The organism is Pseudoxanthomonas suwonensis (assembly GCF_000972865.1).
GTDB lineage: Bacteria > Pseudomonadota > Gammaproteobacteria > Xanthomonadales > Xanthomonadaceae > Pseudoxanthomonas > Pseudoxanthomonas suwonensis_B.
In genome coordinates this window covers 2,621,981-2,737,323 of the sequence record NZ_CP011144.1, presented here as the reverse complement: position 1 = coordinate 2,737,323, position 115,343 = coordinate 2,621,981, and the positions used below count along the sequence as shown (strand labels likewise).

General features: G+C 67.5%; 93 protein-coding genes and 1 riboswitch (1 of these 94 cut by a window edge). Of the genes, 36 read left to right on the top strand and 57 right to left on the bottom strand.

The window, feature by feature from the left end:
- Positions 1–96: 96 nt before the first annotated feature.
- The 12 genes from WQ53_RS11325 to xerD form a co-directional block, all read right to left on the bottom strand.
- Complete coding sequence (locus WQ53_RS11325) at positions 97–1,359, bottom strand: cation:proton antiporter (RefSeq protein WP_052632461.1); 1,263 nt, start codon at positions 1,357–1,359, stop codon at positions 97–99.
- Between the two features lie 106 nt (positions 1,360–1,465).
- Positions 1,466–2,167 carry a DUF6445 family protein gene (locus WQ53_RS11320; protein ID WP_052632459.1) on the bottom strand — a complete coding sequence of 234 codons (702 nt, stop codon included), beginning with the start codon at positions 2,165–2,167 and terminating at the stop codon, positions 1,466–1,468.
- Positions 2,168–2,183: 16 nt separating this feature from the next.
- A complete protein-coding gene (locus WQ53_RS11315; protein WP_052632457.1) occupies positions 2,184–3,776 on the bottom strand; it encodes a tryptophan halogenase family protein in 1,593 nt (530 codons plus the stop codon).
- A 126-nt stretch (positions 3,777–3,902) separates the two neighbouring features.
- Positions 3,903–4,925, bottom strand: a complete 1,023-nt coding sequence (locus WQ53_RS11310; RefSeq protein WP_052632456.1) for a cupin-like domain-containing protein — start codon at positions 4,923–4,925, stop codon at positions 3,903–3,905.
- Between the two features lie 4 nt (positions 4,926–4,929).
- Positions 4,930–5,685 carry a SapC family protein gene (locus WQ53_RS11305; protein ID WP_052632455.1) on the bottom strand — a complete coding sequence of 252 codons (756 nt, stop codon included), beginning with the start codon at positions 5,683–5,685 and terminating at the stop codon, positions 4,930–4,932.
- 186 nt (positions 5,686–5,871) lie between these two features.
- On the bottom strand, positions 5,872–9,072 hold the full coding sequence (locus WQ53_RS11300; protein WP_052632454.1) for a TonB-dependent receptor: 3,201 nt from the start codon (positions 9,070–9,072) through the stop codon (positions 5,872–5,874).
- A 513-nt stretch (positions 9,073–9,585) separates the two neighbouring features.
- Entirely contained in the window at positions 9,586–10,137 is a 552-nt protein-coding gene (locus WQ53_RS11295) for an NADPH-dependent FMN reductase (protein ID WP_052632453.1), read from the bottom strand.
- A gap of 300 nt (positions 10,138–10,437) precedes the next feature.
- The gene (locus tag WQ53_RS11290) at positions 10,438–11,292 is read right to left on the bottom strand and encodes a glycosyltransferase (protein ID WP_052632451.1); all 855 of its coding nucleotides are present in this window, start codon (positions 11,290–11,292) and stop codon (positions 10,438–10,440) included.
- Positions 11,289–12,134, bottom strand: coding sequence for a glycosyltransferase family 2 protein (locus tag WQ53_RS11285; RefSeq protein ID WP_052632449.1), 846 nt, complete (start codon positions 12,132–12,134; stop codon positions 11,289–11,291). The genes WQ53_RS11290 and WQ53_RS11285 overlap by 4 nt, the downstream gene beginning before the upstream one ends.
- Positions 12,135–13,133: 999 nt before the next feature.
- Complete coding sequence (gene purL, locus WQ53_RS11280; RefSeq protein WP_144409314.1) at positions 13,134–17,030, bottom strand: phosphoribosylformylglycinamidine synthase; 3,897 nt, start codon at positions 17,028–17,030, stop codon at positions 13,134–13,136.
- 372 nt (positions 17,031–17,402) lie between these two features.
- A complete protein-coding gene (locus WQ53_RS11275) occupies positions 17,403–18,218 on the bottom strand; it encodes a DsbC family protein (protein ID WP_052632445.1) in 816 nt (271 codons plus the stop codon).
- 128 nt (positions 18,219–18,346) lie between these two features.
- Complete coding sequence (gene xerD, locus WQ53_RS11270; RefSeq protein WP_052632443.1) at positions 18,347–19,327, bottom strand: site-specific tyrosine recombinase XerD; 981 nt, start codon at positions 19,325–19,327, stop codon at positions 18,347–18,349.
- Positions 19,328–19,369: 42 nt separating this feature from the next.
- On the opposite strand from xerD, the gene WQ53_RS11265 reads away from it, so the two are divergent.
- Positions 19,370–19,864 (top strand): RDD family protein, encoded by a 495-nt coding sequence (locus WQ53_RS11265; protein WP_052632441.1) that lies wholly within the window; start codon positions 19,370–19,372, stop codon positions 19,862–19,864.
- A gap of 401 nt (positions 19,865–20,265) precedes the next feature.
- Here WQ53_RS11265 and lptG read toward each other — a convergent pair whose 3' ends face one another.
- A complete protein-coding gene (gene lptG / locus WQ53_RS11260; protein WP_052632439.1) occupies positions 20,266–21,372 on the bottom strand; it encodes an LPS export ABC transporter permease LptG in 1,107 nt (368 codons plus the stop codon).
- Positions 21,369–22,454 carry an LPS export ABC transporter permease LptF gene (gene lptF / locus WQ53_RS11255; RefSeq protein WP_052632437.1) on the bottom strand — a complete coding sequence of 362 codons (1,086 nt, stop codon included), beginning with the start codon at positions 22,452–22,454 and terminating at the stop codon, positions 21,369–21,371. Before lptF ends, lptG begins: the two co-directional genes overlap by 4 nt.
- 130 nt (positions 22,455–22,584) lie before the next feature.
- Between lptF and WQ53_RS11250 the strand changes: the two genes are divergently transcribed.
- The 3 genes from WQ53_RS11250 to WQ53_RS11240 all read left to right on the top strand — a co-directional run bounded on the left by WQ53_RS11250 (position 22,585) and on the right by WQ53_RS11240 (position 27,538).
- Positions 22,585–24,054, top strand: coding sequence for a leucyl aminopeptidase (locus tag WQ53_RS11250; RefSeq protein ID WP_052632435.1), 1,470 nt, complete (start codon positions 22,585–22,587; stop codon positions 24,052–24,054).
- Between the two features lie 72 nt (positions 24,055–24,126).
- On the top strand, positions 24,127–24,549 hold the full coding sequence (locus WQ53_RS11245; RefSeq protein ID WP_052632433.1) for a DNA polymerase III subunit chi: 423 nt from the start codon (positions 24,127–24,129) through the stop codon (positions 24,547–24,549).
- A 157-nt stretch (positions 24,550–24,706) separates the two neighbouring features.
- Complete coding sequence (locus tag WQ53_RS11240; protein WP_052632431.1) at positions 24,707–27,538, top strand: valine--tRNA ligase; 2,832 nt, start codon at positions 24,707–24,709, stop codon at positions 27,536–27,538.
- 392 nt (positions 27,539–27,930) lie between these two features.
- On the opposite strand, the gene rimI is transcribed toward WQ53_RS11240, so the two are convergent.
- From rimI to pssA, 3 genes are read right to left on the bottom strand one after another with little or no spacing between them, the layout of a single operon-like run.
- Positions 27,931–28,386: a ribosomal protein S18-alanine N-acetyltransferase gene (gene rimI, locus WQ53_RS11235; RefSeq protein ID WP_052634053.1), complete on the bottom strand. Its 456-nt coding sequence runs from the start codon at positions 28,384–28,386 to the stop codon at positions 27,931–27,933.
- A 47-nt stretch (positions 28,387–28,433) separates the two neighbouring features.
- Complete coding sequence (locus WQ53_RS11230) at positions 28,434–28,904, bottom strand: hypothetical protein (RefSeq protein ID WP_052632429.1); 471 nt, start codon at positions 28,902–28,904, stop codon at positions 28,434–28,436.
- Positions 28,901–29,674: a CDP-diacylglycerol--serine O-phosphatidyltransferase gene (gene pssA / locus WQ53_RS11225; RefSeq protein ID WP_052632427.1), complete on the bottom strand. Its 774-nt coding sequence runs from the start codon at positions 29,672–29,674 to the stop codon at positions 28,901–28,903. The genes WQ53_RS11230 and pssA overlap by 4 nt, the downstream gene beginning before the upstream one ends.
- A gap of 116 nt (positions 29,675–29,790) precedes the next feature.
- Here pssA and WQ53_RS11220 point away from each other — a divergent pair, with 116 nt between their 5' ends.
- The 4 genes from WQ53_RS11220 (at position 29,791) to WQ53_RS11205 (ending at position 32,989) form a co-directional block, all read left to right on the top strand.
- Complete coding sequence (locus WQ53_RS11220) at positions 29,791–30,174, top strand: DUF4124 domain-containing protein (RefSeq protein WP_052632425.1); 384 nt, start codon at positions 29,791–29,793, stop codon at positions 30,172–30,174.
- Between the two features lie 3 nt (positions 30,175–30,177).
- Positions 30,178–30,453 (top strand): DUF4124 domain-containing protein, encoded by a 276-nt coding sequence (locus tag WQ53_RS11215; protein ID WP_052632423.1) that lies wholly within the window; start codon positions 30,178–30,180, stop codon positions 30,451–30,453.
- A 244-nt stretch (positions 30,454–30,697) separates the two neighbouring features.
- Positions 30,698–32,395 (top strand): proline--tRNA ligase, encoded by a 1,698-nt coding sequence (locus WQ53_RS11210; protein ID WP_052632421.1) that lies wholly within the window; start codon positions 30,698–30,700, stop codon positions 32,393–32,395.
- Between the two features lie 165 nt (positions 32,396–32,560).
- Positions 32,561–32,989 carry an H-NS family nucleoid-associated regulatory protein gene (locus WQ53_RS11205; RefSeq protein WP_052632419.1) on the top strand — a complete coding sequence of 143 codons (429 nt, stop codon included), beginning with the start codon at positions 32,561–32,563 and terminating at the stop codon, positions 32,987–32,989.
- Positions 32,990–33,256: 267 nt separating this feature from the next.
- On the opposite strand, the gene WQ53_RS11200 is transcribed toward WQ53_RS11205, so the two are convergent.
- Entirely contained in the window at positions 33,257–34,504 is a 1,248-nt protein-coding gene (locus tag WQ53_RS11200) for a threonine/serine ThrE exporter family protein (protein ID WP_052632417.1), read from the bottom strand.
- Positions 34,505–34,605: 101 nt separating this feature from the next.
- On the opposite strand from WQ53_RS11200, the gene WQ53_RS11195 reads away from it, so the two are divergent.
- Genes WQ53_RS11195 through WQ53_RS11180 form a run of 4 tightly spaced genes read left to right on the top strand, consistent with a single transcriptional unit; the run spans position 34,606 to position 38,106 of the window.
- A complete protein-coding gene (locus tag WQ53_RS11195; RefSeq protein WP_052632415.1) occupies positions 34,606–35,724 on the top strand; it encodes an ABC transporter permease in 1,119 nt (372 codons plus the stop codon).
- 1 nt (position 35,725) lies between these two features.
- Positions 35,726–36,526: an ABC transporter ATP-binding protein gene (locus WQ53_RS11190; protein ID WP_052632413.1), complete on the top strand. Its 801-nt coding sequence runs from the start codon at positions 35,726–35,728 to the stop codon at positions 36,524–36,526.
- Between the two features lie 3 nt (positions 36,527–36,529).
- Positions 36,530–37,456 (top strand): MlaD family protein, encoded by a 927-nt coding sequence (locus WQ53_RS11185; protein ID WP_052632411.1) that lies wholly within the window; start codon positions 36,530–36,532, stop codon positions 37,454–37,456.
- Positions 37,453–38,106 (top strand): ABC-type transport auxiliary lipoprotein family protein, encoded by a 654-nt coding sequence (locus tag WQ53_RS11180; RefSeq protein ID WP_052632409.1) that lies wholly within the window; start codon positions 37,453–37,455, stop codon positions 38,104–38,106. Before WQ53_RS11185 ends, WQ53_RS11180 begins: the two co-directional genes overlap by 4 nt.
- 231 nt (positions 38,107–38,337) lie before the next feature.
- Here the strand turns inward: WQ53_RS11180 and WQ53_RS11175 are convergent, their stop codons facing one another.
- Positions 38,338–38,934 carry an alpha-ketoglutarate-dependent dioxygenase AlkB family protein gene (locus tag WQ53_RS11175; protein ID WP_052632407.1) on the bottom strand — a complete coding sequence of 199 codons (597 nt, stop codon included), beginning with the start codon at positions 38,932–38,934 and terminating at the stop codon, positions 38,338–38,340.
- 285 nt (positions 38,935–39,219) lie between these two features.
- Between WQ53_RS11175 and WQ53_RS11170 the strand changes: the two genes are divergently transcribed.
- On the top strand, positions 39,220–40,860 hold the full coding sequence (locus WQ53_RS11170) for an electron transfer flavoprotein-ubiquinone oxidoreductase (protein WP_052632406.1): 1,641 nt from the start codon (positions 39,220–39,222) through the stop codon (positions 40,858–40,860).
- 158 nt (positions 40,861–41,018) lie between these two features.
- On the opposite strand, the gene WQ53_RS11165 is transcribed toward WQ53_RS11170, so the two are convergent.
- A complete protein-coding gene (locus tag WQ53_RS11165) occupies positions 41,019–41,648 on the bottom strand; it encodes a CoA transferase subunit B (protein ID WP_052632405.1) in 630 nt (209 codons plus the stop codon).
- Complete coding sequence (locus tag WQ53_RS11160) at positions 41,648–42,358, bottom strand: CoA transferase subunit A (RefSeq protein ID WP_052632404.1); 711 nt, start codon at positions 42,356–42,358, stop codon at positions 41,648–41,650. The genes WQ53_RS11165 and WQ53_RS11160 overlap by 1 nt, the downstream gene beginning before the upstream one ends.
- A gap of 162 nt (positions 42,359–42,520) precedes the next feature.
- Between WQ53_RS11160 and WQ53_RS11155 the strand changes: the two genes are divergently transcribed.
- From WQ53_RS11155 to WQ53_RS11140, 4 genes are all read left to right on the top strand, one after another.
- The gene (locus WQ53_RS11155) at positions 42,521–43,867 is read left to right on the top strand and encodes a phosphomannomutase/phosphoglucomutase (RefSeq protein WP_052632402.1); all 1,347 of its coding nucleotides are present in this window, start codon (positions 42,521–42,523) and stop codon (positions 43,865–43,867) included.
- 16 nt (positions 43,868–43,883) lie between these two features.
- A complete protein-coding gene (locus WQ53_RS11150) occupies positions 43,884–45,287 on the top strand; it encodes a mannose-1-phosphate guanylyltransferase/mannose-6-phosphate isomerase (RefSeq protein ID WP_052632400.1) in 1,404 nt (467 codons plus the stop codon).
- A gap of 124 nt (positions 45,288–45,411) precedes the next feature.
- Positions 45,412–46,158: an electron transfer flavoprotein subunit beta/FixA family protein gene (locus WQ53_RS11145; protein ID WP_052632398.1), complete on the top strand. Its 747-nt coding sequence runs from the start codon at positions 45,412–45,414 to the stop codon at positions 46,156–46,158.
- Entirely contained in the window at positions 46,158–47,099 is a 942-nt protein-coding gene (locus tag WQ53_RS11140; protein WP_052632396.1) for an electron transfer flavoprotein subunit alpha/FixB family protein, read from the top strand. The genes WQ53_RS11145 and WQ53_RS11140 overlap by 1 nt, the downstream gene beginning before the upstream one ends.
- A gap of 148 nt (positions 47,100–47,247) precedes the next feature.
- Here WQ53_RS11140 and fcl read toward each other — a convergent pair whose 3' ends face one another.
- Both fcl and gmd read right to left on the bottom strand, forming a co-directional pair.
- Complete coding sequence (gene fcl / locus WQ53_RS11135) at positions 47,248–48,195, bottom strand: GDP-L-fucose synthase (protein ID WP_052632394.1); 948 nt, start codon at positions 48,193–48,195, stop codon at positions 47,248–47,250.
- A gap of 3 nt (positions 48,196–48,198) precedes the next feature.
- Positions 48,199–49,308 carry a GDP-mannose 4,6-dehydratase gene (gmd, locus tag WQ53_RS11130; protein WP_052632391.1) on the bottom strand — a complete coding sequence of 370 codons (1,110 nt, stop codon included), beginning with the start codon at positions 49,306–49,308 and terminating at the stop codon, positions 48,199–48,201.
- A gap of 250 nt (positions 49,309–49,558) precedes the next feature.
- On the opposite strand from gmd, the gene WQ53_RS11125 reads away from it, so the two are divergent.
- Together WQ53_RS11125 and WQ53_RS11120 are read left to right on the top strand one after the other, a co-directional pair.
- Positions 49,559–50,581: a class I SAM-dependent methyltransferase gene (locus WQ53_RS11125; RefSeq protein WP_052632389.1), complete on the top strand. Its 1,023-nt coding sequence runs from the start codon at positions 49,559–49,561 to the stop codon at positions 50,579–50,581.
- A 49-nt stretch (positions 50,582–50,630) separates the two neighbouring features.
- On the top strand, positions 50,631–51,380 hold the full coding sequence (locus WQ53_RS11120) for a methyltransferase domain-containing protein (protein WP_052632387.1): 750 nt from the start codon (positions 50,631–50,633) through the stop codon (positions 51,378–51,380).
- Positions 51,381–51,416: 36 nt separating this feature from the next.
- Here WQ53_RS11120 and WQ53_RS11115 read toward each other — a convergent pair whose 3' ends face one another.
- The 15 genes from WQ53_RS11115 to WQ53_RS11050 all read right to left on the bottom strand — a co-directional run bounded on the left by WQ53_RS11115 (position 51,417) and on the right by WQ53_RS11050 (position 69,348).
- On the bottom strand, positions 51,417–53,255 hold the full coding sequence (locus WQ53_RS11115) for a hypothetical protein (RefSeq protein ID WP_052632386.1): 1,839 nt from the start codon (positions 53,253–53,255) through the stop codon (positions 51,417–51,419).
- Positions 53,256–53,279: 24 nt separating this feature from the next.
- Positions 53,280–54,554: a glycosyltransferase family 2 protein gene (locus WQ53_RS11110; RefSeq protein WP_052632384.1), complete on the bottom strand. Its 1,275-nt coding sequence runs from the start codon at positions 54,552–54,554 to the stop codon at positions 53,280–53,282.
- A gap of 23 nt (positions 54,555–54,577) precedes the next feature.
- A complete protein-coding gene (locus tag WQ53_RS11105; protein ID WP_052632382.1) occupies positions 54,578–55,564 on the bottom strand; it encodes a lysylphosphatidylglycerol synthase transmembrane domain-containing protein in 987 nt (328 codons plus the stop codon).
- A 2-nt stretch (positions 55,565–55,566) separates the two neighbouring features.
- Entirely contained in the window at positions 55,567–56,859 is a 1,293-nt protein-coding gene (locus WQ53_RS11100; protein ID WP_052632379.1) for a glycosyltransferase, read from the bottom strand.
- Positions 56,860–56,873: 14 nt separating this feature from the next.
- Entirely contained in the window at positions 56,874–57,986 is a 1,113-nt protein-coding gene (gene wecB, locus WQ53_RS11095) for a non-hydrolyzing UDP-N-acetylglucosamine 2-epimerase (protein ID WP_052632377.1), read from the bottom strand.
- A complete protein-coding gene (locus WQ53_RS11090; RefSeq protein WP_082112995.1) occupies positions 57,983–59,083 on the bottom strand; it encodes a glycosyltransferase family 4 protein in 1,101 nt (366 codons plus the stop codon). The genes wecB and WQ53_RS11090 overlap by 4 nt, the downstream gene beginning before the upstream one ends.
- Positions 59,052–62,297, bottom strand: a complete 3,246-nt coding sequence (locus WQ53_RS11085; protein ID WP_158497842.1) for a polysaccharide pyruvyl transferase family protein — start codon at positions 62,295–62,297, stop codon at positions 59,052–59,054. The genes WQ53_RS11090 and WQ53_RS11085 overlap by 32 nt, the downstream gene beginning before the upstream one ends.
- A 5-nt stretch (positions 62,298–62,302) precedes the next feature.
- Positions 62,303–63,628 (bottom strand): ABC transporter ATP-binding protein, encoded by a 1,326-nt coding sequence (locus WQ53_RS11080; RefSeq protein WP_052632371.1) that lies wholly within the window; start codon positions 63,626–63,628, stop codon positions 62,303–62,305.
- Positions 63,618–64,445: an ABC transporter permease gene (locus tag WQ53_RS11075; RefSeq protein ID WP_082112993.1), complete on the bottom strand. Its 828-nt coding sequence runs from the start codon at positions 64,443–64,445 to the stop codon at positions 63,618–63,620. Before WQ53_RS11075 ends, WQ53_RS11080 begins: the two co-directional genes overlap by 11 nt.
- Before the next feature lie 30 nt (positions 64,446–64,475).
- A complete protein-coding gene (locus WQ53_RS11070) occupies positions 64,476–65,669 on the bottom strand; it encodes a cystathionine gamma-synthase (RefSeq protein ID WP_052632367.1) in 1,194 nt (397 codons plus the stop codon).
- 212 nt (positions 65,670–65,881) lie between these two features.
- A complete protein-coding gene (locus tag WQ53_RS11065; protein WP_052632365.1) occupies positions 65,882–67,258 on the bottom strand; it encodes a pyridoxal-phosphate dependent enzyme in 1,377 nt (458 codons plus the stop codon).
- 194 nt (positions 67,259–67,452) lie between these two features.
- On the bottom strand, positions 67,453–67,668 hold the full coding sequence (locus WQ53_RS11060) for a YdcH family protein (protein WP_052632363.1): 216 nt from the start codon (positions 67,666–67,668) through the stop codon (positions 67,453–67,455).
- Between the two features lie 17 nt (positions 67,669–67,685).
- Entirely contained in the window at positions 67,686–67,880 is a 195-nt protein-coding gene (locus WQ53_RS16855) for a hypothetical protein (protein ID WP_144409313.1), read from the bottom strand.
- 191 nt (positions 67,881–68,071) lie between these two features.
- Complete coding sequence (locus tag WQ53_RS11055; protein ID WP_052632361.1) at positions 68,072–68,953, bottom strand: hypothetical protein; 882 nt, start codon at positions 68,951–68,953, stop codon at positions 68,072–68,074.
- On the bottom strand, positions 68,950–69,348 hold the full coding sequence (locus tag WQ53_RS11050; protein WP_052632359.1) for a DUF4398 domain-containing protein: 399 nt from the start codon (positions 69,346–69,348) through the stop codon (positions 68,950–68,952). Before WQ53_RS11050 ends, WQ53_RS11055 begins: the two co-directional genes overlap by 4 nt.
- A gap of 106 nt (positions 69,349–69,454) precedes the next feature.
- On the opposite strand from WQ53_RS11050, the gene WQ53_RS11045 reads away from it, so the two are divergent.
- Positions 69,455–70,591: a PilT/PilU family type 4a pilus ATPase gene (locus WQ53_RS11045; RefSeq protein ID WP_052632357.1), complete on the top strand. Its 1,137-nt coding sequence runs from the start codon at positions 69,455–69,457 to the stop codon at positions 70,589–70,591.
- A gap of 211 nt (positions 70,592–70,802) precedes the next feature.
- On the opposite strand, the gene maiA is transcribed toward WQ53_RS11045, so the two are convergent.
- Both maiA and WQ53_RS11035 read right to left on the bottom strand, forming a co-directional pair.
- On the bottom strand, positions 70,803–71,474 hold the full coding sequence (gene maiA / locus WQ53_RS11040) for a maleylacetoacetate isomerase (protein ID WP_428992246.1): 672 nt from the start codon (positions 71,472–71,474) through the stop codon (positions 70,803–70,805).
- Between the two features lie 105 nt (positions 71,475–71,579).
- A complete protein-coding gene (locus WQ53_RS11035; RefSeq protein ID WP_052632356.1) occupies positions 71,580–72,578 on the bottom strand; it encodes a fumarylacetoacetate hydrolase family protein in 999 nt (332 codons plus the stop codon).
- 496 nt (positions 72,579–73,074) lie between these two features.
- Here WQ53_RS11035 and WQ53_RS11030 point away from each other — a divergent pair, with 496 nt between their 5' ends.
- The 3 genes from WQ53_RS11030 to WQ53_RS11020 all read left to right on the top strand — a co-directional run bounded on the left by WQ53_RS11030 (position 73,075) and on the right by WQ53_RS11020 (position 75,450).
- Positions 73,075–74,436, top strand: coding sequence for a DEAD/DEAH box helicase (locus WQ53_RS11030; protein WP_052632354.1), 1,362 nt, complete (start codon positions 73,075–73,077; stop codon positions 74,434–74,436).
- A 35-nt stretch (positions 74,437–74,471) separates the two neighbouring features.
- A complete protein-coding gene (gene queD, locus WQ53_RS11025) occupies positions 74,472–74,825 on the top strand; it encodes a 6-carboxytetrahydropterin synthase QueD (protein WP_052632352.1) in 354 nt (117 codons plus the stop codon).
- A 235-nt stretch (positions 74,826–75,060) separates the two neighbouring features.
- Positions 75,061–75,450: a phasin family protein gene (locus WQ53_RS11020; protein ID WP_052632350.1), complete on the top strand. Its 390-nt coding sequence runs from the start codon at positions 75,061–75,063 to the stop codon at positions 75,448–75,450.
- Positions 75,451–76,214: 764 nt separating this feature from the next.
- Here WQ53_RS11020 and bioD read toward each other — a convergent pair.
- Together bioD and WQ53_RS11010 are read right to left on the bottom strand one after the other, a co-directional pair.
- Positions 76,215–76,937 carry a dethiobiotin synthase gene (gene bioD, locus WQ53_RS11015; RefSeq protein WP_082112992.1) on the bottom strand — a complete coding sequence of 241 codons (723 nt, stop codon included), beginning with the start codon at positions 76,935–76,937 and terminating at the stop codon, positions 76,215–76,217.
- Positions 76,873–77,610 (bottom strand): TMEM175 family protein, encoded by a 738-nt coding sequence (locus WQ53_RS11010; protein WP_052632347.1) that lies wholly within the window; start codon positions 77,608–77,610, stop codon positions 76,873–76,875. Before WQ53_RS11010 ends, bioD begins: the two co-directional genes overlap by 65 nt.
- 112 nt (positions 77,611–77,722) lie before the next feature.
- Between WQ53_RS11010 and WQ53_RS11005 the strand changes: the two genes are divergently transcribed.
- The 4 genes from WQ53_RS11005 (at position 77,723) to WQ53_RS10990 (ending at position 81,603) form a co-directional block, all read left to right on the top strand.
- The gene (locus WQ53_RS11005) at positions 77,723–78,208 is read left to right on the top strand and encodes a GAF domain-containing protein (RefSeq protein ID WP_052632345.1); all 486 of its coding nucleotides are present in this window, start codon (positions 77,723–77,725) and stop codon (positions 78,206–78,208) included.
- Positions 78,205–78,591: a TfoX/Sxy family protein gene (locus WQ53_RS11000; RefSeq protein ID WP_052632343.1), complete on the top strand. Its 387-nt coding sequence runs from the start codon at positions 78,205–78,207 to the stop codon at positions 78,589–78,591. The genes WQ53_RS11005 and WQ53_RS11000 overlap by 4 nt, the downstream gene beginning before the upstream one ends.
- 379 nt (positions 78,592–78,970) lie before the next feature.
- A riboswitch (cobalamin riboswitch) is annotated at positions 78,971–79,203 on the top strand.
- 124 nt (positions 79,204–79,327) lie between these two features.
- Positions 79,328–81,169 (top strand): TonB-dependent vitamin B12 receptor, encoded by a 1,842-nt coding sequence (gene btuB, locus WQ53_RS10995; RefSeq protein WP_052632341.1) that lies wholly within the window; start codon positions 79,328–79,330, stop codon positions 81,167–81,169.
- A gap of 149 nt (positions 81,170–81,318) precedes the next feature.
- A complete protein-coding gene (locus WQ53_RS10990) occupies positions 81,319–81,603 on the top strand; it encodes a DUF2218 domain-containing protein (protein ID WP_052632339.1) in 285 nt (94 codons plus the stop codon).
- Between the two features lie 427 nt (positions 81,604–82,030).
- Here WQ53_RS10990 and dinB read toward each other — a convergent pair whose 3' ends face one another.
- Positions 82,031–83,122 (bottom strand): DNA polymerase IV, encoded by a 1,092-nt coding sequence (gene dinB, locus WQ53_RS10985; protein WP_052632337.1) that lies wholly within the window; start codon positions 83,120–83,122, stop codon positions 82,031–82,033.
- Positions 83,123–83,390: 268 nt separating this feature from the next.
- Here dinB and fabA point away from each other — a divergent pair, with 268 nt between their 5' ends.
- Positions 83,391–83,906, top strand: a complete 516-nt coding sequence (gene fabA, locus WQ53_RS10980; RefSeq protein ID WP_052632335.1) for a 3-hydroxyacyl-[acyl-carrier-protein] dehydratase FabA — start codon at positions 83,391–83,393, stop codon at positions 83,904–83,906.
- Position 83,907: 1 nt separating this feature from the next.
- On the top strand, positions 83,908–85,119 hold the full coding sequence (fabB, locus tag WQ53_RS10975) for a beta-ketoacyl-ACP synthase I (protein WP_052632333.1): 1,212 nt from the start codon (positions 83,908–83,910) through the stop codon (positions 85,117–85,119).
- Positions 85,120–85,229: 110 nt separating this feature from the next.
- Here fabB and WQ53_RS10970 read toward each other — a convergent pair whose 3' ends face one another.
- Both WQ53_RS10970 and WQ53_RS10965 read right to left on the bottom strand, forming a co-directional pair.
- Positions 85,230–87,278 (bottom strand): M3 family metallopeptidase, encoded by a 2,049-nt coding sequence (locus WQ53_RS10970; RefSeq protein ID WP_052632331.1) that lies wholly within the window; start codon positions 87,276–87,278, stop codon positions 85,230–85,232.
- 709 nt (positions 87,279–87,987) lie between these two features.
- Positions 87,988–89,091: a PLP-dependent cysteine synthase family protein gene (locus WQ53_RS10965; RefSeq protein WP_052632329.1), complete on the bottom strand. Its 1,104-nt coding sequence runs from the start codon at positions 89,089–89,091 to the stop codon at positions 87,988–87,990.
- Positions 89,092–89,235: 144 nt separating this feature from the next.
- On the opposite strand from WQ53_RS10965, the gene WQ53_RS10960 reads away from it, so the two are divergent.
- The 3 genes from WQ53_RS10960 to WQ53_RS10950 all read left to right on the top strand — a co-directional run bounded on the left by WQ53_RS10960 (position 89,236) and on the right by WQ53_RS10950 (position 94,335).
- On the top strand, positions 89,236–90,975 hold the full coding sequence (locus WQ53_RS10960; protein ID WP_082112990.1) for an alpha/beta hydrolase: 1,740 nt from the start codon (positions 89,236–89,238) through the stop codon (positions 90,973–90,975).
- A gap of 109 nt (positions 90,976–91,084) precedes the next feature.
- Positions 91,085–93,601, top strand: coding sequence for a mechanosensitive ion channel domain-containing protein (locus WQ53_RS10955; RefSeq protein WP_082112989.1), 2,517 nt, complete (start codon positions 91,085–91,087; stop codon positions 93,599–93,601).
- 65 nt (positions 93,602–93,666) lie between these two features.
- A complete protein-coding gene (locus WQ53_RS10950) occupies positions 93,667–94,335 on the top strand; it encodes a DUF3011 domain-containing protein (protein WP_052632326.1) in 669 nt (222 codons plus the stop codon).
- A gap of 78 nt (positions 94,336–94,413) precedes the next feature.
- Here WQ53_RS10950 and WQ53_RS10945 read toward each other — a convergent pair whose 3' ends face one another.
- Positions 94,414–95,430, bottom strand: coding sequence for a L,D-transpeptidase (locus WQ53_RS10945; protein ID WP_052632324.1), 1,017 nt, complete (start codon positions 95,428–95,430; stop codon positions 94,414–94,416).
- A gap of 1,536 nt (positions 95,431–96,966) precedes the next feature.
- On the opposite strand from WQ53_RS10945, the gene WQ53_RS17435 reads away from it, so the two are divergent.
- Positions 96,967–97,503 carry a hypothetical protein gene (locus WQ53_RS17435; protein WP_428992290.1) on the top strand — a complete coding sequence of 179 codons (537 nt, stop codon included), beginning with the start codon at positions 96,967–96,969 and terminating at the stop codon, positions 97,501–97,503.
- On the opposite strand, the gene WQ53_RS10940 is transcribed toward WQ53_RS17435, so the two are convergent.
- On the bottom strand, positions 97,427–97,666 hold the full coding sequence (locus tag WQ53_RS10940) for a hypothetical protein (RefSeq protein ID WP_052632322.1): 240 nt from the start codon (positions 97,664–97,666) through the stop codon (positions 97,427–97,429). The genes WQ53_RS17435 and WQ53_RS10940 overlap by 77 nt on opposite strands.
- 139 nt (positions 97,667–97,805) lie before the next feature.
- Here WQ53_RS10940 and WQ53_RS16845 point away from each other — a divergent pair, with 139 nt between their 5' ends.
- Positions 97,806–98,474 (top strand): hypothetical protein, encoded by a 669-nt coding sequence (locus tag WQ53_RS16845; RefSeq protein WP_144409312.1) that lies wholly within the window; start codon positions 97,806–97,808, stop codon positions 98,472–98,474.
- Positions 98,475–98,639: 165 nt separating this feature from the next.
- Here WQ53_RS16845 and WQ53_RS10935 read toward each other — a convergent pair whose 3' ends face one another.
- The 4 genes from WQ53_RS10935 to WQ53_RS16415 form a co-directional block, all read right to left on the bottom strand.
- Positions 98,640–99,074, bottom strand: coding sequence for a hypothetical protein (locus WQ53_RS10935; protein WP_052632320.1), 435 nt, complete (start codon positions 99,072–99,074; stop codon positions 98,640–98,642).
- A 351-nt stretch (positions 99,075–99,425) separates the two neighbouring features.
- Positions 99,426–99,707: a hypothetical protein gene (locus WQ53_RS17210; protein WP_201774011.1), complete on the bottom strand. Its 282-nt coding sequence runs from the start codon at positions 99,705–99,707 to the stop codon at positions 99,426–99,428.
- Between the two features lie 149 nt (positions 99,708–99,856).
- On the bottom strand, positions 99,857–100,681 hold the full coding sequence (locus WQ53_RS16420; protein WP_201774010.1) for a hypothetical protein: 825 nt from the start codon (positions 100,679–100,681) through the stop codon (positions 99,857–99,859).
- Positions 100,681–101,331 (bottom strand): poly-gamma-glutamate hydrolase family protein, encoded by a 651-nt coding sequence (locus tag WQ53_RS16415; protein WP_158497841.1) that lies wholly within the window; start codon positions 101,329–101,331, stop codon positions 100,681–100,683. Before WQ53_RS16415 ends, WQ53_RS16420 begins: the two co-directional genes overlap by 1 nt.
- A gap of 68 nt (positions 101,332–101,399) precedes the next feature.
- On the opposite strand from WQ53_RS16415, the gene WQ53_RS16840 reads away from it, so the two are divergent.
- Positions 101,400–102,137 (top strand): hypothetical protein, encoded by a 738-nt coding sequence (locus tag WQ53_RS16840; RefSeq protein ID WP_144409311.1) that lies wholly within the window; start codon positions 101,400–101,402, stop codon positions 102,135–102,137.
- Between the two features lie 10 nt (positions 102,138–102,147).
- Here WQ53_RS16840 and WQ53_RS16410 read toward each other — a convergent pair whose 3' ends face one another.
- The 6 genes from WQ53_RS16410 to glmS form a co-directional block, all read right to left on the bottom strand.
- A complete protein-coding gene (locus tag WQ53_RS16410; protein WP_082112987.1) occupies positions 102,148–107,310 on the bottom strand; it encodes an AAA family ATPase in 5,163 nt (1,720 codons plus the stop codon).
- Positions 107,307–108,833, bottom strand: a complete 1,527-nt coding sequence (locus WQ53_RS16835) for a hypothetical protein (protein ID WP_144409310.1) — start codon at positions 108,831–108,833, stop codon at positions 107,307–107,309. Before WQ53_RS16835 ends, WQ53_RS16410 begins: the two co-directional genes overlap by 4 nt.
- Positions 108,830–110,923 carry a hypothetical protein gene (locus WQ53_RS16830; protein WP_144409309.1) on the bottom strand — a complete coding sequence of 698 codons (2,094 nt, stop codon included), beginning with the start codon at positions 110,921–110,923 and terminating at the stop codon, positions 108,830–108,832. The genes WQ53_RS16835 and WQ53_RS16830 overlap by 4 nt, the downstream gene beginning before the upstream one ends.
- Before the next feature lie 137 nt (positions 110,924–111,060).
- Complete coding sequence (locus WQ53_RS17430) at positions 111,061–111,738, bottom strand: hypothetical protein (RefSeq protein WP_082112986.1); 678 nt, start codon at positions 111,736–111,738, stop codon at positions 111,061–111,063.
- Positions 111,647–112,894: a DNA cytosine methyltransferase gene (locus WQ53_RS16400; RefSeq protein ID WP_236685955.1), complete on the bottom strand. Its 1,248-nt coding sequence runs from the start codon at positions 112,892–112,894 to the stop codon at positions 111,647–111,649. Before WQ53_RS16400 ends, WQ53_RS17430 begins: the two co-directional genes overlap by 92 nt.
- A 365-nt stretch (positions 112,895–113,259) precedes the next feature.
- Complete coding sequence (gene glmS, locus WQ53_RS10925; protein WP_052632315.1) at positions 113,260–115,092, bottom strand: glutamine--fructose-6-phosphate transaminase (isomerizing); 1,833 nt, start codon at positions 115,090–115,092, stop codon at positions 113,260–113,262.
- A gap of 246 nt (positions 115,093–115,338) precedes the next feature.
- Between glmS and WQ53_RS10920 the strand changes: the two genes are divergently transcribed.
- Positions 115,339–115,343, top strand: the beginning of a protein-coding gene (locus tag WQ53_RS10920) for an efflux RND transporter periplasmic adaptor subunit (protein ID WP_052632313.1). The gene runs 1,267 nt beyond the window's last position; only the first 5 of its 1,272 coding nucleotides appear in the window; it begins with the start codon at positions 115,339–115,341; its stop codon lies beyond the right edge, outside the window.

Sequence of the window (115,343 nt, the reverse complement as noted above, 5' to 3'; positions counted from 1 at the left end):
GCTTCCCATAGAAAGCGAAATAACAGGCAAGCCCAGCACGGCCAACAGCAAAGTCACTGGGTCCCCGCCTTCGCGGGGACGACGGCATTTTTCCCTTCACGGACTCCGACGCAACTCCGCCGCGCCGCCTGCCCGCGCATCCCGGCCCCCGCGGTAAAACAAGCTCAACAGCGGCGAAGCCATCACCGTCGTCACCAGCGTCATCGCGAACAGCATCGTGAACAGCTCCGGCCCGATCAGCCCGGCGTCGAAGCCGATCTTGATCACGATCAGCTCCATCAGCCCGCGCGCATTCATCAGCGAGCCCACCGCCAGGCTGTCGCGCCAGCCGTAGCCGCTCAGCCGCGCCCCGGTGGCGCAGCCGACCACCTTGCCCAGGATCGCGGCCAGCAGGATCAGCCCGAATGCACCGATGCCGGCCCCCGCGAACGCCTCCGGCGTCGTGTTCTGGCCGGCGAGGGCGAACAGCACCGGCATCAGCAACGTGACCGCCAGCGGTTCGATGCGCCGCGCCAGGAAATGCAGCAGGCGGTCGTCGCGCGGCAGGCACACGCCGAACAGGAAGGTGCCGAACACCGCATGCAGGCCGATCCATTCGGCGAACGCCGCACAACCCAGCACGCCGACCAGCACCCACAGGAACGAGGACGCCGCCGGGTCGCCCGCGGCCGTGGCCGGACGCAGCAGCCGCGCATAGATCGGCTTGAGCACGAGGAACACCACCGCGACCAGCGCCAGCCCGCCGCCGATGGCCAGCGCCACGCCCGCCGGCGAACCGCCGCCGGCCAGCGCCAGCACCACCGCCAGGAAGATCCAGACGCAGCCGTCGTCGATCACCGCCGCGCTCAGCGCCAGCCGGCCCGGCGTGCTGTAAGTGAGGTTGCGGTCCTTGAGGATGCGCGCGAGCACCGGGAAGGCGGTGACCGACATCGCCGCGGCGATGAACAGCGCGAACGGCCAGAACGCCACGCCCCCGGGCGCGAAGGACGGGTACAGGAACGGCGCGATCGCCAGGCCGAGCGCGAGCGGCAGGACAATCCCGAATAGGCCGATCGACGTGGCCGCCCGCACCTGCGCGCGGCTGCCCTCCGGGGCGCGCAGTTCGGCGCCGACGATGAACATGAACAGGGCCACGCCGAGCGTCGCCAGGCCGGAGAGCGCCGGCAGCGAGGACTTGGCGAACAGGCCCGCATGCAGTTCCGGCAGCCACGCGCCGAACACGATCGGGCCGAGCAGCAGGCCGGCCATCATCTCGCCGATCACCGGCGGCTGGCCGAACCGCCGCAGCACCGCGCCGCACAGCCGCGCCGCGACCAGGATCACCACCAGTTGTACCAGCAGCAGCAAGGTGGCGTTCAAGCGCGCTCTCCTTCCGAACGGCAGGTCGCGGGGAAGCCCCCGGCGATGTCCCACCCGGCCGGCCCATGGCATGGTAGCGCTGCGACGCCGCTGCGATCCACGCCGTTCACAGGAACACGTCGATGAAGCTGTTGATCGACAGCCGCCCCGCCAGCGGGTCCGGCGGCGGCACGTTGGCGTTGTCGACCGTGCCCGAGTGCAGCGAGTTGCGCCGGTACACCACCATCCGGTTGAACACGCCGTCGACCTTGCCGATCCGCTCGAACAGCGCCGTGTCCTCGCCGATGTAGCCCGCCTCCGGCGCATCGGCGCTGCGGCTTTCCTGCTCGAGCCGGGTGAAGTAGGCCAACTCGCGTCCCTCGTCCACGTACTCGAAGCCGGTGCTGCGGTGCCGATAGAACGCGGTGCCGCCCCAGTGGCCGTGGAACAGGTAGTGCACCGTGGCCAGCCCGCGGCCGGTGGCCGAGTCGATGTGCGGGATCCGCTGCAGGAACGCCAGCTTCTCCGGCGCCTGGGTCACCAGCGAGTAGTGGCACATCGGGAAGGCCAGCCGCACCTGCGGCGGCAGGCCGAAGACCTCGTCCAGCAGCGGCCGGACCAGCCGCTCCAGGAACGCCTCGTAGGACAGCGGCGCGCGTGCGCGGATGCCCGGGAACATCGCTCCCTGCGGGCTGAACTGCGAGCGCGCGGCCTTGCGCACCAGCCGCTCCGGATCCGCCACCAGCTGGTCGATCACCAGCAGCGGCGCGCCTTCCTCGCCGAGGGCCAGACGCTGGACGCGGATGCCGGGGTGCGGCTCGATGACCATGGCGCGCGCGGTCCGCTCAGGCCCCGGTCTGCGCCGGGGCCCGGCGCAGGTTCCACACCGACGGATCGGCCGGGCAGTAGCGCTTGAGGAAGTCCTCGTGCGAGGGCATCGCCGCGACCATGCGGTTGATCGGCTGGCGCACCGCCTCGAACAGCCGCGCCATGTCCGTGTCGCCCAGCCCGCGGGTCAGCGGATGGTGCTCGCGCGGGACTACGCCCTGGCCCAGCATCACGTGGGTCCACGAATCCAGCCGGAACAGCTCGTCCTCGCCCTGCCAGGCATAGGCGGTGTCGCGGAACAGCTGGATGCGCTGGGCAAGATCGTCGGGCAGCTTCATCTCGCGGCACTCGCGCCACAGCGGTTCGTCGCGCTGGTTGAGGTGGTAGTGCAGGATGATGAAGTTGCGCACGTGCTCGAGCTCGTCGCGGCTGACGTCGTTGTAGCGGTCGACGTTGGCATCGTCGATGCCGGCGAACGGGAACATCTGCACCAGCCGGGTCACCGCGCTCAGGGTCAGGTGGATGCTGGTCGACTCCAGCGGCTCGATGAAGCTGCTGGCCAGGCCCAGCGAGACCACGTTCTTGTTCCAGACCTTGAGCCGGCGCCCGGTCCGGAACGGCACGATCCACGGCTCGCGCACCACCGGCGCATTGTTGTTGGCGGCCGCCAGCTTGGCCGCGGCCTCGTCGTCGGACATGTGCGCGCTGGAGAACACCCAGCCGCAGCCGACGCGGTGCTGCAGGGCGATGTGCCAGCGCCAGCCGGCCTCGTGGGCGATGGCGCGGGTGTAGGGCACCGGCGGCTCGACCGACTCGATCTGCATCGCCACCGCGCGGTTGCAGGGCAGCCAGTTGTTCCAGTCCTCGTAGCCGGTCTTCAGGGTCTGCTCGATCAGCAGGCCACGGAAGCCCGTGCAGTCGATGAACAGGTCGCCCTCGACGACCTGGCCGTCCTCCATCACCAGCGCCCGGATGTAGCCGTTCTCGGGATCCTGCCGCACCTCGCGGATCTTGCCCTCGACCCGGGTCAGGCCGCGGCCCTCGCACTTGCGGCGCAGGAAGGCGGCGTACAGCGCCGCGTCGAAGTGGTAGGCGTAGCTGACGTCGGCGCGCTCCAGCGAGGTCGGCGACTGGACCCAGCGCATCGACCACTCCTGGGTACTCGCACCGGCCGGGTCGAAGATGGCGAAGCGCTGCACCCGCGAGGCCACGGTTTCCAGGCAGTAGTCGCCCAGCTCCGACTTCATGCCCCGGCGCAGGCTCTCCAGCCAGAACTGGTGGAAGTCGCACGACCAGGTGTTCATCCCGGTGGTGCCGAACGGATGGAAGTAGTGGTCGCCCGGGCGCTTCCAGTTCTCGAACGAGATCGAGAGCTTGAAGCTGCCGGCCACCGAGCTGAGGAATTCGCGCTCGTCGATCTGCAGCAGCCGGTGGAAGGTGCGGATGGTCGGGATCGTCGACTCGCCCACGCCGACGGTGCCGATCTGCTCCGACTCCACCAGGGTGATGTCGAGCAGGTCGCGGAACTGGTGGGTCAGCGCGCACGCGGCGATCCAGCCGGCGGTGCCGCCGCCGGCGATCACGACCCTGCGAATCCGGTTGTTCTCCAAAACGGTCTCCCCTCTCGTCGAATCCGCCACGGAGATCCATGGCGGGCCTTCCCGGCGCCCGGCACCATGCCCCGGGACGCCCCCTATCCTTGCCGCCGGAACCGGCCGCGCCCGGCGCGCCGGTCCTCAGCGGTTGAGCTTGCCGATCAGCAGCGCCCGCATCCGCCGCGCCATCGTTTCGTCGAACGGCCCCAGGATGTTGCGCGCCGGTTCGGGCAGGTGCGCGCCGGCCCGGTCCGCGGGACCGAACACGTAGTACTCGAACACCTCGCGCCAGGCCTGCTTCTCCCGTTCGGGCCGGTCGCGGATCGTCCACAGCGCGTGGTACAGCGCGTGCATCGGCGTGGGGACCCACGCCGGCATGCTGGTCCACCAGTAGTTCACCAGCACGGTGAACGGGTCCTGCCCCTGCACGTGGTGCCACCACATGCTCGGGATGAAGATCGCGTCGCCCGGTTCCAGCACCACCGTCTGCGCCGTTTCCAGCGCCTGGCGGAAGCGCGGGTAGCGCTCGAAGTCCGGCGCCGAGAAATCGACCACGCTCACCGCCTGGCCGCCGGGCGTGGGCTCCAGCGGCCCCGGGTACAGGTTGCCGATCTGCTCCGGCGGGAACACGGTGAAGCGACGCCGCCCCACCGCGCAGCAGGCGATGTTGTTGGGCGCGTCGTAGTGGCACGAGGCGGTGACCCGGTTGCCGATCCAGATCGCCGGCGGCGCGTCCACGCCCTGGGCGGCAAAATCCAGGTCGTTGCCGGCGCGCAGCCCGGGCAGGCAGGTGTCCACCAGCAGCGAGGCCACGTAGAAGGTCGGCGGCCGCGGGTCGTCCAGGTAAGAGGCCAGCCCGTCGAGCACCTGGTCCAGGCCGCCGCGCCGCACCTCGCAGTTCAGCGCGGTGAAACCGGCGTTGTAGAACGGGCGCCCGGCGGTGGCCGGCTCGCCCCAGGAGTAGGTCACCGGGCGGCCGTCGTAGTGCGCGCGCAGGTGGTCCATCGCCGCCTGCGGCGACTCCAGGCCGGCGCGCACCAGGCTCCAGTCGCGCGCCAGGCCCTTGAGCACGGTGGGCAGGCCGTCCTCCAGCAGTTTCGCGAGCGGCAGCGCATCCGGGCTGCAGCCCTCGAGCACGCGCACGCTGGCCAGCCGGTCGAACATCGCCTCAGGCCGCCCGCCCCTGCCCGGCCGCGTCCTGTTCGCGCAGGCGGCGCTGCTTTTCGGCGATCAGCCGGCGCATGTTGTACAGCGAGGCCAGCACCAGGTAGGCGCCCTCCAGCCAGCCGGACCGGTGCAGCTCGTGCAGCGATGCCGGATCAAGCGCGGCCAGGCGCTCGCGGTCGATGCCGTACAGCCCGGTCAGGTTCACGCCGTGGCTGTCGTCGAAGCGCACGTCCAGGCTCATCGGCTGGATCAGTTCCAGCGCCTGGAACGCGGCGAACATGGCCTGGCCGGCCTGCACGCCGTCGTTGATGCCGCGCAGCACGTCGATGATGTGTTCCAGGTAGGGACTGTTGCCACCGTGGCCCAGGAACACCGGCTCGCCCTGCCCGGTGATCACGCGCGGATGGTCGAGGTCGACGTGGATGACCGGCTCGGTGCGCAGCTGGCCGTCGACCTCCTGTTCCTGGAAACCGATCAGGAACGGCCCGCGGGCGATCGCGCCCGGCAGGTAGGAGGCGTTCCATCCGCCGCCCTGCAGGAACAGATTCTCGTGGTGGTCGAAGCCGAGCAGGGCCACGGCCTGGAATTCGCCGTCGGTGCCCTGGCGGAAAAAGATCGGGTACTCGCGCTGGAGTTCGGCGAATTCGGTCGGGAAGGCCTGGACCATGCCGAGGCTGTCGCCGAATTCGGTGCCGAAACGGGTGGAGACGCGCAGGTCCTTGTGCGCGACGTTGTTCAGCAGTTGGTATCGGGCCATTTCGGCTCCATCGGTGGTTCGAAATCCGGTGCGCGGATGCGCCGGCCCTGCTGGCGACGATTCCAGAAACCCGCCGCTCCCGCAAGCCCGCCCGCGCGCCGCCAGGCCCAGAAAAAAGGGACCGCTGCCTGAGCAGCGGTCCCGGCCAATCATCACCAAGCCTGGAAGTACATCTCCGGGGGTTCTTCAGAAGGTGTAGCGGACACCCACCATGTAGCGCGGCGACTGGTCGAGCAGGCGGACCAGCTGGTTCTCGGTGCGGGCGTGCCAGCGCACGTCCTCGCCGGTGAGGTTGATCGCCTCGAACGATACCGCGAAGTTGTCGGTGAACCGGTACGACACGCTCAGGTCGTACTGGTAGTACGCCTCGACGAAGTACGGGTTGCGGTTGTTGCCGTTCTGGTTCGCTTGCAGGAGATACTCGTCGCGCCAGTTCCAGGCCAGGCGAGCCGACCAGCCATAGTTCTCGTACATCAGCACCGCGTTGGCGGTGTCGCTCAGGCCGGTCAATGCAAACACGTTGGCGCCCGGATCGGCCGCCCGGTCGATGCCCACATCGCCCTTGACGATGGTGTAGTTGGCCAGGATGCCGAAGCCGCTTTCGCCGAAGAAGTACTGGCCGCCGATTTCCCAGCCGTGCAGCCTGGCGGATCGCTGGTTGATCGGACGGTTCACGTCGAACTCGTACAGCGGGTCGCCGGCGGCGCCGAAGATGTCGAAGCGTTCCTCCATGTCGAGGACCTGGGCATTGCTGCCGTTGTAGGCCGCCAGGCCGCCGGTGGCACCGGCGTTTCGCAGCATCGCCAGCGCGGTGAACAGCGTGGTGTAGTTGCCCGTGCAGCCTTCCAGCGGGTCATTGCCCGCCGCGGTAACCTGGCTGGTGCAGGCCGCACTGTTGAGGAAGTCCAGCGCCGCCCGAGCATCCGGGCCGGAGGTGGGGTCGGTGATGCCGTACAGGTTCTCGCGGATCACGGTGTTGCCGATGAAGTTCTTGACCCGCTTGTTCCAGTAGGTCACGCCGACGAAGCTGGACGGGGCGAAGTACCACTCCAGGCCCAGGTCGAGGTTCTGCGACTCCAGCGGCAGCAGCGACGGATTCTGGGCACCGCCCGTCCCGCGGAACTGCTCGCCGAACAGGATCGAGCCACTGGGTGCGCCGGGGTTCGGGCCGGCATACAGGTTGCCGTACGGCGGCCGGGCGATGGTCTTGCTGGCCGAGAAGCGGCCCTTCAGGTCACTGGTGAAATCGATGCTGAAGTCCAGGTTGGGCAGCAGATAGTTGTAGCTGGCCGTCTCTGCGAACGGCATCGCCTCGTCCGAACGCACGATGACGAAGTCGTTGTTGGACATCCAGCGGATGGCGCTCGGGACCTGGATGACCGAGGTCGACTCGATGTCGGTCTCCTCGTAGCGCAGGCCGATGACGGTGTAGGTCTGCATGCTGCCGAGCGTGGCGTCCTGCTCCCACTGCACGTATACCGCGTTGGTCTTCTCCTCGATCATGTTGTTCTGGTCGTACACCGTGCGCACCCGGGAACTGACCCGGTCGCACTCCGGCCACGAGGCCGGCGCGCTGCCGTTGTTGCAGGCTTCCTCGGCCCACTTGGCCAGCGCGCTGGCCTGACCGCGCCATGCCGCGCGCGGCGCGTCCGTCGTGTTGTAGTCCTTGAACAGGTCGACGATGCTGAACCGGCTCAGCAGATCGGTCATGCCCGGAACCTGGCCGGCATCGCCCGCACCCCAGTTGCCCAGGGTCATCAGGTGGGCGTGGCCGTCCACGTTCAGTCGCCGCATCGAAGTCTTCGACGAATCGACGCCGAACAGGAAACGGCCGTTGTCGAAGTCCAGCGTGCCGTCGATCCTGCCCTGCTTGACCTCGCTGTCCTGGCGCGTGGACCAGATGCGCAGGATCTGCGAACCCAGCTGCTCAGGGGCGAAAGCCGGGTTGGCCACGCCGTTGGTATTGGCCAGGGCGTCGGCGGTGGTCGGGAACAGCGTGTTCTTCATGATCGGCAGGCCACTGTTGAACCAGTATTCCTGCGTCCAGTTGTTGACCGTGCGGTTCGGGGCCAGGCCGGCGAAGCTGAAGGCGGTGGAACTGCCGCCGGTGATCGGGTCGTTCGGCCGGCTGTCGACCTTGGTGTTGTGCGCGTCGAAGGTCAGCGCGAAGCGGTCGTTGACGTCCCAGCGCGCGTTCAGGCCCAGCGAACCCAGCTTGTACTTCTGCTCGTCGCGCTGCTGCTCGAAGCCGAAGTCCTTGCCGCCGCCGGCGATGTCGCGGATGTAGACCGGCGTGGCGACCTGGGTGTTGCCGTCGAAGGTCACGTGGCTGAGGCTGTTCTGCAGCCACATGGTCTGCTCGCCGCGGTCCTGGGCGATCTCGTTGGTCGAGTAGGTGTAGTCCAGGGTGAAGGTGAAGGCGTCGGACGGGGCGAACTGCAGCACCGCCTGGCCGTTGACGCGCTCGCGCGTGAAGTCCGAGAACGCGTAGCGCAGGTCGTTGGGCATGGAGTAGAGCTGGCCGATAGCCGGCGCGTTCTCGACCACGGCACCCGGGCGCAGGCGCGAATCGGTGCCGGACCAGCGGGCGACGTTCCAGGTGTTCTCCGTGGCCTGCACCGAACCACCGTGGCGCTTCTGGTAGCTGGCGTTGACGCCGACGCCCCAGGTCTTGTCCGGGTTGGCGTAGCTGAAGATGCCTGAGACCTCGGGCGTGGTGTCGTTGCCCAGCGTCTGCGAATGGTCGGAAACGGCCTTGGCGCCGGCACTGGCCACGATCTCGCCGCCGGCGTGGTTGAACGGACGGGCGGTGAGGATGTCGATGGTGGCGCCGATGCCGCCGCTGGGCGCGCTGGCGCGACCGGTCTTGAACACGGTGACGCCGCTGATCGCCTCGGAAGCCAGCTGCGCGAAGTTGAAGCCGCGGGTACCCGAGCCGACGCCGCCGATTTCAAGGCCACCACTGCCGAAGCCGTCGGCACCCGGGATCTGGCGGCCGTTGAGCGTGACCAGGTTGAAGGTGGAACTGAAGCCGCGCGCGGTGACCTGCGCGCCTTCGCCGTCGCGGCGTTCGATCGAGATACCGGTGATGCGCTGCAACGCCTCGGCCAGGTTGGTGTCGGGGAACTTGCCGATGTCCTCGGCACTGATCGCGTCGACGATGCCCGCCGTATCGCGCTTGATATTCATCGCCTGGTCGAGGCTGCTGCGCATGCCGGTGACCACGACCGTGTCCAGCGTGGTCGGATCGTCCTGCTGCGGATCCTGTGCGAACGCGGGATTGATGATGATGACGCCACCGACGATGGTGAACATCGCCTTCGACTTGAAGCTGAAACGCTTGCCCTTGCCTGACAGCGCGGGACACCGCGACCTGCGACTACTCATCTGCCTACCCTCCCCTCATGCTTCGATTTGTGGATGTATCCCCTGGCCGGGGCTTTTGCAGGCCGCAGTCGACGACCTGTACAACCGGACAGAACTGCGTCCGTCCCTGCTATGCCGGTTACTACGATGGTCGCCGGCAGAAAAATCGAATCGGAAGCCCTGTAGCAACGACGTGAAACGGGCTTTCGCCTGTTCGCATCGCAGCGGCTGCCATCCGGGCAGGCCGCACACATTGATAGCGCTAACATTCTGGAGTGGGCGAAGAGATAGCACGCGGGGGAAGCGCTGTCACAGTGCACTGCAACAGAGATTCCGTTGCCTGCGTAACAATTACGGCAGGACGGAATCCTTAAGCGGATTCACATTCGGAAACGGAATGCCACACGGGGGCGTTTGTACCCATGGACGCCACGGGACGCGGGTCCGGCAGCGCGATTTGCCCTGCCGGTGGGGTCAAGCGCGGCCGAGCGGGGAGCTTTTCCCGAGTCCGGCCGCGATCGCGATGCCACCGGTTTACCTGGCGATGAAATCCCGATAGCCGGCCAGGAACTGCGCCAGTTGCTGGCGTACCCGCTCGTCGCCCAGGTTGCCCTGCGCATCGAAGGCCTGTCCGGCGCGCGAAACCAGCAGCCGGCCGCCGGACCAGAAGCGCATCCCGAGCGTGCGCAGCACCGCCAGCCAGGCGTCCTGCGCCAGGATCGTGCCGAAGCCGCCCGGCGAGGCACCGACGAGCGCGACCGGCCGGCCGCCGAACACCTGCGGGATCTCCGCCGCCGGCCGCGACAGCCAGTCGATCGCGTTCTTGAACACCCCGGGGATGCCGTTGTTGTATTCCGGCGTGGCCAGCAGCAGGCCGTCGCTGGCCAGCACACGGGCCTTCAACGCGAGCACCGCAGGCGGGATGCCCTCGCCCTGCTCCAAGTCGCCGTCGTACAGCGGGATGCCGTGCAGGGTGGCCAGTTCCAGTTCCACGCCCGGCACGGCGAGCCCCCGCGCGGCACGCAGCAGCGCCGTATTGAACGAACCGGCGCGCAGGCTGCCGGAGATGCCGAGTATCCGCGCCATCGCTCGCTCCCTGTCGTGTTGCGCCGCCCGCCGTCGATGCGGGGAACGCGTGGGTCCAGCATACCCGCGGTCACCGACCGCCGGCCCATGCCTGCGGGCAGGCACTTCCAACACCTGCCACTGGCAGGCCAGATGCGCGTTCCGTCCAGGTACGCTGCGGGTCCATGCCGGGCGGGCGGCAGCGGAACAGGTACTCGACCCGCACCCCAGCGTGCCGGTGCGACGCCGCCTGCATCATCCTGAACTGCACGGTCGTGGCCACCAGGGTCCGGACGGTCGCCAGTCGCCTCCGTTGCCGGATCAGCGCGCCAGCAGCATGCGCGGCAGGCGGGCGAGGAAATGCGTCCAGATCGCGGCGAACACCACCGCACGCGTGGCCGGTCCGCGCCTGGATGCCTCGAAGCGGCGGAAATAGCGCCACAGGCCGCGGTGCTTGTGCCACTCCACGAACACCGGCCGCGAGCGGCTGGAGACGCCGCGCACGTGCAGCACCGCCACGTCGTTGGCCGCCGCCACCACGGCGCCGGCCTGGCGCGCGCGGCGGCACAGGTCTAGGTCCTCGGCATGCAGGCGGTAGCCCTCGTCGAAGCCGCCGATGCGCACGAACAGCGCGCGCGGCATCAGCATCAGCGCGCCGGACACCGCATCCACCGGTTGCACCGCGCGCTCCGTGTCCATCGGCACGTCCAGGTGCGCAGCCGCCGACGGCGCGCGCAGCATCGCCGCGAAGTCCGGGTCGCGCCGGCGCGCGGCGCCGTCGCGCACGCCGTCTTCGCCGTGCAGGTCGGCGCCGAGCAGCGGTTCGCCGCCCAGCGCCTGCGCGTGACCGCGCAGGCGCGCCAGCGAATCGGGACGGACATGCAGGTCCGGGTTGACGAAGGCCAGCCACGGCGCATCGCAGTCGGCCGCGCCCTGGTTGCAGGCCACGGCGAACCCCGGGTTGTCCGGATTGGCGATGAAGCGCATGCGCGGATCGTCCAGCGCATGGCGCTGCAGGATCTCCAGCGTGCCGTCGTCCGAGCCGTTGTCGACCACCCGGATCTGGACCACGTCGCGCGCCGCGCGCAGGCGCACCAGGCACTCGTCCAGGGTGGACGCGCTGCGGTAGCTGACCACCACCGCGGCGATGCCGTCGCCGCCGCCTACCGCGCTCATGCCGCCGTCTCCGGCGCGAACAGGTCGTGCTGCGGGGTGTCGCGCAGCTGCGCGTGTAGCGCCTGCAGGCGCTCGCGCGTTTCGCGCAGCGGATCCTGCATCAGGAAGCCGGCCAGGCGCGGATGCCAGGCCGGCCAGCGCGCGGCCAGCGCATCGAGGTCGCCTTCGGCCGGTCCGCCTTCGCCGCCGCGGGCGACGAACGCGGTCTCGCACAGCGCGTTGCGCCAGCCCAGCCCGGCCAGGCGCAACGACAGGTCGGTCAGCGCGGCGTACCAGGAGGCGAAGCTGGCGGTATCCAGCCCGCCCGCACGCTGGCGGGCGCTGCCGCGCAGTGCTACCGCATGGCCTACCGCGGCCGGCAGTTCGGGATGCCGCGGCGCCATCGCCGCGCAGGCCTGCGCGGTCAGCGCCGGTTCGGCCGGCGGCGGCGATATCTCGCCCAGGCGCGGCCAACCGGCGGTCTCGCCGGCGTTGCACCAGGGCGTGGCGGTGGCGATCGCCGCATCGCGCGCCAGGCATGCGGCCAGCTGCGTGAGCCAGCCCGGCAGCGGCTGCGCGTCGGCGGCCAGCACCACCACGTCGGCATCGCCACAGGCGCGCAGCATCTCCTGCAGGTGCGCCGACTCGCCGATCGGATGCGCGCGCCGGGTGTATTCGGCCCGCAGCCGCGTGCGCTGCAGCCAGCGCTCGACGATGGCGATCCCGCGCGGCCCGGCCTGCGCGTCGTCGGCCAGCCACACCGGAGTGCCGGCGGGCGTGGCCGCTTCCAGTGCGGCCAGGCAGGCGTCGAGCGCATCCTCGTCGGCACCGAGCGGCAGCAGCACGATGGGCAGGTCGCTCACGGTTCGGCGCGGACTCCTGGAGGGAATGGCGCGGACTTTAGCAGGGAGGCGGATGTTGTTGTGGCGCTGGATTGGGATGGGTTGCGGTTGCTCGAAGCAGAAACGGCGGTTTCTCAGGGGGCGTGGTTGCTGGGCGCGATGAGCATCGGTTTCTCAAGGGAGGCATGTTGCTGGAAGCAAGAGCGTCGGCTTCGGGAGGGAGCGTGCCGTCAGAGCAAAAGCCAGAAGCGTCGGCTTCGGAGGGGCGGTGCCGTGAAAGCGAAAGCTGGAAGCGTCGGCTTCGGACGGGGCCGTCGTGCCCAGGGGGTCTGGCGCATCGCTCCGCTCCGGCGTCCTGCCTCCGCGTCGCGAACGCAGCACATCCCTGTGCTGCTTGCGCCAGACCCCCTGGGCACGGCGGCCTCGGGAGCTTTGGGGGTCTGGCTTCGATCGGAGGAGCAACAGCAACGGCTAAAGCACCCCTCCCCGGCCCTCCCCTTCGCCTGCGGCGAAAGGAAGAGGGCAAACCTGCAGCGGGGCTGCCTTCTGTAGGAGCGGGCATGACCGCGACACGGGCGTCGGAATCACGAGGGCGTCGCCTGGGCCGACGGCGTCGAGTCGCGGTCATGCCCGCTCCTACAAAAGCCGGGCCCTGATCGCCTCACTGCGAACGGAGCCACGACGCCAAAGCTCCCGAAGACGTGGCGGGCCGGGAGTATTGCGGCAGCGGCCAGGGATGGCCGCGTCGGCGAGTCGGCACACGGATGTGCCGTCGAGACGACCGCAATACTCCCGGCCTGCCGCGGCTCAGCCCGAAGCCGACCACACCCGGCGCTTTTGACCTTGCGGTTGCGGTTGCGGTTGCGGTTGCGGTTGCGGTTGCGGTTGCGGTTGCGGTTGCGGTTGCGGTTGCGGTTGCGGTTTCCAGGCGATCACGCAGGCCGTAAAGACGAAAGGCGCGCCCCGGCAGGAGCGCGCCTTTCGTGATCGCCGGGATGGCCCGGGATGGAGGGTCGGCCGTCAGCCGACCCAGACCCGCGCGTTGCGGAACATCCGCATCCACGGCGAATCCTCGCCCAATCCGGCCGGATGCCAACTCAGGTTGACGCTGCGCACCACCCGCTCCGGATGCGGCATCAGGATCGTGGCCCGCCCGTCCTCGCTGGACAGCCCGGTGATGCCCTCCGGCGAACCGTTCGGATTGAGCGGATAGGTCGTGGCCACGTTGCCGTCGCCGTCCACGTAACGCAACGCCACCCGCGCCGCGGCCTGGTCGACCGCGCTGTCGAACTCGGCCCGGCCCTCGCCGTGCGCCACCGCCACCGGGATGCGCGAACCGGCCATCCCGCGCAGCAGGATCGACGGCGACTCCACCACCTCCAGCAGGCTGGTGCGCGCCTCGAACTGCTCGCTGCGGTTGCGCAGGAACTTCGGCCAGTGCTGCGCCTCGGGGATGATGTCCCTGAGCTGGCTCAACATCTGGCAGCCGTTGCACACGCCCAGCGAGAAGGTATCGGGGCGGGCGAAGAACGCGGCGAAGGCCTCGCGCAACGCGGCGCGCTCCAGGATCGAAGTGGCCCAGCCGCGGCCGGCGCCGAGGACGTCGCCGTAGCTGAAGCCGCCGCAAGCGGCCAGGCCGGCAAACCCGTCCAGCGAGACGCGGCCGGCGATCAGGTCGCTCATATGCACGTCGACCGGCGTAAAACCGGCGCGGTCGAACGCGCGCGCCATCTCGATCTGGCCGTTGACGCCCTGCTCGCGCAGGATCGCCACGCGCGGGCGCGCACCCTTGGCCACGAACGGCGCGGCCACGTCCTCGGCCGGATCGAACGCCAGCTTCGGCTTCAGCCCCGGCGCGGCGAAGTCCCGGGCCACGGTGCGCTCCTCGTCGGCGCTGTCGGGGTTGTCGCGCAGCCGCTGCATCGCGTGGGTGACCGACCACCACGCGTCGAACAACTCCTCCCAGCGCCACTCGGCCAGCAGCTGGCCCTCGCGGCGCACGCGCACCTTCGGCAAGCGGGTCGGGCGGGCGATGCGCTGGGCGCATTCGGTCAATGCGTGGCGCTCGACCAGGTCGGCGAACGCGGCGCGGTCCTCGTCGGCCACCTGCACCACTGCGCCCAGTTCCTCGTTGAACAGGGCGCGGAACGGATCCTCGCCCCAGGCGTCCAGGGTGATGTCCAGGCCACGGCGGGAGGCGAAGGCCATCTCGCACAGCGCGGCGAAGGCGCCGCCGTCGCTGCGGTCGTGGTAGGCCAGCAGCAGGCCCGCCTCGCGCGCGTCGCGGACCAGTTCGAAGAAGCTGCGCAGGCGCCCGGCATCGTCCAGGTCGGGCGCGTCGCCGCCGAAGGCCGGTAGCGCTTCGTCGCCGGCGTGGACCTGGGCCAGCACCGAACCGCCCAGCCGCTGCTTGCCGCCGCCCAGGCCGATCAGCCACAGCTCGCTGTCTTCGCCCTCGGCCAGCAGCGGGGTCAGCTGCGCGCGCACGTCGGCCACCGGTGCGAACGCGGACACGATCAGCGACACCGGCGAGACCGACTTGTGCGCCTGGCCGTCGTCCTGCCACTGCGCCTGCATCGACAGCGAATCCTTGCCTACCGGGATGCTCAGCTCCAGCTCCGGGCACAGCTCCATGCCCACCGCGCGGACCGCGTCGTACAGCAGCGCGTCCTCGCCCGGGTGGCCGGCGGCGGCCATCCAGTTGGCCGACAGCTTGACCTGCTCCAGCGCCTCCACCGGCGCGGCGCACAGGTTGGTGATCGCCTCGCCCACCGCCATGCGCGCGGCGGCGGCCGAGTCCAGCAGCGCCAGCGGGGTGCGCTCGCCGATCGCCATCGCCTCGCCGGCCACGCCGTCGTAATCGGCCAGGGTGATCGCGCAGTCGGCCAGCGGCAGTTGCCAGGGGCCGACCATCTGCTCGCGCGCGGTCAGGCCGCCGACGCTGCGGTCACCGATGGTGACCAGGAAGCTCTTGGACGCCACCGTCGGGTGCGCGAGCACGCGCAGGCCGGCTTGGTGCAGATCCAGGCCCGAGGGGTCCAGCGCCGGCCACGGCGCAGCCGGCGGATGCCGGGTGTCGCGGTGCATCTTCGGCGCCTTGCCGAACAGCACGTCCATCGGCAGATCGATCGGCGCGTCGGCCGGGATGTTGCCCGGAGTGGCGCCATAGGCCACCACCAGGCGCTCCTCGGCGGTGGCCACGCCGACCGCGGCGAACGGGCAGCGTTCGCGCGCGCAGATCGCGGCGAACTCGTCGAGCCGGTCGGCCGGCACGCCGAGCACGTAGCGCTCCTGCGACTCGTTGCACCACAGTTCCAGCGGCGACAGCGACGGGTCGTCGGTCGGCACCTTGCCCAGGTCGATCACCCCGCCCACGCCCGAGTCGTGCAGCAGTTCGGGGATGGCGTTGGACAGGCCGCCGGCACCGACGTCGTGGAAGAAGTGGATCGGGTTGGCCTCGCCCATCGCCACGCAGCGGTCGATGACCTCCTGGCAGCGGCGCTCCATCTCCGGGTTGTCGCGCTGCACGCTGGCGAAGTCCAGGTCCTCGGCGCTCTCGCCGGAGGCCACCGAACTGGCCGCGCCGCCGCCCAGGCCGATCAGCATCGCCGGGCCGCCGAGCACGATCACCGCGTCGCCCGGCCGCAGCGGGATCTTCTCGACCTGGATGCGGTCGATCGCGCCCAGGCCACCGGCCAGCATGATCGGCTTGTCGTAGGCGCGCGCCAGCCGGCTTCCATCGGGAGCGCCGCCTTCGCTCAGCTCGAAGCTGCGGAAGTAGCCCAGCAGGTTGGGCCGGCCGAACTCGTTGTTGAACGCGGCGCCGCCGAGCGGGCCGTCGAGCATGATCTCCAGCGCCGGGGCCATGCGCGGATTGAGCGCGCGCGGCGCCTCCCACGGCTGCGGCAACGTCGGGATGCGCAGGTGCGAGACAGTGAAGCCGGTCAGGCCGGCCTTGGGCTTGCCGCCGCGGCCGGTGGCGCCCTCGTCGCGGATCTCGCCGCCGGCGCCGGTGGAGGCGCCCGGGAACGGCGAGATCGCGGTCGGGTGGTTGTGGGTCTCGACCTTGATCTGGAACGCCGACGGCACCGGCGCCTCGCTGCGGTATTCGCCGCTGGCCGGGTCGGGCCGGTAGCGCGCAGCGACGTGGCCGGCGATCACCGCGGCGTTGTCGCTGTAGGCGCTCAAGGTATGTTGCGGCGTCTTCTGGTGGGTGTTCTTGATCATCCGGAACAGGGAGCGCTCCTGTTCCTGCCCGTCGATGGTCCAACTGGCGTTGAAGATCTTGTGCCTGCAGTGCTCGGAGTTCGCCTGCGCGAACATCATCAGTTCCACGTCCGACGGATCGCGGCCCAGCTCCGAATAGCGGGCGCGCAGGTACTCGATCTCGTCGTCGGCCAGGGCCAGGCCGAGGCGGCGGTTGGCGCCTTCCAGGTCGTCCAGCGCGATGCGCTGCAGCGTCCCGCGCGGTTGCGCGGCGAACAGCGCCTGCGCGTCCTCGTGCGAGGCCAGCAGCGACTGTGTCATCGGGTCATGCAGCAGCTTGCCCACGGCCGCCTGGGTGGCGGCGTCCTGCGGCCAGCCGGCCAGGTCCAGGCGCATTCCGCGCTCGACCCGCGCGACCGGCAGGCCGGCGCCCTTCAGCAGTTCGGTGGCCTTGCTCGACCAGGGCGAGCGCGTGCCCAGCCGCGGCACCACGTAGCGCGACAGCGCGCCGCCGGCCCGCGGCGCCTGCGCGTCGCCGGCCTGGAGGATACGGTGGAGTGCGGCCGGATCCGGTGCGCTGTCGCCCGGCTGGACGAAGTAGACGTGCCAGGCGCCTTCGATGCGCAGGCCGGGGACCAGGGACTGCAGGCGGGATTCGAGCCGCTGCCGGCGGAACGGCGAAAGGGCGGGCGCGCCCTCAAGGACGATCATGTCCGGGGAAGTCGCAGGGGAAAGGCCGGCCATTGTACCGGAGCGGACCAGCGGGAGCCCGGGACGCCGCGCCGACCCCTCGGGGGAAGGCCTCCCACGGCAGTTGCAGGAGACAAGGCTTACCCGCCGCGAGGCCGTCAACCCACGCTACGCCCCAGCGCCCGATTCCCACGTCGCCCAAATGGGGTCAGGTTCCTTTTCTCGGGGAAGTGACCTGACCCCGTTGGGGCTGGGCATCGAGGTTGGGAAATTGAACCTGACCCCATTGGTGCAGGCGACGCCCTTGCGATCCCGACGCCCGGTCGCCAGCAAGCCGGGTTCCTGCAACACGGGGCAGATGCGTCGCAGGCCGACCGTGGATGGGAGCGCCGTTCAGCGCGACCCGCCGGTGACTCCCGCGCCGTTGCCGCCTTCCAGCGCCTGCAGCAGCTGCTGCGGCGGCAGGTAGCCACCCAGCTGATCGCCGTCGGCGGAAAATATCGCCGGGGTACCGTTCACGCCCACGCGCTGGCCGATGTCGAACTGCATCGCCACCGGGCTGGTGCAGCGTTTGGCAGGCACCGGCTGGCCGGCCTTGGCGTCGGACAGCGCGCGCCGGCGGTCGCTGGCGCACCACACCGACTCCATGTCGCGGAAATCCTGGCTGGCCGGGCCCATGCGCGGGAACGCCACGTATTCCACCGCGATCCCGAGCCGGTTGTAGTCGGCGATCTGCTGGTGCATGCGCCGGCAGTAACCGCACTCGACGTCGGTGAACACGGTGATGGTGTGCTTGGTGTTGGGCGGGGCGAAGATGATCCGGTCCTGCTCCGGGATGGTCGCGATCAGATCCCGGCGGTAGGCCATCAGGCCCGCGCTGCTGGCCGGCTTGCGCGCCTGCAGGTCGAACGGCTGCGCCTGCATCAGGTAGCGGCCGTCGTCGGACACGTACAGCACCTGCCCGCCCAGCAGCACCTCGCGGAACCCGGGGAACGGCGCGGCGCCGACGTACTCCGCCGCCAGGTCCGGGGCGATCCCGCGCAGCGCCTGGCGCACGTTCGCCTCGGGCGTGCCCTGTGCGGCCGCCGGCGCCGGCTTGGCTGCGGTGGGCTTCGCGGCAGGCGCCTGGGTGGCGGGGGGCGCGTTGGTCTGGGCGCAGGCGCTGAGGCTGATCGCGCCCAACAGCGCGGTGGCGAGGATTCGGAGCATGGCGTTGGGGGATCCAGGAAGTATCAAGCTGGATTCTGGCATACGCCGGCGGCGCGGCCGTGTGCCGCAAGGTGGGACGGGTCGCCGACGTTCATCCGCAACCGCCGCCTCCAGGCCACCACGCACCGTCATCCCCGCGGGTGGTGGCGGGCGTGCAGGCGCTGCAGGTGCTCGCGTGCGACCAGGGTGTAGATCTGGGTGGTGGACAGGCTGGCGTGGCCCAGCAGCAGCTGCAGCGCGCGCAGGTCGGCGCCGCGGTTGAGCAGGTGGGTGGCGAAGCTGTGGCGCACGCCGTGCGGAGTCACCTTGCGCGGGTCGATCCCGGCCGCGGCCGCATGCCGCTTCAACGCCTGCCAGTAGGCCTGGCGGGTCGGCGCCCGCCTTTGCGGAGTCAGGAACAGCGGCACATTGCCCTGGGCGTCGGCCGGGACGGGCTTGCCGCCGGCCAGTTGGGGGCGGGCCTGGGCCAGGTAGCGCTCGAGCCAATGCTGGGATTCCTCGCCCAGCGGCACCAGCCGCTCCTTGCTGCCTTTGCCCAGCACCCGGACCACGCCCTGGCGCAGGTTGACCGCGTTGGCAGGCAGGTCGACCAGTTCGCTCACGCGCAGGCCGGCGGCGTACATCAGCTCCAGCATCGCCCGGTCACGCAGGCCCTCGGCCGTGTCCACGTCCGGCACGGCCAGCAGCGCGTCGACCTGCGACTCGGTCAGCGCCTTGGGTAGCGGCCGCGGCAGCCGCGGCGGGTCCAGCAGCGCGGCCGGGTCGTCCTTGCGCACGCCCGCGCGTACCAGGTGGGCGTAGAACGCGCGCAGGCTGGCGCGCAAGCGGGCGTTGCTGCGCGGCTGGTAGCCCTGCGCGTGGCGCCAGGCCATGTAGCGGAACAGGGTCTCGCGGTCGGCGCCCTCCAGGCCGCCGCCGGCGCCGTCGCGCCAGCGCGCCAGTTGCTCGAGGTCGCGCCGGTAGGCGTCCTGGGTCTGCCGGGCCAGGCCGTGCTCGGCCCAGGCCGCATCGATGAAGCGGCCGATCGCGCGTGCGTCGGCCTCGCGCAGCGCCGGCAGGCGGTGCGCGAGCCGGCGGCGATCGGCGGCGGTGCGGGGCGCGGACTCCATGCCGCACAGGATAGCCGCCGGCTCCCGCTATCCTGTGCGGCGATGGACGAACCGACCTCCGACTCCGCCCCCGCCCTGCCGCCGCCCCCCGCTGAACGCCCCCGCGCCTGGGTGGGCCGGCGGCTGCTGTCGCTGTTCTACGACCTGTGGCCGGTGGCGGCGCTATGGATGCTGACCGCGGTGCCGTTCGTGGCGCTGGATGCGCTCCTCGCCGGCGACGCCCGGCACAACATCGCCCCCAACAGCCTGCCGAGCTGGCTGCTGTTCCTGGCCTGCATCGGCGTGACCGGTCTCTATGCGACGCTGAGCTGGCGCCGCGGCGGGCAGACCCTGGGCATGCGCCCGTGGCGGCTGAAACTGGTTGCGGCCGCCGGCGGCGTGCCGGGCCGGAAGGCGGTGTGGCTGCGGTACGCGGTGGGCACGCTGTCGCTGCTGGCCGGCGGCCTGGGTTTCTGGTGGGCCTGGTTCGACCGCGACCGCCTGGCCTGGCATGACCGTGCCAGCGGCACGCGGCTGGTGCGGGTGCCGAAGCGGTAGCTGCCTGCCTGGACGAGGGTCTCGGTGCAGGGAGGATCGTCCTTGCCGACGGCATGCCACGCGGGCACAGGCGATGCCCTCATGGTTCCGACGCCCCTGTCGCCGGCTGAACCCGGCTCCTACAGAAAAACCGGGCGACGTGGCGGTTGTAGGAGCTGGCTTCAGCCGGCGACATGCCACGCGGGCACAGGCGACTCCCTCATGGTTCCGACGCCCGGGTCACCGGCTGAACCCGGCTCCTACAGAAAAACCGGGCGCCTTGGCGGTTGTGGGAGCTGGCTTCAGCCGGCGACATGCCACGCTGGCACAGGCGACTACCTCATGATTCCGACGCCCCTGTCGCCGGCTGAACCCGGCTCCTACACGATCGGGCTAGGCCCGGCCGGCAACGCCGGCCGGGCCTAGCCCGATTTGCGCCGGAACAGCCACCACGAGGTGGCCAGCATCAGGATCGGCGGCAGTGCGTAGGCGATGCGGTAGTCGAAGCGGAACGCGCCGGCCAGGCGGCCAAACTGCATCTGCAGCAGCATGAAGCCCAGCGAGAACACGATGCCCAGGAACAGGCGCTTGCCCATGCCGCCGCTGCGCAGGCTGCCGAAGGCGAACGGTACCGCCGCCAGGCACAGCGCCAGTACATTGATCGGGTAGAACCAGCGGCTCCAGTAGATGTCCTCGTACTCGCGCGCGTCGAGGTTGTTGCGGGCGCGGTAGTCGATGCTGGCGCGCAGGTCGGACGCCGACAGGTTGCGGGCACGGGTGACGCCGGCGGCCAGCGCGTTCGGGTCCAGCTCCGACTCCCAGCGCTCCTCCGCCAGCAGTTGCTCGGTCGCCAGGCCGGGGCTGAAGCCGAAGCTGACCCGGCGCACGTCGCGCAGCCGCCAGCCGCCGGCGTCGTATTCGGCCACTGCGGCACGGGTCAGCGAATGCAGGCCGCCTTCGGGATCGAGCCGGTACAGGCGCACGTCGCGCAGCTCCAGCGTGCGCCGGCCATCCACCGTGCGTTCCTGGCCGTCGATGGCGTTGAGGAAGATGTCGCCCTCGCGCGCCCACAGTCCCTGGTAGCGCGCCATGGCCACGTTGTTGGTCTTGGCCGCGAGCTTGAGCTGGTCGGACTGGCGCTGGCCCCAGGGCGCCAGGGTCTCGCCGTTGACCACCATCAGCGCGGTGAGCAGGGCCAGCGACGCGGCGGCCGACAGGCTCAGCCGGCGCCGCGACAGGCCCAGCGCGCGCAGCGCGGTCAGTTCGGAGGTCGCGGCCAACTGGCCCAGGCCCATCAGCGAGCCGATCACCGCCGCATAGGGAAAGATGGTGTAGGCCCGGCGCGGCACGGTGTAGGCCACCACCGCCAGCGCGGTCGGGAAGTCGAAGCTGCCCTTGCCCAGGTCGCCGAGCTGGCCGGACAGCGCCATCACCACGTCGAAGCCGAGCAGCACCGCCCAGGTCAGCAGCACCGTGGCCAGGACCACCCGGCCGATATAGAGGTCGTGCAGGCGCGGGCGCAGGTTCATGCCGCCGCCCTCCGCGGCCGCGGCAGGCGCCCGTCGCGCAGGTACAGCCATGTCGCCAGCGCCAGCAGCGGCAGGGTCAGCCACCACAGGCCCAGCAGGCCCGGCAGCTCGCCCTCGGCGAGCATGCGGGTGCCGATGAACATCAGGTTCACGCTGACCAGGTAGGCCAGGAAGCCCAGCATCAGCCGTCCGTAGCGCTGCTGCCGCGGCGAACTGCGCGCCAGCGGCAGGGTCAGCAGGGCGAAGCCCAGCGCCAGCAGCGGCGGGGCCAGGCGCGCGTGCAGCTCGGCCATGGCCTGCGGGCGCCGGTCGCCGAGCAGCTCGCGGGTCGGGGCCAGCGCCGGGTCGTCGCTGTCGCGGGTTTCGGCACGGTCCGGCAGGGCCACCTCGTTGGTGGCGTAGCGCATCAGGCGGAAATCCAGGGCGCCGCCGAGCGGGCCCTCGAGCCGGTGGCCGTCGCGCAGGTGCAGGAAGCGCTCGCGCTCGCCGTCGAGCTGCAGCGCGCCGTCGCGCGCGGTCATCACGTCGATCCGGCCCTCGCGCTCGCGCTGCAGGAACACGCCCTTCAGCCCGGTGCCGTCCTCGTTCATGCCATCGATGTAGACGATCCCGCCCCCCCCGGGCAGCAGGGTGAAGCGGCCCGCCTCCAGCCCGGCGACGATCAGGCTGCGGTTGGCCTGCTCGATCAGGCGCGCGCCGGTGCGCTGGGCCCATGGTCCCAGCCACAGCGAGCACACGCCCACCGCCACCACCACCGGCAGCGCCGCCATCAGCAGCGGCCGCAGCAGCCGGCGCGGGCCGACCCCGACCGCGTTGATCACCGCCATCTCCGAGTCCCGGTACAGCCGGACCACCGACAGCATCAGCCCCAGCATCAGCGCCAGCGGCAGCACCAGCGGCAGGTAGACCAGCAGTTGCAGGCCCAGTTGGGACAACAGCAGCTTGGCCGGCAGGCCGCCATCGGCGATCTCGCCCAGCACGTCGACCAGCACCCCGCCCAGGCTCACCGTCAGCAGCACGATGAGCGTGGCCAGGAAGCTCTGGACGAAATCGCCCAGCAGGTATCGGTCGAGCTTCGGCATCGGGCGGGGCAGTCCTATAAAATCCCGGGTTCGCTTGCGGGCGCCCCGGCCGGGTTCTGGAAGAGCCATGGCCGGCCGGCGATCCGCGATTCGACCCGCATTGTAGTTACCTGCCCCCGGAATCTGATCAATGGCCCTGCAATTCACCCTGAACCGCGAGGCCGCCGCCGCGGCCGCCTTCGATTGCGTCGTGGTCGGCGCCTACGCCGACAAGACGCTCACGCCCGCGGGCCAGGCGATCGACGAGGCCAGTGGGGGCCGCCTGCGCGCCCTGCTCGAGCGGGGCGACCTCAGCGGCCGCACCGGCCGCAGCCTGCTCCTGCACGACCTGCCGGGCATAGCCGCGCCGCGGGTGCTGGTCATCGGCCTGGGAGAGACCGCCAAGTTCGGCGTGCCGCAGTACCTCAAGGCGGTGGCCGACGCGGTCCGCGCGCTGAAGACCGGCCCGGTGGGCAAGGCGCTGCTGACCCTCAGCGAGGTTGCCGTGGTCGGCCGCGACGCGGCCTGGGCGATCCGCCAGGCCGCCGTCGCCGCCGACCACGCCGCCTACCGCTACACCGCCACCCTCGGCAAGAAGAAGGACGAGCCGGGCCTGCGCGAGCTGGCGATCGCCGGCGACGACGCCACCGCCCTGGTCCAGGGCGAGGCCATTGCGGCCGGCGTGGCCTTCACCCGCGAGCTGGGCAACCTGCCGCCGAACATCTGCAACCCGGCCTACCTGGCCGAGCAGGCGGAGAAGTTCGCGGCAGAGCACGACGGCGCCGAAGCCGAGATCCTGGACGAGGCGCAGATGGAGGCACTGGGCATGGGCTCGCTGCTGGCCGTGGCCCGCGGCTCGGCCAACCGGCCGAAGCTGATCGTGCTGAAGTGGTCCGGCGGCGGCGAGGCCAAGCCCTACGTGCTGGTCGGCAAGGGCATCACCTTCGACACCGGCGGCGTCAACCTCAAGACCCAGGGCGGCATCGAGGAGATGAAGTACGACATGCTCGGTGCCGGCAGCGTGCTGGGCACCTTCGTCGCCGCGGTGAAGATGAAGCTGCCGCTGAACCTGGTGGTGATCGCCCCGGCGGTGGAGAACGCGATCGACGGCAACAGCTACCGGCCGTCGGACGTGATCACCTCGATGTCCGGCAAGACCATCGAGGTCGGCAACACCGACGCCGAGGGCCGCCTGATCCTGTGCGACGCGCTGACCTACGCGCAGCGCTTCGAGCCGCAGGCGCTGGTCGACGTGGCTACGCTTACGGGCGCGTGCATGGTCGCGCTGGGCAAGTTTGCCTCCGGCCTGATGAGCCGGCACGACGACCTCGCGAACGAGCTGCTGGCCGCCGGCGAGCACGTGTTCGACCGCGCCTGGCGCCTGCCGCTGTGGGACGAGTACCAGACCCTGCTGGAGTCGACCTTCGCCGACGTCTACAACATCGGCGGCCGCTGGGGTGGCGCGATCACCGCCGGCTGCTTCCTGGCCCGCTTCGCCGAAGGCCAGCGCTGGGCGCACCTGGACATCGCCGGCTCGGCCAGCGACGAGGGCAAGCGCGGGATGGCCACCGGCCGCCCGGTCGGCCTGCTGAGCCAGTGGCTGCTGGACCGGGTCAGGTAAGGAGCAAAAATGGGGTCAGGTTCATTTTTTTAATCGAAAAAAATGAACCTGACCCCATTTTTGACGCCGCTTATGCCACGCGCCGACTTCTATCTCATCGCCAAGCCGCGCTTCGCGGACCAGCCGCTGCTGCTGGTCTGCGAGCTGGCGCGGCGCGCCTGCGACGGCAACCAGTTCACCGTGGTGCTGGCGCGTGACCAGGCCCAGGCCGAGGAACTGGACGACCTGCTGTGGTCGTTCGATCCGGACGCCTACATCCCGCACCAGATCGCCGGCGACGAGGAGGACGAGCTGGCCCCGGTGCTGATCGTTCCGCCCGGCACCGAGGCGCCGCCGCGGCCGCTGGCGATCAACCTGCGCGATGCGGCCTGGACCGCCCCCTGCGAGCGCGTGCTCGAGGTGGTGCCGGCCGATCCGGCCGCGCGCGGACCGCTGCGCGAGCGCTGGAAGCAGTACCAGGCGCTGGGCTACGACCTCAACAAGCACGACATGTAACTCCGAATCTCGTCGTTCCCGCGCAGGCGGGAACCCAGTGACTTCCGCCCTTCTCGATGCCGCGGTAAAGACACTGGATCCCCGCCTGCGCGGGGACGACGCGGAACAGGCCCCAAGACACTGGGTCCCGGCTTGCGCCGGGACGACGAAGAAGACGATGACCGACACCGCCCTGCCCTCCGGCTACGAACCCAAGACCTTCGAATCGCGCCTGTACGCCGAGTGGGAGGCCAGCGGCTGCTTCAAGCCCAGCGGCCAGGGCACGCCCTATTCGATCCTGCTGCCGCCGCCGAACGTCACCGGCACCCTGCACATGGGCCACGCCTTCCAGCACACGCTGATGGACGCGCTGGTCCGCTACCACCGCATGCGCGGCTACGACGTGCTCTGGCAGATGGGCACCGACCACGCCGGCATCGCCACCGAGATGGTGGTCAGCCGCAACCTGGCGCTGGAAGGCAACGGCCAGACCCGCGATTCGCTGGGCCGCGAAGGCTTCGTCGCCAAGGTCTGGGAATGGAAGGCGCAGTCCGGCGACACCATCGAGCGGCAGATGCGCCGGCTGGGCGCCTCCGGTGACTGGTCGCGCAGCACCTTCACCATGGACCCGCAGCCGTCGGCGGCGGTGGTCGAGGCGTTCGTGCGCTGGCACGAACAGGGCCTGATCTACCGCGGCCAGCGCCTGGTCAACTGGGACCCGGTGCTGAAGACCGCGATCTCCGACCTGGAAGTGGAGAACGTCGAGGAGGACGGCTTCCTCTGGTCGATCCGCTATCCGCTGGCCGATGGCGTGTCCTACGAACACGTCGAGGTCGATGCCGACGGCAACGAAGTCGTGCGCGAGACCCGCGACTACCTGGTCGTGGCCACCACCCGCCCGGAGACCATGCTCGGCGACGTGGCGGCGATGGTGCACCCGGAAGACCCGCGCTACGCCGCGCTCGTCGGCAACGAGGTCGAGCTGCCGCTCACCGGCCGCCGCATCCCGGTGATCGCCGACGACTACGTCGACCGCGACTTCGGCACCGGCGTGGTCAAGGTCACCCCGGCGCACGACTTCAACGACTACCAGGTCGGCGTGCGCCATTCGCTGCCGATGATCAATCTGTTCACCCCGGTGGCCGCGCTCAACGACAGCGCGCCGGAGAAGTACCGCGGCCTGGATCGCTACGAAGCGCGCAAGGTCGTGCTCGCCGACCTGGAGGAGCTGGGCCTGCTGGCCGAGACCCGGCCGCACAAGCTGCAGGTGCCGCGCGGCGACCGCACCGGCCAGGTGATCGAGCCGTACCTGACCGACCAGTGGTTCGTGAGGATGGACGCGCTGGCGAAGCGCGGCCTGGAGCTGGTCGAGAACGGAGACGTGAAGTTCGTCCCGCCGAACTGGATCAACACCTACCGCCACTGGATGGAGAACATCCAGGACTGGTGCATCAGCCGCCAGCTGTGGTGGGGCCATCGCATCCCGGCCTGGTTCGACGCGGCGGGCACCTGCTACGTCGGCCGCAGCGAGGACGAGGTGCGCGCGAAGCACGGCCTGGGTGATGCCGCCCTGACCCAGGACAGCGACGTGCTGGAGACCTGGTTCTCCTCGCAGCTGTGGCCGTTCTCGACCCTGGGCTGGCCGGACCAGGCGGCGATGGCGCAGCGCGGCTTCGACCGCTACCTGCCGTCGTCGGTGCTGGTCACCGGCTTCGACATCATCTTCTTCTGGGTGGCGCGGATGATCATGGCCACCGACAACTTCACCGGCCAGGTGCCGTTCCGCGACGTCTACATCACCGGCCTGATCCGCGACGCGCAGGGCCAGAAGATGTCCAAGTCCAAGGGCAACGTGCTGGATCCGCTGGACATCATCGACGGCATCACCCTGGAGGACCTGGTCGCCAAGCGCACCAGCGGGCTGATGCAGCCCAAGCTGGCCGAGAAGATCGAGCGCGCCACCCGCAAGGAATTCCCCGACGGCATCATCGCCCACGGCGCCGACGCACTACGCTTCACCATTGCCGCGCTGGCCGGCCACGGCCGCGACATCAAGTTCGACCTCGGCCGCGCCGAGGGCTACAAGAACTTCTGCAACAAGCTGTGGAACGCCAGCCGCTTCGTGCTGATGAACACCGAGGGCGCAACCTTCGCCGGCGCGCCGCAGCCGAAGACCGACGCGGAGAAGTGGATCCTCGCGCGCCTGACGGCGGTCGCCGCCGAGGCACAGGAACAGTTCGCCGCCTACCGCTTCGACCTGCTGGCCCAGGTGCTGTACGAATTCGCCTGGAACGAGTTCTGCGACTGGTTCGTCGAGTTGGCCAAGCCGGCGCTCAACGGCGATGACGCCGAAGCCGCGGCCAGCACCCGCCACACCCTGCTGCACGTGCTCGAGTCGCTGCTGCGCCTGCTGCACCCGCTGGTGCCGTTCGTGACCGAAGAGTTGTGGCGGCAGGTCGCTCCACGCCTGGGCATCGAAGGAAACTCGATCTCGCTGCGGCCGTATCCCCTGCCCGAGGAGTTCGCCGGCCAGGACTACAGTGCCGCCGAGGCCGACATCGAATGGTTCAAGGCGATGGTCTCGGGCCTGCGCCGCGTGCGCAGCGAGCTGGGCGTGTCGCCGTCGAAACAGGTGCGCCTGCTGCTGCAGGCCGGCAGCGATGCCGACCGGGCGCGCGTGGAGCGCTTCGCCGCGCAGCTGCGCTTCCTGCTCAGGCTCGAGTCGGTCGAATGGCTGGCCGGCGATGCGGCCACGCCGCCCGCGGCGGCGGCCATCGTCGGCGAACTGAAGCTGCTGGTGCCGCTGGAAGGCCTGGTCGACCTCGACGCCGAACGCGCCCGCCTGGACAAGGAGATCGCGCGCGTGTCCGCCGAGAAGGACAAGAGCGAAGCCAAGCTGGCCAGGTTCACCGACAAGGTGCCGGCGGCCGTGGTCGACCAGGAACGCCAGCGCCTGGCCGACTGGAGCGCCCAGCTCGAGGGCCTGCGCGGGCAACGCGCCAAGCTCTGAGCTCGGCGCCTGCGACCGCCACGGCTTTCTGTAGGAGCCCGGCTTGCTGGCGGCACGGGCGTCGAAATCACGAGGGCGTCGCCTGGGCCGGCGACGTCGGGTCGCCGGCTGAACCCGGCTCCTACAACAGCCACCGCGCGGCCGCTCTTCTGTAGGAGCTGACTTCAGTCGGCGACACGGGCGTCGGAACCACGAGGGCGTCGCCTGGGCCAGCGGCGTCGGGTCGCCGGCTGAACCCGGCTCCTACAACAGCCACGGCGCGGCCGCTCTTCTGTAGGAGCCGACTTCAGTCGGCGACACGGGCGTCGGGACCATGAAGGTGTCGCCTGTGCCGACGGCGTCGCGTCGCGGGCAAGCCCGGCTCCTACTACCACGCTGCCGCGAACCAACCGTCAGAGCGGCGGCATCCGCTCCACGTCGTCGCCGACCAGCTCCATCGCCATCACCAGCGCGTCCTCGCGCCCCTGCGCCGCCGGGTAATAGCGCGGCCGGCGCCCGATCTCGTTGAAACCCTCGCTGTGGTATAGGGCGATGGCCGGCGGGTTGGAAGGTCGCACCTCGAGGAATATCCGGTGGGCACCACGGTCGCGGGCGGTGCGCAGCAACGCGCGCAGCAGGTGCCGGCCGAGCCCGCGCGACTGCCGCTCGGGCGCGGTGCACAGGTTGAGCAGGTGGGCTTCGTCGGCGGCGATGCTCATCACCCCGTAGCCGGCCGGGCGGTCGTCCTCCAGCGCCAGCAGCGAGGGATAGCCGGCCACCAGGCAGTCGCGGAAGATGCCGCGGGTCCAGGGGAACGGATAGGCGCGGCGCTCGATCGCCATCACCGCGTCCAGGTCGCCCTCGCGCATCGTCCGCACGCGCCACGACGGCGCCAGGTCGCGATACGCGGCCACGCTCACGGCCGTCTCCGCAGCGCGCGCAGCTGCGGCCAGAACGCGCGCTTGGCCGCGCCGTCGCCGCGCAGCCGCTCGACCGGCCACTGCGCCATCAGCGCCTGCGCGGCGGGATCGGCCGGATCCAGCCCGGAGGCGCGCAGCATCGCCAGCTGCAGGCGGTCCGGCAGCCGCGCCGGTCGCCGCATCGCCGCGCGCGCGGTCGGCGCCGGCGCCGTCTCGCCGGCGGCGGTGTCCGCCGGGGCAGCCGGCGCGCGACGGGGCGGCGCCGGGTCGAGAGCCGGTTGCGCCGGCAGCCGCTGCGGCGACGGGGCCGGCGGCGTCGCCACCACCTGATCCGCGGCATCGATCCGCCCCGGGCCGGCAGTAGCCGCAGGTTCGTCCTCGCCCGCGCCCAGCCGCAGCACGGAATGCCCCAGCGCCTGCAGCCAGCGCCGCTGCTGCGGACTCCAGGGCGTGACGCCGGGATTCACGCCGGCTCCGACGGCCGCAGGCGCTGCCACAGCGCCATCAAGGGACCGGACAACGCATACAGGACGCCCACCGCCAACAGCACCCGCGGCAGGTCGATCACCAGCACCGCGATGGCCACCGGCACGATCAGCAGCACCGCGAAAGGCACCCGGTCGGCGCGCGCGCCGCCCTCGCCGCTGCCCTTGAAGCTCCAGTAGCGGATCCGGCTGACCATCAGCAGGGCCGCGCACAGGGTCACCGCGAGGGCGACGTAGCGCAGCTCCTCGCCGCTCCAGCCCAGCTCGCCGTCGGCGAAGGCCCAGACGAAGGACATCATCAGCCCCGCCGCGGCCGGGCTGGCCAGGCCGACGAACCAGCGCTTGTCGACCACCCCGACCTGGGTGTTGAAGCGGGCCAGGCGCAGCGCCGCGCACGCCGCGTACAGGAACGCCACCGCCCAGCCGACCCGGCCCAGGGTGCCGCCGTCGAACTTCAGCGCCGACAGCGACCAGTGGTACATCACCAGCGCCGGCGCCAGGCCGAAGCTGACCAGGTCGGCCAGCGAGTCGTACTGGACACCGAAGGCGCTGCTGGTGCCGGTCAGGCGCGCCACCCGGCCGTCGATCCCGTCCATGATCCCGGCCACGAACACGGCGATGGCCGCGGCGGTGAACTGGCTGTTGGCCGCGGCGATGATCGCGTAGAAGCCCGCGAACAGGCCGCAGGTGGTGAACAGGTTGGGCAGCAGGTAGATCCCGCGCGAGCGCGGCGGTGGCGGTTCGAGGTCCATGCCGCCAGTGTACGGGCCGGCCGGGCGCCTGCGAACCGTGACCGCGCGACTTGCCAGCCCCGCGGCCGGGTGCTGCAATCGGCGCACCGCCCACCCGACCCGCTGGAGACCCGCCGATGCGCTTCCTGTCCCGGTCCTGCCTGCTGCTCCTGGCCGCCGGCGTCTGCGCCAGTGCCATGGCCAACAATGTCTACCAGTGGAAGGACGCCAGCGGCGTCACCCACTCCTCGGACAAGCCGCCGCCGGGCCAGAAATACGACACCCGCCGGATCGACAGCCGGGGGCAATACGTGGACGCGGCGACGCCGGCGGCAGCGGCCGTGGACCCGCAATGCGCCACCGCCCGCCAGAACCTGCAGCTGCTGGGCAGCGGCGCGCCGGTGATGCGCGACACCGATGGCGACGGCACGCCCGACACCGCCCTGACCGACGAGGACCGGGCCGCTCAGAAGAGCCTCGCCGAGGCCGCGGCCAAGGCCTACTGTCCGCCCGCCGGCTGAGTGATGCGTGCGGTCTGGGCGGTCCTGGCCGGCCTGATCCTGGGCGGCGGCCTGGCCTGGTGGCTGGGCCGCGAGCAGGCGCCGCAGCGGTCGCCCGAAGCCCGGCAGCGGGCGGCAGAGGCCGCCGCGGCCGAAGCCGAGGACGCCCTGCGCCCGCTCTACCGCTGGCGCGACGACGCCGGCCACCTGCAGATCACCGATACCCCGCCCAAGGGCCGTCCCTACGAGCGCGTCGCCCGTGAGCCGGCGCCGGGCATCCGGGTCGAGCGCACGCCCTAGGCCGGCCGGGCCGGCCGGCAGCCGGTTCCTGCGGTTCCCGGCATCCTCGACCGAACATCCCGACCCTGCTCCGTCGTCCCGGCGCACGCCGGGGCCCAGTGACTTGCCACGCGGCCGGTAGCCCGGAAGGGGCAAAGTCACCGGGTCCCGGCGTGCGCCGGGACGACGGCGATGGCACGCCCCGGGCGCCGTACCGCCCGTACTGGCAGAATGTCCGGCTTCCCGCCCCGACCTCTCCCACGCGATGCGCCTGTCCCGCTTCCACCTGCACACCACCAAGGAAACCCCGGCCGACGCCGAACTGGTCAGCCACCGGCTGATGCTGCGCGCCGGCATGATCCGCAAGCTCGCCGCCGGCCTGTACACCTGGTCGCCGCTGGGCCTGCGCGTGCTGCGCAAGGTCGAGGCGGTCGTGCGCGAGGAGATGGACCGCGCCGGCGCGATCGAGCTGCAGCTGCCGACCATCCAGCCGAAGGAGCTGTGGGAGGAAACCGGCCGCTGGGAGAAGTTCGGCGGCCAGCTGCTGAAGATCAAGGACCGAAAGGAGCAGGAGTTCTGCTACAGCCCGACCGCGGAGGAGGCGATCACCGACTTCGCCCGCCAGGAGCTGTCCAGCTACAAGCAGCTGCCGGTCAACTTCTACCAGGTCCACAGCAAGTTCCGCGACGAGATCCGCCCGCGCTTCGGGGTGATGCGCGCGCGCGAGTTCCTGATGAAGGACGCCTACTCGTTCCACGTGACCGACGCCGACCTGGCGCGCGAGTACGAGAACATGAAGGCGGCCTACACCCGCGTCTTCACCCGCCTGGGGCTGCAGTTCCGCGCGGTGCAGGCCGACTCCGGCGCGATCGGCGGCGACGCCTCGCAGGAGTTCCATGTGCTGGCCGAATCGGGCGAGGACGCGCTGGCGTTCTCCACCGGCTCGGACTATGCGGCCAACGTGGAAACCGCGCAGGCCGCCGCGCCGGGCCCGCGCCCGGCCGCCGCCGAAACGCTGCGCAAGGTCGACACGCCGATCCAGAAGACCTGCGAGGACGTGGCCGCGCTGATGGGCATTCCGCTTCCGCGCACGGTCAAGTCGGTCGCGGTGGTGGGCGACGACGGCTTCGTCCTGGTGCTGGTGCGCGGCGACCATGCGGTCAACGAGATCAAGCTGGCCAAGCTCGAAGGCCTGGCCGACTACCGGCTGGCGACCGAAGCCGAGATCCTCGAGCACCTGGGCAGCGAGCCGGGCTTCCTCGGCCCGGTCGCTCCCAAGGAGCCGGTCCGCGTCGTCGCCGACCGCGAGGTCGCGGCGATGGCCGACTTCGTGGTCGGCGCCAACGAGACCGGCTTCCACCTGGCCGGCGTGAACTGGGGCCTCGACCTGCCCGAGCCGGACGTGGTCGCCGACATCCGCAACGTAGTCGCCGGCGACCGCGCCGACGACGGTGGCGAACTGCGCCTCGCGCGAGGTATCGAGGTCGGCCACGTGTTCCAGCTCGGCCGCAAGTATTCCGAGGCGATGGGCTTCACCGTGCTCGACGAGACCGGCAAGGCCGCCGTGCCGGCGATGGGCTGCTACGGCATCGGCGTGTCGCGGATCGTGGCCGCGGCGATCGAGCAGAACCACGACGAGGCCGGCATCGTCTGGCCGGCGCCGATGGCCCCGTGGACCGTGGCCGTGTGCGTGATCAACCCGAAGAAGGACGCGGCGGTGGACGCGGCGGCCGAGGCGCTGCTGGCCGAACTGCAGGCCGCCGGGCTGGACGCGGTGCTCGACGACCGTGGCCTGCGCCCGGGCGCGATGTTCGCCGACATCGAACTGATCGGCATCCCGCACCGGGTGGTGGTATCCGAGCGCGGCCTGGCCGCGGGCACGTTCGAGTACCGCGCGCGCAACGCGAGCGAGGCCGAAGCGCTGGATCGCGCGCGATTGCTGGAGCGGCTGCGGCAGGGCTGAGTGCGGCCGCGAAAGGGATAATCCGCGCCTTTCCGGGCGGATTATCCGGCGATATTGCAGGATTTCACGCCGTGTTTATTTGCCGCGATTATGTCGCTGCATTATCCTGCCTGCACGATGCCCAGGGACGGACGTCGAACCCCATCCCCGAGCCGGAGTGATTTGATGTCGATCGATCTCAACACGCTGTCGCCGCGCGAACTCGCTTCGCTGATCACCACCGCCAGGAAGCGCCAGGCGCAGCTGACCAAACGCACGCCGGTCGCGCAGGTGCGCGGCAAGCTGACCAAGCTGGCCAAGGCCGAGGGCTACACCATCGAGGAGCTGTTCGGCGGCGCGGCCGCCGGCGGCGCGAAGCGGGCCGCCTCGCCCGCCCGGGCCGGCCGCAAGCTGGGCAAGGTCGCGCCGAAGTACCGCAATCCGGAAAACCCGAGGGAAACCTGGACCGGCCGCGGCAAGCAACCGCGCTGGCTGGCCGGCTACACCGCCAAGGGCCGTGATCTGGGCGAGTTCCTGATCCCGGGCACCGCCAAGCTGACACCCAAGCCCAGGACCCAGGGCAAGAAGCGGGTGGTGAAGAAGGCGAAGAAGTAGTCGGCCGGTTTTCCGGCTGCCCACGGAAGAAGCGCCGGCGCATGCTGGCGTTTTTCGTTTTTCCGGGTTTCGCCGGTCGGACGCCGGCACAGGCGACATCCTCGTAGTCCCGACGCCCGTGTCGCCGACTGAAGTCGGCTCCTACAGGGGAACCGGCCGCGCCGCGGCTGTTGCTGTTGCAGGAGCCGGGTTCAGCCGGCGACACGACGCCACCCGCAGCCACAACGCCGCACGGTCCCGACGCCCCGCGTCGCCGGCTGAAGCCGGCTACAGGTTCTTGCGCGCCGGCATCAGCAGGTTGCCGAACAGCAGTCCGGCCACCAGCGCCATGACGATGGTGGTCACCGTCAGCAGCGCGCTCTGCCCTGCATCCACGTCCTGCTGCTGGACCAGTGTGAGCAGGCCGCGCAGGCTGGCGCTGCCGGGCACCAGCATGATGATGCCGGGCAGGCGGATGATCGCGCCCGGCCGCTGCACCCAGCGCCCAAACGCGTTGCCGGCCGCGGTCAGCGCCAGCGCCGAGAGGAAGATGCCGGCGGGGCTGCCCCAGGCCTGGCCGGCGTAGCGCGCGATCAGATAGCCGGCGATGGCCGCGCCCATCACCCACGGGTAGTCGCGGCGGCTGGCCTTGAACAGCACCGCGAAGGCGAACGCGGCCAGCACCATCGCCGACCACTCCACCCACTCCGGCTGCGGCCGCCAGGCGCGCACCTGCGGCTGCAGGCCGAGCTGGCCGAGGATCTCGATCGCGATGATCGCGCCGACGGTCAGCTTCATCACCGTGGTCAGCGCGCCGGCGAAACGCACCGTGCCGGACACCCAGTGCTGGCTGGCCAGCTCGTTCATGGCATTGGTGATCGCCATGCCGGGCAGCAGCACCACCAGCGAGGCGATCACCACCGTGTTGAGGTTGAGCGGCCCGACCGTGACCGCGACCAGGCTGACCACGGTGCCGGCGGTCAGCGCGGCCAGCGCTTCGGAGGCCTCCTTCATCGCCGGGCGCGGGCTGGTGTACTGGTCGAGCAGGCCGATCAGCAGGCCGGCGGCCGCCGCGGTGGCGATGTCCAGCCACGGCAGGCGCCACAGGCCGGCCACCGCCGCCGCGGCCAGGCCGAAGGCCAGCACCTGCATCACCCGCGTGCGCATGACCGGCGCGCGGTCCAGGGTGCGCAGCGCGGTGTGGCCCTGGGCGATGCTCATCTGACCGTTGGCCACCGCCTCGGCGATGCGGTCGGCCTCGCCCAGCTTGTGCAGGTCGTTCTCGCCCGGGGCCAGGCGGATCACCCGGGTGGTGTCGCTGCTGCCCAGCGGTTTGCCCGGGTCGCTGAAGCTCAGGATCAGGCCGGTCGGGTTGGACCAGGCCTCGCATTCCAGGTCCAGGCGCTGCGACAGCGCCGTGACCGCCGCTTCGAGCCTTTGTGCGGTCGTCCCGTAGCGGTGCAGGCGCGCGGCCATCTCCGAGACGAAGGCGATGCGTTGCGCGTAGCTGGCGACGGGACGGGTAGCGGCATCCATCGCCCTAGTATCGCCCGAGACCCCGGGGCGATGGCGGCGTCCGCGCAGGCGCGACGGCACCTGCACGTCCCTTCCGGGTATGCTCGCGCCCGGAAGCCCCCATGACCGACGACACCGGATCCCCTCCCCGCTGGCAACAGACCCAAGCCGGACCCGGCAGCATCGCGCTGACCGGACAGTGGACGCTTGCGCACGCGCTGGCCATGTCCGAGCAGCTGCGGGGCGTTCCCGCGGACACCATCGCGGTGGATGCGTCGGCGATCGGCCGGCTCGATTCGGCGGGGGTGATGCAGCTGATGCGCTTCGCCCAGCGGCGCGGCCTGGATGGCGAGCAGCTGCGCTTCAACGACGAGCACGCCGCGCTGGTCCAGGTGATCGAGGACGTGGCCGACGACCGGCCCAGGAAGCCGCGCGACTACGGCTTCGCCGCCGCGCTGGAGCGCCTGGGACGCGCGACCCACACGGTGGTGCGCGACACCGTCCAGCTGGTGGGATTCACCGGCGAGAACCTGAGCAAGCTGGCGCGCACGGCGCGCGAGCCGCGCCGGTTCCGCCTCACCGCCACGGTCTACCACATGGAACAGGTCGGCCTGGACGCGGTGCCGCTGGTGGCGCTGCTGTCCTACCTGATCGGTGCGGTGATCGCCTTCCTCGGCTCCACGATCCTGCGCGACTTCGGCGCGGAGATCTTCGTGGTCGAACTGGTCAGCATCGCCACCCTGCGCGAACTGGCGGTGCTCATGACCGCGATCGTGGTGGCCGGACGCACCGCCAGCTCGTTCACCGCGCAGATCGGCGCGATGAAGGCGCGCGAGGAGATCGACGCGATCCGCACCCTGGGCCTGGACCCGGTCGAGCTGCTGGTGATCCCGCGGCTGCTGGCGTTGCTGGTGACGCTGCCGCTGCTGACCTTCCTGGCGATGATGGCCGGCCTGGCCGGCGGCATCACCGTCGGCGCCTTCGACCTGGACATCCCGCCGCAGATGTACCTGGCGCGGATGCACGAGACGGTGGAGGTGCGGCATTTCCTGGTCGGCATGTCCAAGGCGCCGGTGTTCGCCATGGTCATCGGCCTGATCGGCTGCCTGGAAGGCCTGCGGGTGCAGGGCACCGCGCAGTCGGTCGGCGAGCGCACCACCTCCAGCGTGGTGCAGACCATCTCGCTGGTGATCATCATCGACGCGCTGGCCGCGTTGTGGTTCATGCACATGGGCTGGTGAGATGGCGCGCACGGAACCGGACATCGCGATCTCGGTGCGGGGGCTGGTCACCCGGTTCGGCAGCCAGACCGTGCACGACGGCCTGGACCTGGACGTGCGGCGCGGCGAGATCATCGGCGTGGTCGGCGGTTCGGGCACCGGCAAGTCGGTGCTGATGCGCTGCATCCTCGGCCTGCAGCGGCCTGCGGATGGGCGCATCGAGGTGCTGGGCGTGGACGCGCGCTCGGACGACCCGGCCAACCGCCTGCACATCGAGCGCAACACCGGCGTGCTGTTCCAGGACGGCGCCCTGTTTTCCTCGCTGACCGTGGGCGAGAACGTGCAGGTGCCGCTGAAGGAGCACTACCCCGAGTTGCCGGAGAGCTGGCGCTACGAGTTGGCGCTGTTGAAGGTGAAGCTGGCCGGACTGCAGGCCGATGCCCTCAACAAGCTGCCATCGCAGCTGTCCGGAGGCATGCGCAAGCGCGCCGGCCTGGCCCGGGCGCTGGCGCTGGACCCGCCGCTGCTGTTCCTGGACGAGCCCACCGCCGGCCTGGACCCGATCGGCGCGGCCGCCTTCGACCGGCTGCTGGCGACCCTGCAGCAGGCGTTGGGGCTGACCGTGTTCCTCATCACCCACGACCTCGACACCCTGTACGCTATCTGCGACCGCGTGGCCGTGCTGGCCGACCGCAAGGTGGTGATTGTCGCGCCGCTGGAGGAGGTCGAGCGCTTCGACCACCCGTGGGTGCAGGAGTACTTCCACGGCCCGCGCGCGCGCGCCGCGCGCCGCGCCAAGGCCACCGCGACGGAGGCGGACTGAACCATGGAAACCCGCGCCAACTACGTGCTGATCGGCGCCTTCACCCTGGTGGTGTCGATCGCGCTGCTGCTGTTCGGCCTGTGGGCCGCCAAGTACTCGTCCGAGCGCAGCTGGCAGCGCTACATGATCGTGTTCGACGAGGCGGTGACCGGCCTGTCGGTGGGCAGCCCGGTGCAGTTCAACGGCATTGCGGTCGGCTCGATCGACCGGCTCTCGCTGGACCCGCGCGACCCGCGCCGGGTGGTGGCGATCATCCGCGCCGACGCCAGCGCGCCGGTCAAGACCGACACCCGCGCCAAGCTGGCGATCACCAGCCTGACCGGCCCGGCGATCATCCAGCTCACCGGCGGCACCCCCGGCGCGCCGCTGCTCACTACCGTGGACCAGCGCGAGACGCCGGTGATCCTGACCAGCCCCTCGGCGCTGCAGAACATCACCGACACCGCCAACCGGATCGTCGAGCGCCTGGACCAGGTACTCAGCGACCAGAACGTGGCGCACATCGCCCGGACCCTGGAGAACATCGAGAAGGTCAGCGGCTCGCTGGCCGCGCAGGACAAGGGCATGGAGGCGCTGCTGGTCAGCGCGCGCGACGCCGCGCGCAGCCTCGATACCACCCTGCAGACCACCAACGGCACCATGCAGCGGCTGGATCAGAACCTGGTGCGCGAGCTGCCGAAGATCATCGCCAAGCTCGATTCGACCCTGGCCCGGCTGGATTCGGCCGCCGGCAACGCCGACGCGATCCTTGGCGAGAACCGCGCCGCGATCAACAGCTTCGCCAACGAAGGCCTGGCCCAGCTCGGCCCGACCCTGACCGAACTGCGCGGGCTGATCCGCGACCTGCGCCAGATCAGCGACCGGCTGGAGAACAACCCCTCGCGGTTCCTGCTCGGCCGCGACGCGCCGAAGGAGTACGACCCGGAATGAAGCGCTTCCCCTTCCCTGCCCTCCTGCGTGCGGCGGCGCTGCTGCCGCTGCTGGCCGTTCTCGGTGGCTGCTCCGTCCTCGGCAGCGGCCAGCGCGACCCGGTGACGATCTACTCGCCGCAGTTGGCGGCCACGCCCGATCCGGCCTGGCCGCAGGCGGACTGGCAGCTGGCCATCGCCCGCCCCAGCGCCGCGCGCCTGGTCGACAGCTCCCGCATCGCGGTGCGTCCGGCACCGGGCGAGTTGCAGATCTATCGCGGCGCCGCCTGGGCGCAACCGCCCACCGACATGATCGAGGCCGGCGTGCTGCGCCTCCTGGAGGACTCGGGGAAGATCGCCGGCGTCGGCCGCCTTGCCACCGGCATGCGCGCCGACTACCGGCTGGCGCTGGACATACGCCGCTTCGAATCCGACTACCGCGGCGGACCGCTGCCGGCGGCGACCATCGAGATCAGCGCCAAGCTGCTGCACAACCGCGACCAGCGCATCGTCGCCAGCCGCACCTTCACCCAGGTGCAGCCGGCCGCGGCCACCGACGTGGGCAGCGTCGCGGCCGCCTTCGGCCTGGCCCTGTCGGCGATCAGCACCGACATCACCGGCTGGACCCTGGAGCAGGGCCGCGGCGACGCGCTGGCGCACCCGCCGCGCTGATTCCCGCGCCGCTTCCGTTGTAGGAGCCGGGGTTGCCGGCGACACGGCGGCGGCGGCACAGGCGACGCCCTCGCAGGTGCGACGCCCGGGTCGCCGACTGAAGTCAGCTCCTACAGAAGAGCGGCCGCGTCGCTGCTGTGGTAGGAGCCGGGTTCAGCCGGCGACCCGACGCCGCCGGCACACGCAACGCCCCCATGGTCCCGACGCCCGGGTCGCCAGCAAGCTGGGCTCCTACAAAGGCAGGGGCAGGATCCGCCGGAGGGTCAGGTTGACCCGCTCCCCCACCGGCCGCGCGGTGCGCGGCAGCGCGTGCTTCCAGTGGCGCTGGGTGTCCCCGCCCATCAGCAGCAGGCTGCCCGGCTCCAGGTCCAGCGCGATCCGCCGCGCCGGCTCGCGCCGGTGCCTGAGCACGAACCGCCGCGTCGCGCCCAGGCTGAGCGAGGCGATCAGCGGCTGCGGCCCCAGTTCCGGCTCGTCGTCGCTGTGCCAACCCATCGCGTCGGCGCCGCTGCGGTAGCGGTTGGCGAGCACGCTGTTGAACGGATGGTCCAGTTCCTCTTGCAGGCGGTCCCGTACCACGGCCAGAGCTGGCACCCAGGGCCGCGGCTCGAACCGGCTGCCCGAATAGCGATAGGCCGTCCCGGGGTCGCCCAGCCAGCAGCTCAGCCGCGGCGATGCCACTTCGCGGCCGAACATGCGTATGCGATGCACCTCCCAGGGCACCTCGCGCAACAGTGCCTCCAGCAGCGACGCGGCCGGCCCCGGGGCCAGCCAACCGCGGGCCAGGCGCACCTGCGCATCCGGCAGGTCGAAGCGGGTCCATTCCATGCCGTGCACGCTAGCAGCCGCCGCCTCACGACCACGCATGCGCCGGACTGCGTCCACCTCCCTGTAGGAGCCGGGTTCAGCCGGCGACACGGGCGTCGGAACCATGAGCGAGTCGCCTGTGCCGAGGGCGTCGTGTCGCCGGCTGAACCCGGCTCCTACAAACGAAAGCATCCCGGCGGCAATGGCGACCATCCTGGCCGCACGGCGAAAACGGGGCCGATTTGCCCCGCCCGCGCCGAACCCCGAAAATGCGGGGCCAGCCATAGCAGCCAGCCGGAGCCGGGAATGACGGAACACGAAGCCAGCACGATCGCTACCGATGCCGTCGAGCGCGACGTGATGGAGTACGACGTGGTCACCGTCGGCGCCGGCCCGTCCGGCCTGGCCTTCGCCATCCGCCTCAAGCAGCTGAACCCGGAGATCTCGGTCTGCGTGATCGAGAAGTCCAGCACGGTCGGCGCGCACATCCTGTCCGGCGCGGTGATCGAGCCCGGTCCGCTGGACGCGCTGCTGCCCGGCTGGCGCGACAACCCGCCGCCGGTGTGCGTGCCGGCCGGCGAGGACGAGTTCTGGTTCCTGACGAAGGACGGCGGCCGCAAGTTCCCGGTCGTGCCGCCGGGCATGCGCAACCACGGCAACTTCATCGTCAGCCTCGGCGCGATGTGCGCCTGGCTGGCGCCGCAGGCCGAGGCGCTGGGGGTGGAGATCTACGCCGGCTTCGCCGCCGCCGAGACCCTGCATGCGGAAGACGGCACGGTGCTGGGCGTGCGCATCGGCGACATGGGCGTGGCCAAGGACGGGTCGCACAAGCCCGGCTACACCGCCGGCATCGACATCAAAGCCAAGGTCACCGTGCTGGCCGAGGGCGCGCGCGGCCACCTGACCAAGCGCCTGGTCAAGCGCTTTGGCCTGGACGCGGACAGCGACCCGCAGAGCTACTCGATCGGCATCAAGGAACTGTGGCAGGTGCCGGAAGGCCGGGTGACGCCCGGCAAGATCGTGCACACCCTGGGCTGGCCGGCCGATAGCCACACTTACGGCGGCAGCTTCCTCTACCACCTGCAGAACAACCAGGTCGCGCTGGGCTACGTCAGCGGGCTGGACTACCGCGACCCCGAATACAAGCCGTGGGAGGCCTTCCAGCAGTGGAAGAACCACCCGACGGTCAAGCCGCTGCTCGAGGGCGGCAGCATCCTCTCGGCCGGCGCGCGCGCCATCGTCACCGGCGGCTGGCAGTCGCTGCCGAAGGTGGAGATGCCCGGCGCGCTGCTGGTCGGCGACACCGCTGGCCTGCTCAACGTGCCCAAGATCAAGGGCACCCACCAGGCGATCCGCAGCGGCATGCTCGCCGCCGAGCACCTGGCCGCCAGCGGACTGCAACCAGCCGGCTTCGACGCCAAGCTGCGCGCCTCCGAGGCGATGACCGAGCTCAAGCAGGTCCGCAACATCAAGCCCGGCTTCAAGAAGGGCCTGTGGTTCGGCCTGGCCAACGCCGCCTGGGAGACCGCGCTGGGCGGCGCCTCGCCATGGACCCTGAAGGGCAAGCCGGACTGGTCCTCGCTGGACAAGGTGGGCGAACACGAACAACCGAAGCACGACTACCTCGACCGCACCCTGGCCCCGCGCGACCGCCTGCAGGGTGTGTACTTCGCCGCCACCGAGCACGACGAGGACCAGCCGGTGCACCTGAAGGTCGCCGACACCTCGATCTGCGTGGAGCGCTGCACCGCCGAGTACGCCAACCCCTGCACCCGCTTCTGCCCGGCCGGCGTCTACGAGATGGTCGAGGACGCGGCCGGACGCCGCCTGCAGATCAATGCCGCCAACTGCGTGCACTGCAAGACCTGCGACATCAAGGACCCGTACGAGATCATCACCTGGGTGACGCCGGAGGGTGGTGCGGGGCCGAATTACCAGAACCTGTGAGGTTCGCGCCGCCGCGCGTGACCGAAGGCGAGCCGCCGGGCGTTTCCTTGCAGGAACCCAGCTTGCTGGCGACACGGGCGTCGGAACCGACGCCGTCACCTGCGCCGACGGCGTCGCGCGCGGGCAAGCGGCTCCTACAACGACAGGCGCACCGGGCCTCAGGCCGCGAACGGCACGCCGGTCTTTTCCTTCAACTCCTCGCCGCTCACGCCAGGCGCCGCCTCGACCAGCTTCAGGCCATCGCCGGTCACGTCGAACACCGCCAGGTCGGTGATGATCCGGTCGACCACGCCCACACCGGTCAGCGGCAGGGTGCACTCGGGCAGGATCTTGTGCTCGCCGCTCTTAGCGGTGTGCTCCATCAGCACGACCACGCGCTTCACGCCGGCGACCAGGTCCATCGCCCCGCCCATGCCCTTGACCATCTTGCCAGGCACCATCCAGTTGGCCAGGTCGCCCTGGTCGGTGACCTGCATCGCACCCAGGATCGCCAAGTCGATGTGGCCGCCGCGGATCATCGCGAAGGAGTCATGGCTGCCGAAGTAGCTGGCACCGGCTCGGGCGGTGACGGTCTGCTTGCCGGCGTTGATCAAGTCGGCGTCGACCTCGTCCTCAGTCGGGAACGGGCCGATGCCGAGCAGCCCGTTCTCCGACTGCAGCCACACGTCCACGCCCTCGGGGATGTGGTTGGCGACCAGCGTCGGCAGGCCGATGCCCAGGTTCACGTAGGCGCCGTCGGTCAGTTCGCGGGCGGCGCGCTGCGCCATCTCGTCGCGGGTCCAGGCCATCACTTGTTCTCCTGACGAACGGTGCGCTGCTCGATGCGCTTCTCGGGGGTCGGGTTATGCACGATGCGGTCGACGTAGATGCCGGGCAGGTGCACCTGGTCCGGATCGATCGCGCCGACCTCCACCACTTCCTCGACCTCGACCACGCAGGCCTTGCCGGCCATGGCCACGGCCGGGTTGAAGTTGCGCGCGGTCTTGCGGAACACCAGGTTGCCGGCCTTGTCGGCCTTCCACGCCTTGACCAGCGACACGTCGGCCACCAGCGCGGTCTCCAGCACGTAGTGCTTGCCGCCGAACTCGCGGGTCTCCTTGCCCTCGGCCACCACCGTGCCGTAGCCGGTGGCGGTGAAGAAGGCCGGGATGCCGGCGCCGCCGGCGCGCAGGCGCTCGGCCAGGGTGCCCTGCGGGTTGAACTCCAGCTCCAGTTCCCCGGACAGGAACTGGCGCTCGAATTCCTTGTTCTCGCCGACGTAGGAGGAAATCATCTTGCGGATCTGCCGGGTCTCCAGCAATTGGCCCAGGCCGAAGCCGTCGACGCCCGCATTGTTGGAGATGGCGGTCAGGCCCTTGACGCCCGAATCGCGCAACGCGGCGATCAGCGCCTCGGGGATGCCGCACAGGCCAAAACCGCCGACTGCCAGGGTCTGGCCGTCGGCCACCAGGTCGGCCAGCGCGGATTTCGCGTCCGGATAGAGTTTGGAAGCGGCCATGCTTGCCCTCGTTTGGAAGCCCAGAACCGGGATTCTAACGGGGCATGCTGCGACGCGACACGTACTTTAGGGCAAGGGCGCGCGGAGGGCATCCTGGAGGTCCTGTTCGCGCGCCCCAGCCCAGCCGGTAAAATCGATGGCTCGTCCACACTGAACAGACTGATGACGCTTCCCGCTTTCAAGGCCTACGACATCCGCGGCCGGGTGCCTGACGAACTGGACGAAAAACTGGCCCGCCGGATCGGCGTGGCGCTGGCCGGGCAACTGGAAGCGGGGCCGGTCGTGCTCGGCCATGACGTAAGGCTGAGCAGCCCTGGCTTGCAGGACGCGCTGTCCGGCGGCCTGCGCAGCGAAGGGCGGGACATCATCGACCTCGGCCTGTGCGGCACCGAAGAAGTCTACTTCCAGACCGCCCATCTGGGTGCGGCCGGCGGGGTGATGGTTACCGCCAGCCACAACCCGATGGACTACAACGGCATGAAGCTGGTTCGCGAGCAGGCCCGGCCGATCAGCGGCGACTCAGGGCTGTTCGCGATCCGGGATTTCGCCACGAGCCATGACGGCGAAATCGGGGAGCCGCGCGGCCGCCTGAGCCGGCACCATGACAAGTCGGCCTATGTCGGGCATCTGCTCCGCTATGTCGACCACGACCGGCTGCGGCCGCTCAAGATCGTCACCAACGCCGGCAACGGCGGCGCCGGATTGGTCATCGACCAACTCGCGCCCCATCTGCCGTTCGAGTTCATCCGCATCCAGCACGAGCCAGACGGCAGCTTCCCGAACGGCATCCCGAATCCGCTTCTACCGGAGAACCGCGCCGCCACCGCCGAAGCGGTCCTGCAGCACGGCGCCGACTTCGGCATCGCCTGGGACGGCGACTTTGATCGCTGCTTCTTCTTCGATGCCGACGGCCGCTTTATCGAAGGCTACTATCTGGTCGGCCTGCTTGCCAAAGCGCTGCTCGCGCACAGCCCGGGCGAGAAGATCATCCACGATCCCCGCCTGGTGTGGAACACCATCGAGATGGTCGATGAAGCCGGCGGCATCCCGGTCATGAGCAAGACCGGCCACGCCTTCATCAAGGAACGCATGCGTGCCGAGAATGCGGTCTACGGCGGCGAGATGAGCGCGCACCACTATTTCCGCGACTTTGCCTACTGCGATTCGGGCATGATCCCGTGGCTGCTGATCGCCGACCTGGTATCGCGCACCGGCACGTCGCTGGCGGCCATGGTCGAGGATCGCATGCATGCTTTCCCCTGCAGCGGCGAGATCAACTTCAGGGTGAAGGATGCGAAGACATCGATCGACCGCATTCTCGACCATTTCTCGGCACTTTCGCCGAAGCTCGACTACACCGATGGCCTGAGTGCGGATTTCGGCGACTGGCGCTTCAACATACGCAACTCCAATACCGAACCGCTGCTGCGCCTGAATGTCGAGTCACGGGGAGATTCACGCCTGATGCAGACACGGGCCGACGAAATTTCCCAGCTGATCCAAGCCTGACACTAGGACTGAGTACATGAACGATCTCCTACCCGTGATCCTGTCCGGTGGTTCAGGCACACGCCTATGGCCGCTCTCGCGCGAAGCCTACCCGAAGCAATTCCTGCCACTGACCGGCGAACTGACCATGTTGCAGGCGACCTGGCATCGGGTCGCGCCGATCGCCGGCCGCGCCCCACTCGTGGTCGCCAACGAGGAGCATCGGTTCGTCGTCGCCGAGCAATTGCAGCAGGCTGGCGCCAAGCCGCAGGCGATCCTGCTCGAGCCGGTCGGCCGCAATACTGCACCAGCCATCGCGGTCGCCGCGCTGGAGGCCACCCGGGGCGGCGACGACGCCATCCTGCTGGTCCTGCCCTCGGACCACGCGATCACCGACGAACTGGCCTTCCAGCGGGCAGTCGCGGAGGCGCTGCCGGCCGCGGCCGCAGGCAAGCTGGTCACGTTCGGCATCGTCCCCACCGGTCCGGAAACCGGATATGGCTACATCAAGGCGGCATCGGGCAGCGGAGTCCGTGCCGTCGAGCGCTTCATCGAGAAGCCCGACTTGGACACGGCCAAGGCCTATGTGACTTCCGGCGAATACTTCTGGAACAGCGGCATGTTCCTGTTCAGGGCATCGCGCTACCTGGCCGAACTGCGGAAGTTCAATCCCGTGATCCTAGATGCCTCGACGCACGCGTGGGAGCAGGCCAAGCGCGACATGGACTTTGTGCGGCTGGAGGAAGCAGCGTTCACCGCCGTACCGTCCGATTCGATCGACTACGCAGTCATGGAAAAGACCGAGGACGCCGCGCTGGTCCCGCTATCTGCCGGCTGGAGCGACGTGGGTTCCTGGGCCGCGCTGCGGGACGTTTCGCCGCAGGACACCGAAGGCAACGCCCACCACGGCGACGTGATCGCTGTGGATTGCCGCAACACCTACGCCTATGGCGAGCGCCTGATCGCGCTGGTGGGACTCGATGACGTCATCGTGGTCGAGACCGCCGACGCGGTGCTGGTGGGCAAGGGCGAACGCATGCAGGAGGTCAAGGAAGTCGTGGCGCGGATCAAGCGCGACAAGCGCTCCGAAGCCACTTGGCACCGCAAGGTCTACCGCCCGTGGGGCGCCTACGATTCCATCGACAGCGGCCAGCGGTTCCAGGTCAAGCGCATCACCGTCAAGCCTGGCGCCACCCTGAGCCTGCAGATGCACCACCATCGGGCCGAACACTGGATCGTGGTCTCCGGTACCGCCGAGGTGACCCGCGGTGACGAGGTGATCCTGCTGACCGAGAACCAGAGCACCTATATCCCGCTCGGTGTCACCCACCGCCTGAAGAACCCGGGCAAGCTGCCGCTGGAACTGATCGAGGTGCAATCGGGCAGCTATCTGGGCGAGGACGACATCGTCCGCTTCGAAGACACTTACGGACGTACCTGAACTCCGGCATGGCACCGCGGCCGGGCAACCCGGCCGCGTTGGACTCCGGTAGAATCGCAGCCCATCCCGTGGCTGCCGCTGTGGCGGGGCCTTTCCCAGCTTTACTGGAAGGAATTTCCTCGCGATGAAGATCCTGGTCGCCTACAAGCGGGTGGTGGACTTCAATGTCCGCATCCAGGTCAAGCCGGACGGCTCCGGCGTGGTCACCGAGGGCGTCAAGCTCTCGCCCAACCCGTTCGACGAGATCGCCCTGGAAGAGGCCCTGCGCCTGCGCGACAAGGGCATCGCCACCGAGGTGGTGGTCGCCACCATTGCGCCTGCTGACGCCCAGGCGCACCTGCGCAACGGCCTGGCCATGGGCGCCAACCGTGCCCTGCACGTGGTCACCGACGCGCCGGTGCAGCCGCTGGCCGCCGCCCGGGTCCTGCTCAAGCTGGTGGAGAAGGAGCAGCCGGACCTGGTGATCCTGGGCAAGCAGGCCATCGACGACGACGCCAACCAGACCGGGCAGATGCTGGCCACCCTGTGGGGCCGGCCGCAGGCGACCTTCGCCAGCAAGCTGGAGGTGGCCGACGGCAAGGCCACCGTGACCCGCGAGGTCGATGCCGGCCTGGAGACCCTGGAGGTCGACCTGCCGGCGGTGGTCACCACCGACCTGCGCCTGAACGAGCCGCGCTTCATCAAGCTGCCGGACATCATGAAGGCCAAGAGCAAGCCGCTGGAGACGCTGGCGCTGGCCGAGCTGGGCGTGGAGGCCGGTCCGGAGCTGAAGACCACCGCCTATGCGCCGCCGGCCAGGCGCAGCAAGGGCGTGATGGTCAAGGACGCGGCCGAACTGGTCGCTGCACTGAAGCAGAAGGGGCTGCTGTGATGAGCAAGGTGCTGATCGTTGCCGAACACCTGGATGGCCGGCTCAACGCCTCCACCGCACGCGCGGTCAGCGCGGCGCAGGCGCTGAACCCGGACGCCATCGACGTCGCCGTGCTGGCCGCCGACCCGGACGCAGTGGCCGAACAGGCCGCGCAGATTGCCGGTGTGAGCCGCGTGCTCACCCTCGCCCACCCGGCCAACGCCCAGGCCATCGCCCAGATGCTCGGCCCGCAGGTCGCGCAGCTGGCCGCCGGCTACAGCCACGTGTTCGGTCCCTCCACCACCTTCGGCAAGGACCTGATGCCGGTGGTGGCCGCCCTGCTGGGCGTCAACCAGGTCTCCGACCTGATGGCAGTCGAGGGCAGCCACACCTTCAAGCGGCCGATCTATGCCGGCAACGCGATCGTCACCGTCGAGGCCCCGGCCGGGCAGACCGTGGTCGCCACGGTCCGCACTGCCTCGTGGCCGGAGGCAGCCAAGGGTGGCAACGCCTCAATCGAAGCGGCCACAGTCGACGCCGCCCTGCCCACGCACACCCGCCACAAAGGCCTGGCCGCCGGCACCTCCGACCGGCCGGACCTGCAGAGCGCCCGCCGCGTGGTCTCCGGTGGCCGGGGAGTCGGGTCGCAGGAGAACTTCCGCATCGTCTACAGCCTGGCCGACAGGCTCGGCGCGGCGGTGGGCGCCTCGCGCGCGGCGGTGGACGCGGGCTACTGCCCCAACGAGATGCAGGTCGGCCAGACTGGCAAGATCATCGCCCCGGAACTGTACCTGGCCATCGGCATCTCCGGCGCCATCCAGCACCTGACCGGGATCAAGGACGCCGGCACCATCGTGGCCATCAACAAGGATCCGGAGGCGCCGATCTTCGAGATTGCCGACATCGGACTGGTCGGCGACCTGTTCGCATTGCTGCCGGAGCTGGAAGCAGCACTACGCTGACGAGTGCAAGCCCGCTCCCGAATCCCGGGGGATTGCCGGATCGGCCATATTCGCCACCGTGGGCGCGGAACTGGCAGGCAAATTCCTGCCAGGCGCAAAAAGCAGCCCCTGGTAGTGGGTCGTGACAGCCCGAACCCGGGGGCCGAGTCTAGCCAGACTTGCGCACCTCGCTCGCGTTCGCGAGGAACCATTCGTACGTCGAACTCAGACCATCGCGCAGTGAAACACGCGCCTTCCAGCCCAATCCATTTAGCCTGCTCACATCCAGCAACTTCCTTGGCGTGCCGTCAGGCTTGGTCAGGTCGTAAACGATCTCGCCCTCGAAGCGCACTACGTCGCGAACCAGTTCCGCCAGTTGGGCGATGGTCAGATCCTCCCCGACCCCGACATTCACCAGCGGCTCGTCGCTGTAGCTCTCCATGAGGTAGATCGTCGCATCCGCCATGTCATCCACGTGGAGGAATTCCCGACGCGGGGTTCCGGTGCCCCACACGACGACTTGAGGCTCACCAGCCAGCTTGGCCTCGTGGAACTTGCGTATCATCGCGGGCAGCACGTGCGAATTCTGCAAATCGAAGTTATCGCCCGGCCCATAGAGATTGGTCGGCATGATGGAGATCGCGTCGAAGCCGTATTGCCTGCGATAAGCCTGGCACTGCTTGATACCGGCGATCTTCGCTACCGCATACCACTCGTTGGTCGGCTCCAGCGGCCCGGTCAACAGCGAATCCTCCGAGATCGGCTGCTGGGCCATCTTCGGGTATATGCAGGACGAGCCGAGAAAGGCGAGCTTTTTCGCCCCGTGGCGCCAGGCCGAATGGATGACGTTTGTCTGGATCGCCAGGTTGTCGCGGATGAACTGCGCGGGATACGTGTTGTTCGCATGGATCCCCCCGACCTTGGCGGCCGCAAGGAATACATACTCCGGTTGCTCGGCGGCAAAAAAGGCATCAACTGCGGATTGCTCCGTCAGATCCAGCTCGGCATGGGTCTTTACCAGCAGATTGCGAAAGCCGAGATCACCGAGCCTGCGGACGATCGCACCTCCGACCAAGCCCCGGTGGCCTGCAACATAGATCTTCGAATCCTGGTTCATGGTTCACTCAAAATAGCTGTATGCGCGATAGCCTGCCTGCGTGACGAGCGAGTCACGTTGCGCGAGCTTGAGATCCTCCTCCACCATTTCGCGAACCAGTTCGGCGAACGTCGTCCTCGGGCTCCAGCCTAGCTTCTCGCGGGCATTGGTCGGGTCCCCCAGCAGTGTCTCCACTTCCGCAGGCCTGAAGTACCGCGGATCCACCGCCACGATCCGCTGGCCAACCTCGACAGCCGAATCGCCCTGCACGGAAGCGACAATGCCGACCTCGTCGACGCCCTGCCCCTTCCATTCGATCGAGAAGCCAAGCTCGACAGCCGCCTTCTCGACAAACTCTTTCACAGAATGCTGCTTGCCGGTGGCGATAACGAAATCCTCGGCCACGTCCTGCTGGAGCATCAGCCACTGCATTTCGACATAGTCCCGTGCGTGCCCCCAGTCGCGCAGCGCATTCACGTTGCCAAGGAAAAGGCACTTCTGCAGGCCCAGATGGATCCGCGCCAGCGCGCGCGTGATCTTGCGGGTAACGAATGTTTCGCCACGCAATGGCGATTCGTGATTGAACAGGATGCCGTTGCACGCGTACATGCCATACGACTCCCGGTAGTTCACCGCGATCCAGTACGCATAAAGCTTGGCCACTGCATAGGGCGAACGCGGGTAGAAAGGCGTGCTTTCCCGCTGCGGAATCTCCTGCACCTTTCCGTAGAGTTCGGAGGTCGAGGCTTGGTAGAAACGCGTCTTCTTCTCGAGCCCGAGGATGCGTATGGCCTCAAGCAAGCGGAGTGTGCCCAAAGCATCGCTGTTGGCCGTGTATTCCGGGCTCTCGAATGAAACCGCGACATGGCTCTGCGCACCGAGATTGTAAATCTCGTCCGGCTGCACTTGCTGGACGATCCGAATCAGATTAGTGGAATCGGTTAGATCACCATAGTGCAGGATGAACCTAAGGTCCTCCTCATGCGGGTCTTGGTACAAATGGTCGACGCGATCAGTATTGAACAACGAGGCGCGCCGCTTGATGCCGTGAACCTCGTAACCCCGCTCAAGCAGGAATTCGGCCAGATAAGCGCCATCCTGGCCAGTGACACCGGTGATCAACGCACGCTTCATTAGCTGCTTCGTCTCTACTAATTAAGGAATTGGAGGGGTCCGTCACCACATCCTGCCCGGAGCTCGGACAGGGGGAAGGCCGTGATGCACCCACGGATCGCCTGCAGAACAGAATGGACCGCACGCGGGGGGTAGCATAGCACCCCGAGACCGATTATAAAGTGCAGTTAAATGGCGCCCGGCCCGACCGCCGACCCCGCCCCAACCGCCCGGCGCGGCGGCATCCGCAGATAGGGGAGACAGGACCCGCATGACTCATGAGGAGCTTGCATCCGCGCTCTCCCGACAATACGGCATAGGCCCGGAATTCTGTTCGAAGTACTTGGCCGACAACGGCATTGGGGTGGCCGCTACCGACAGCCTGGAGGCATTCCTTGAGGGCCTGGGCGAGACCCAGAGGCTGTACCTGGACTACGCCCTGTCGACCAATCGCAGGGGTGAACGGGTACGCAGCCAGTTCGACGTGGGCCCCGGCGCGCCACACAGTCGGATCCTCGATATCGGTTGCGGCCAGGGAGGAACGGTGCGCGCTTTCGCGGCGTCCGGACAGGAAGCGATGGGCATCGAAATCGATCCTGGGCTGGCCGAGTACGCCCGAGTCAATGTAGGCAGCAGGAAGGGTCGCATCGAATGTCTCGACATACTCCGGTGCGAATTGGAGGAACTTGGAACGTTCGATCTGATCCTGTGCAGCGATGTCATCGAGCATGTAGCTGATCCGGATGCGATGATCGCCATCGCTGCTCAGCTACTGAGGCCAGGCGGCACGTTCGTGCTGCAGGTTCCCAACAAGAACAGCATCCACCAGGTGATCGCAGATGGGCATTTCCGCATCGCTGGAATGACCCTGTTGAGCCGCCAGGAAGGCAGGGAGCTCAAACGCCAGTTGCAGGGTTGGGACGACCCTTATCACCACATGGGCGAGCATTTGTCGCTGGAGCACTACCTGCGCCACCTCCGCCTGAATGGCTTGGATCCGGCGGTGGATTCTGGGGCCGGTGAATTCGCGACCTCGCTGTCGTCGTTCGGCCAGGCATGCGAGAAGATCGAGTTCCTACTCACCAGCGGGAAGCTTTCATGGTTCACCCGGCGCGAACTCATGCGCGCCTTCTCCGACTATGGTCAGCGTTTCCTGGCTGCGCATTGCGAGGCGAGCGCGCTGGGCGACACCTCTGGTTTCAACCGCGACTACCTGGAGCCGACTTGGACGATCAGGGCGTCCAAGCCTGCCGAGCAGAGTTGGATGCGGAGAATCTCGGCCGTGCTACCCTAGATGTCGCGATGACAAATCCCTTCACCCGGAACCTAGGAAATACTCGATCTTGGCCGACATTATCCAGCACGACAAGGAGATCACGGAGAATCTCGCCTCGTGGAATTCCAAGCCACTATTGAGGCTGGTGTACCGCGCCATGCACGTGGAGATCGCCAGCGAGCTCTCAGGAGTGCCCGGTGACATCATCGAAGTCGGCTCCGGAATCGGGAACATCAAGGAGGTCATTCCGCAGTGCGTGCGGACCGACCTCTTTCCCAATCCCTGGCTCGACCGCACCGAGAACGTATATGCGCTTACGTGCGAAGACGCGAGCGTGGCGAACCTGATACTTTTCGATGTATTCCACCACTTGCGCTACCCTGGCACGGCCCTTCGCGAAATCCATCGCGTGCTGCGTCCGGGCGGACGGGCGATCCTCTACGAACCTGCGATGGGGCTACTCGGCAGAATAGTATTCGGGGCGTTCCATCATGAGCCCATCGCTTTGTCGGCACCGATCACTTGGACGGCACCGGAAGGCTGGACCGCCGATGACGCCGACTACTACGCTGCCCAAGGGAATGCTTCGCGGATTTTCCCGCCTTCATCGCTGGGAACGTGCATCGAGGGACTTCGGCTGGACGTCGTCAGGCGATCTGCTCAACTCTCGTACGTGGCGTCCGGCGGATACTCAGGGAGGCAGCTCTATCCGGACTCGGCCTACCCGGCCATGCGGAAACTGGACGGGATCTTGGACTTGCTTCCATCCATATTCGCCACACGCATGCTAGTGGCGCTACGCAAGCCCGAGGATTGAGATGGCCCGCCGGTCGCGGGCAACCCCCTTTCAGGCTCAGCCGCTCGATGGCACGAAGCGGATCGTGGTACGGGCAGCATCGCCCCATCCCGGACCCTTGTCCGGCCTGAGGCCCTCGACTCGCACGCGCACTTCTTCTTCCTTGCCAGTTTGCAGCGGTATCTCGTGGGACCACCAGCCAGACCATGCTTCGGCCGAGATGTCATGCCTGCGGACGGTGATCCCATTCACTTCCACAACCTGGATCATGCGGTCCGGCAGATCTCCGGGCGCATAGGAATCTTCCACCTCGATGGCGAGCCGAATGCTGCCTTCGCCTGACTGCCGCAGCTTGCACCGAAGCTCCGCGGACTCGCCTGGATCCGGATCCGGGTTCTCCACGGCGAACGCGTAACCGGTGGCGCCCGAAGAAAGCACGCGTCCGCCCACGAGTTGGCAATCCGCGACAGCGCCGCCGACCTGCACGTGGTAGTGCCGCAAGGCCCCGCTCTCCCACTCCTGGTCCGCCTGCTGGATCCATGCCTCGAGGCGTCCCAGGTTCGAGACGGCCACCCACAGGACCGCGGTGGCGGCCAAGGCCACCAGCGGCAAGCCCCTGAAACGGTCACGCCCGAATCCGGCCACGCGGTATACGGCCAGGCTGATGGCCAGCGCCTCGAACACGAACACCACCAGGAAGAATCTCGCCTGCACCGCGACGACGAAGTGGATGCCGACCTTGAGGGCTATCGCCAAAGCGATCGCGATAATCGCGGGATCGCGGGATCGCAGACCGACGTACACGGCGACCAAGAACAGAACGTGGAGCAGGAGGGTGGAATACAGTACCGGCGCCGAAGTCAGCGCCCCGATCCGGGCGGCGGCCTCCCGTTCGGCGGGACCGCGGCTCTTGCCGAATGTATCGTCCGCGCCGAACGCCCAGAACTGCAGCGTACCATCGCGGGTGGTGGCCGTCTCAAGCACTGCGCCGGCCCGCCTGACCAGATGGAATCCGGGGCGCGCGCGGATCTCCTCCAGCGCGAAGCGCCCGGCTTGTTCGCGCAAGGCTTCCTTGTCGCCGGCCAGTTCCGGTGCACGCCGCTCGATGTACGCGTCGTAGGGCAGCCAGCCAAAACTGGCGCCCGGAATGTAGGATCCCAGCAGCGCGGCACCACCGTGACGGGAATTCAGGGAAAAATCCCCGGAAGCGATGTAGCGCTGACCCGCGATCCCGATCATGAGAACCACCGAGACCGAGGCGAGCACCAGCAGCGGCCGAGCCTTCGGATATCCCGTGAAAGGCCACGCCGCAAGGATGGCGAGCGGCAGCAGCGCCACCAGCATTTCTTGACGGATATACAGCGACAGGCACCACAGCACCGCAGCAGCCACCGGCCTGCCGCGACCTCTGCCGTAGGCGTTCTTGGTTGCAAGGCAGGCCAGTGCTAACGCGGGCAGGAGCACCCAGTTGTCCTGCGCTACCACACCGGCGAACACGGTCGTCGCCGGCAGCAACATGATCAGCCCCGCCGCGAGCAACCGTGTCCACAAGGGCAGCACGCCGCGCAACACGACCAGTGGAACGACGGGTAGCAGCGAGACGACTACCGCTGTGGCGGTGCTCGCCACGAGCAGGTCGTCGGCGCTGCTGAACGCCATTGGTATGGCGAGTATCGTCGAGGTTCCGGCGCTGAACAGGGTCCAGTACCACCCCTGCACGAACGGGCCGTGCGCGGCGATATCGGCAGCGAACGAAGTGACTCCGAGGAAGTCGGAAACCACCAGTGGCGGGTGCCGCATCGGCAACCAGGTGTGCAACAGCAGCGACGCGAGCAGTACGAACAGCACGCAGGCCAGTTCGATTCTCGGTCGCTCTGCAACGGTCTTGATGTCCATGCGCGCGCTTCCTGGCGATCGGCGTCAGATGAACTTGAGCTTGCGGCTGGCGAAGACCAGCATCACGAGCAGCAGAGCACCATGCCTCCAGCGGGAAATGTTTGTTTCCCCATAGGTCCTTTCCCGATAGCGGATAGGGACCTCGATGACCTTGAGGCCCATCCGGGTGGCGCCGAAGATCAGGTCGAAATCGCCGAACGGGTCGAATTCCCCGAAGTATGAACGGTTGGCGGCCAGCCGGATGTAGTTGTCCCGAGTCAAGACTTTCGTGCCGCACAACGTGTCCTTGAAGCGCTGACCGAGCACGAACGAGAACGCCGCTGCGAAGAAGCGGTTGCCGAGCATGTTGAGGAAGCGCATGGCCTCCTTTTCCATCGGGTACACAAGCCTGGAGCCGTTGATGAATTCGGCCTTGCCGCTGGCGATGGCGTCGTAGAACTTGGGCAGGTCCTCCGGCGGGACGGTGAGGTCGGCGTCGAGGATCATGAGGATGTCCTTGCTGGCCAAGCTGAATCCCTTGCGTACAGCATCGCCTTTGCCCTTGCCATCCTGCTTGGCCACGACGATGTTGCGGTCGGAATGTGCCGCCTGCGCCGCCAGCAGCCTTTCCCATGTGTCGTCCGACGATCCGCCCTCGACAAAGATGAGTTCGTCGTCAGGTCCAAGCGGCTTCACTCGATCTATGATGTTGTCGATGTTGCCGGCTTCGTTTCTGGCGGCGACGACGATCGAGACCGAGGGCCTCCAGTCCGGGGCCTGAGACACTGGCCGGGCAACATAGACGTTCACCAACGAGAAGAACCGCAGCAGCGGAAGCGGGGCCAAGTACCGGTTTGCCAGCGCTGAAAGCAGCGGGATGTAGAACGGGATGAGGATGCGGGAATCCTTGCGGACCAGCTCAAAGTCGGTCAGCTCGAGGAAATTCTCGATATCCGCATCGGCAAGCCAATTGGATTCGAGGGTCTTGCGGCGCATGCCCAAGGTGGTAGCGGCCTGGATGAGTGGCCGCCACAGGGCGTTGTACGTCACGATCAGCAGTCGGCTTCTGGCCGGAACGTGCGGGCGGATGCGCGCCAGGTACTCCTGCACATCCTGTTCGTAGTGCAGATTGCCATTGAATACCAGGTAGTCGGCGCCTTCGAGTTCCCCACTGCCCAGGCCGGCCGTGGAGACCTTGCCAATCCCTTCCATGGCCTCGGCCAGATCGGCGGATATCGGATCCACCTCCAACGCCTTGTCGGCCGGGCGTGCGTACATGCGCACATACCGCGCCAGCATTCGATACAGGTACTTCCTCACGGTGATGCTCCTTGAAACAGGTTCTAACGGGGATCGATCGACTCGTGCTTGCGGCGCAGATACCACAGGAATGCACCCGGGATGGTGACGACCGCGTTCGCGAAGCCGAACAACAATGAAGTGCCCAGGGCCGCCTCTTTCGAAACCCCCAGGACGGCCAGCCCTGCGACCATCGCGCCTTCGCGCACGCCCCAGCCGTTGACCGAGATCGGCAGCAGGGAAACGAAGACCGCCATGGCCACGATGGCAAGCAAAGACAGGTATGGGACGTCGTATCCCAGAGATCGCCCGATCCAGACGACACCCAGGATCATGAGGCAATAGATCAGGCAACTCGTCAGGAAGGCTCCGGCGGTCTCCCGCGAGGCGATGGTGCGCTTCACGCCGAACGCTACGTCGATCAACTTCCTGCGTTTTCCGGTGCCGCCGTATCTCGCCAGCCAAGGGATCCGATCGAGGACCAATATCAAGGACAAGCCCGAGGCGGTGGCGATAACCAGGCTGATGCCGACTGCGCGCAGCAGCGGCGGCAGGTCTGCCCAGATGAAGGGCAGCCCAATGGCCATGACGAACACCACGCTAGTCACGCCAGCGAGCCGGTCCAGCAGCAACGACTGCAGAGCGTGCGAAAGGCGGGCACGACCGTGCATGAAATAGCCCAGGCGCGCGGCGTCCACGCCGACTCCCGCCGGCAGAAACTGGCCGACGAACAGGGCCGCGTATGTGGCCTTGACGTAGAACATCATCGGCATGCGAATCGACGAAGCGCGCGCGCACAGCGACCAGCGCCAGGCTGCGAGGACCACCGTCGGCACGATGCACAAGAAACCGATCAGGAGCTCGCCCGGCGACGCCTTGGACATGGCCCGCAACGCAGATGGCCAGTCGACCCAGGCGACCAGCGCCACGATCAATCCCAGCGATACGGCGACCTTGAGCAGTCCGGCCCACGGTATTCGCAGCGTACGTGTACGCTTCTTGCGATCTTGCGATTCTTCGTTCTGGATCATGGTCAAGGCATCGCTGTCCGAGGGGAATGCGCGCGCAGATCTTCGCATAGGGAGACCAGCTTCCTGCCGCGGCTCGCCCAACTCTCGGAAGCGACAGCTCCGATCGTCAGGTCGAGACCCTGCTCAAGCTGGCCATGCACCTTGCGCTCCCGCAGTAGGCGCAGGCTGTCCGCGACCGAGCGTGCGTCGTTCGCGCATTGCCAGCCACGGCCGATGCGCTCCACCCATGCACCGGCTGGGTCGGAAGCAGACTGGCGCAGGTACAGGATCGGACGCCCGCTCCCCAGGTATTCGAAAACCTTGCCCGGCGTCTGCACCGGATTATCGTTGCCGATGCACACCAGGACATCCCGCGCGCACTGGGCGGCCATCGTCTGTTGGTGACTGAGTGCGCCGAGCAGACGGAACGACTGCGGATGGTGCTTGAGGAAACTGCTCAGCAGCCGGGTCATCCCGGTAGTAGCCACCTCAAGCACGACGCCGGGCGTGGCCGCGACCGCCTCGAACAGCGCGCGGCCGGTGCGGAACGCGTAGAAGCGACCCGTATAGAGGATGCGCAGCGGGGCGGACGGATCGGCACTTCCCGCCTGAAGCGGAACGCAGTCTGCCGGATCGAAGCCCTGTGGCAGGACTTCGACCCCGGCTCGAGTTCCATGGCGACGGAACAGCAGATCACGCGTTGACTCGTTGGTCACCACCACCCGATCGGCCAGGCGGAACATGTCCGCCTCCAGACGGTGGGCGCGCCGCCGCCATCGCGCGGGCACGTAGTCGGACAGGACCGGATCACCGAGGTCGGCTACCCATTTCACGCCCGCGGGTCGCTCACTAAGCCAGAGGACCAAGCCGGCGCATGGCTCGTGCGAGGTAATCACCAGATCCGGCCGCGCCCCGGCCAGCATGTCCCTGAGCACGCGCGCGGCCGGTCCGATCCAGCCGGCACCGCCATCGGGAAAGCGGAACAACGCAATCGCCCGGTTGCCGGCTGCATGCAGCCGGCCGCGCCAGTTCAACGAGGCACCGCCTTCCGCGGGACCGTCCACGGTAACGTTGGCGCGCGCGCGCAGGTTCCTCACGGTGCGCAGCAGCCATGGATAGAAACCCACAGGAGCGACCGCATGGATGAACTCGCCGTGGTCACCCCGCCCCCGGAAAGGAGACGCGCCCGGAAGCGCGGCGGAAAGCACCGTCACATCGTGGCCGCCGCCCACCAACTCACGCACGAGATATCGCCAGCGGAGCGCCTGCGGCGATTCGCTGGGGGGATAGTCGTGGGCGATCAGCAGGATGCGCATGATCGTTCAAGCCGTCAGGCGGCCTGCAGATCCGCGCCCAGGATACGCACGATGCGCTCCGAGGCATGGCCGTCGCCGTAGGGCGATGCACCACGGGCCATCTGCGCATACGCGGCCGGATCGGTCAGCAAGCGGCCCGCCTGGCGCACGATGGCTTCCGAATCGGGCCCAACCAGCGCCGCCACGCCCTCGGCCACCGCCTCAGGCCGCTCGGTCTCGCGACGCAAGACCAGTACTGGCTTGCCCAGCGCCGGCGCTTCTTCCTGCACGCCGCCCGAATCACTGAGGATCAGATACGAGGCCTTCATTGCGGCGACGAACGGTAGATAGTCCAGGGGCTGGGTCAGGGTCACGCCGGGATTGCCTCCCAGTATTTCCTCCACGGTCGCGGTGACGTTCGGGTTGGGATGTACCGGGAAAAGCACGTGAATGTCCTCATGCCGTTCCACCAGCTCGCGGACCGCATGGCATATCCTGCGCAACGGCTCGCCGAAGTTTTCCCGGCGGTGCGAGGTCACCAGCACCAGCCGCTTGTCTGCCGGCAGCGGCACGCCGACATCGAGGTCGCGCGATGCGACGGCCTTGAGCGCGTCGATCACCGTATTTCCGGTGACGTGGACCGACTCGGCGGGAAAGCCCTCGCGCAACAGGTTGTCGCTTGCGCTCCGGGTCGGCGCGAAGTGCCATTTGGACAAGCGTCCCGCGACGACGCGGTTCATCTCCTCCGGGAACGGATTGCGGATGTCGCCGGTGCGCAAGCCCGCTTCCACATGACCCACGGGAATGTTGCGGTAGAACGCCGACAGCGCCACACCCATCACGGTGGTCGTGTCGCCCTGAACCAGCACCGCGTCATAGCTGTTCTCGCGCAGCACTTCGTCCATACCCAGCAGGATCCTGGAGGTCAACTCCGGGAGCGACTGGTTCGGACGCATCAGGTTGAGATCGATGTCCGCGTCAATGCCGAACGCAGCCATGACCTGGTCGAGCATCTGGCGATGCTGCGCGGTCGCCAGCACCGTCACGGAAGCCCATGACTGCCGGCGCAGCGCCAGGATCACCGGCGCCATCTTGATTGCCTCAGGCCTGGTGCCCACAGCTACCAGGATCTTTTTCGTCTCACTCACAGGGCGATTTCCTCGAACTTTGAAGATCCAGCGACTTCCAACCCCAGTTCCACAAGCAGCCGCACCCAGTCCGACACAAACGCATCGTCGCTGAAGCGCCTTGCGTGCGCGTACATCCTTTCCGAAGCGGCCTCATAGTCGGTATCGATGGCGATGACCTTCTCGGCCGCCGCGACGATGTCTCCCAGTGGATACAGGTGCCCGGCATCCGCGGATATGAGCTCGGAGTGTTCCGGCAGATGCGACAGCACTACCGGGATACCTGCGGCGATCGACTCGGCAACCGCGAGGCCGAACGTTTCGCCCCTCGAGGGCGAAAGCATGATTCCACCCGCCCTGCACCAGCTGGCCAGGAACAACGCCGTTCGGGTGAAGGCCAGCGGCGGCATCTGGACGACTCTGCCACGCAGTCCCGCCGCATCGATGCGCCGCTCCATCCCGTAGCCGGGGACTTCCGGACCCACGACCACGCCGAAGTAGTGGTTCGGGGCGCGGCGTTCCAGCTCCGCCAGGACATCCAGGAACTCCTGCGGATTCTTCAGCTCGTCCAACCGGCCGAAGTAGAGCAGTGGCCGCTGTGCCCAGGCCGGCAAGCGCGGAAAGTCGCCCGCATACGCCGGTGAGACGCAGTTGCGCAGCAACGTGATCTTCGCCGCCAGTTCCGGGCGCTCGGCTTGCAGGGTGTCGGCGAAGGTCGACGACGGCACCAGAACGTGCTGGACCCCTTCCGGCAGCCGGGACAGATACTCCCGGTTCTCGCGGTACGGAGTATGGCATTCGACCACCCACTTCGCCCTGGCGCCGAACTGCTTCGGCAGCATGTCCGGCGCATCTATCACGAATATGGCGTCATACGCCGATTCAACCAGAGTCGGAACAACACGCATCCGCGAATCCAGTCCCAACTCGCGGATCGTACGCTGGAACGAGGCCATACCGCCGCCGTCCGCCGCGTAGTAGACGTCAATGTCGACATCCAGGCCCTTGGCCATGAACGCGTAAGCGCGATTCAGCAACACCCGCTCGACGCCACCGTAGGTGGCCCACGGATATGCGAAACAGACCCTAAACGGCATACATCTTCCCCAGGCCGCCATCGTCGACGAATCCCATGATCGTGTCGAACCTGGCGTTCCACGTCGTATCTTCCAGGACGCGCTCGGCCGCCTCGAGATCGAGCGGCTCCTGCAGCTTCCGCTGGCAGGCCTCGGCGAACGCCTCCTCGCCTTCGACGACCGCCACGCCCGGCAGCAAGGCCAGGTGCGGAATCCCCGTACATACCGTCGGCAGGCCGAGATACAGGTACTCGTAGACCTTGATCGGGTCGATCGCCACCGCCAGCGGCCCCGGCTTGAAAGGGGCCAATCCCGCGCTCCACTTTTCCGCGTAGCGCCACAGTTCGGATGGTGGAACCTTGCCGATCAGGACCAGGTTGGGCATGGACGCGGCAGCGTCCCGCACCCACTGCGGCTCGCCATAGCCGATGATCTCGAACCTGCAGTTCGGCATCCGCCGTGCCGCCTCCAGCACCACGCCCCAGTCGAACCAGGCGTCGGTCAGGTGCCCGAAGTAGCCGATTGCCTGCTGCGTCCTTTCCCCACGATCACGCGCGGCGACGAATTTGTGGTCCGTGCCGAGGACGGCCGCGGTGTACCCGTTGCCGACCACATGAAGATCCGTGCGCAGGTGCCCGAACTTCTCCACCAGCGGCGGCGAGACAGCGACGACCACGTCCGCGGCCAGCACCGCCTCCTCTTCGTGTCCGCGGGAGTACCAAGGCGCCTGGCCGACGGCATTGAAGGCTTCCCATTCGTCCAGTATGTCGTACACCACCGACAGTCCCTTCTGCCGCGCGACCCGATGCAGCCCCACCAACTCGGGTGCCGGCAGGGTCAGGAAGTAGACCGATTCGCGGTCATGCCTGGGCGCCAGTTCGGCCAAGTGGTCGATCAACGCATACATGTCTATCTGCCAGATGCCGGGAAAGACCATTCGGTTGGACTTCGACAGCTGTTCCCCGCGCGACCACTGCCAGGCGGCGAAGACCACCAGGTAGCCTTTGCCGGCGAGATACTTGGCCAGGTTGATCGGACGCTGGTTGGCGAGCTCGTCGAATTCGAACGCGCTGGGAACGATGGCGATCCGCTCCGCCAAGGCCGCCTTGGACAGCCAGTCGGCGACCTCCGGGGATTGCGCGTCCTGCACCGTCGCGACGGCCCGCCTGGCGTGCCGGTTGCCCACACGAGTGCGAAGCCTGTCCATCCGTCTCCGGAGCGGCTCCGGCATCGACCAGAACGCCGACCTGAGCGCGCTGTACACGAGCTCCTTCTTCTCGGGCATCGGCAACACGAGAAGGGCGCGAAGAAAGCGGATCGGGTGGGTAATGCGCCAAGACAAGCTCGCCGTCATTCTCTCGCACTCTCGCGTGCGCTCCCAAAGTGCCCGCTCGACGGAATCGATATGCGCTCTCGACTCCTCGTTCCTGACCCTCAGCGCCTGCACCTCGCCAGAGAGGGCATCGAACATCTGCCGGACGGAATCCGCCTGCGCCTGCATGTCCGCCACAGTCATCTGCAGCCGCCCTGACTCTGCCATCGCTTCGTCGCGCGATGCCGCGACGGCGCTGAGCTGATCGCGTTCCGAGGCCAGGTCGCGTTCGAGTTCACGGAGATGGAATTGCTCTTTTTCAAGCGCTATCCGCAACCGCTCGCTCTCGTTGTCGAGGCGCGAGAATTCGGTACGGAGCTCCTTGTTCTCCTCGTACAATCGGACGCGCTCCGCATGGAGATGCGAGCTTTCCTGGCGCAACTGCCCGCGTTCCTCCTGGAGGGAGGTGCGCTCCTGGCGCAGCTGTTCGCACTCCTGCCGGAGGCGAGCGCTCTCGGCGTGGAGGAGCAGAGACTCCTGGCGCGTGGACTCCAGCGTCTGGCCAAGCTTCTCGCTGGACTTCCGCAGCAATCCGCACTCGGCTTCGACGGCGTCCTTTCCGCTGCGTACGGCCTGCAGTTCGGTACGCCGGAGCTCGGCCTCCTCCTCCAAGCGGGCGACCTCCCTGACACGCTCCGCCGCAACATCCTCCAAAACGGCCAACTTTCCGTCGCGTTCGCCGATCTGCCTATGCAGCCACGCGGAGGACCAAGTGCCCAGCCAGTCGAAGCCGGAGTCGCTCCAGACGCGGGTGGCATCGCCGCCGGCCACATGCCCGATCGCCGCCAGCAGCGTGGACCGATGCTCCAGCGCGTCGCGTCCGATGGCATCCACGCGTGCGGCGTCCGCCACGAAACAGTCCGGCGCCAGCAATGCGGCGAGGCCGCGGCGCCAACGCTCCCCAGGGGCAGAAGTGCTGACGCGCAACGCCTCGTGAACCCCCAGGAGCTCGGATGTGTGGCTCATCTTGGGGTCATATTCGACGCACAGCGCCGGCACACCCAGCTTGAAGGCAAGGATCTGTGCGTGCAGCCGCATGCACAACAGGCGGGTGCACCCCCCCAGTGCGGACACGGCCTGGGCGGGGTCCGACAGTTCCACGAAGGCGTGCTCGTATCCCTCCAGCCTGGAAGCCAGCGAGCGCATGAGCGGGGCGTCGGAAGCGGAAGCGTTCTCTTCCCCCACCTGGAACGGTATCCAGACCAGGGTGTATGCGGCGGGGTCGACTGCCTCCCGTATCGATTCCAGGAAATGCTCTTCCCAACCTGCGTCGATTTCCCAAGGGCGGACCACAAGTCCGAGGCGCTGCTTCCCCGGGTTCCCATCCGCCGGTACGCTGCGGCTCACGGGTAGCGCCCACACGGGATCGGGCGCCACCGATATCGGACCACTGACGCCGATTTCCCGGAGCAACTCCAGCGAAGCCTCGTCGCGGACGCTTGCCCGCAACGCATTCGCATACACGTCGCGCACCACCGAACGCGCCTGGTCGCCGTAGAGCGGGCCGACGCCCTGAGCCCACATCAATGCCGGCACGCCCATCTGCCGGGCCATCAGTGCAGGCCGCGCATAGGACGCCACGTCACCCATGCCGTAGGAGTACAGCGTCGGCAGCGTGAACGCGTAGTGCGTCTGGAACAAGCCACCGCCGCCCAGCACGAACAGGTCCGACTGCGACATCAACCGCGCGACTGCCGGAAAATCGTTCGCATCCACGGCTTCCAGGCCGTGCGCCGTCCTCGTGTACTCGGGATTGACGCTGAGCACGGCCACCTGCGCGCCTGCCTCTTCGCACCAGGAGTGCAGCATGCGCAGGAGCAGCTCGTCGCCGACGTTGCCCGCGCCGTACCAGCCGTGCACCAGAACGCGTGGTTTTCTGCTCAAGCTGTTCATCCCTGAGACACAACTAGGGCCGGTTCGCGAAATGCAGGTGCTGGCGCCAGCCAGCCGGTGCCGGTATGCGGCTGGACCATCACGTCGAAGTGCCCTGCATAACTGACGCGATGCGTCCGCCTGTATTCACCGTTCACGATCTGGCCGACCCCTATCGCGAGAACGTACCGGTTCCCGGAAAACGGCGTGCGCAGCTTCCATTCCATCTCGTAGCACCCGGGCTCGAGCGGCGATTGCGCAATACCCATGCCCTGGGTAGTGGCGCTCCACAGAGCGATCCCATCTACGCTCGATATCTGCACGCCGAAACATGGCTCGGCAACCCTCTCGTTCACCCGGACACGGACCTTGGCGCGCACTTCCCCGCCGTACTCGACCATCGAGCACGGATTGCCGTGCGCGTCCAGGAGAGCGACGGATTCGGCGAAAATTGACACGTCGCGCGCGATGGCCACATCCAAGTCGGGTGCGGCGACATCAGCCTCGGGGGCTACTGCGGCGGCAGGAATCTCATCGTAGGGGGGATCGATATGCACAACCACGATCTCGCCGCCCTCGTCCTTCACCAGATCGTCGGCATACGCCTGCACGACGTCGCGGCACGCGCCGTCCAGAATGAGCCCGCCACGTTTGAGGAAGATGGCTCGGTCGCAGTATTCGAGAAGCACGTTGGTCGAATGCGTGACCAGCAGGATCGATACGCCATTGCGCTGCATCTGCCTGATCCGATCGAGGCACTTCTGCTGGAACGCAACGTCGCCCACGGCCAGCGCTTCGTCCACTATGAGCAGGTCGGGGTCGACATGGATGGCAGTCGCAAATGCCAGCCGCACAACCATGCCGCTCGAATAGGTCTTGATCGGCTGATCGAGAAAATCACCGATGTCGGCGAACCTGACGATATCGTCGAACCGCCTGTCGATTTCGCGCTGACTGAGGCCCAACAGCGCCGCGTTGAGGCGGACATTCTCCCGTCCGGTGAAGTCGGGATTGAACCCCGACCCCAGCTCTAGCAACGCCGCGATCCGCCCTTTTGTCGCAATCGCACCGGACGATGCAGTCAGTGTCCCGCAGATGATCTGCAGCAACGTAGACTTGCCGGAGCCGTTCCTGCCGATGATGCCAACCGTTTCCCCGCGCCCGACCGAGAATGAAATGTCGGACAATGCGTGGAATTCCTCGTAGTAGCGGCTCCTGCGCATGCCGAGCATGCCCTGCAGCCTGGGGACGATGAACTGCTTCAGTCGGCTCCGCGGCGTGTCGAACATCATGTACGACTTGCTCACGTGGTCGACATGCACCACGCTGTCTTCAGAGCACATCCGCGAATCCCTTCCTCGTCGCCTGGAACCAAGCGTATCCGAGATACGCGAATGCGGCCGAAAGGGCCAGCATCACTGACCATTCGCCGAAATCGATCCAGCGCCCCCATATCAGCACATCGCGCGCCTGTTCGATAACGATCGTGAGCGGGTTGGCGCGCAGCAGCGGCCTGTAGGCTTCCGGCAAGGATTCGATCGAATAGAAAATCGGCGACATGAATAGAAGCACGGTGGTACCGACACCCACGACTTGACCGACATCCCGCAGATAGACACCCAGGGAAGCGAGCAGCCAGCTGATGCCAAGGGTGAAGAGCACCAATGGAAGCACGACCAGCGGGAACAGCACGGCCGTCACTGGTGGCAAGCCGAAATACACGAGATGGAATCCGAACCAGACCAGCATGGTGACGGCAAGATGGAACAGCGCCGAAAGCATGCTCACTACAGGCAGTATCTCAAGCGGAAACACCACCTTCTTGACGTAGTTGACGTTGTTGAGGACAAGCCCGGGCGAACGGTTCACGCACTCTGAAAAGACCGAGAACACCATCAATCCGGTGAAAAGGACCAGCGCGAATTCAATTCGCGTGCCCTGCCCGCTGGGCCAGCGCGCCTGGAACACTACCGAAAAGACGAAGGTGTACACCGCGAGCATCAGCAGTGGATAAAGGAACGACCACAGCAGCCCCATGAAGGATCCGCGATAACGCCCCACCACTTCACGCTTGGTCAGGACGATGGCCAGATCCAGGTTGCCCGCCAGCACTCTGTACAGGTGCGCCATTCCAGTGGCGGTGCGAACATCGCGATTCATGCCCACTCCCAATCAGCTGCTTGACGCATCTCAACGCACTCCGTCGAGTGCATGAGCCAGGTCCGCCTGAAGATCGGCAGCATCCTCCACCCCGACGCTCAACCGCACCAGCGCATCACTGATCCCCAGCCGCCGCCGCCGCTCCACCGGCACCGACGCATGCGTCATCACCGCCGGATGGTTGACCAGGCTCTCCACCCCACCCAGCGACTCGGCCAGGGTGAACAGCTCGGTCCGTTCGCAGAAGCGCTTGGCCGCCTCGAACCCACCCTTGAGCATGATCGAGACGATGCCGCCGAAGCCCTGCATCTGCCGTGCCGCCAGCGCGTATTGCGGGTGCGAGGCCAGGCCCGGGTAGATCACCTTCTCCACCGCCGGATGCGTCTCCAGCCAATGCGCCAGCGCCAGCGCGTTCTCGTTGTGCGCACGCATCCGCAGCGGCAGCGTCTTCAGCCCGCGCAGCGCCAGGAAGCTGTCGAACGGTCCCTGCACCGCGCCGATCGAGTTCTGCAGGAACGCCATCTTCTCGGCCAGTTCGGCGTCGCCGCCGGCCACGACCATGCCACCGACCATGTCCGAATGGCCGTTGAGGTACTTGGTCGCCGAGTGCATCACCAGGTGCGCGCCCAGTTCCAGCGGGCGCTGCACGATCGGTGAGGCGAATGTGTTGTCGACCACCACCAGCAGGCCGCGCCGATGCGCGATCTCCGCCACCACGGCGATGTCGACGATCTTGAGCATTGGGTTGGTGGGGGTTTCGATCCAGACCATCCGCGTCTTCGGCGTGATCGCCGCCTCGAACGCCGCCAGATCGGTCAGGTCGACGAAGCTGAAATCCAGCCCCGCGCTGCGCCGGCGCACGCGTTCGAACAGCCGGTAGCTGCCGCCGTACAGGTCGTCCATCGCCACCACGTGGTCGCCGCTATCCAGCAGCTCCAGCACGGTGGAGGTCGCCGCCATGCCGGAGGCGAATGCGAAGCCGCGGCTGCCGCCCTCCAGCGCCGCCACGCAACGCTCGTAGGCGAAGCGGGTCGGGTTGTGGGTGCGGGAGTACTCGAAGCCCTGGTGCTCGCCCGGACTGCTCTGGGCGTAGGTCGAGGTTGCATAGATCGGCGGCATCACCGCGCCCGTACTGGGGTCGGGCGCCTGGCCGCCATGGATCGCCAGGGTCGCAAGCGCCAACGGGCGCCCGGCCGGGCCGGCTTGGGGGGACTGATCCGACATGTCGGGACTCTTCAGGGGACCGCGGATTCTAGCAGCCCTGACTTAACGGCCCGACAGCGGCAGGCCGCTCCGGAAGGGTGTGCGGGCCCGGATTCCTGACAGCCGGCATGCCCTGCCAGGCAGCCCCTGACCAGGATTACCCTCGCCAGGCCGGGACCTCCGTCCGCAACCGTACGCAAGGGTGGCCGCCCGTCCCGCCCCCGGCAGCCAGGCTACTGCACCCGCCGCCGCAGATAATTCAGCAGGTCGATCCGGGTAATCAGCCCCAGGAACCGGTCGCCGTCGGTCACGATCGCCACCTGCCCCCGGTCGAATACCGGAAGCAGGGCCTCGATCGGCGACTTCACGTCCAGCTTTTCCAGCTTGCTGACCATGGCCACCGAGACCGGGTCGCGGAAGCGGGCCTCGTCGCCATAGACGTGCAGCAGCACGTCGCTCTCGTCGATGATGCCGGCCAGGTGCTCGCCCTCAATCACCGGCAGCTGCGAGACGTCGTACAGCTTCATCCGCTGGTAGGCGGTGGTCAGCAGGTCGTTCGGGCCGACCACGACGGTGTCGCGCTGGCTGTACGGGCGCAGGATCAGGTCGCGCAGATCGCCCTGCTGCGGCCGCTCCAGGAAGCCGTTGTCCAGCATCCAGTAGTCGTTGTACATCTTCGACAGGTACTTGTTGCCGGTGTCCGGCACCAGCACCACCACCTTCTTCGGCTCGGTCTGCTCGCGGCAGTACTTCAGCGCCGCGGCCAGCAGGGTGCCGGTGGAGGAGCCGCCGAGGATGCCCTCCCTGGCCAGCAGTTCGCGCGCCGTATGGAAGCTCTCGGCGTCGCTGATCGCGTAGGCCTTCCCGACCCGGCTGAAATCGGAGATCGACGGCAGGAAGTCCTCGCCGATGCCCTCGACCAGCCAGCTGCCGGACTTCTCGTCGAGCACGCCCTCGTTGATGTAGCGGGCCAGGATCGAACCGACCGGGTCGGCCAGCACCAGCTCCACCTCCGGCGCCTTCTCGGCGAAGCAGCGCGACAACCCGGTCATCGTGCCCGAGCTGCCGCAGCCGAACACGATCGCGTCGAAACCGCCCACCTCGGCCATCTGCGCGATGATCTCCGGCCCGGTGCCGGCCTCGTGCGCGGCCGGGTTGTCCGGGTTGCCGAACTGGTTGATGAAGTAGGCGCCTGGGGTCTCGGCGGCGATGCGCGCGGCCAGGTCCTGGTAGTACTCCGGGTGGCCCTTGGCCACGTCCGAACGGGTCAGCACCACCTCGGCACCCATCGCCTTGAGGTTGAAGATCTTCTCCCGGCTCATCTTGTCCGGGACCACCAGGACCAGCTTGTAGCCCTTCTGCTGGGCGACCAGGGCCAGGCCGATGCCGGTGTTGCCGGCGGTGCCCTCGACCAGGGTGGCGCCGGGCTTCAGCTCGCCTCGGCGTTCGGCCGCCTCGATCATCGACAGGCCGATGCGGTCCTTGATCGAGCCGCCGGGGTTGGCGTTCTCCAGCTTCAGGTACAGCTCGCAGACGCCGGCGTCCAGGCGCCGGGCCTTGACCATGGGCGTGCGCCCGATCAGTTCGAGCACGGAGGCGTGCGGGGCCATCGTCGATCCGGTTGCGTGGCCGCAGCGCGCGGCGGAACCGGGATTATCGGCTGGAACGCGTCGCCCGGAAACCGCATGGCCGGACGGCGGCGGGTCCGGTGACCCGCCAGCACCGTGGCAGGGGAATTGCGTGGGCGGTGGCGGCCGACGAGGAAAGCCGCCACCGCCCACGACTATGAAACGGGACGACCGGGTCAGTGCGCCCGGTCGTAGATGCGCAGCAGTTTTTCCTTGGCGTGCAGCTTCTCGCGCTTCATCTGCCCGAGCGTGAAGTCGTCGATCGGCAGGATGCCGAGCTCGGCGTCCATCACCTTCTTGTCCAGCGTTCGGTGCCGCTGGTAGAGCTGCCTGAACTCGGGATCGCGTTTCATCAGCGCTTCGATTTCGGCCTGCGGTTGCCCTTCGAACATGTCTGCACCTCCTGGGGTCATCGCGCATCCGTGCCGGAGATGCCGGCCTGCCTGGCCGGCCCATAAAAGCGAACGCCCCGGGCCTGCGAGGTCCGGGGCGTCGCGTTGTCGGAGCGGTCGTGGCGCGCGGCGGCATTGGCGCCACCGGAAATCTCCGATCCGGCCTGGTGCGGCCCGACGGCGATCTCCGGTGAAGCGGACAGCGGCTGCATCGGCAGGGTGCTCCGGTCAGCCAGATGGCGGAAGCACCATCTGGGTATCCGACCCTACTCCTCGCCCCGCGGAGCGGCAACCCTCACCGCAAGCCATTGATTGAAGTGGAAAACAGGGCGGAAACGGCACCGTAACAACGCCGCCGGAAAGCCCCGGGAAACCGTGTAACGGCTTGATGTAACTCCGGTTTCTACTGCGCGACGATGACTTCCGCGGCCTTCTTCGCGGTGGCCGCCGCCTTCTTGCCGGTCGCCTGAACCTGGCCGGCCGGCACCCCGCCGGCCACCAGTGCCGCCTTCAGCGCGTCGGCCCGGGCCTGGGCGAGCTTGGCGTCGCCATCGTAGGCCTCGACCCGGATCCGGCCACGCTTGCCGATCTGCAGGTAGGCGGCCAGCGCGCTGGCCGCGGCCTTGCCGTCGGCGCTCAGGGCACCGCGCGAATAGGCGCCGGCCGGCACGGCGAACACCTCGCCGCGCGACTCGAAGGTCGAGGGCGGCAGCCTGGCGCTGGACACCAGCTCGGCCTCCTGGCGGGCCAGCTGCGCCTCCTTGCGGCGGGCCGCGCTCAGCTGCGCGGTCTGCCGACCGGTCGCCGAGCTCAAGGCCTGCTCGACGTCACTGCGTGCCGCCGCCTCGGCCTCGGCGGCCAGGCGCAGGCGCTCGGCCTCCTCGGCCTGGATCTGGGCCTGGATCCGCAGGCGTTCGGCCTCCTGGCGGGCGCGCTCGGCGTCGCGGCGGCTGGCCTGCAGCAGCAGGTCGCTGCGCTGCAGGTCCAGGGTAGCCAATTCGCGCCGGGCCGCCTCGGCCCCGGCTGCGGTCTCGGCGATCTCGACCCGGCGCTGGGCCAGGTACAGCACGCCGGGGCGGTCGCCGCGGCGGGCATCGGCCAGTGCGGCGATGGCCTGGCGCGCCTCCATCTGCTCGAAGGCGGCCAGCCGGCCCAGGACCGGATCAGCCTGCAGGACATTCATGCGCGCCTGCAGGCGGACGGCGTCCGGGTCGTCCGCGGCGCGGGCCGCGGCCGGCGCCAGCAGCAGGCAGGCCAGGAGGGCGAAACCGTGGACGGCCCTCATGGCGTCGCCTCCGCCGGCAGGCCCAGCGATTCCCGCAAGCGGGCGATCTCGTCGCGGCGCTGCAGCAGCCCGGCTTCGGCCTGCGCCCGGTCGCTGCGCACCCGCGCCAGGTCGGCATCGGCGGCGGCCTGCCGGGCCAGCTGGTCGGCCTCGCGGCGCTCGCCGCGGCTGCGCGACAGCGCCCCGGCCTGCGCCCGCACCAGCGCCTGCCGGGCCGTGTCGAGCAGCTCGGGGGCGTAGTGGTCGGCATCGGCGTCCTGGGCCTGCTGCACCGCCTGCTGGGCGCGGTGCAGGTCCGGCGAGGCGACCTGGGCCTGGGCTGTGACCGCAAGCCCGGATGCGACGACGAGCGCATACAGGCGCCGGCGGAAGTGTGCGAAGCTAGGCTCGTTCATCGGGGAACGTCGTGTCCTGTGGGCGCGGCCATTGTCTGTAGCCTGCGGCGTGTGCGCAACGTCGCGCCGCGGGCACCTAATTTCGAGTAGTGGGGATTGTCGCGCAATGGATATCGGCTATTTCCTGAAGCTGATGACCGAGAAGAACGCCTCGGACATGTTCCTGACCACCGGTGCTCCGGTATACATCAAGATCGAAGGCAAGCTGTATCCGCTGGGCAACACCGGCCTGCCGCCGGGCATGGTCAAGAAGATCGCCTACTCGCTGATGGACGAGGGCCAGGTGCCGCAGTTCGAGCGCGAGCTGGAGCTGAACATGGCCATTGCCCTGGCCGACGCCGGGCGCTTCCGGGTCAACGTGTTCAAGCAGCGCGGCGAGGTCGGCATGGTGATCCGCGCGATCCGCAGCGTGATCCCGAGCATCGAGGACCTCAACCTGCCGGACGTCCTCAAGGACATCATCATGACCCCGCGCGGGCTGGTGCTGCTGGTGGGCTCCACCGGCTCGGGCAAGTCGACCGCGCTGGCGTCGATGATCGACCACCGCAACAACAGCACCACCGGCCACATCCTCACCATCGAGGACCCGATCGAGTACCTGCACCGGCACAAGAAGTCGATCGTCAACCAGCGCGAGGTCGGCCTGGACACCCACGCCTTCCACAACGCGCTGAAGAACGCGATGCGCGAGGCGCCGGACGTGATCCTGATCGGCGAGATCCTGGACGCGACCACGATGGAGGCGGCGATCGCCTTCGCCGAGACCGGCCACCTGTGCCTGGCCACGCTGCACTCCAACAACGCCGACCAGACCATCGAGCGCATCCTCAACTTCTTCCCCGAGAGCGCGCACAAGAACGTGCTGATGAACCTGGCGCTGAACCTGCGCGCGGTGGTGTCGCTGCGCCTGGTCAAGGGTATAGATGAGCGCCGGCTGCCGGCCACCGAGGTGCTGATCAACACGCCGATGATCCGCGACCTGCTGCGCCGCGGCCAGGTGCACGAGGTCAAGCAGGCGATGGAGGCCTCGCTGGAGGAAGGCATGCAGACCTTCGACCAGTGCCTGTTCCGGATGGTCAAGCAGGGCCGGATCGAGCAGGAGGAGGCGCTGCGCGCGGCCGACTCGCGCGACGGCCTGGCGCTGAAGTTCCGCCTGTCCGAGGGCGCCGACGCCGAGCATGACCCCTATGCCGACGTGACCACCCCGCCGGCGACGCCGACGATCACCCACGGCTTCGTGTAGGAGCCGGGCTTGCCCGCGACGCCATCGGCACGGGCGACGTCCTCATGATCCCGACGCCTGTGTCGCCGACTGAAGTCAGCTCCTACAGAAGATCTGCGCCGCGGCTGTTGTAGGAGCCGGGTTCAGCCGGCGACCCGACGCCTCCGGCCAGGCGACGTCCTCGTGCTCCCGACGCACGTGTCGCCAGCAAGCCAAGCTCCTACAACAAGAACTACGAGCCCTTCGGCGCGTCCGGCTGCGCCTCCGGCGCGGCGTCCTGGAACGCCGGCAGCGCCAGGCAGGCCTGCTCGATCCGCTCCAGCGTCGGCCATTGCCCGGCCTCTAGGCCGAACCGGCGCGCGTTGTACAGCTGCGGCACCAGGCAGCAGTCGGCCAGCCCGGGAACGTCGCCGTGGCAGAACGCGCCGGTGGCCGGATCCTCGGCGACCAGCGCCTCGAACGCGGCCAGGCCTTCGACGATCCAGTGCCGCACCCACTCGTCGCGCTCGGCCTGCGGCACGTTCCAGTGCCGCTCGAAGAACTGCAGCACGCGCAGGTTGTTGAGCGGATGGATGTCGCAGGCGACCAGCTGCGCCAGCCCGCGCACGCGGCCGCGCTCGCGCGCGGTGCCGGGCAGCAGCGGCGCCGCGTCCGGCCAGACCTCTTCCAGGTATTCCAGGATCGCCAGCGACTGCCGCACCGCGCGGCGACCGTGCAGCAGCACCGGCACCAGTTGCTGCGGGTTGACCGCGACGTAGTCGGCCGCGTGCTGCTGGCCGCCGTCCCGGAGCAGGTGCACCGGTAGCGTCTCGAACGCCAGGCCCTTCAGGCCCAGGCCGATCCGCACCCGGTAGGCGGCGCTGGACCGCCAGTAGGAGTAAAGGTGCAGGCTATCGTCGATCATCCTGTCCACCGCGCGTCTCCCCAAGCGACCGGACCGCAGGCACCATAGCGCGGCGCGCCCATCCTGCCACGGCCGCCGGTCGCGGTCGCGGCACCGCCCGCCGGATCAGGCCTGGCCGGGCGGCGGCTGGCGCTCGATCCGCTGCTCGATCGCGCCGAACAGGCTGCGGCCCTGCCGGTCCAGCATCTCGATCCGCACCGTGTCGCCGAACTTCATGAACGGCGTGCTCGGCTGGCCGTCGCGCAGGGCCTCCACCGTGCGCTGCTCGGCGAAGCAGGAGGCGCCGCGGGAGACGTCCTGGTTGGCGATCGTGCCCGAGCCGACGAGGGTACCGGCGGCCAGCGGCCGGGTCCTGGCGGCGTGCGCGACCAGTTGGGCGAAGTCGAACTGCATGTCCTCGCCGGCCTCCGGCGCGCCGAACCACTGCCCGTTGATATGGGTCAGCAGCGGCAGGTGCAGCTTGTTGCCGCGCCAGGCCTCGCCCAGCTCGTCAGGGGTGACCAGCACCGGCGACAGCGCCGAACGCGGCTTGGACTGCAGGAAGCCGAAGCCCTTGGCCAGCTCGCCCGGGATCAGGTTGCGCAGCGACACGTCGTTGACCAGGCCGACCAGCTGGATGTGGCCGGCCGCCTGCTCCGGTGTGGCCGCCATCGGCACGTCGTCGGTGACCACCACGATCTCGGCCTCCAGGTCGATCCCGTAGTCCTCGCTGACCACGCGGACCGGGTCGCGCGGGCCATAGAAGCCGGCGCTGGTGGCCTGGTACATCAGCGGATCGGTGTAGAAGCTCTCTGGCACCTCGGCGCCACGGGCGCGGCGCACCCGCTCCACGTGCGGCAGGTAGGCGCTGCCGTCGACGAACTCGTAGGCGCGCGGCAGCGGCGCGGCCAGGGCGGCGGGATCCAGGTCGAAGGCGCCGTCGGCCTCGCCCGCCTCGAGCGCGGCGGCCAGGGCGTTCAGCCGCGGCGCGGCGTGCTGCCAGCCGTCCAGCGCCTGCTGCAGGGTCGCGGCGATGCCAGTGGCGCGCACCGCGCGGGCCAGGTCGCGCGACACCACCACCAGGGTGCCGTCGCGGCCACCTTCCTTGAGGGATCCGAGCTTCATCCGGGCTGACTCCTGCTGGCTGGAGCCGCGGATTGTACGGTTCCGGGGCTACGGTTTCATCAGAAACGTTATGCCCGCCCCCGCTGCCGCGCTGTTGTTATGTAGGAGCGGGCATGACCGCGACACGGGCGTCGGAAGCACGAGGCCGTCGCCTGTGCCGGCGTCGTCGGTGTCGCGGTCATGCCCGCTCCTACAAACGCACCCCACCCGCGCAGGCCACATGAACGGCCGCCACCGGCCGTTTCCCCATGGACGGGCCCTTCGCGTAGAATCCGCGGCCTGATTGCCAGCGGCCGTCCGTTTCCCTCCGGGACCGGCAGCGCCGGGTCACTCCGGCGTCCGCCCCACTCCGACGCCATTCGCCAGGCAATCGGGCCGGTCCTTCCGGCCAGTCCCCACTCGCAGCGCGGTTCACGGGAACGCTCCGAGCCACCGATCGAAAACCGATCAGGCCTGCGGCCATGGCTGCGGGCCGCTGCCATGGAGCGTTCCAAACATGTCGTTCGAATCCCTGGGCCTGGCGCCCTTCCTGCTGCGCGCGTTGTCCGAGCAGGGCTATGAAACCCCCACCCCGATCCAGCAGCAGGCCATCCCGCTGGCGCTGGACGGCCACGACCTGCTGGCCGGCGCGCAGACCGGCACCGGCAAGACCGCCGCGTTCGGCCTGCCGCTGCTGCAGCACCTGGGCACCTCGCCGCAGGCCGTGGGCCCCGGCTCGCGCCGCCCGCGCGCGCTGGTCCTGACCCCCACCCGCGAACTGGCCACCCAGGTCCACGACAGCCTGCGCGGCTACGGCAAGCACCTGCGCATCCCCAGCGCGGTGATCTACGGCGGCGTGGGCATGGGCAACCAGCTCGACGCGCTGCGCCGCGGCGTGGACCTGGTGATCGCCTGCCCGGGCCGGCTGATCGACCATATCGAGCGCCGCAGCGTCGACCTGTCCGGGATCGAGATCCTGGTCCTGGACGAGGCCGACCGCATGCTCGACATGGGCTTCCTGCCCTCGATCAAGCGGATCCTGGCCAAGCTGCCCAAGCAGAACCGGCAGACCCTGCTGTTCTCGGCGACCTTCCCGGAAAGCATCAAGCAGCTGGCGATGGAGTTCATGCGCCAGCCGCGCGAGGTCCAGGTGACCCCGCAGAACACCGTGGCCGAGACCATCGCCCACCGCGTGCACCCGGTCGACGGCGGCCGCAAGCGGGAACTGCTGCTGCACCTGCTGGCGGCCGATTCGCGCGTGCAGACCCTGGTGTTCGCCCGGACCAAGCACGGCAGCGACAAGCTGGCCACGTACCTGGAGAAGTCCGGCATCCAGACCGCGGCGATCCACGGCAACAAGAGCCAGGGCCAGCGCATGCGCGCCTTGGGCGACTTCAAGGCCGGCAAGGTCAAGGTGCTGGTGGCCACCGACATCGCCGCGCGCGGCATCGACATCGACCAGCTGCCGCGGGTGATCAACTTCGACCTGCCGATGGTGGCCGAGGACTACGTGCACCGGATCGGCCGCACCGGCCGTAATGGTTCCACCGGCGAGGCGATCTCGCTGGTCGCCCAGGACGAGGCCAAGCTGCTGCGCGCGATCGTGCGCATGCTCGACCGCGACGTGGAAATCCGCGACGTGGCCGGCTTCGAACCGCAGGTGCCGATCCGCTGGGGCAACAGTGCCCCGGGCAAGGCCGAGCAGCCGGGTGGACAGCGTCCGCCGCGCCGCCACGCGCGCCGCCCGCACGGCGAAGCGCCGCGGCACGCGCACGCGGGTCCGAAGAAGCACGGCGGCGGTCAGCGCGACGTCGGCAGCGGCAACGCGGGCCGGCGCCAGCAGGGCCCTCGCCGCGGCGGCCAGCACGCACCGGCGTAATTGCCGCGCACCTCGACGCGTAACAGAATCCGCGCATGGACATCTTCAAGGTCTTCACCCTGGAAGCCGCGCACCGCCTGCCCAACGTGCCGGAAGGGCACAAGTGCGCGCGGCTGCACGGGCATTCGTTCCGGGTCGAGATCCATGTGTCCGGCGAGGTCGATCCGCACACCGGCTGGGTGATGGATTTCGCGGATATCAAGGCCGCGTTCAAGCCGCTGTACGAGCAGCTGGACCACCACTATCTCAATGAGATCGAAGGACTGGAGAACCCGACCAGCGAGCGCCTGGCCGGCTGGATCTGGGATCGGCTCAAGCCGGTCCTGCCGCTGCTGAGCGAGGTCGTGGTCCACGAGACCTGTACTTCGGGCTGCCGCTACCGCGGCTGAAGAGACCGTCGCGGCCGCCTCGAGCGGCCCGTTCCCGCGGCCCGGCGCGCGCAGCCGGGGAACCACTGACGTCTAGGGCAAACCGCCGCGGTCATCCGGCGGTCAACTGCATGTCATTGATTTTCCTGATCATTACCAGAGGCAGGAAAATTCTTCCGAAAAGTTGTTGCATTGCAACAAAGGCCTCGATATGCTGCACCGCACCATAGAGGCAAACCCGTCTCAGGAGTCCGACATGTCCTACCAGTTCAACGACCAGTTCAGCGCCTACACCCACCAGTTCGCCGCTGTCGCCGCGCGCGTGAACCGCCTGGCCCTCGAGAACGCCGAGACCGTGTTCGGTGTGCAGCTGCGCACCTTCGAGAAGAACGTCGACGCCACCACCAGCTACCTGGGCGAGCTCGCCGAGGCCCGCGACCTGGAGGCCTACAAGAGCCTGCTGCCGAAGGGCCTGCAGGTTGCCCGCGACAACGCCGAGCGCGTCGCCGCCGCCAGCCAGGAAGTGTTCGGCCTGACCCTGAAGACCAGCGAAGTGCTCGGCCAGCTGGCCAAGAGCCAGTTCGAAGCTGCCACCGACCAGGCCCAGGCCACCGTGGCCAAGGTCGCCAAGGCCGCCAAGCGTTGACCGACCCGGAGCGGCCACGCCGTTCCACGCTTCGAATCGCTTCACCGAATTTGCGCGGCTCCCCTCCCTCCGCGCAAACCCAGGCCCGGCAGCTCCCTCCCGCTGCCGGGCCTTTTTTTGTTTTCGCCGCTCCGGGGGGGAACGGACCGCACCGCAACTGCAACTGCAACGGCCAGAGCATTGGGGGTGGTCGGCTTCGGGCTGAGCCGCGGCAGGCCGGGTGTGTTGCGGTCGTCTCGGCGGCACATCCTTGTGCCGACTCGCCAACGCGGCCATCCCTGGCCGCTGCCGCAACACACCCGGCCTGCCACGTCTTCGGGGGCGCTTTGGGGTCGTGGCTTCGTCATCGCCAACGGCCTGCCCGGCTCCGTTCGTCGTCCGACGACGCGCTCTTGTAGGAGCCGGGTTTAGCCGGCGACCCGACGCCGTCGGCACAGGCGACGCCTTCATGATTCCGACGCCCGTGTCGCCGACTGAAGTCAGCTCCTACAGAAGAGCGGCGGCGCAGCTGTTGTAGGAGCCGGGTTCAGCCGGCGACCCGACGCCGTCGGCACAGGCGACGTCCTCATGGTTCCGACGCCCGTGTCGCCCATGAATGGGCTCCTGCAGGAGGATGTCCGGCACCATCCTGGGCGCGGCGCCTTTCCGCCAGCCAACGGAAGTCATGACCCCAGAGCCATCCGAAGCTGCGGCGCCTCTGCTTCAAAGGCTGGCGGCCCCACGCCGACGCATCACGTCGCCGCCAAGCCCGCCGCGTGCAACCATCAAGGCAGGATGAAATGCGCCGCCAGCGCGGCCGGGTCCGGTTCGTGGACATGCGGCAGGCGTCCCAGGCACGGCGCCGGCAGGCGCGCGGCCAGCAACGCCAGGTTCTCCTCGCGGCAGGCCATGCCCGGGTCGATCTCGCTGGCAATCCAGCCCGCCAGGCCGCAACCGTCGGCGGCGATCGCGTCCGCGGTCAGCCGCGCGTGGTTGAGGCAGCCCAGCCGCATCCCGACCACCAGCACCACCGGCAACCGCAGCGCGCGCACCAGGTCGCGCTGGTCGAGCGTGGCCGACAGCGGTGCCGCCCAGCCGCCGACGCCCTCCACCACCACCGCGTCGGCCTTGGCCTGCAAGCGCGCGAAGGCCGCCAGGATCGGATCCAGCGCGACCTCGACGCCCGCCGCCCGTGCCGCCAGTTCGGGCGCCAGCGGCTCGGGCAGCGCGTACGGATTCAGGTCGGCGTAGTCCGGCCGCGGATCGCTGGCCGCCTGCAACGCCAGCGCATCGGCGTTGCGCCAGCCGGCCGCGGTGCGTTCGCAGCCGCTGGCCACCGGCTTCATCCCCACCGCGCGCAGGCCGCGCGCACGCAGCGCGTGCAGCAGCGCGGCGCTGGCCAGGGTCTTGCCGGCACCGGTATCGGTGCCGGTGACGAACACGCTACGCACCCGCCGGCTCCGCCACGGCCGCGAGCCGCCGCAATCCCAGCCTGCGCCCGAGCACATGCACCAACCCGGTGAACGACAGCAGGAAATACAGGAAGCCGGGAATCCCCGCCTGCCAAGGACGTGCATCGGCCGGCAGCAGTGCGGCCACCAGCGCGGACAGCAGCCCGACGACGCAGAAGAACAGGTAGGACGCGATCTCGCCCGCCGCCTCGCCGGCCTCGGCCGCGGACAGCCGCAGGTCGTCGCGCCGGCGCCAGGCCAGCAGGTACAGCCCGCCGACACAGGCCGACATCGAGGTGAACGCGAAGCCGTAGAACACGAACATGAAGGCGATCTGCTGCGGGCCCACCGCGTCGGTCAGCGGCATCGGCAGCCAGCCGCCGGTGATCCACGCGAAGAACGAGCCCATCAACAGGCGCAGCGGGAACACGTACACCAGGACCAGGAACACCAGCAGCAGGCTCAGCAGCGTCGCCACGACACTGTCGATCCGGTAGCGCCGGCTCCAGCGCACGTGCGCATACCAGAACAGCGACAGCAGGGCGAAACTGGCGGCGAACGCCGGTACCTGCTTCAGTGCCAGCAGCAGCGAGTGCATGCTGTCGGGAATACGGTCGGCGGAAATCACCAGCAAGGTCACCGCAAAGGCGAAGGCGGCGTCGACCAGCGCCTCCAGGCGCGTGCTGCCGCTGCCACGCCAACCCTGCCGCCGCGCGGAATCCTCGTCCATTGCCCGTCTCCTCTGCCCTGGCGCCGATGATAAGACCCGCCGGAGGCTGCGGCGACGCGGTCCGGCCGGCGGTTGGGCGGGCGCCCGCGACGATGGGGGTAGAATCGGCGCCATGTCCTTTTCCGCCATCCCCCTGACCGGCAGCAAGCCCGACCAGTACGCGCAGCTGCTGGCGCAGGCGCGCGCACTGCTCGCCGGCGAGCACGACCGCATCGCCAACGCCGCCAACCTGTCGGCGCTGGTCTACCACGCACTGCCGGAGCTCAACTGGGTCGGCTTCTACTTCTACGACGGCACCGAACTGGTGGTCGGCCCGTTCCAGGGCCTGCCGGCCTGCGTGCGCATCCCGCTGGACAAGGGCGTGTGCGGCGCGGCCGCGCGCAGCCGCCAGACCCAGCGCGTGGCCGACGTGCACGCCTTCCCCGGCCACATCGCCTGCGACGCAGCCTCGCGTTCGGAGCTGGTGGTGCCGCTGGTGCGCGACGACGGACTGGTCGGCGTGTTCGACCTGGACAGTCCGCTGCCGGACCGCTTCGACGCCGACGACCAGCGCGGCCTGGAAGCGATCGCCGCGGCCTTCGTCGAGTCGCTGCGTTGAGCACCACCCAGCTGCGCAACATCGGTCCCAAGAGCGCGGCCTGGCTGCGCCAGGTCGGCCTGCGCAGCGCCGAGGACCTGGTCGCGGTGGGTGCGGTGCAGGCGTTCCTGAAGGTCAAGCGCGCCGGCTTCAAGCCCAGCCTCAACCTGCTCTACGCGCTGGAAGGCGCGCTGCTGGACTGCCACTGGCACGACGTGCCAGAGCCGCGCCGCCAGCAGCTGCTGGCCGAACTGGAAACCGCCAGCGCCGCGCTGCCGCCGCCGCGCGGCCGGCCGGTGAGCGGGCCGGTGACCACCGCGTTCTATGGCGACGACGGGAAGCAGGAGTCCGCCGACCCCGAGTCGCCCGCCGGCGAGGACGAGGGCGGCAACCGCTTCACCTGATCTGCCCGCCCGGGAGCCTCCGGGCAGGAGCCTGGCCTGCGGGTGCCATGCACATCCGGCGATATCGCCGTTCGACGCCCAGGTCGCCCGCGAGAGATTTGCCGCCGTGAAGTGCTGCACGCCGGCTGTTGTAGGAGCTGGCTTCAGCCGGCGACACGACGACGTCGACACAGGCGACTTCCTCATGGTTCCGACGCCCGTGTCGCCGGCTGAACCCGGCTCCTGCAAGGACGCCACACGAAGAAGCCACAGAGGCGACCGAATCCGTGCGCCGCCGCCCCCTTCCTGTCCGCGCCGGCACGTCCGGACACTCCGCCATCCCGGCGCCAGGCGGACTCCGGCATGGAAGCCAGCCACCGCCGGGCGTATCCGATCGCATACAATCGCGCCACTGCAAGGTGACCCGGACGGCATCCGCCGCCCGGGTTGAAACGGGAAGCCGGTGCGTCCGACAGGACAAGGCCGGCGCTGCCCCCGCAACGGTAAGCGACCGCAACGCCGCGACATCCGCCACTGTGCTGCGCACGGGAAGGCGTCGCCGCTGGAATCCACGCCGCCATGGCCGGGTTCCCGATCGCCAGCCCGGAGACCGGCCTTGCGGAACCCAGGTTGCGATGCGGAGGGCGTCGCGGCGTGCCGGCGCCGCATCGCGCCTGTCCGCTCCCGTCCTTCCCCTTCGCGACTCCCCGAACTGGCGCCGGGTGCGGCGCCACGCACGCATGCATGGAGTTGCCCGATGACGTTCCGCCCGCTGACCGCCGCCGTCGCCCTGGCGCTGGCGCTGCCTTCCGCCGCCTTCGCCGACGAAGCCACCGACCTGGACGAGGTGCTGGTCACCGCGACCCGCACCCAGATCGCGCTGCGCGACAGCCTGTCGCCGGCGCAGGTCATCGGCCGCGCCGAGATCGAGCGCAGCCAGGCCACCTCGCTGCAGCAGCTGCTCGCCGGCCGCGCCGGCATCAACCTGACCAACACCGGCGGCCTGGGCAAGCAGACCTCGCTGTTCCTGCGCGGCGCCGGCTCCAACCAGCTGCTGGTGCTGATCGACGGCGTCCGCATCGGCTCGGCCACCGCCGGCCTGCCGGCGCTGCAGGACCTGCCGGTCGAGCAGATCGAGCGGATCGAGATCGTGCGCGGCCCGCATTCGAGCCTGTACGGCGCCGACGCGATCGGCGGCGTGATCCAGATCTTCACCCGCCGCGACCGCGGCGGCCTGCAGCCGCGGGCGATGGTCGGGATCGGCAGCAACCGCCTGCGCGAGGCCAGCGCGGGCATCGGCAGCGGCGGCGAGCGCGGCTGGTTCGGCGCCGACGTGGCGTTCCTACGCACCGACGGCATCAATGCCTGCGACGGCACCGCCGAGGGCTGGGGCGCGGGCTGCTTCGCCGACGAACCCGACCGCGACGGCTACCGCAACCGCTCGGCCAACCTGCGCGCCGGCACCCGGCTGGCCGAAGCCTGGACCCTGGAAGGCAGCGCGCTGCGCGCCGAGGGCTACAACCACTACGACGGCAGCTGGGCCAACTACTCGGAGACGGTGCAGCAGGTGTTCTCCGGCAAGCTGCGCTTCGCGCCATCGGCGCGCACCGCGCTGCTGGCCACCGTCGGCCGCAGCTACGACGAGTCCGACGACTACGGCGCCAGTGGCTTCGTCGGCGGCCTGGCGACACGCCGCGACCAGGCCACGCTGCAGGGCGACTTCGTCCTGCGCGAGGGCCACCGGCTCACTGCCGGCCTGGACTGGCTGGATGACCACATCACCGGCACCACCGCCTATGACGTCGACAGCCGCGAGAACACCGGCGTGTTCGCCGAGTACCAGGGCCGCTTCGGCGCCCAGCAGCTGCAGGCCGGCCTGCGCAACGACGACAACGAGCAGTTCGGCAGCCACACCACCGGCAACCTCGGCTGGGGCTGGCACTTCGACGGCGGGCTGCGGCTGTCGGCGCGCTACTCCACCGGCTTCCGCGCGCCGAGCTTCAACGACCTGTACTACCCGTTCTTCGGCAACCCGGACCTGCGCCCGGAGGAGTCGGAGAACCTCAACCTCGGCCTGGCCGGCGAGGGCGACGGCTGGCGCTGGACGCTGGACGTGTTCGAGAACCGGGTCGACGACCTGATCAGTTTCGACTCCACGACCTGGCTGCCGGGCAACGTCGACCGCGCGCGCCTGCGCGGCGGCGAACTGACCGTGGCCACCGCCTTCGCCGGCTGGGACCTGGCGGCGCAGTACAGCCACGTCGATCCGCGCAACCGTTCCGAGGGCGCCAACCGCGGCAACCTGCTGCCGCGGCGTGCGCGCGACACCGGCCGCATCGACCTGGACCGCGGCTTTGGCGCGTTCGCGTTCGGCGCCACGGTCAATGCCGCCGGCAGCCGGTTCGACGATGCCGCCAACCTGGTGCGCGTCGGCGGCTATGCGACCCTGGACCTGCGCGTGGAATACGCACTCCATCCCGACTGGACCGTGCAGGCGCGGGTGACCAACCTGTTCGACCGCGACTACCAACTGGTGGACTGGTACAACCAGCCCGGCCGCGAGTACGGCCTGAACCTGCGCTGGCAGCCCAGGCGCTGAGTGCGCTCGGCCCGTTGCCCGGCATCCCCTGTCGATGCCGGGCAACGGGCGGGCCCGCCCGCGCGGGATGCAGCATTCCGCCGGCGGTGCCGGCCGGGTCGCGCGCGCGGCCTAGACTCGGGTCCGTTTCCTTCCCCACGGATACGCCGATGCCCATCAGCCAAGCCCGGGTGGCGTCCCACGACGCGCCACGCCTGCTGCGGACCCTCTGCAACCACTGGCGCCACAAGTTCGAGATCCGGCGCGACAGCGAGACCCATGCCCACATCCCTTTTGCCGAGGCTGCCGGTGCGGACTTCGAGGTGGAGCACGACGCCCTGCGGATTCGCGTGGTGCACGACGATGGCGGCGGCCTGGCCACGTTGCGCGGGGTGATCGAATCGCACCTGCAGCGCTTCGCCCGCGACGAGACGCTGGTGTTCCAGTGGCTGTAGCTGGCGGCGACGCCGTCGGCACAGGTGACGCCCTCATGGTTCCGACGCCCGTGTCGCCGACTGAAGTCAGCTCCTACAGAGAGCGGCCGCGCCACGGCTGTTGTAGGAGCCGGGTTCAGCCGGCGACGCGACGCCCTCGGCACAGGCAACGCCCTCGTGGTTCCGACGCCCGTGTCGCCGACTGAAGTCAGCTCCTACAGAAGAGCGGCCGCGCCGCGGCTGTGTAGGAGCCGGGTTCAGCCGGCGACGCGACGCCCTCGGCGCAGGCAACGCCCTCGTGGTTCCGACGCCCGTGTCGTCGACTGAAGTCAGCTCCTACAGAAGAGCGGCCGCACCGCGGCTGGTGTAGGAGCCGGGCTTGCCCGCGACGCGACGCGACCGCACAAGCGACGCCTTCGGGTTCCGACGCCTGCCTGCGAATGGATTCCTACCGGGTGGCGAACAGGTCCGCCTGCGACGCCGTCTCCTCCGGATCGCGGAATCCCGACAGGCCCACGCCTACCAGGCGGTAGCGGGTGGAGGCCGGCATCGCCACCCGCTCGCGCAGCGCGACCGCGATCGCGGCCAGTGCCTCGGCCGAGTCCGGCGCTGCATCCGGCGTGTGGCTGCGGGTCAGGATGCGGAACTGCGCGGTCTTCAGCTTGAGCACCACGGTGCGACCCACCCGCTCCGTCTTCCCGGCGGCCTGCCAGGTCTTGGCGGCCAGGTCCCGGATCGCCGGTTCCAGCGCCTCCAGCGGCAGGTCCTCGGCGAAGGTGTCTTCCGAGGATACCGACTGCACCGGCTGGTCCGGCTCGACCGGCCGCTCGTCGATGCCGCGCGCGCGCCGGTACAGGGACGCGCCGAAACTGCCGAAACGCTGCTGCAGCTCCTCCAGCGGTCGTTGCCGCAGGTCGCCGACGGTGGCGATGCCCAGCGCCTCCAGCTTGCCCTGCATCACCTTGCCCACCCCGGGAATGCGGCCGACCGGCAGCGGGGTCAGGAACGCCTCGACCTGGTGCGGGCGGATCACGAACAGGCCGTCGGGCTTGCGCCAGTCCGAGGCGATCTTGGCCAGGAACTTGTTGGGCGCCACGCCGGCCGAGGCGGTGAGCGAGGTCTCCTCGCGGATCCGCGCGCGGACCGCCTCGGCCACCGCGGTAGCGCTGGGCAGGCCGGACTTCGGTTCGGTGACGTCGAGGTAGGCTTCGTCCAGCGACAGCGGCTCGACCAGGTCGGTATGCGCCAGCATGATCTGGCGGACCTGGCGCGAGGCCGCCTTGTAGCGGACGAAATCCGGCGGCACGAACACCGCGTCGGGGCACAGCCGCTCGGCGCGCAGCGCCGGCATCGCCGAGCGCACGCCGAACTTCCTCGCCTCGTACGACGCGGCGCACACCACCGAACGCGCTCCGCGCCAGGCGACCACCACCGGCCGGCCGCGCAGCGACGGATCGTCGCGCTGCTCCACCGAGGCGTAGAACGCGTCCATGTCGACGTGGATGATCTTGCGCGGCGCGGGCGCGGCTTCGGGATTCATGCCCGCCTATTGTGACGCCGGCGCTTCTGTGTAGGAGCGGGCATGACCTCGACACGGGCGTCGGGACCATGACGGCGTCGCCTGGGCCGAGGGCGTCGTGTCGCGGTCATGCCCGCTCCTACAAGAGCAAGAGCCCCCCTCCCCGACCCTCCCCATCAACCTGCGGCGAAAGGGAGGGGGGCAGAACACACGCCGGCGTATGTCTAAACATTTGATTGAAACGATGTTTCTCGGGCACGATTTATCGCTTTTCCCCACCGGACCTTTCATGACTCGCGCTTCCTCGTTCACCCGCGAACAGCTGGTCGCCAGCGGCCGCGGGGAACTGTTCGCCTCCGGCGACGCCCGCCTGCCCGCCGACCCGATGCTGATGTTCGACCGCATCGTCGAGATCAACGACGACGGCGGCAAGTACGGCAAGGGCTTCGTCCGCGCCGAACTCGACATCCGCCCGGACCTGTGGTTCTTCCAGTGCCACTTCATCGGCGACCCGGTGATGCCCGGCTGCCTGGGCCTGGACGCGATGTGGCAGCTGGTCGGCTTCTACCTGACCTGGCTGGGCGCGCCGGGCCGTGGCCGCGCGCTGGGCTGCGGCGAGGTCAAGTTCACCGGCCAGGTACTGCCCAAGGCCACCCTGGTCACCTACGAGATCGACATCAGCCGGGTGATCAACCGCAAGCTGGTGATGGCCCAGGGCGACGCACGCATGCTGGTCGACGGACGCGAGATCTACACCGCCAAGGACCTGCGCGTGGGCCTGTTCACCTCCACCGAGGACTTCTGAGATGCGCCGCGTCGCGATCACCGGCATGGGCATCGCCTCCTGCCTGGGCAACGACCTGGACACGGTCTCCGCAGCGCTGCGCGAGGGCCGGCCCGGCATCCGCTTCCTGCCCGACCACGCCGAGCGCGGCCTGCGCAGCCAGGTCGGCGGCGCGGTCGAGCTGGACCTGGACGCGGCCATCGACCGCAAGCTCAAGCGCTTCATGAGCGATGCGGCGGCCTACAGCTACGTGTCCCTGCGCGACGCGATCGCCGACGCCGGCCTGGACGAGGCCCAGGTCAGCGATCCGCGCACCGGCCTGATCGCCGGCTCCGGCGGCGGCTCCAGCCGCTGGCAGGTGGAGACCGCCGACCTGCTGCGCGACCGCGGCGTGCGCAAGGTCGGCCCGTACATGGTGCCGCGCACGATGTGCTCAACCGTGTCGGCCAACCTGGCCACCGCGTTCAAGATCAAGGGGCTCAGCTACTCGATCGGCGCGGCCTGCGCGACCTCGGCGCACTGCATCGGCGCGGCGGCCGACCTGATCCGGCATGGTGCCCAGGACATCGTCTTCGCCGGCGGCGGCGAGGACCTGGACTGGACCATGAGCGTGATGTTCGACGCGATGGGCGCGCTGTCCTCTTCGTTCAACGACCGTCCCGCGCAGGCCTCGCGCCCGTATGACGCCAACCGCGACGGCTTCGTCATCGCCGGCGGCGGCGGGATGCTGGTGCTGGAGGACTGGGACCACGCGGTCGCGCGCGGCGCGCGCATCCATGCCGAGCTGGTCGGCTACGGGGTGACCTCCGACGGCGCCGACATGGTCGCCCCGTCCGGCGAGGGCGCGGTGCGCTGCATGCGCATGGCGCTGCAGGGACTGGAGGATCGCCAGGTCGACTACCTCAACACCCACGGCACCTCCACCCCGCTGGGCGACATCACCGAGCTGGGCGCGGTGCGCGAGGTGTTCGGCGACGCGGTGCCGCCGCTGTCCTCGACCAAGGCGCTGTCGGGCCACTCGCTCGGCGCGGCCAGCGTGCACGAGGCGATCTACTGCCTGCTGATGATGCGCGACGGCTTCATCGCCGGCTCGGCCAACATCGAGACCCTCGACGAGCGCGCCGAAGGCTTCCCGATCGTGCGCGAGAGCCGCGAAGCAAAGCTCGACCTGGTCGCTTCCAACAGCTTCGGCTTCGGCGGGACCAACGCCACGCTGGTGTTCGCGCGGCCCTGATCGCCCTTGCCGGAAGGAAGAGCCCCCTTTAGTAAAGGGGGCGCGGCGGAGCCGCGGGGATTTGGAAGCTGATGCGCGGGGCCCGAAGTTCGCGCAGCGAACTTTGGGGGTCAGGCCCGCATCGCGGGACTGACCTCGCCCATGCCGCTGTGGCGCAGCAGCGCGTCGATGCTCGGCGCGCGGCCGCGGAAGGCGGTGAAGTTCTCCAGCGCGCTGCGGCTGCCGCCGCGCGACAGGATCTCGCGCAGGAAGCGCGCACCGGTCTCGGCCAGCCGCTCCGGCGCCTCCTCGAACGCGGCATAGGCATCGGCGCTGAGCACCTCGGCCCACTTGTAGCTGTAGTAGCCGGCCGCGTAGCCGCCGGCGAAGATGTGGCTGAACTGATGCGGGAAGCGGTGCCAGGCCGGGGCGCGGTTGACCGCGACCTCGTCGCGCACCCGCTCCAGCAGCTGCAGCACGCTGTCCTGCGCCGGGTCGAAGCGGCTGTGCAGTTCCATGTCGAACAGCGCGAACTCCAGCTGGCGCACGGTGAACATGCCGCTCTGGAAGTTCTTCGCCGCCAGCATCCGCTCGAACAGTTCGCGCGGCAGCGGCTCGCCGGTGTCCACGTGCGCGGTCATCGCCCGTACCCGTTCCCACTCCCAGCAGAAGTTCTCCATGAACTGGCTGGGCAGCTCCACCGCGTCCCACTCCACGCCGTTGATGCCGGCCACCGGCAGTTCGCCGACCGCGGTCAGCAGCTGGTGCAGGCCGTGGCCCATCTCGTGGAACAGGGTCGTGACCTCGTTGTGGCTGAAGGTCGCCGGCCTGCCGTCCACGCCCTTGCCGAAGTTGCACACCAGGTAGACCAGCGGCGTCTGCGTGCCCGAGACCTTGATCCGCCGGTTGCGGCAGTCGTCCATCCAGGCGCCGCCGCGCTTGCCTTCGCGTGCGTACAGGTCCAGATAGAACTGCCCCAGCAGGCGACCCGAGGCATCCTCGACCCGGTAGAAGCGCACGTCCCCGTGCCAGGCCGGCGCGCTGTCGGGACGCACCTTCACCCGGTACAGCGATTCGATCACGTCGAACAGGCCGGCCAGCACCTTGGGCTCGGTGAAGTAGCGCTTCACCTCCTGCTCGGAATAGCTGTAGCGGGCCTGCTTCAGCTTCTCGCTGGCATAGCCCAGGTCCCACGGCTCCAGCGCGTCCAGCCCGAGCTCGTCGCGGGCGAAGGCCTCCAGCTCGGCGCGATCGCGGCGCGCGAACGGCAGCGCCCGCCCGGCCAGGTCGCGCAGGAACTCCAGCACCTCGCCCGGCGACTGCGCCATCTTGGTCGCCAGCGAATACTCGGCATAGCCGGCGAAGCCCAGCAGCGCGGCCAGCTCGGCGCGCAGCGCCAGGATCCGGTCGATGAGCCCGCTGTTGTCCAGTTCCGGCGGCCCGGCCTCCGACGCGCGCAGGCCGTTGGCCCGGTACAGCGCCTCGCGCAGCGCGCGGTCCTCGGCGTAGGCCTGCACCGGCAGGTAGCACGGCATCTGCAGGGTCAGCTTCCAGCCCGGCCGGCCGTCCTTCTCCGCGGCCGCGCGCGCGGCCGCGACCACTTCGTCCGGCAGCCCGGCCAGGCGCGCCTCGTCCTCCACGTACAGCGCGAACGCGTCGGTGGCGTCGAGCACGTTCTCGGAGAACTTGGCCGACAGCGCCGCCAGTTCCTCCTGGATCGCGGCAAAGCGCGCCTTGTCGGCCTCGGCCAACTCGGCGCCGCCGAGGCGGAAGTCGCGCAGCGCGTTCTCCACCACCTTGCCCCGGACCGCATCGTAGCCGGCGTATTCCGGCGACTGCGCCAGCGCGCGGTATTGCGCGAACAGCGCCAGGTTCTGGCCCAGCGCGCTGCCGAAGCGGGTCACCTTGGGCAGGTTGGCGTTGTAGGCCTCGCGCAGCTCCGGCGTGTTCACCACCGCCTGCAGGTGGCCGACCTGGCCCCAGGCCCGCCACAGGCGCTCGGTGGCGTCCTCCAGCGGGATGACGAAACCGTCCCAGGTGACCGGCGCGACCTTCTCCGCGGCGGCAACCGCCGCTTCGGCTTCGGCCAACAGCGCGTCGATGGCCGGGCCGATGTGGTCCGGGCGGATCGCGTCGAAGCGTGGCAGGTCGGAGAAGTCGAGCAGCGGGTTGTCTTGCATGGGAGGCGAACCATGGGGAGTCGTCCGACTAGATGCGCGCGGCGGCGGCGGAAATCAAGCCGGCGGGAAAGGCCAAGTCACTGGATGATCAGCCTGCGGCTGCTGTGGAGCGCCTCCCGCCTGCGCGGGGATGACGACCGGAAGATGCGCCGACGACGCGGGCTGCGGCTGCGCTCCATCTACGTTTGATGGTCAAGGATCCGATCGCGGACTTCCAGGACCGGAGCGGCCCCAGGCACGGTCTTGGGGCGTTCATCGGGCTGCACGCCAGTGGCGTGCAAGCGGCCCGCTTCCCCCCTTCGCCTGCGTGCGAAAGGGAGGGGGCAAGCCGCGACGGTGCCGCTTTCTGTAGGAGCGGGCATGACCGCGACCCGACGCCGTCGGCCCAGGCGACGCCCTCCTGATTCCGACGCCCGGGTCGCGGTCATGCCCGCTCCTACAGAAAGCCGGGCGCTGGCCGCCACACTGCGAACGGAGCCACGACCTGGAAGCTCCCGGAGACGTGGCGGGCCGGGGGTATTGCGGCAGTGTCCAGGGATGGCCACGTCGGCGAGTCGGCACAGGGATGTGCCGTCGAGACGACCGCAATACCCTCGGCCCGCCGCGGCTCAGACCGAAGCCGACCACACCCGGCGTTCTTGACTTCGCGGTTGCGGTTGCCGTCGCGACGCGTCCCCTCGAATGGGCCAACAGCCTGACAAAAGCGGGCCTACAGGTCGCCGCAGGCGGGCAGTCCGTCCAGCGTCCCGCCGGCCACCGCCTCGGCGATGGCGCGGTCGGCGCCGGCCACGTCGATGCCATGGCGTTCGTACCAGGCCGGGTCGTAGTAGCTGTGCGCGTAGCGCTGGCCGCTGTCGCAGAGGATGCTCACGATCGAACCGGCCTGCCCCGCCTCGCGCATGGCCTGGGCCGCACGCAGCACGCCAATGAAGTTGGTGCCGGTGGACCCGCCTACGCGCCGGCCCAGCACCGCGCTGACGTGGCGCATCGCCGCAAGGCTCAGCGCGTCGGGCACCTTGACCATCGCGTCCACGCAACTGGCGATGAAGCTGCGCTCCACCCGCGGCCGGCCGATGCCCTCGATTCGCGAACCGCGCGGCAGCGCCAGCGACGGGTCGGCACGCCCCTCACGGCAGGCCGTGTAGTAGTCGTAGAACACCGACGTCTCCGGGTCGGCGCACAGCACCCGGGTGTCGTGGCGGCGGTAGCGCACATAGCGCCCCAACGTCGCGCTGGTGCCGCCGGTGCCCGGCCCGCACACGATCCAGGCCGGCACCGGATGCGGCTCCTCGCCCATCTGCTTGAAGATCGACTCGGCGATGTTGTTGTTCGCGCGCCAGTCCGTAGCCCGTTCGGCGTAGGTGAACTGGTCCATGAAGTGGCCGCCGGTCTCGCGCGCCAACCGCTCGGACTCCTCGTTGAGCGAACAGGCGCTTTCGACCAGGTGGCAGCGCCCGCCCTGGAACTCGATCGCGGCGATCTTCTCCGGCGAGGTCGAGGCCGGCATCACCGCGATGAACGGCATCCCCAGCAGCCGGGCGAAATACGCCTCGGACACCGCGGTCGATCCGCTGGAGGCCTCGACCACGGTGCTGTCCGCGCGCAGCCAGCCGTTGGCCAGCGCGTACAGGAACAGCGAGCGCGCCAGCCGGTGCTTGAGGCTGCCGGTCGGGTGGCTGGACTCGTCCTTCAGGTAGACGTCGACGCCCGGGTAGCCGGGCAGCGGCAGCGGGATCAGGTGGGTGTCGGCCGAACGGTTGAAGTCGGCCTCGATCTTGTGGATGGCGGTGGCCACCCAGTCGCGCTGGGACATGGGCATGGTTGCAGACGGAATGCAGCGATCTTACCCGCGCCGCCGGTCCCCGGCTTTCCGCCGGCGCCGGAACCGCGGCCGCGGTCACGGGACGGCGTGGCACCGCTTATAGTGGGCCGGCGCGGGAGCCAGGGGAGCATCGGGGTGAACGAGGCCGCAACTGCACGTACCACGCTGGGCGAACACGGCCGCAACGCGGTCGGCCACATCCGCAGGCGCCTGTTCGGGCGCCTCGGCAATACCGGGCTGGTGCTCGGCGCACTGTTCTTCCTCGCCTCGCTCACGCCCAGCCTGACGCCGCGCGTCACCGTCGCCCAGGCCGCGCTGTCGGGCCTGTGCCTGGCCGCCGGCTACGGCCTGGGCGTCCTGCTGCGCTGGCTGTGGGGCTACCTCGAGCTGCCGCTGCCGCGCGCCGAGGGTGAACGCCGCCGCCGGATCGTGATCGCGGCCTGCGCCGCCCTCGCCGCTTTCGGCCTGTGGTCCGGCCAGCACTGGGAGAACATCGTCCGCGAGCTGATGCACCTGGATCCGGCCGGTCCGTCACGGATCCTCGGCGTGGCCGTGGGCGCGGCCGTGGTCGCGCTGCTGGCCATCGTGCTGGGCCGCGCGGCGCTGATGCTGGTGCACGCGGTGATGCGCCTGGTCGCCCGCCGGATCCCGCGGCGGATCGCCAGCGTCGTGGGCGCCATCGGCGGCGTCCTGCTGCTGGTTGGCCTGGTCAACGGCGTGATCTTCAGTTCGATCCTGGACATGCTCGACGCCTCCTACCGCCAGGCCGACGCGCTGATCCCGCCGGACATGCCGCCGCCGACGGCCTGGGACAGCCCCGGCAGCGCACAGTCGCTGGTGGCCTGGGACCAGCTGGGCCGGATGGGCCGGCGCTACGTCGCCGCCCGGCCCACGGCCGAGGACCTCGCCAGCTTCGCCGGCCCCGGGGCCAAGGCCCCGCTGCGTGTGTACGCCGGCCTGCCGACCGGCGACACGCCGGAGGAGCGGGCCCGGTTGGCGCTGGAGGAACTCAAGCGCGTCGGCGGCTTCGAGCGCAAGGCGCTGATCATCATCACCCCGACCGGCACCGGCTGGGTCGACCCTTCCGGCATCGACGGCATCGAATACCTCTACCGCGGCGACGTCGCCAGCGTCGCGGTCCAGTACTCCTACCTGTCCAGCCCGCTGACCCTGTTCCTCGATCCGGACACCGGCGGGGTCACCGCGCGGGCGCTGTTCCGTGAGGTCTACGGCCACTGGCGCACCCTGCCGCGCGAGCAGCGACCGATGCTGTACCTGCACGGCCTCAGCCTGGGGGCACTCAACTCCGAGCGCTCGTTCCAGATGTTCGAGTTGCTGGAGGATCCTTTCCACGGCGCGGTGTGGAGCGGGCCGCCGTTCGCGGCCAGCCAGTGGGCCGGCGCGACCCGCGCGCGCGAACCGGGCAGCCCGGTCTGGCTGCCGCGGTTCCACGACGGCTCGTTCGTGCGCTTCATGAATCAGCACGGCAGTTCGACCCCGGCGGGCACGCCGTGGGGACCGCTGCGGGTGGTCTACCTGCAGTACGGCAGCGACGCGGTCACCTTCTTCGACCGCCACGGCTTCTTCCGCAAGCCGGAGCTGCTCGAGGAGCCGCGGCCACCGGACGTATCGCCGTCGATGCGCTGGTACCCGGTAGTGACGATGATGCAGATGGCGATGGACACCTCGCTGTCGATGAGCGCGCCGATGGGTTTCGGCCACGTCTACGCGCCGTCGCACTACATCGACGCCTGGCTGGAAGCCACCGGCATCGACGACTGGTCGGCGGAGGACGTGGCAAGGCTGCAGCGCCACCTGGACGAGCGGCGCGCGGCGGAACTGTCGAAGACGTCGGACGCGACGGTCGACGGCTGAGTCATGCGGCCGGCCTGGTAGCCAGGTCTGCCAGGCAGCTGGCACACCGACAGGCTGCCGCGGAAGCATCGTAGACTCCGTAGCGACGCCTTGCCGCAACGGGAGCCCCATGCGCCTGACCTGCCTGCCGAACCTGTTGCTTGCGTCGGTCGTCGCGCTGGGTTTCCCGGGCACAGCCCGGGCGCAGGTCCCGGTGCCGGCGACCACAAAGGCAACCGCGCAGACAACGGCGTCAGCAAAGAGCGACGAGGGCGGCCCCCAGGTCATAGCGCTGGCCGACATTCCCCGGCGCGCCGACAGCGACGAGCGCTTCGCCACTGCCGTGGCGATGCGCGCGGCCTCGGCCGATCCCGCAGCCGGAATGCTGTCCCGGTTGCAGGCGATCGAGGCTTCGGTCGACGAGAAGAACCGCCAGGCAGGGGCCAGCCGGCTGCGCGCCATGCCGATCCTGCGACTGGAAAGCCTGGACCGCTACTGGGCTTTCGACGCCCACCGCTTCCAGCACTGGAAGGCCGACCTGGCCGCGACCATCGACCCCTACGTCGGCGACGCGGCGGAACTGGCGCGCCGGCGCGCGGACTGGGAGGCCACCCGCGCGGCCGCGACGGCCGGATCGATGCCGGCCGCGCTGTCCGACCGCATCGACGTGGTCATCGCCGAGCTGGAATCGTCCGAACAGGCGCTGTCCGCGCCGCTGCTCGGGCAGATCGAACTGGGGCGCCGCGCCAACCGGCTCGAGGCGGGCATCCAGACCGGGCAGCAGTCGGTCGAGAACGCGATCGGATACATCGACCGGCAACTGCTGCGGGTGGAGGCGCCGCCCTTGTGGCGGATGGGCGCGGACCCGGCCGATTACAGCGACGGCGAGATGGATATCCTCCAGCGCGGCCTGGTGCTGGAAGGCGGGTTCCTGCGCCAGTACTCGGCGGCCAACCTGCCCAACCAGCGCGTGCTGAACCTGCTGCAGCTGCTGCTGTTGCCGTTCCTGCTGTGGCTGGCCGCCCGCAGCCGGCGCGGACCGGCCGGATCGCGCGATCCGGCCACGCTGCGCGTGCTGGGCCGTCCGTTCTCGTCGTGGCTGCTGCTTTCGGCGATCGGGGTGATGGTCTTCGAGCCCAATGCCCCGCTGCTGCTGCACCAGTTCATGATGGTCGTGGCCGTGGTGCCGGTGCTGCGCCTGCTGCCGGCGGACAGCCGCAGGCTGCTGGGAGCATGGCCCTACCTGGCCGCCGGCTTCTTCCTCCTGCTGCGGCTGTCGTTCCTGCTGCTGGCCTCCAGCGTGCTGTACCGCTGGTACCAGGTCATCCTCGCCGCGCTGGCGATCGCCTCGACCCTGTGGTTGCTGTGGGCGTCGCGGCATGCCGTCCGCGACGGCAAGGCGGGGAGGACGCTGCGCCTGGTCCGGGTGATCGCATGGGCCGGGGCGGTGCTGTTGTCAGTGTCGATCGTGGCCAACCTGTTCGGCAACGCCTCGCTGTCGGAGATGCTGATGACGGGCGTCTTCGACAGCGGCTTCATGGCGCTGCTGCTCTACGCGGCGGCCAACGTATTCGCCGCGCTGCTGCGGGAGCTGCTGGCGGAAGGGCTCGCCAACCGCGTCCACCTGGTCCGGACCGGCGCGACCAGCCTGCCGGACCTGCTGCTGCGGCTGATCGTGGTCGCCATGGCCGTCGGCTGGGCGGTGTTCACGATGCAGCGGTTCCGCGTGTTCCGGCCGGTGTACGGCTTCGTCGAAGGCGTGATCACCCACCGGTTCACCTATGGCCAGTTCGCGATGAGCCTGGGCGACGTGCTCGCGTTCGTGGTAGCGGTGTTCATCGCCTTCTGGCTCTCGCGGCTGGTGCGGGTGCTGCTGCAGGAGGAGGTGCTGTCGCGGATGTCGCTGCCGCGCGGGGTGGGCAACAGCATCGCCTCGCTGACCTACTACGCGATGCTCCTGTTCGGCCTGCTGGCGGCGTTGTCGGTGGCCGGCTTCAAGCTCGGCCAGCTCACCCTGCTGTTCGGCGCGCTGGGCGTGGGCATAGGCCTGGGGCTCCAGGACGTGGTGAAGAACTTCGTGTCCGGCCTCATCCTGATGTTCGAGCGCCCGGTGCAGCCGGGCGATGCGGTGGACGTGGCCGGCACCAGCGGCCGGGTGCGCGAGATCGGCATGCGCGCGACCACGGTGCGCACCTTCGACGGCGCCGACGTGGTCGTGCCCAACGGCATACTGCTGTCGGAGAAGGTGACCAACTGGACCCTGCGCGACCGCAACCGGCGGATCGAGTTCGACCTCGGCGTGGCCTATGGCTCCGATCCGGCGCTGGTGGCGGAGGTGCTGGTGAAGACCGCGCGCGAGATGCCGGGAATCGCCGGCGATCCGGCGCCGGTGGCGCTGTTCCAGGGCTTCGGCGACAGCGCGCTGGATTTCAGGGTGCGCGCCTGGACGAACGATTTCGACAACTGGGTCTCGCTGCGCAGCCAGCTGGTCGGCCGCCTGTACGAGGCCCTGGCCCGGGCGGGCATCGGGATCCCGTTCCCGCAGCGCGACCTGCACCTGCGCGGGCTCCCCGACGAGCTGCGCCAGGCGCTGGCGCGCAAGGGGCCGCAGGACGAAGGAACCTCGCCGCCCGCCACCGGGGCCTGAGACCATGTTCCACGATCACGAATAGGGGCTGCGGAATCCGTTTCATCACATCAAGGAGCTGCTCCATGCGACGCAAGCACGCCACCTCAGCACTGCAACTCTGCCTGGCCACTGCGGGACTCTGGGGATTCAATGCCGTGGCCGACGATTACGTCACCTGCGAGAGCCGCAACGATCGCTATCAAAGCTGCCCGATATCCACTGCCGGGTACGTGACGCTGGAGCGGCAACTGTCGGGCACGTCCTGCCGGCAAGGCCGGACCTGGGACTACAGCCGCCGCGAAATCTGGGTCGACGATGGCTGTCGCGCGCAGTTCCGCGTGCATACCAGCTCGTCCGGCCATCACGATGGCGACCACGACGCCAAGGTCGCCGCCGGCGTACTGGTGGGCGCGGCCATCCTGGGCGCGATCGCCGCGAACGCTGACAAGAAGGATCACAAGTACGACGACGCCAACTACCAGGGACCTCGCCACTCGTCCTATGTCCCGGACTGGATGATCGGCACCTTCGAGGGCCACAACTCACTGTATGGCGCGGACGTGACGCTGACCATCGAGCCCAATGGCCGGGCCACTGCGCGCACCGGCCGTCAGACGACCGATGGCTGGATCAACGACGGGCGCTTGAATGTGGGCAACACCGTCTTCGACATCGATCAGTCCCGCGACGGATTCGTCACTTCGCAGGTCGGGGATCGGCAGAACGAAGTCCGGTACCGGCGCGCTCGCTGACCGGGAGCATCCGCTCCATCCATCGGAACAACGCCCATGCGCACTGCATGGGTGTTGTGTCGAACGATATGGCCCGGCCTAGAGTGCGGGTGGGTCGGAATTGATCACCTGCAGCCGTGGGCCCGTGGTTGCGGGCAGTACATGCTCGTCCGTTTCGACCAGTACGCTGCCGGGCGTCAGCAGAGGCAGCATGTTCTCCACGAATTGCGTCGGAACGACCACCCGCGCGATGTCCGCCCCGGTCACCGGAACTCCCGCATCCGCTTCATGACCCGGGATGCCGATGCGTATCCAGGGCGGCATGGCACCCGGGGCGCCACCGGCGGCCACCATGTAGGCGTGCGTGCCCGGGGCAGCCCCGGGCTGCCTGAAGGCAATGCGGCTGCGGCCGATTTCCACGCCATTGCGATAGACGAACAGGCGCAGGTCCGCGGTGCTCATCACCATGGAGACCGGGCCTGCCGGCGCCAGCTCGGGATGCCAGCGGAACTGCTCGTCCCCGGCGAGCGCAAGGTTGCCCGACTCGGCGCCGGTCATCGGATTGATGGGGCTGGCCGCGACCGGATGCACCAGCGCGTCGGGCGACTTGCCCTGCCTGGCGATGACGACCGTCATGCCGAGCGTAGTGCTCTCGAACAGGAGGCGGGCGAACTCCGATGGCAGGTGCACGCAGCCATGGGATTCGGGATACCCGGGCAGCCCTCCGGCATGAAGTGCCACGCCATCCCAGGTCAAGCGCTCCTGGTATGGCATGGGGGCGTTGTTGTACTTGCTGGAATGATGATCCTTGTCCTTCTGCAGGATCGTGAAAACGCCGGTAGGAGTTTCATGGCCCGGCTTGCCCGTGCTCACCGTCGAAAAGGCGATGAGGATCCCGTTCCGGTACACGTAGGCACGCTGCTCGGTCAGGCTGACGATCACCGCCATCGGCCCCATTGCCTTGCTGTCGCCACCCCAGACCCACTCGCCCGGCTTCAGCTGCGAGGGGGGCGTATCGGCGGAACTGGACTGCCCGGCTCCCCACGATGGCACCGCATGGGCCGGAAAGGCCTGTGCAAGGCAACCCAGCAATACAATGAAAAGGAGCCGGATCATGCTTCGCCTCGTGGAATCATGTGGGACGACCTACGGCAACTGGTAACCCGCCCCCAGAACGAGAGCTCAATGCTAGCGCCCAGACGCCTCCGTTTTCGACAACTGGGCTGTTGAGAGCCCGGTGTCCATCGTAGTGACCTTGGTGCGCCACTTGCTTGACGCAAGCCGATGGCGTCAGCCCGCCCATCGCTCTCTGCGGCCAACCCTGGTTGTACTCGAGCCGCCGGCTCTTCAAGCGGGGTGAAGTCACGCCAGCCATTCGGACTACACCCAGTCCCTGGTCACCAGCCACCGCCGGTAGTGATTCATGACTAAGTGGTCAAACTTAGCATTCCGGCTAAATACACGCTCGAATCGACACGATCATCACGCGTCACCAATAGTCTCCAAAAAATCTGAGCACGCCAACGAATTCGGTCGTCAATCCGGCAACAGATTGAAACGAAATAGATTCCCATGGGGCCGTTCAAAACTTTGGAGAAACAATACTAGGTAAGCCCTTCGAACTCTTCTGGTTGTGACACCTTGGCGAACACTCCGTTTCCAAGCTCAACGACCTCCGACAGATCGAGGCCATACCGTCCGACAGAAGCATGTAAAACTATGGTGTACAAGGTTTATTTGAAAAGGAATAAATTATTGGAGGCGAGATAACTGCTAAATAGTTTGGCTTGATGCCCGATACCCAGACAGGGGCTCTGAACACCCAAAGCGGACGACCCTCACCTATGCAGTAGACAGTGTGGCCAGTTCAAGGGGCCACCAAACGGACCACCGCATCGGCGATCGACCGCCGGAAGACGTCGTTCGCGATCATGCCTCTTTCGGCTTCCGGCGAGCCCGGCGCGCCCAGACGAGTCAGTATGAGGATCCGCATCAACCAGCTGACTACCGAACCGGCACCAGGGCCCGCGCCGGCTCGATCAACGCCAGCGTCGGTGATCAGCGCTTTCCGGCAACCAGGTCAACGTCGACCAGTGCCTGCAAGGCTCGCGAAAGCACACCAGCCCGCTTGGATCCCGATCACGACGCAACAATTTTCGTTCGGCGTTCCCGTACCTATTCTTTCTGACAGGCCGACCGAGATCGCGTAGTAGGACAGTAGACGGATAGAGGCCTGCATGGCTCGCTCCGTGAAATCGATTGGCTATCAGATCGTACGCCCCTCCTCTTGAAGGTGCGACAAAGCATCCGGCCAGCGAACAAGTCTCCAAAACTATTTGGTCTCGCGCTGTGTACTTGGCGCACAGCCGATGCTGTACTACTTGCCATGAGGAAGGCGCGGCCATGTTGCACAACTTGCCGACTCTGCATCCGTCCCAGACCCTCTACAGCTGGTGCGGCATGACCCACGCGCTTAATGGCGGCACGCGCGCCACTTAGACGAGCAACGCGCTGTCCGGACAGCCTTACGCCGGCCTTCGCCACGACTTCCCTTCGAACCTCGACGTCCTGTGCGAGCGGACGGGGCACCTGCTCGGAGATGCACGACACATCGCGCCTCACCACACGCTTCTTGGCTACTTCCTCCCCTTGGTGGACGCCCTCCGGGCCGAACGCATCCTGAAGATGCTCAACGAGCGCAACATTCCGCAGCTGAAGTTGCAGCTCGGGATAACCGCGAGCCGACTCGGCGGCCACCATCCCCTAAAGGGGTGCCGCGCATGTTTCGCCGATTCCGAACGCGATACTGGCAACGCGTTCTGGCGCGTCGACCATCAGTTTCCGTCTTCATTCGTCTGTTCACTGCACGGAACTCGGCTTGCTACGGTTTGGGATCCGGTAACGCCAGTACACCGCCGGAGGTGGCTACTGCCGCTGGGTGAACCCGCTTGTACATGGATCGAGCAGGCTGGAGTCACCGACCGGCAGTTCAAGGTCCTCGATCGCCTCCAGTCGAACTCGTGCGCATTTGCGAAGCTTCCTTCCGGACGGTTGGACGCCGACAAGCTTGCGTCTGCGTATCGCACGGGGTTGCGCGAGGACGCGGTGGAAATCAGAGCCCAGCAAGGGTTTCCAGCCATGCGGCCACGTCCGCGGTGCTCGCGAAGCGGCCCTGCCGGCCAGGGATAGAAAAGACCTTGAATCCCACGCGTCCGCGCCTTGCGGCGGACTTGAACGCCTCGACGGTGCGAAAGCCGGCGACCCGCGCCAGGTCGGCGCCGCCGATGAGGGGCCCGTACTGCTCGACAACCGGAGTTCGGTGCTCGGAGGGACTGCCTGACTCATCGCGCATGACCCGGATTTGCTCGGTAAAACGCTACTTCACTCGGCTGAACGAGTGGTGGTGAGGATTTGATTCCAATTCCTCACCGCAGCGGTTCAATCGACCTCACGGGGACGAATTTGCTCCCCGGAACTCTTAGACTGGGCAGGTGGATTTCATCCGTCCGACCTCGACGCCGTTGCTGCTCAAGGAGCTGCGCTCCGCGGCGTGCTATGCGGAACTCGCAGTCCATTCCGGGACCTGTGATCCGAACGAAATCGAGACCAGGGTCTTTAATCGCAGCTACAAGAAGACGGGTCCCGAGAAGCGAAGAGGCATCTTTTACAAGGCGATGAATGGCACGGTCGTGCAGCCGCGCTACCTGCTGAAGATCGAGAGCGTCTTTCCAGGCACTCGAATTCGTTGGTGGCGGGATCACCCGTTGGCAGAAATTCTCTGCAACGCGGCCCTAGAGCAGGATGGCGTGCTCAAGGCCATAGGGACGTGCGCGGCAAATCAAGAGCGGCAGCTCATGTGGGACGAGAACTACGTGGGGATGTTGTCATGGGAGCGCTTCCGCGTGGAGGTACCGGATAGCGCCGAAACGATTGCCGCGCTCGTGCAGATCGGGAGCGTCGAATCTCTTCTTGTGCTGGTAGGGCGTATGCGGCTGGCGCAACTTCGCGGGGCAAGGGGGCACGCTCGATATGGAGTACGAATGCGCCATCTGGCAAATGCTTCCGACGTGCGTTGCGCGCTCTCCACACTTGTATCTCGGTCACGAGGCACTGTTCGGGGCGCTCGACGGATTTCTTTCGTGGTCGCCTTTCTCCGATAGCCGCTTCCTTGCTGGCCTCCGGGACAAGCGGGCTGAAGAACTTCGCCTGTCTTTTTTCTCGCGACTATCGAATGAGGTAGCTCGCCTACGCGTGCAGCTTCCACCCGAAGAGCAACTGCTGATCCGAAAGCGAGTAGCTGAAGGGATCATGGAGGGAGTAGCGAACTAGTCCCGCGATTCACCTTTCGGTAGAAGACCGGCAATCGCGTTTGCTTGGGCAACCTTCTGCGACTCGAACCTGCCATACACCGAAAAGTGCAGGTTCGAGTAAATGGTCGTGTCGCCCGACCGCCAAAGGACGTCGAGCGCACCGGTGTTGTCGATGGGCGCGGCCGGTAGACAAGCGAACTCGCCCGACGCCATCATCAGGCGGGCCACCTCGCGGAGCAGAAAGACGTGCCGAGCGCCGCCTTCCAATATGGCAGCGTTAAGCCATTTGATGTGCGCTCTGTCAGAATCCTTGGAATCGAGCTTGTTGCGGCCGACGGTCGGAATGTTTAGCAATTCGGCGAACGAAACGAGGCCAGCGTTCTGAGGGAGAAATCCGATGCGGGCGAAACGGCGATGGTAGTGACGCCCGTCCCCGAGGTATGACGGCAATAGGAATGGGTGGTGGACGAGATGCTTTTGCCAGGAGCTGACTGCTTCTCGTGGTACTCCAACACCTTGCCGAAAATTGGATGCGCAGAGATCCGTGCGTCGTAGTTTGCACCAAGGCCAACGAATAGGAACGTTGATTGCGACGGCACCACGCCTTTAGGGCTTGTGCGCGAAGAGCTCGTTGAGCTCACTGCTCGGGTGCCGCTCGTACATGGGGCCAGAATAGCAGCGAGTCAGCAGGCTCGGTGTCACTAGCGAACGGGGTTGCGTTGAGTCGCGCGTCGACGACCTCCATGATCGGGCTAGTTGAGCGTTGTCTTTCTCGTATTGAGCGGCGTGCCAGCGCCGAAATCACAGCCTAAGCTCGCGGCTCCACTTCTTGACGATTGCGTCGACCTCACTCATGAGACCTCCGCTACCTTCTGTGTCGGCAACGAGCGCAACGCTGACAAAGCCTGGCTCGCCCGCGATGGCAGGAAGCCTCCAGGCTTCGTACCGGGTCACGCCCGACTTTGTTCCCGGTGGCGGCGTCGGGCTTGCACCCCACGCCGCTGCGAGCTTTGGGTTAGATATCTTCAGTTCGTTGAAGTCGATAGTCCAACGATGATCGGTGACTGTGCCGAACTCGGGCACGATGCTCGGAAGCAGGTAATCGCGGACAATGTTATCTAGGTCGTGAAGCACTGCCGCCGGCGTGGAAGGGTTTGGTCGAACCACGACCTCCAACGCCACAGCAGTGACAAGCGGGCTAATGAGCCAATCCCAGCGTTGCTTGAAGGCATTTATTTCGGCAGCAATGGCTTGCCTGAAAGCGTTCGATCCGCCGGTAGCGATTGGCAGCTCGCCCACCTGCAGGCGGAGCTTGGATTCACTGAGCAACCGAACCCACGTATCACTCCGAAGCCAGATGCAACGCCACGTGGCAAGCCGTACAACCAGCTCAGAACAGGGATGCTTAGGCGAGAGCGAGAGAGCAACGCTCGCTGTGCGCTCCATCTGGTCATCTTGAAGAGGGCGTCATACAGCTCGTCGCCGAGTCGCCCTCGTTCCGCTGGCTCGTTTCGCCTGAGGTCGCGGAAATCATCGATGGCATCTGAATCCTGATCCGCCCTGTGCCACCCGTCGCCGGTCATCTCTGCGATACGCGTGGCTTCGGCGGCGAGCTCGAGGTCGTCGAGCATTGCCCCGAATGGACGAGCTTCGATAAGGATTCCTGGATTGCGTTCGCCGTGACGACACGAGACCGATAGAGCCTGAATTTGTTTGTCATCTGCGTAGAGGAGGTGCCGTCCCGGCCGATCTACGCCAGCACGTTTCTCGCCGAGAAGATCGAGCAAGTTCTTGGCGATCGTGTGTGCCTGCGGCGCGGTCTTACTTGTCGTGGCTAGGTCGAGCCTTAGGGCAACGTCTTTCCTAAAAGCGGAGCGTCTAGCCAAGGCCATCTGTTCAGCGACCGCAGTCTGGAATTTGTCGCGCTCTCCACCGGGCATCTTCTTCGACTGCGGCTCGATGTCGTCGATGAGAACGCGCACACGCCGACGGCTCCGCTTTTGGAAGCGCGCAAGCGCGCCGGCGTCACTTCTCACAAAATCTAGAATGCGGCTCATTACTCAATCTGCGCTTCAGTGTGGGCCCGCGCCGTCCACTTCCGAGTCTGCCAGTTTGATTCCGCGCCTGATGGCCTGGCATAGCCGATTGAATCTCTCGGTCCTTTCGGAGCGATTTGCGAGCTCTGTCCCTCGAACAGCGTGCGCCGCAGCCCCTTCGCCAGTTCGAGTTGCACGCCCTCTCCAAGCTGACCCAGGTTGCATATGTTGGTGGGGCTCTTACCTTGCAAGTTCAGCTTTTCGTGCTGGAGTACGGTGAAGCCTGCTTCCCCTAACGTCGCCCGAAGTGCTCGTATAGTCGGCACGTGCAGCCCTCCAACGTACACCGCATCCGAATCGCTGCCCTCGCCGTGCACCGTTACCACTAGCCTCGAGCGCTGGATCAGCTCTCGGCATTGCGGTTCGTCGAAATTCGAACTGGTTAGGTGCAGGTCTTCGTGATTGCCTCGGGTCTTCTTGCCCTCGAACAAGTACCAAGAGAGATCTTCCCCTGCGATTCCACGGCAAACCTCGGATGTTCCGGGCTCGATGCCTCCCCCATGTGGCGCCGCTATGACCGTGCCACTGCGGGCGTCGTGTAGGCTGACTGCGTAGGCGTCGGGTGGCTCGCTGCGCGCCAGTTCCACAAAGTTCCTATACTTGTCTGGCATGGCGACTCCCCACATACTGAACCTGAAATAGCGGTCCCAACCTAGCTATCCAATTTATTGGTGCCCAGATGGACCAACTGAAAGACTTGGCAGACGACCGGCTTCTCCACCGGTGCACCTACTGCGGTTCCCTTGACGACACAAGGGATCACGTCCCGTCCCGCGTACTTCTAGATGCACCACTTCCCGAGAACCTGCCGGTCGTTCCTGCATGCAAGGCGTGCAATAGCGGGTTTTCGCGGGACGAAGAGTACCTCGCGTGTCTGGTGGAATGCGTCGTGGCCGGCTCAACTGATCCGGACGACATGCGCCGACCGGTCGTGGCGGCAATTCTTCGGCGGTCCCAGGCATTGCGGGCGCGAATCGAAGCTGCGAAATCGGTGAGTGACGGGCATATCCAATTTGACGTAGAGCCCGAAAGGATTAGGCACATTCTCTTGAAGCTGGCCCGCGGGCACGCCGCCTTCGAGCTTTCGCGCGCGTGTCGCGAGGAGCCAAGCACGCTTTGGTGGCGACCCTTGGCGCTGCTTAGCGAGGAAGAACTTGCACCGTTTGAGGAAGCCCACGTTGTTGGACTGCTCGGTGAGATTGGTTCACGGGGCTCGCAACGGACCATGGTCATTCAACCCATACTCCAAGCCAGCGACGGGACTCAGACGATGCTCGGGATGGGCATGGTCATCAATGATTGGATTGACGTACAGGACGAGCGTTATCGCTATCTGGCTATAGATGATGCCAACGGCGTGAACATTAAGATTGTCATTGGCGAATACCTGGCTTGCGAGGTGGCTTGGAACGATTAAGAAGCGAGCGTCACGTGCGTCGCCTTGAAAGTCGGTCGTGACCTGCCTTCGTAAGCTGCCTACCGCGTCCGGTGAACTCGATGGCGTGTTCTTGCAGTAGGAAGGGCTCGATTTCCGACTCAATAGTTTCGACGGGAACGCTTCTCAAGTGTGCTGCAATTGACTCGAGCCCGAGCGGACGACCATTTGCCGCCTGAAGCGCACGCATGTACTCGTACTCTGTCGGCCCAAAACCGTCCAAGTCGAGCTGCCTCTCTTTCCTGATCGTCTCCAGGTGGGGCAGCAGGTCTGCTTCGGCATTCCCCTGAACTTGGTTGATTTTTGCCTCGTTGCTCAGGTCCTCCGCCAACCGAAGTGCAATTCTTGGAACCCTTCTTCCAAGAGTTGCAACCCGCTCAGTAACGGCTGCAGGCCAACCTGGGAACGCCAGGCCAATCATCGCCGCGACCTCGGCAGTCGTGTAGGGCGTCAACACGATCATTTCGCATCGCGAACGCAGCGCCGGATCCACGTTCGATGGGCGCGTCGTCGCGAACAGGAAGGTGGCATTCGTAAGTTGGGCGTATCGATTTCCCAAGTGGACTCGCCGATCTTTTGACTCGAGCGCAGTCAGGAAACTCTCTTGTACGGGCCGCGAAACGAGATGCACTTCATCGACGAACACGACAAACGGCGGGTATTCGACAACCGGCAGGCCGCTAACCGTGGGCCCAGGTCGCGACTGTGTTCCGGCTTCCTTCAAAGAAGCGTCGACGAGATCGAAGAGCTTCTCACGACTCTTGAGGGCGGTGCCATCGAGGGATACGAACGGAAGGCCTATTGCCCTCGCGATTCTCCTGCAGAGCTCGGTCTTGCCTGAGCTCGGCGGTCCGGAGAACAGGAAGGACTTCGAAAGTGCTCGCGGAGTCGATGTAATTGCTACCACCAGATCCCGCGACACGCGATCGATAGCATTCGAGTTGCCGATGAAGCCGTCGAAGGTGCGCGCCACCGCAACCCTCGCGTCTTGATACGGGCTTGATGTTGAAGGTTGAACGCTAGTGGCTTTTTCGGGCTCCGTGGGCGTGGCTTTCGCCGCACCGCTGTCAGCAGGGTGAGCCCCTTGGTCCACTTCTGGCACGGGTTCACCCGCGGACCCGCCGCTGCCACTAGCAGGCCCTGGCACCCCCTCTTCTACCGAGTCTGGGCGGGGCGGGAAACCAAATACCTCGGCCACCGCGTTTGCTAGGTCCTTCCTCCACTTCTCATCCAGCACCAGACGCCTAGAGTCGAAGTGGCCGACTCGAACCGTGTCCGCGGCGTAGTCGCCATCAGCGTCTTCGGCGAGCGATTGCGTGGAAGCATCGAACACCAGCAGCCGCCCTTTGCTTTCGATGGAAATGGCAGCGCGCTCCTCCAATAACGCCCTGATGCAATCCGAATGCGCACCGGACCACTCCGACTGGGAAGCTGCTGTGAGCCCTCGGAAACTGTAGACACGGAACGCATGATTCAGCATCGAGCCTAGCCAGGCGCGGGACGCCTGGTCCCAGAGCCTGGACTTTCCTGCCAAGTCCTCGAAGACAGCCTTGAGCAATGTTCCCAAGGATGCTGCTTGATCGAGGTGGCCTTTCAACAAGTGCGCTTGCTCTATGGAAGACCCGCGGAATTTGACCTCGATCGGCGTGAGCTTGAGTGCCGGGCTTTCCCCCGGTCGATATGAAACGAGTAGCAGGTCGGGCATGCGTTCCGAAATTGCGTACCCAAGGCCCGAGAGGGAGTGACGCAACAACCGCAAGTAGTGCGAGTAAGAATCCACGGAGACGAGCAGATTGATGGCGCCAGACTCGAAAGATGGAATCGCCGCGCCTGAAGGCGATCCCGTTCTACCTTGGAGCAAGCGGACGGCTAGAAAGAGGCCCAGCTCGCCGCGCGTAGTGCTTCCACCCGCCGCAAACCTGCGCAAAAGGGGAATTCCGCGCGAGGATATTTCAGCGAGAACCTCGGCCGGGTCCGCCTCGGCGGCTTCGACCACCAATCGCAGCGCCTCATCAACTCGTCGCTTCTGGGCCTCAGTTGCGGTCGCAAGCAAGTAGTAGCCTTCGGTTGACTTCAATGGCTCCGCAGGCACGGGCAGCTCGTAGTCCCAAACGAGAGCACCCTTGTCGTGGATTGTTGAGGCCAGGAGCGACGGATCGACCTCGCCGGACCCCAGCGCAACGTACTTCGCTAGTCCGAGCAGTTCCGACACACCGGGCGGACGGCGCTCGACGTGATCAGCACCGGCGCGATCTCCGGCAAGCGTTTCGAAGTGAACGCATGCCTCTTCAAGGCCGCGAGCCAACACGTCCAATGAGAGCACGCGGTCAGTTCGGCGTGGCTCTACCAGCACGCGGCTTGCGCCTTCCCTAGCGGGATCAATTCGAAACAGGGTGCCTGGAGAAACTGCCGATCGCGTGCTGCCGACCGCCTTATCGCTTCTCTCCTGGCCAAGGCCTTCGACTATCAACAAGTCAGCCGCAGCCGAGGTCGGCTGCCCGCGGTACCACGCAACCGCACCCGCCGAGCGATCAGCCACATCCGATATTCGTTGGCCATCCACTGCCGGAGCTAGATTCCCCAGGTCTAGGACGTCAATGGATCTCGGGTTAAGTAAGCGCGATCCTCCCCGGTCCTTCTCGTCGACGAAACGGGACTCGACCCAATCCAGCACCGCTCCCGCTGACGCTCGCGTTTGGCTTGATCCTGCCAATGCCACTCTCAAAGACGTACGGCTCGGCGAAAGGAACGCGATGTCATCGAGTGCCCTAGCAACTTGGGACGTGTCCATTCCCGGCACTTCGAGGCTAACGCGAATTCCGAGAGCAGCTAGCTGTCCTGCAACAAGTGCTCTCGCTTCAACTCCAAGGCCAGCGGCCCACATCACGTGCCACCACGGCTGGTCCGAAGTCGCCCGGTGAAGGCCAAGCCAGTCTTGGGTATCCGTAACCGGATCGATACCTAGGGGGATTGCCGACGAAGACGGCTGAGTGAAAACGGATAGCTCGCCGGCGAGGGGGCACGGGAGGTGAAGCGAACCCGACAACAGTTCCTGCGCGCCGACAATGGCTGCTACGCGAACCGGATGCATCGGCGAATAGAGGACCGCCGCTGGTCGCTGCGAGGCAACGGATCTACTACCGAGTGACGATGCCTCTGGGGCGAAGATAACGAGCGCATCGAACCAGGCCGAATGCATTGGATCGACGCTCGCCCATGCAATAAACGACGACAGGTACGCCTCGGCTAGCGGGCGAAACTCCTCGGTGTCCACGCGTATCTCGGGGAGCGCCGCGCGCCGGGAAACGAGCCATTGGCGAACGGCCTCTCGCGCGGCGAGCAACTCGCCAGGTGGCATGACTCCATCGAGCGCGCTCGCGACTTGTGCCGGTGGGACCTCAAGATCGCCGAGTCCAACGCCCTCTGCCTTCCATTCCCAAGTCGTCGGAAACCCGGTATGCCATCCTCCGAAGCGTCCTCGCCAGCTATCAGCGTGGCTCAATATTGCTTGTTCCGCTTCCCGAGCCGCACTAACTGCTGCGACCGCAATGGGTGTTTCTGGCTTGGCCGCGAAGTGTTGCTTCAGGAGCGCCTCGACGGCCCCTGGCTCAGTTCCAGCGGCGATCGCTTCAACTTCGAACTCGAGATCGAGGGTTACCTGACCGGCTGGACGTGAGACGCGAAGGCGAACGGACAGCCCTTGTTCCACCCGCGCGGCACCGAGGTCGACGCGACCACCGACAGGCTCAATCTCCTGATCTTGGCCGTCCCAGCCCTCGACCGTGACCTGTGTCGTGTCGCTCGCGACAAAAATCGAGGGCGCGAATAGACCGGATCTAGGCAACGTCATCCTCTGCACCCAGCGATCCTCCTCACGCTTCGGCAGTTGGAAGGTCGCGCTCGCTCCACCCCAAACAATGGCACCAGGAGAAAAGACCTCGATGTCGACGACGTGTACCTGGTCGGATTGCAAGCGGCCAGCTTCTGCTTGGTAACGCGTGGTTCGAGTAGCTAGGAGCGGGACAGAGTCGACAAATGAACCGTCCGCTAGCTTTTCTATTCTTGCCCGCTTCCCCTGTTCTAGGCGAACGACATCGACCTCGCCCTCCCACCCCGTGACGAGAAAAGTCGGCTGGCCACGAACAATCCAAGCTTTCGGCTTCTTCGCAGCCTGATTCAAGGGCTCTTGCTGCAGGACGAGTTGGAGCTTTCCGCTAGGCTTGTCTATCCCTGCGGCTAGGAGTAGATCCCGGAGCCTCGCGTGGTCAATAACGTCTCGCCAAGGTCGGCGATCCGAATCAGCTAGCGCGGAGTTCCAGTCGGCTTCGAAGGCTGCACCGGTTCCAGCTCGTTCGCCGATTTGGGTGAATAGCCCCGCGATAGCGGTCTGGAGGACAGGGTCGGTGGCCGCTCCGGCCAATAACGCTTGCGTGCTCGCAAGGCCCTTTTCTCGGGCTGCGGCGGCGAGCTTACCGATTGTCTTCGCTACCTCGGTCACCTTCGTGCCGGGCATGAAATCGATGAATCCGGACATCGCGACCAGCTCGGTCCGCGATCTGGCATTCAACATTGCGTCGGCAATTTCCCAGAGCCTGTCCTCGTCGCGACCCTTCAACCCTGATTGGATTGAATCAATCGCGCCTTCGAGGAGCTGCTTTGATATGCCTTGAGAAGTCGAAACCGCGCCGGAGTGGTCTTCTGCCTCAACCACTCGCTCCCACTCGGCCCAGAAATCTGCAGAGGGTACCCGGGACGACGACGGCGACTCGAGCCAGAGCTGCTCAGACGCCTGGACGATACTCTCCTGGCTTGAGTCCCAAGCTCGCGCTGACGCGAGGATGAGGCAAGGAGCGTTAGAGTTCCGCACGGCTACTGCGTAGTCCCACGTCGCGCGCGCGCTCATGACCTCGGCATTTCCAGCACCCGGGGTTTCTTCTATGAGGATGACGGCAACTTCTCTAGTGCTGCCATCACCAAGTGGGATCACCCAGTTATGGTTCCCGTCACCAGTCAGTGATCTCCAGAGTCGATCCAGCAGCACCTGCGACGAGGCTACGAGCACGGGCTGGACTCGGCCGTTGGCGCCAGCGGAGGCCAGGCGCGGCTTCAGCTGATTCTCGAGAAAGGCCTGGAAAACCGCACTGATCTCATTCATGCGATTGAGCCTCCGGCGGTCCTGGCGAAGGGGTTGATTAGGAGTCGGCCGCCGCCAGCGTCGGGGGTGTCAACCGTCAGGCCAAGTTCCTCGAGATCTCGACCGATATGTCCCCCAGTCAAGGTTCCAAGGGGAGCGTAGATCCCGTACTCGCGAAGGTGCAAGGAAAGATCCTGCATCGAGGCCGGCAGGTCCTCGCCGCCGAGCGCAGTGCAAACGGCTAGCGCTACCAGAGTTGTTGAACCGGGGTAAACAACCTGGTCGGCGCCTGGAAAATTGTTCTTTGGACGGGTGAAGAAGCCTTGGTCGAAGGCCTCGAAATCTCCGCGCTTGCGGCTGGCTTGTCCCATGGTATGTCGCAAGAATTCTCTCAGGTTCTTGGTGGCTCCTTCTTCTGCAGAAACAAAATCTGCATCTCGATCGGCCAACGCTTGAGCTGCGCGCTCCAGTCCACCGCGAAGTCCATTAGCTTCCAATGCGGCAGCGATGCCGTCACGGTGTTCTCTCACCCTACGCATCAGCTGCTCGAGGGCTTCGGCGGGGGCTTGCCCGTTCTCGCCCGTGCCGATTCCGCGTGTCCATTGAACACCTTCACCGCAGTCTTCAAGCGCGTTCAAGACTAGGTTGATGCCGACACGGGCAACGGCATAACGAGAAATCTGGGCCCTGACTGCAGCCGTCGCGTTCTCACCGAGCTCGAGCAGAGGGAATTCACCGGCGTGACGACTACACCAACTCTGTTCAATATCGGACGCCGTTGGCACCTCGTCATTGCGATCAACAATCTCGCAAAGTGCTGACCAAAGTTGCTCATGCAGCATGCATAGCCAAAGTTGATAGCAAGAAACGCCAAGCCTCAAAACAGACTGCAAGAGCACGTACCACTGGTAGCGAGGAAGGACGTGCTTCACACGCATCAGGGCCCGAATATCCCGGGCGAGCCTCTCGCCGGGAGTCGCCGGCTCGGAAACGCTCCTGCGCCAGAATGAAGGAGGCGGGTTTGTCACCACGTCTGACGTTCCAGCCACCAGTCCGTCAACCGCCTTGATTTCAGTCTCTAGGAAGATGGCCGCGAGATCATCCTCTGGCCCAACGCTCAAGGCAGCGGCGAGTGGGTCAAGGATGTCGCTCTCGGCCGCCTCTGCCCTCAATGCTGCCACTGCCAGCTTGCCTGGGAGCCATCGGTTTCTCGGTGCGCCGATAACTGCGCCGTGAGCGGCAAGCCGGGGAACAACGGGCATTACATCGTCCTGCTCGCTTCGGGCTTTCGGCGGCGCCTTGAGAGCGGAGTGGAGAATGTGCGTCCAAGGAACCTCGTCCAGTCCGAACTTGGATGGAAGGAGTTTTAGTTTTGCGAGATCGATGTCCTTGTCGTGCATACCGAGCACAAGGACGCGATAAAGCGATCCGCTCAAGATGTCGCCCGCGGTGTATTCGGGAGCGGCCGGGATCAACGCGCTCTCGTCGGAGTAGGCTTGGTGCCGCGACCGGGCGCCACTGGCAATGAACGATTTGACGGTCATGCCTCTTCCTTCGGGAGCAGTGTTGGCTTCCCCTCATCATCGACGTGGATCTCGTGTGCTGCGCCAACTTCGTACCAGTGCTTATAAGCGGCAAAGTCAGCCGTTGATCTTCCGGCCTCGCCGGCGATCAAGACCCTGAGTTGGCCTATTGCAGCCCGAACGGAGGCGGGCTCACTGCTAGCTTCCCGCTTGTTTGCACGCTCGCGCAACGCGAGGAAGAAGTCGAAGGTGAGTGGCACGTTCCTGACGTCCAACCTGATGTATGGCAGTTCCGTTCGAGGGCGCGATAATCCCGTCAGGATAGGACCCGGTTGCGTTTCGAGTTCTTTCGTTGATACGAGGTTGAAAGATCGAGACGGGGACACCGGTAGGTTCTCCAGGGTTTCTAACAAGCCGAAGCGCAACTTTCCTTCGGGGGGAGCAACAAGCCTGGGGAACTCTCTCGATGAGAGCTTGCGGAGGCCTGATTCGCTCTGGGCACTGTCCTCGTATTCGGCAAGAGCCTTGCGCAGTGGATAGCTCGCTCGAAGTGTTCCTACGCATCTGGCGAGGACTGCAGCAGCGACCGATCGCAGGTAGGCGAGCGCATCTCGCGGCAGGGTCGAAGAACGTTGCATTACATCAATGCTCTGCTCGCACGCGGACAGTCGACCCATCAAAAGCTCAACGAGCGGCGAATCCTGTCCCGCTTCGCGGGCTACCCCGCTCCCGGTGCCTACGCTTACGTCGCAGGCCTCGAAGATTGCCTCGAGATGGGGGTCTCTCGTGCCGCCTAGCCATGCCGCCTCGCGCTCAGCAGGGTCAAAGCGAGGTGCAAGCTCTTGTGCGAGTCGTTGTTCGAGATGGGTCGCCGTAGGCGGCTTCGCGCCCCCGAAGAGCTCGAGCAGGGCCAAGACCTCCTCCGCTAGTGGCGAGGAGCGCGAGGCACGTCCAGTGGTGGCAATCGCTCTAGCGGTCTCTCTCTCGGCGTCGGAGTGGGGAAAGAGCACGAACCAGTAAAGCCGCCCGGTAAGCGCGAGCAAGGAGGCATCGGAAGGCGGTCCAGGTGATGCCTCGACGTGGGCGGCATGCGCCGCGGCCCATTTGCATGGGTGCTCGTCGGCGAAGTTCGAAGGGTGCCCGACCAAGAGCTCAGCGGCCAAGCCGAAGATCTGTCGAAACGTCCAGCGAGCGCCCGACGCAATCTCGAAGTCTCTCAGGAGCCTGGTTAGGGCCTTCCTAGCATCTGCATTTCTGAGCTTGGCGGCATTTGCGCGGAACGGGCAAAGGTTGGAGACGGCGCAGCCCTCGCACGCTTCCCACTTCGATTCCTCCGTAGCTACGTCGAGTACCTGATCGAGAACCGTGGGCGAACCATCGTCGCTTCTCAGCAGCGTTTCGATGTCCAAAGGCCACACGGCTACCTTGTTGGCTAGCGGGTGCCCCGGCGGTAGAGCCAGCGGCCAGCAGGCGGGAGGCCGACCGGTCGGAGCGACTTCAGAACACGCGAGTGCTACGTGCTTGGTGAGCGAAACAACGTGCTCTTTCTCGGCATCGGAAACTGCCCGTCTAAGCACCCTGTTCAACAGCCCCCGATTGATGCATGCCAGCATGAGCGAGCCGCCGTCGGACGAGACCGCGTTTTCAAGTACGTCTGCTAGGCGGGCCGCTGCATCCCCTGACGGCTCGCGACTTGCCGAGGCGTCTTGCAGGATCGAGAACTCCCCAATTCGGGCGAGCGCCGGATTCGCGGCATCGACGTCTTTGGCATCGAACTTGACCATCCAAGCAGGGAGGGATTCTTCGCCGAAAAACTCCTTCGATACGCGCTGGAGCAGCTTTCCTAGCGCGTTACACGCCGTGTCCAGCGCCTCGATGTACGCTTCGACTGCATCCGTCTTGCCGTTGCCGCTGCCGCCAACGAGCAGGATGATTCGAGGAACACTTTGCCCGGAAGCGAGTGCCTCCGCGTGCTTCTGGAGTCGGCCGATCAGAGGAGTTGCAATTCGCTCTTCCAGCGGGCGGACGCCGTTGGTGAATGGAATCCTTACCCCGGCATCCGCGCTGGGATGCCAACCCATCAATTTCGTGACGTGCTCGTTTACCCGCATTCCGTTCTCCGTTGCCAGGGTAGCGACGCCATCTGGCAAGCAGGAGGCGGGCGGAGTGACACATCAAGCATACGCCCAGGCGATCGCCGGACCAAGAGCGACAGTATAGTGAGTCGCCGATTTGGCGACGTTCTGGCCTATTTCGTAGTACTTGCGCGCACGTCGGCCAGGTAAATGCAGTGGACGGCCAATGGGCAGCCACCGCAGATCGGATTCCTTGGCCGGCAATGCGCGGAAACTACGTCTAGCACTGCCCAGTTCAGGGTGCGCGAATCCCTTGTGTTCGTAATCGACGTCGCAAGCTCTCTCAGGGCCGCGTCGGTCCTTAGATCGGCGCGGGTCCGGCACCTGTACGCTCTATCGAGAAGCCGCGCTACTCCATCGTCGATGAGCGCTGCGCTCTGCCCGTGCTCGAACATGGCGATAGCGGCCGCGACGTATGGACCAACGGCGGGCCATTTAAGCAACTCTTCCTTCGATTTCGGGAACACAAAGTCGTTTGCCTTCAGGTGCTGAGCAAATGCCAGCAGCGACTTTGCGCGACGCCTCCAAAGGCCAATGGGCCTCAGGAATGCTTCGAGATCGGCCTCGCTAGCATTAGCGAGGGATTGCCAATCCGGGAACGTCTCGATGAAGGATGGGAAAATCGTTGCGACCGTTTCGGCACGCGTTCGCTGAAGGAGAACTTCAGAGACGATTCTTTCGTAAGAGGTTGCAGATGCCTCACGCCAAGGAAGCGCGCGACCTCGACGCTGAAACCACGCCCTGAGCCGCCTGCGAAGCGCCTTTAGCCTTTTCTGCTCGATGTGACTCATTTGTAGCAGGCGTAGCAAGATAGGCGGCTAGCATTTTTCCAAGGCATTCTGCTACCCAGGGCGACACAGCGTTTCCGACTTGAGTGTACTTCGGGCATGCGTTGCGTCGCCTGTTTCCACCCGTCGTGTAGGGCCCCTGGAACGAATACCAGTCCGGGAAAGACTGCAGTCGGGCACTTTCCCTCACCGTGAGGACGCGGGGTTCAGAGTAATGAATGAGGTCGTCGGGCAGCGTCGTCAACGTTGGAGCTGGACGCTTCGGATCCAACACTACCAGATGTGCCTTCTTCATTCCGAACTTCGCGCGATCAGTTTCATTGAGCGAAACTCCCCGCCTAACGGTGCGCAATAGCCGGCGGTTCCTAGCGACGACAGGCTTTCCATGACGCGGAATTCTTAGCCCGTCGGGAGCGGTGCATCCGCCGTTCAACAGGCGCTGATAGTTGGTTTTTGGCCCCTTGTATGCGACCTGTTGGAAACCCTTCGTGTCTACAGAAGGAACCAGCACGTTGCTTTCGATCTCCAGGTCGGAAAGGACATCCGCAACACCAACTTCCACGCCGACGCGGAGTCCTCGCGCAGCCAAGAAGTCCGCGCGCACTTCTTCTAGTAATTCGTATGGATCACCGCGAAGGCACTCGGCGCGTACGCCAACCAAGAAGAATCTATTGCGGCGCTGAGCGACGCCGAAATCCGAAGAGCACAGATTTCTCGGGAACGCGACATATCCAAGACTCGTGAGACCAGCGAGTATCTGGTCGGACGTAGGCTTGCTCTTGCCTCTACCCGAAGGAAAACCGATCGTGATCCCCTTGACGTTTTCCAAGAGGACAATCCGCGGCTGGAGGATTTCGACGAACTTCAAGTACTCGAGATACAGCTGATTTCTCGCGTCGGTCTTCCGCCGCTTGCCCGCTGTCGAAAAGCCTTGGCACGGTGGACCACCAACCACGGCATCCACGCTCCCCCGGAGACGGAGGAGATCCTTCTCGTGCTTGGAGATCAGATCGCTGACCATCCATGGTTTCTGCTCGAGCCACTCAGGCCAGCTATAGGTGTCGTGGCCGGACTTCGAGCTCAGGAGGTTGTGCGAGAGGGTCTTAAATGCGTCTCGGTGGCACTCAACGCCAAATAGGCCTTGCCAGCCGGCCGCCATCAACCCGAGGGAGAGCCCCCCACAGCCGGCGAACAAGTCGACGAAGGTCGCTTTTCGCTCCAAAGCCAGGCTCCCCACGAGACAGTTTGAGTAACCGCTTGATTTATAAGGACCAAGCAGGCCCGTGGCACGGCCGCCAGACGGGTCTAACAGTTTACTCAGCGTCGTCGCAAAACGCGAGACAGGGCCGGGATCGCAGTTTTGCGCAGGGTTGATGCCCGAGCCGCCACGAAGAGGAATTCCGCAGATCCGACCGCAGACTTTTGGACTCAAAATTACCGCGGGATGCTCAGTCCAGCCCCCGATAATTCCCCCATTCGAGACTTAATTAGGTCTTACCACGCCGGCCAGGCCCGCGGCAACCGCTACTCCACCGTCACCGACTTGGCCAGGTTGCGCGGCTTGTCCACGTCGGTGCCGCGGGCCAGGGCGGTGTGGTAGGCCAGCAGCTGCACCGGGATGGTATGGATCACCGGACTGAGCACGCCGGCGTGGCGCGGCGTGCGGATCACGTGCACGCCCTCGGACTCGCTGAAGTGGCTGTCCTGGTCGGCGAACACGAACAGTTCGCCGCCGCGGGCGCGCACTTCCTGCATGTTCGACTTCACCTTCTCCAGCAGGCGGTCGTTGGGTGCGATCACCACCACCGGCATGTCCACGTCCACCAGCGCCAGCGGCCCGTGCTTGAGCTCGCCGGCCGGGTAGGCCTCGGCGTGGATGTAGGAGATCTCCTTGAGCTTGAGCGCGCCTTCCAGCGCGATCGGGTAGTGCAGGCCGCGGCCGAGGAACAGCGCGTTGTGCTTGCCGGCGAAGCGCTCGGCCCAGACCTGGATCTGCGGTTCCAGGTTGAGCGCGTGCTGCACGCTGCCGGGCAGGTGGCGCAGCTGCTCGAGGTAATCCGCTTCTTGTTCCGGCGTGACCTTGCCGTGCAGCTTGCCCAGCACCACGGTCAGCTGGAACAGCGCGGCCAGCTGGGTGGTGAAGGCCTTGGTCGAGGCCACGCCGATCTCGGCGCCGGCGCGGGTGTAGCAGACCAGCCCGCTGGCGCGCGGGATCGCGCTCTCGGGCACGTTGCAGATCGACAGGGTATGGCGGTGGCCCAGCGACTTGGCGTACTTGAGCGCCTCCATCGTGTCCAGGGTTTCGCCGGACTGGGAGATGGTGACGATCAGGTGGTTCGGGTCCGCGTATGCCTCCCGGTAGCGGTACTCGCTGGCGATCTCCACCGCACACGGCAAGCCGGCGATGGCCTCGATCCAGTAGCGCGCGGTCAGGCCGGCGTAGTAGCTGGTGCCGCAGGCCAGGATCTGCACGCCGGTGACCTCGCGCAGCACGCTCTCGGCCTTGGCGCCGAACAGGGTCGGCTCGAAGCCGCCGGCGTCGATCGCCGCCTCGACGGTGTCGGCGATGGCGCGCGGCTGCTCGTGGATCTCCTTCTGCATGAAGTGCCGGTACGGACCCAGTTCCAGCGAGGCCAGCGACACGTCGGACACGTGTACCTCGCGCGCGACTTCGCGGTCGTCCAGGTCGAACACGCGCACCCCGGCGCGGGTCAGCTCGGCGGTGTCGCCCTCCTCCAGGAAGATCACCCGGCGCGTGGCCGAAACAATCGCCGACACGTCCGAGGCGACGAAGTTCTCGCCCTCGCCCAGGCCGACCAGCAGCGGGCAGCCCATCCGCGCGCAGACCAGCCGGTCCGGCTCGGAGCGGCTGAGCACGGCCAGCGCGTAGGCGCCGGTCAGTTCCTTCGCCGCCGCCTGCAGCGCGGCGAGCAGGTCCCGGCCCTGCGCCATGTGGTGGTGGATCAGGTGGGCGATGACCTCGGTGTCGGTCTGCGACTCGAACACGTAGCCCAGCGCAGTCAGGCGCTCGCGCTGCTGCTCGTGGTTCTCGATGATGCCGTTGTGGACCAGGGCCAGGTCGCCGTGGCTGATGTGCGGATGCGCATTGGCCTCGGTCACCCCGCCGTGCGTGGCCCAGCGGGTATGGCCGATGCCGAGCACGCCGCCGAAGCCCTCGGCCGCCGCGGCCTGCTCCATTTCGGCCACGCGCCCGGTGCGGCGCACCCGGCGCACGCTGGTGACATCGGCCACGGCGATCCCGGAGGAGTCATAGCCGCGGTATTCCAGGCGCTTGAGGCCCTCGACCAGGACCGGGACCACATCGCGATCCGCGATCGCGCCGACGATGCCGCACATGCCGCCACCCGAAATGCTTGAGGAAAGCGCGCAATTGTAGCGGAGCCTGGCATAACGCTGACCCGCACATGTCCCGTTTCCGGGCACGGATGTCCGGCATCTGTCCACGACCCGCCCAGGTGTCCGCAAGTGTCCGGCGGACGCTACGGACACTCCAGTCGCACTAAATTCCATCGAAAATTCAATGCCTTGCAGTTGGCATGCGGCATGCGTTGTCCAACTCGACCTCCCTTGCCCGTGGCCCCGATGAT

Coding starts and splice junctions, on each gene's coding strand:
- WQ53_RS11320 (WP_052632459.1), bottom strand. CDS start 2,167: ATGGTCATCGAGCCGCACCCCGGCATCCGCGTCCAGCGTCTGGCCCTC.
- WQ53_RS11310 (WP_052632456.1), bottom strand. CDS start 4,925: ATGTTCGACCGGCTGGCCAGCGTGCGCGTGCTCGAGGGCTGCAGCCCG.
- WQ53_RS11305 (WP_052632455.1), bottom strand. CDS start 5,685: ATGGCCCGATACCAACTGCTGAACAACGTCGCGCACAAGGACCTGCGC.
- WQ53_RS11300 (WP_052632454.1), bottom strand. CDS start 9,072: ATGAGTAGTCGCAGGTCGCGGTGTCCCGCGCTGTCAGGCAAGGGCAAG.
- WQ53_RS11295 (WP_052632453.1), bottom strand. CDS start 10,137: ATGGCGCGGATACTCGGCATCTCCGGCAGCCTGCGCGCCGGTTCGTTC.
- WQ53_RS11290 (WP_052632451.1), bottom strand. CDS start 11,292: ATGAGCGCGGTAGGCGGCGGCGACGGCATCGCCGCGGTGGTGGTCAGC.
- purL (WP_144409314.1), bottom strand. CDS start 17,030: ATGATCGTCCTTGAGGGCGCGCCCGCCCTTTCGCCGTTCCGCCGGCAG.
- WQ53_RS11275 (WP_052632445.1), bottom strand. CDS start 18,218: ATGCTCCGAATCCTCGCCACCGCGCTGTTGGGCGCGATCAGCCTCAGC.
- xerD (WP_052632443.1), bottom strand. CDS start 19,327: ATGGAGTCCGCGCCCCGCACCGCCGCCGATCGCCGCCGGCTCGCGCAC.
- WQ53_RS11265 (WP_052632441.1), top strand. CDS start 19,370: ATGGACGAACCGACCTCCGACTCCGCCCCCGCCCTGCCGCCGCCCCCC.
- lptG (WP_052632439.1), bottom strand. CDS start 21,372: ATGAACCTGCGCCCGCGCCTGCACGACCTCTATATCGGCCGGGTGGTC.
- lptF (WP_052632437.1), bottom strand. CDS start 22,454: ATGCCGAAGCTCGACCGATACCTGCTGGGCGATTTCGTCCAGAGCTTC.
- WQ53_RS11250 (WP_052632435.1), top strand. CDS start 22,585: ATGGCCCTGCAATTCACCCTGAACCGCGAGGCCGCCGCCGCGGCCGCC.
- WQ53_RS11245 (WP_052632433.1), top strand. CDS start 24,127: ATGCCACGCGCCGACTTCTATCTCATCGCCAAGCCGCGCTTCGCGGAC.
- WQ53_RS11240 (WP_052632431.1), top strand. CDS start 24,707: ATGACCGACACCGCCCTGCCCTCCGGCTACGAACCCAAGACCTTCGAA.
- rimI (WP_052634053.1), bottom strand. CDS start 28,386: ATGCGCGAGGGCGACCTGGACGCGGTGATGGCGATCGAGCGCCGCGCC.
- pssA (WP_052632427.1), bottom strand. CDS start 29,674: ATGGACCTCGAACCGCCACCGCCGCGCTCGCGCGGGATCTACCTGCTG.
- WQ53_RS11220 (WP_052632425.1), top strand. CDS start 29,791: ATGCGCTTCCTGTCCCGGTCCTGCCTGCTGCTCCTGGCCGCCGGCGTC.
- WQ53_RS11215 (WP_052632423.1), top strand. CDS start 30,178: ATGCGTGCGGTCTGGGCGGTCCTGGCCGGCCTGATCCTGGGCGGCGGC.
- WQ53_RS11210 (WP_052632421.1), top strand. CDS start 30,698: ATGCGCCTGTCCCGCTTCCACCTGCACACCACCAAGGAAACCCCGGCC.
- WQ53_RS11205 (WP_052632419.1), top strand. CDS start 32,561: ATGTCGATCGATCTCAACACGCTGTCGCCGCGCGAACTCGCTTCGCTG.
- WQ53_RS11200 (WP_052632417.1), bottom strand. CDS start 34,504: ATGGATGCCGCTACCCGTCCCGTCGCCAGCTACGCGCAACGCATCGCC.
- WQ53_RS11195 (WP_052632415.1), top strand. CDS start 34,606: ATGACCGACGACACCGGATCCCCTCCCCGCTGGCAACAGACCCAAGCC.
- WQ53_RS11190 (WP_052632413.1), top strand. CDS start 35,726: ATGGCGCGCACGGAACCGGACATCGCGATCTCGGTGCGGGGGCTGGTC.
- WQ53_RS11185 (WP_052632411.1), top strand. CDS start 36,530: ATGGAAACCCGCGCCAACTACGTGCTGATCGGCGCCTTCACCCTGGTG.
- WQ53_RS11180 (WP_052632409.1), top strand. CDS start 37,453: ATGAAGCGCTTCCCCTTCCCTGCCCTCCTGCGTGCGGCGGCGCTGCTG.
- WQ53_RS11175 (WP_052632407.1), bottom strand. CDS start 38,934: ATGGAATGGACCCGCTTCGACCTGCCGGATGCGCAGGTGCGCCTGGCC.
- WQ53_RS11170 (WP_052632406.1), top strand. CDS start 39,220: ATGACGGAACACGAAGCCAGCACGATCGCTACCGATGCCGTCGAGCGC.
- WQ53_RS11165 (WP_052632405.1), bottom strand. CDS start 41,648: ATGGCCTGGACCCGCGACGAGATGGCGCAGCGCGCCGCCCGCGAACTG.
- WQ53_RS11160 (WP_052632404.1), bottom strand. CDS start 42,358: ATGGCCGCTTCCAAACTCTATCCGGACGCGAAATCCGCGCTGGCCGAC.
- WQ53_RS11155 (WP_052632402.1), top strand. CDS start 42,521: ATGACGCTTCCCGCTTTCAAGGCCTACGACATCCGCGGCCGGGTGCCT.
- WQ53_RS11150 (WP_052632400.1), top strand. CDS start 43,884: ATGAACGATCTCCTACCCGTGATCCTGTCCGGTGGTTCAGGCACACGC.
- WQ53_RS11145 (WP_052632398.1), top strand. CDS start 45,412: ATGAAGATCCTGGTCGCCTACAAGCGGGTGGTGGACTTCAATGTCCGC.
- WQ53_RS11140 (WP_052632396.1), top strand. CDS start 46,158: ATGAGCAAGGTGCTGATCGTTGCCGAACACCTGGATGGCCGGCTCAAC.
- fcl (WP_052632394.1), bottom strand. CDS start 48,195: ATGAACCAGGATTCGAAGATCTATGTTGCAGGCCACCGGGGCTTGGTC.
- gmd (WP_052632391.1), bottom strand. CDS start 49,308: ATGAAGCGTGCGTTGATCACCGGTGTCACTGGCCAGGATGGCGCTTAT.
- WQ53_RS11125 (WP_052632389.1), top strand. CDS start 49,559: ATGACTCATGAGGAGCTTGCATCCGCGCTCTCCCGACAATACGGCATA.
- WQ53_RS11115 (WP_052632386.1), bottom strand. CDS start 53,255: ATGGACATCAAGACCGTTGCAGAGCGACCGAGAATCGAACTGGCCTGC.
- WQ53_RS11105 (WP_052632382.1), bottom strand. CDS start 55,564: ATGATCCAGAACGAAGAATCGCAAGATCGCAAGAAGCGTACACGTACG.
- WQ53_RS11100 (WP_052632379.1), bottom strand. CDS start 56,859: ATGCGCATCCTGCTGATCGCCCACGACTATCCCCCCAGCGAATCGCCG.
- WQ53_RS11090 (WP_082112995.1), bottom strand. CDS start 59,083: ATGGCGGCCTGGGGAAGATGTATGCCGTTTAGGGTCTGTTTCGCATAT.
- WQ53_RS11080 (WP_052632371.1), bottom strand. CDS start 63,628: ATGTGCTCTGAAGACAGCGTGGTGCATGTCGACCACGTGAGCAAGTCG.
- WQ53_RS11075 (WP_082112993.1), bottom strand. CDS start 64,445: ATGAATCGCGATGTTCGCACCGCCACTGGAATGGCGCACCTGTACAGA.
- WQ53_RS11070 (WP_052632367.1), bottom strand. CDS start 65,669: ATGTCGGATCAGTCCCCCCAAGCCGGCCCGGCCGGGCGCCCGTTGGCG.
- WQ53_RS11065 (WP_052632365.1), bottom strand. CDS start 67,258: ATGGCCCCGCACGCCTCCGTGCTCGAACTGATCGGGCGCACGCCCATG.
- WQ53_RS11060 (WP_052632363.1), bottom strand. CDS start 67,668: ATGTTCGAAGGGCAACCGCAGGCCGAAATCGAAGCGCTGATGAAACGC.
- WQ53_RS16855 (WP_144409313.1), bottom strand. CDS start 67,880: ATGCAGCCGCTGTCCGCTTCACCGGAGATCGCCGTCGGGCCGCACCAG.
- WQ53_RS11055 (WP_052632361.1), bottom strand. CDS start 68,953: ATGAGGGCCGTCCACGGTTTCGCCCTCCTGGCCTGCCTGCTGCTGGCG.
- WQ53_RS11050 (WP_052632359.1), bottom strand. CDS start 69,348: ATGAACGAGCCTAGCTTCGCACACTTCCGCCGGCGCCTGTATGCGCTC.
- WQ53_RS11045 (WP_052632357.1), top strand. CDS start 69,455: ATGGATATCGGCTATTTCCTGAAGCTGATGACCGAGAAGAACGCCTCG.
- maiA (WP_428992246.1), bottom strand. CDS start 71,474: ATGATCGACGATAGCCTGCACCTTTACTCCTACTGGCGGTCCAGCGCC.
- WQ53_RS11035 (WP_052632356.1), bottom strand. CDS start 72,578: ATGAAGCTCGGATCCCTCAAGGAAGGTGGCCGCGACGGCACCCTGGTG.
- WQ53_RS11030 (WP_052632354.1), top strand. CDS start 73,075: ATGTCGTTCGAATCCCTGGGCCTGGCGCCCTTCCTGCTGCGCGCGTTG.
- queD (WP_052632352.1), top strand. CDS start 74,472: ATGGACATCTTCAAGGTCTTCACCCTGGAAGCCGCGCACCGCCTGCCC.
- WQ53_RS11020 (WP_052632350.1), top strand. CDS start 75,061: ATGTCCTACCAGTTCAACGACCAGTTCAGCGCCTACACCCACCAGTTC.
- bioD (WP_082112992.1), bottom strand. CDS start 76,937: ATGTGCTCGGGCGCAGGCTGGGATTGCGGCGGCTCGCGGCCGTGGCGG.
- WQ53_RS11010 (WP_052632347.1), bottom strand. CDS start 77,610: ATGGACGAGGATTCCGCGCGGCGGCAGGGTTGGCGTGGCAGCGGCAGC.
- WQ53_RS11005 (WP_052632345.1), top strand. CDS start 77,723: ATGTCCTTTTCCGCCATCCCCCTGACCGGCAGCAAGCCCGACCAGTAC.
- btuB (WP_052632341.1), top strand. CDS start 79,328: ATGACGTTCCGCCCGCTGACCGCCGCCGTCGCCCTGGCGCTGGCGCTG.
- WQ53_RS10990 (WP_052632339.1), top strand. CDS start 81,319: ATGCCCATCAGCCAAGCCCGGGTGGCGTCCCACGACGCGCCACGCCTG.
- dinB (WP_052632337.1), bottom strand. CDS start 83,122: ATGAATCCCGAAGCCGCGCCCGCGCCGCGCAAGATCATCCACGTCGAC.
- fabA (WP_052632335.1), top strand. CDS start 83,391: ATGACTCGCGCTTCCTCGTTCACCCGCGAACAGCTGGTCGCCAGCGGC.
- fabB (WP_052632333.1), top strand. CDS start 83,908: ATGCGCCGCGTCGCGATCACCGGCATGGGCATCGCCTCCTGCCTGGGC.
- WQ53_RS10970 (WP_052632331.1), bottom strand. CDS start 87,278: ATGCAAGACAACCCGCTGCTCGACTTCTCCGACCTGCCACGCTTCGAC.
- WQ53_RS10965 (WP_052632329.1), bottom strand. CDS start 89,091: ATGTCCCAGCGCGACTGGGTGGCCACCGCCATCCACAAGATCGAGGCC.
- WQ53_RS10955 (WP_082112989.1), top strand. CDS start 91,085: ATGCGCCTGACCTGCCTGCCGAACCTGTTGCTTGCGTCGGTCGTCGCG.
- WQ53_RS10950 (WP_052632326.1), top strand. CDS start 93,667: ATGCGACGCAAGCACGCCACCTCAGCACTGCAACTCTGCCTGGCCACT.
- WQ53_RS10945 (WP_052632324.1), bottom strand. CDS start 95,430: ATGATCCGGCTCCTTTTCATTGTATTGCTGGGTTGCCTTGCACAGGCC.
- WQ53_RS10940 (WP_052632322.1), bottom strand. CDS start 97,666: ATGCGCGATGAGTCAGGCAGTCCCTCCGAGCACCGAACTCCGGTTGTC.
- WQ53_RS16420 (WP_201774010.1), bottom strand. CDS start 100,681: ATGAGCCGCATTCTAGATTTTGTGAGAAGTGACGCCGGCGCGCTTGCG.
- WQ53_RS16415 (WP_158497841.1), bottom strand. CDS start 101,331: ATGCCAGACAAGTATAGGAACTTTGTGGAACTGGCGCGCAGCGAGCCA.
- WQ53_RS16840 (WP_144409311.1), top strand. CDS start 101,400: ATGGACCAACTGAAAGACTTGGCAGACGACCGGCTTCTCCACCGGTGC.
- WQ53_RS16410 (WP_082112987.1), bottom strand. CDS start 107,310: ATGAATGAGATCAGTGCGGTTTTCCAGGCCTTTCTCGAGAATCAGCTG.
- WQ53_RS16835 (WP_144409310.1), bottom strand. CDS start 108,833: ATGACCGTCAAATCGTTCATTGCCAGTGGCGCCCGGTCGCGGCACCAA.
- WQ53_RS16830 (WP_144409309.1), bottom strand. CDS start 110,923: ATGCGGGTAAACGAGCACGTCACGAAATTGATGGGTTGGCATCCCAGC.
- WQ53_RS17430 (WP_082112986.1), bottom strand. CDS start 111,738: ATGAGTCACATCGAGCAGAAAAGGCTAAAGGCGCTTCGCAGGCGGCTC.
- WQ53_RS16400 (WP_236685955.1), bottom strand. CDS start 112,894: ATGGCGGCCGGCTGGCAAGGCCTATTTGGCGTTGAGTGCCACCGAGAC.
- glmS (WP_052632315.1), bottom strand. CDS start 115,092: ATGTGCGGCATCGTCGGCGCGATCGCGGATCGCGATGTGGTCCCGGTC.